We start from the raw sequence: 115,343 nt of genomic DNA on the forward strand, positions 1-115,343 counted from the left end.
ACCGGCACGGCCGGCGCGGCGACCGGCGCCACGACACCGGTGGGCGCGGGCGGCGGCGGTGCGGGCGGCTCCACCGTCCGCGTGGCCGACGCGTACCCCGTCCCGGACGCGAGGGCGGCCGAGGCGAAGAGTCCGGCGGTGAGTACGGCGGCGACGTACGCCGGCCGTCTGGTTCGGGTCCGTTGCAGTGGGGCCATGTCCACTCCTCGCGCTTCATTTCCACCGTCCACTGACACTCAGTCATATGAATGCGAATTGCGCCAACCGAGGCCGGGCGCCGGGTGAATGCCCGCTCACCCGCACGGGTGAGAAATCAGAAGCGAAGAACCAGAAGCGATCCCAAGGAAACATACCCATGCCGTCCTTCGACATCCGCGTGCCCGCCGTACTGCTGCGCACCGACCGGAATCCCTTTCACCACGGCACGCTGGGAGCCGTACGCTCGCTCGGCCGGGCAGGAATCGACGTACACCTGGTAGCGGATTCCAGCGGAAGTCCGGTGCGCGCCTCCCGTTTCGTGTGCCGGATGCATCCGCCGCCCGCGCCCGGGGCCCCGCCGTCCGAGATCGCGTCGACGTTGCGCCGAGTGGCGGCGCGGGTGGGCCGGCCCGCCGTACTGATCCCCATGGATGACGCGAGCGCCGTGGCCGTGGACCGGCTGCGGGCCGAGCTCTCGCCCCGTTTCCTGCTGCCCTTCGCCCCCGCGGGTCTCGCCGAGCGGGTCGCGGACAAGGCCGAACTGGCCGCCGTCTGCGAGTCCGCGGGCATCGCGCACCCGCTGACGCTGGTCCCGGACGGGCCCGCGCAGGTGGACTCGGCGGTCCGTCGGCTGGGGCTGCCGGTGGTCGCGAAGTGGAGCCGTCCCTGGCTGCTGCCCGCAGGTTCGGACTTGCGCAGCACGACGGTGCTGACCTCCGCCCGGGAGGCGCGGACCCTGTGCGGGCGGGCCGAGGAGGCGGGCAGCCGGCTGCTGCTCCAGGCGTTCCTGCCGCCGGGCCCCGACCGGGACTGGTTCTTCCACGGGTACGTGGACCGGTCCGGGGCGGTGCGCGGCGGCGGCGCGGGCCGCAAGCAGCTGGCCTGGCCGCGTGGCGCCGGCCTGACCGCGGTGGGCCGCTGGACGCCGAACCCGGCCGTGCGGGCGTCGGCGGAACGGCTGGTCGCGGCGCTCGGCTACCGCGGCATCCTCGACCTGGACTTCCGCCGCGACGGCTCGACCGGCGCCTACCACCTGCTCGACTTCAATCCGCGGCCCGGCGCGCAGTTCCGGCTGTTCGCCGACGGGGCGGGGCTCGACGTGGTGCGGGCCCTGCACCTGGACCTGACCCACCGTCGGCTGCCGGCGCCCGTCCCCCTCCCGGGCCGGACCTTCGTGGTGGAGAACTACGCGCCGCTCTCGGCGGCCTTCCGCCGCGGGAGCGAACTGGCCTGGCACGCCCGGGACGACCTCGCGCCCGGGGCCGCCCTGTGGGCGCTGTGGTCCCGCCACGTGGTCCGGCGCGCGGCCCGTCGACTGCTGGACCTCGTCCGCCGCACGGCCCCCGCGCCGGCCACCGACGCGCACCCGGTACGGCAGACCGCACCTTCCGACGTGGGTCACCTGCGCCCGGACCACCCGTTCCCGTCCGTGAAGCCCCTCTCCGCGGACGCCCTGTCCGTGAAGTCCCTGTCCGTCAAGCCCCTGTCCGACGAAGAGAAAGCGAGCAGTCACTGATGTACGACCTGCTGGTGGTGGGAGCCGGCCCCTACGGCCTGTCCATCGCCTCCCATGCCGCGGCGGCCGGTCTGAGCCTGCGGGTGTTCGGCCGGCCCATGGCCTCCTGGCGCGACCACATGCCCCGCGGCATGTTCCTCAAGTCCGAACCCTGGGCCTCCAACCTCTCGGATCCCGAGGGCCGGCTGAGCCTGGCCGCCTACTGCGCGGAACAGGGGGTGGAGGCCCGGCACGGGGCACCCATCCCGGTCGAGGTGTTCGCCGCGTACGGGCTGTGGTTCGCGCGGCACTCGGTCCCGGAGGTGGACGAGCGCACGATCGCGCACATCCACCCCTGCCCGGGCGGTTTCGAGGCGGTCACCGAGGACGGCGCGGCCGTGCGCGCGAGGACGGTCGCGCTGGCGGTCGGCGTGCTCCCCTTCACCGAAGTCCCGGCCAGTCTGCGCGAGTTGGCGCCCGAGCACCTCTCGCACAGCAGTCATCACAGCGATCTGGACCGGTTCGCGGGCAAGGACGTCACCGTGGTCGGCGGTGGCCAGGCCGCGCTGGAGACGGCGGCCCTGCTCGCCGAACAGGGCACCCGCGTCCGGATCGTGGCCCGGGCCCCCGGCCTCTCCTGGAACGACGTGCCGCCGCCCTGGGAACGCCCGTGGTGGCAGTCGGCCCGCGCCCCGCACAGCGGCCTCGGCCCCGGCTGGCGCAACTGGTTCTACGCCGAACGCCCCGGCGCGTTCCGCCGCCTCCCCGAGCCCACCCGCGCCCGGATCGCCACCACGGCACTCGGCCCCGCGGGTGCCTGGTGGATCCGCGACCGGGTCGAGCCGTCCGTCGAGCTGCTGCTGGGCCACGAGATCGCGGCGGCCTACGGGTCCGGAGGCGGCGTACGCCTCGAAGTGCTCGGCCCGGACGGTGGGCTGACGTCCCTGGACACCGAACACGTCATCGCCGCCACGGGGTTCAAACCGACCCGGGAACGCCTGGGGATCCTGACGGCGGACGTGCACGACGGCCTGACCGCCTCACCCGACGGTTCCCCTTACGTGGGGCGGGAGTTCGAGTCGTCCTGGCCGGGGCTCTTCATGGCGGGCCTGGTCACGGCGGCCGGCTTCGGCCCGGCCATGCGGTTCGTGCACGGCGCCACGTTCACGGCCCGGACCCTCGTACGGGGAGTGCGGCGCCGGCTCCGTACGGGACCGGTCCTCCTGCCCCTGCCGGGCGCGCGGGAGCGGCGCGGGGTGCTGGGAGCGGCGGGACGCTGACCGCCCGGACGCCACATGCCGGGTGCCGGGCGCCGGGTGCCGGGCGGGTGGCGTCCCGCAACCCGGCACCCGGCACCCGGCGTGTCGTCAGCGGCGGGACGCGGCCCGGTTGCGTCGGTACAGGACCGCTCCCCCGAGCAGCAGACCCGCGCCGGCGGCCGAGGCCGCGAGCATCCCGTCGACACCGGTGTGCGCCAGCTCCGGCCAGGGGCTCGCGCCGGAGGAGGGCGGGGAGTGCGGGGACGACGGATGCGGCGCTCCCGGCGTACCCGTGGTGGGCGGCACCGTCGACGGGGGCCCCGTGGTGGGCGGCACCGTCCCGGGCGGACCCGTCTCGGGGGGCGTGGTCGTCGGCGGGGTGGTGTGCGGAGGTGTCGTGTGGGGCGGCGTGGACGGGCGCCCGGACGGCGGGGTGTCGTCGTCGCCGTAGCCCTTCGGTCCGTCGTGCCCGCACCTGCCGCCGAACGCGGGGTTCAGCAGCCCGGCCGCGTCCGCGCTGTCACCGCACGCGTTGGCCGGAGCGTCCACCGGGGCCTCGTCGGTGTTGCCCGACCCGACGCCGGGCGCCTCGTGCGTACCGCCGTGCGTGGAGGAGCCGCCTCCGTGGTGGCCGGAGCCGCCGCCCTGATCCGAGCCGTAACCGTGGTCCGTGCCGTGTCCGCGGCCGGAACCGCCGCCGTGGTCCGAGCCGTAACCGGCCGGGGCTCCGTGGCGGGGCCCGTCCGGCTTGCGGTGCTTGCCGGTGGGGGTGGCGCAGGAGTTGCCGAACGACGGGTTGAGGCCGGCGGCCGCGTTCGCGGAGTTGCCGCACGCGTTCACGGGCACGCCCACCGGTGCCTGCACGTTGTTGCCGGACAGCACTCCGGGCGAGTCCGCCGCGACGGCGTGCCCGTCCGAGTCCGCGAACGCCTGGGAGGCGTACAGGGACAAGATGCTCGTCGCGGCGGCGGCCGCGACCATTCCCTTGCTCAGGGTCTGTCGCAACTTCGTTGTCTTCTCTGCTGGTAGAAGTGGGAAAAGCCGGCCTTGGCACCGGAAAGCGGTCCAAGGCCGGCGTGACTCAGCCGTTCGGCTGGTGCGTTACGACGTCAGTCGTTGACGCACACGTTGCCGAACGCCGGGTTCAGCAGGCCGATCACGTTGATCGAGTTGCCGCACACGTTGACAGGAATGTGCACGGGCACCTGGAGAACGTTGCCGGAGAGGACGCCGGGCGAGCCGACGGCGGCACCCTCGGCCTCGGAGTCGGCGAAGGCCGGGGCGGCCATGCCCATGGCCATGATCGCGCCGGCGATGACGACGGCACTCTTCTTGTGCTTCACGTACTTCCCTTTCTCTGCGGTCATGCCCAATGACGGCCGAAACCGGACGAGCCCAGCCTGAACGACTCGCACCATGACCTGCGGGCTGTTGAACGAGGGGACGGGGGACGAAGAAACTACAGAAAGTGCGACTCTCCGGTATTTCACCCGAACGCCGGGAGCGGAATGGATGGCGAAACGTCACTTCACAAAGACAGAAAAGGAAAACAGAAAATAATCCCGACGAACCCGGGCGGCCCCGCCGCACAGCGCGGCGGGGCGGCCCGGGCGGTCCTCGCGACGGCGGATCAGCTGCCCGAAGCGCCGTTGCCCGAGAGCACCGGGATGTTGCTCAGGAGGTGCGAGATCGGCTCGTCGCCCTTCGCCTGGGTGGAGTTCTCGGCGCACTGCTGGTTCTGCGGGGCCGACAGGATCGGCACGTCCTGCAGAACGGTGACCGGCACCAGGACGCCCACGAGCGAGGCCAGGTTGGCCTTGACCGGCACCCCGAGGCAGAGCTTGTTGAGCGAACCCTGCACGAGCTGGCCCTGGGGGCTCATCTCGCCCTCCGCCTTGGCGTTGCCGTACACCTGCTCGGCGTGGTTGCCGTTGGCGGTGGTGACGCCGCTGTCGTTGCCGATGGCAAGCGCCTGCGGGGCACCCGCCGCCGAGACACCGACGACAGAAGCGGCGACCGCCGCCGTGGCCATTGCCTTCTTGAGCATTTCTCCGGTCCTTTCCTGTGCAGAGACCCGTGTTCCTGCTCCCGCATCAACCGGAGGCGGGCCGATTGGTTTCGAGGTGTCACCCGGTTGGCCCGTTCGACGGCCCGTAATTCACGGAAAGTCTCGCGCGCGTGTGTAGGACAAACGGCCTTCCCAAATGGGCCATCGGAGTGAATCGGAGCAACTATGCGGGCCGGACGGAGTTGTCCAGGTCGCTCCGGTGGACGGGGTTACTCCAGAAGGGACCAGCAAGTGATCAAGAAGGTTATGGCTGCCGCGGCGGTCGCCGCTTCCGTCGCCGGTGTTTCGGCTGCCGCCGCGCCCCAGGCGATGGCGATCGGCAACGACAACGGCGTCACCACCGCCAACGGCAACCACGCCGCGCAGATCTACGGCAACCAGGCCACCTACGGCGACATGAGCCCGCAGATGGCGCTCATCCAGGGCTCGCTCAACAAGCCCTGCATCGGCCTGCCGGCCAAGGCCAACCTGGCCTCGCTCGTCGGCCTGGTGCCGATCACGGTCGCCCAGGACGTGCCGATCCTGTCGGCCCCGCAGAACCAGCAGTGCACCGAGAACTCCACGCAGGCGAAGGGCGACGAGCCCCTCTCGCACATCCTCAGCAACATCCCGGTGCTCTCGGGCAACGGCGCCTCCGGCAGCTGATCTGCCGCATCACCCAGCGGGCCGCCGGCCTTCCCGGCGGCCCGCTCCCCCTGCCACGTCAACGGCGGCGCGTAGCTCCGGTCCCGAGGAAAGCCTGTGGGCCAATCGGGGCAAACCCCGCAACCGCACCGTCCACCGCACTGTTGATGAATATGCGGCTCCGTCACGGGGGCCACTCTCCGAAAGGGAACGAAAATGAAGAAGCTGATGGCGACCGCGGCCATTGCCGCCTCTGTCGCCGGTCTGTCGGCCGCTGGCGCGCCCCAGGCGCTGGCCATCGGCAACGACGACGGCGTCACCACCGCCAACGGCAACGGTTCCGTCCAGAAGTACGGCAACCAGGCCACGCACGGCAAGATGAGCCCCCAGCTCTCGCTCGTGCAGGGCACGCTGAACAAGCCGTGTGTCGGTCTGCCGGTCAAGGCCAACCTGGCGTCGCTCGTCGGTCTCGTGCCGATCACCGTTCTGCAGGACGTGCCGATCCTGTCGGCCCCGCAGAACCAGCAGTGCACCGAGAACTCCACCCAGGCGAAGGGCGACGAGCCCCTGTCGCACATCCTGGACAACATCCCGGTGCTCTCGGGCAACGGCGCTGCCGGAAGCTGACCTTCCCAGCTCCACCATGCTCCGCGAACAGCGGGTCACCCCTCGGGGGTGGCCCGCTGTTCCCGTGCGTGGTGTTCCGACACGTGCTGTTCCCGGGCCTGCGACGGGTTGTCGTAGAGCGTCTCGATGTCCCGCGCGTACGCCGCCGTCACCGCGTGGCGCTTGATCTTCAGGGACGGGGTGAGCAGGCCGTTCTCCTCGGTGAACTCGCCCTCGACCAGGGCGAAGTCGCGGATCGACTCGGCCCTGGAGACGGCCTGGTTCGCGTGGTCCACGACCTTCTGGACGTCGGCGCGCAACCGGGGATCGTGGATCAGGTCGGACAGCGGGGTGTCGGCCGGCATCCCGCGGACGTACAGCCAGTGGGTGAGGTCCTCGCGGTCCAGGGTGATCAGGGCGGCGATGTAGGAGCGGTTGTCGCCGACGACCACGCACTGGCCGACGGGGGGCCGGCTGCGCAGCCTGTCCTCCAGGACGGCCGGGGAGACGTTCTTGCCGCCCGAGGTGACGAGGATGTCCTTCTTGCGGCCGGTGATGGTGAGGTAGCCGTCCTCGTCGAGCGAACCCAGGTCGCCGGTCGCGAACCACTCGTCGGCCAGTACCGCGTCGGTGGCGGCCGGGTCGTTCCAGTAGGAGCCGAAGACGATGCCGCCCTTGATGAGCACCTCGCCGTCGTCGGCGATACGCACGGCCGTGCCCGGGACGGGGAGGCCCACCGTGCCGGGGCGGGGCCGAAGGGGCGGGACGATCGTCGCGGCGGCGGTGGTCTCGGTCAGACCGTAGCCCTCGTAGACGAGGATCCCCGCGGCGTAGAAGAAGAGGCTGAGTTCGCGGTCGAGCGGGGAGCCGCCGCTGATGGCGTAGCGCGTACGGCCGCCGATCTCCTTGCGGACCCGGCGGTAGACCAGCAGGTCGTACAGGGCCCAGGCGGCGTAGAGGCCGGGCCCTGGGCCCTTGCCGCGGCCGAGGAACTTGTCCAGGTGCAGTTCGCCGAAGCGGACGGCGACGCGGTGCGCGCGGTCGAAGGAGGCGCCGCGGCCGATGCGTTCGGCGGTGGCGCGGCCGGTGCCGTGGATCTTCTCGAAGAGGTAGGGCACGCCGACCAGGAACGTGGGCCTGAACCCCCGCAGCGCCGGGCGGAGTTCGTCGGGCTTGATGCTCGGGAAGTGGCCCAGCTCGATCCTGGCCATCAGGCAGGAGATCTGGAGGGTGCGGCCCAGGATGTGGGCGAGCGGGAGGAAGAGGAGGGTCGAGGCCTGCTGGCCGGTGACCTCCTTGAAGACGGGGTGGAGGAGTTCGACGGTGTTCGCGGCCTCGGCGTACAGGTTGGCGTGGGTGAGGACGCAGCCCTTGGGGCGGCCGGTGGTGCCGGAGGTGTAGCAGATCGTCGCGACGGTGTCGGGGGCGAGGGCGGCGCGGCGCTTGGTGACCTCCTCGTCGGGGATGTCACGGCCCAGGGCCGTGAGTTCGGCGACGGCGCCCCCGGTCCCGCCGGTGCCGGTTCCGTCGGTTCCTGCACCGGCGTCGAGTTGCCAGATGCGGGGTGGTGCCGGGTGGTCGGCCGTGCCGGTCGTGACCGCCGCCGCGTTCCCCGGTGTCTCGACGACGGCGAAGCGGGTGGCGGAGTCCCGGACGATCCACTCGATCTGCTGGGGCGAGGAGGTGGGATACACCGGGACGGACAGGCCGCCCGCGGCCCAGATCGCGAAGTCGAGGAGCGTCCACTCGTAGCGGGTACGGGACATCACCGCGACGCGGCCGCCCGGTTCCAGGCCCGCGGCGATCAACCCCTTGGCCACGGCGGTGACTTCACGGGCGAAGGCGGCGGCGGTCACCGGCTGCCAGGTGTCGCCTTCCCGGCGGCGGAGGACCACGGCGTCGGGAGCCTCGGCCGCGTTGGTGAAGGGCAGGTCGGCGATGCTGCCGGTGGTGGGTCGCGGGGCGAGGGCGGGCATGCGCGCCTCGCGGACCGCGCCGCTCTCGTCCCTCGTGAGGTCGACCTGGACGCGGCCCCTCGGATCGGTGCGCCTCTTCGCCTGTTTCAGTTCCCTGCGTACGCCCATGACGGCTCCCGGTGGCGGCTCGCGGTGCGGTGGCGCTCACTCGTTGCGGTGACGCTTACTTACTGTGGAGTAAACTTACTCATGCGTAGGGGATTTTCAACAGGTCCGTCAAGCTCGGCCGGACGAGGGCCGATGAACGGATCATGACGTCGACGCACTCCCCCGCCCGCCCCTCGTACTTCCTCTACGGCAGGAGCCGTCCGCCCTCGTCGTCCGTCCTGTCGCCGCCCGGGTCCGGGCCCGGTACCGCGTGGGCGGGCCGGCTGCGGGTGGCGGTGTGGGCCGTGCCCGCGCTCCTCGTCGCGTACGCGGGGTTCCGGCGGCGGTGGATGTCCGACGACGCCTACATCTACGTACGGACCGTGCGGCAGGTGCTCGCGGGGAACGGGCCCGTGTTCAACGCGGGTGAGCGGGTGGAGTCGTCGACCGGCACCCTGTGGCAGTGGCTGCTCGTCGCGGCCGGGGCGGCGGGGGTCGATCCGGCGTCGGCGGCGGTGTACGGGGGGCTGCTGCTGACCGCCGCCGGGTTCGCGCTCGCGGGGATCGGCGCGCTGCGGACGTACGGCGGGGTGCGGGTGGCCGTGCCGCTGGGGTCGCTGGTGCTGCTCGGGCTGCCGCCCGTGTGGGACTTCGCGACGTCGGGGCTGGAGACGGGGCTCGCCACGTGCTGGATCGCGGGGGCGTGGCTGGCGCTGACGGCGCGGCCCGGCTCGCTCGGCACGTCCGCGGTCATCGGGCTCGGGCCTCTGGTGCGGCCCGATCTGGGGCTGGTGACCGTGGTGTTCCTGGCCGCGCAGTGGCTGCTCGTACGGCCGTCGTGGCGCAGGGCGTTCGCGGGGGCGGGGGCGGCGGGGGCGCTGCCGGTCGCGTACGAGGTGTTCCGGGCCGGGTACTACGGGCATCTGGTGCCGCTGCCCGCCGTGACGAAGGAGGCCTCGCAGAGCCTGTGGGGGCGGGGGCTGGTCTATCTCGGGGACTTCGCGCAGCCCTATCTGCTGTGGGTGCCCGCGGTGTTCGTGGCGGCGGCGGTGCTGTCCCTGTGCGGGCGCGGCCGGCTTCGCGGGGCCGGGGTGGCGCGGGTCGTTCCCGTCCTCGCGCCGGTCGTCGCCGGGGCGCTGTGCTGGCTGTACGTGGTGAAGGTCGGCGGGGACTTCATGCACGGGCGGATGCTGCTGCCGGGGCTGCTGTTGATGCTGCTGCCCGTCTTCGTCGTACCGGCGACCCGGGTGGGCACGCTGGCCGCGGTCGGTGTCGGAGTGTGGGCGGTGGTCTGCGCGGGCTGGCTGCGGATGCCGTACGGCGGGCAGATCGGGCCGGCGGGGATCGCGGACGAGCGGGGCGTGTACGTGCGTCACAACGCCGATCCGCATCCCGTGCGGCACACCTTCGCGGGGGCGCCGCACCATCTGCGGTACGCGCGTCAGGTGGCGGAGGCGGGTCGTTCGGGGGCGGCGGTGCTGGTGCTGGGCAAGGACGGGTGGGTGAGGGGTTCCTCGGGCGGGGTGACGGCCAGTTATGTGGTGCTGGGGCTCAACGGCTCGGTCGTTCCCCTGGACGGGGCCGCGCTGGATCCGATCGGGCTCGCGTATCCCCTGGCGGCGCACTCCGAGCGGGTCGGGGCGGGGCGGGTGGGCCATGACAAGCATCTGCCGGTGGCCTGGCTGGTGGCCGACCGGGGGGTGAGGGCGCCCTCCTGGGTCCGCCCGGCCGAGGTCGCCGCGGCGCGGCGGGCCCTGCGGTGCGGGGCTCTGGCCGAGCTGGACGGGGCTGTGCGGGGGCGGTTGACGGTAGGGCGCTTCCTGCGGAACGTCGCGGGGGCGTGGGAGCGGACGTCGTTCCGCTTTCCGAATGACGCGGGGCGGGCGGCCGGGGAGCTGTGCGGGTGACCTCCGGTCGGGGGGCGGGTGCGGTTGGGTGGGGCTGGTTGCGCCGTTCCCCGCGCCCCTTCGGTAGGAGGACCACCCGTCGAGGGAATGGTGCGGGTACGTGAGGGTTGCCCGCGCCGTTCCCCGCGCCCCTGAAGGTGGGACACGGGCACCCTCGCCGAGACGTGCGGGTCGGTCAGGGCTGAGCTGCGCCGTTCCCCGCGCCCCTGGAGGTGGGACGCGGGCACCCCCGCCGAAATGTGTGGGTCGGTCAGGGCTGAGCTGCGCCGTTCCCCGCGCCCCTGGAGGTGGGCCACGGGCACCCCTCGCCGAAACGTGCGGGCCAGTCAGGGTTGAGCGCGCAGTTCCCCGCGCCCCTTCGGGCGCGCCTGGGCGGCGGGGCGGCTTTTAGGGGCGCGGGGAACTGCGCGGCCAACCCCAACCGAGCCGCACCCGATCCTCCGCCTCAAGCCCCACCCCCCCCCAGGGGCGCGGGGAACTGCGCGGTCAGTCAGCCCCCGCCGAGCCGCACCCATCCCTCCGCCTCAGGTCCCACCCCCCGGCTCAGGGGCCCGGCTGGGTTAGGTGTTCAGGGTGGAGGCCTGGGTGATTGTGGAGGACAGTTGTTGGATTGCGGGGCTCTCCGTTGTTGAGGCCAGAGCCTTCGCGTGGCGGGCCAGTTCGGGTAGTGGTAGCGCGCCCGGGAGCGCACTCCATCGGCCGTCGCCCGCGCGCAGCGCGTCCGCGAAGTACGCCGCGACCGCCGTGACCTGGAGCCCGCTGCGCGCCGTCGTCGGGCCCCAGAGCGGCCCGTCGAGGGAGTCCGCCTCCACCCGGCCCGTCTCCTCGTGCGGGACCCGGGTCGAGGGGTCGAGCCACCGCACGGTCGCGGTGGCCACGTGCCCCCTCGCCCCCGGCTTGACCCGTACCGCGTACAGCGCCGTCACCGTGTGGCCGGGACCGGTCTCGCCGCCGTCCACCCGGTCGTCGCGGAAGTCCTCGTCGGCGACCTGCCGGTTGTCGTAGCCGATCAGCCGGAACTGGTCCACCGTCGCCGGGTCGAAGGCGACCTGCGCCTTGGCGTCCCGCGCGGTGAGGTCGATGTTGCGCGGCAGTTCGTCGCAGAAGACCTTGCGGGCCTCCTCCGCACTCGACACGTACGTGGTGTGGCCGTCTCCCTTGTCCGCGAGGCGTTCCATCAGCGCGTCGCCGTAGTCGCTGCCCACGCCGACCCCGAAGAGCGTGATGCCGTGCGCGCGGCGGGCGTCCGCGATCCGGTCGAGGATGGCGTCGGCGTCGGTCTCACCGGTGTTGGCGAGGGCGTCGGAGAGCAGCACGACCCGGTTGGTGGCGCCTTCGCGCAGCCCGTCCACGGCCGTGCGGTAGCCGGTCGCGACGCCCGCGCCGAGGTTGGTCGAGTCGGTGGGTTCGAGGGTGTCGATCGCCTCGTGGACGCGGCCCCGGTGGTCGCCCAGGCGCGTCATCGGAAGCACGGTCCGTGCCTCGTCGCTGAACGCGACGAGCGCGACCGCGTCGTCGTCGCGCAGCCGGTCCGTCATCACGTCCAGGGATTCCTTGGCCAGGTCGAGCCGGCCCGGTTCCGCCATGGAACCGGAGACGTCGATGACGAAGGTGAGGGCGGCCGGCGGCCGTTCGCCGCTGTCCTCGGCCCCTCGGGTGGCGAGGCCGACCCGGAGGAAGCGCCAGTCCCGGTTCTCCTGGCCGAAGGAGTCGGAAGAGCCTGAGTAGTCCTCCTCTCGCGAGGGGGTGTCTGCGGCTGCCGTGCGGGCGCCGTCCATCGTGACCGTGAAGCCGTTGCCGTCGGGGCGCTCGTAGTTCTGGCGGAAGCTGTTGACGAACTCCTCGGGGCGGACCGTCGACGGATCGGGCCGCCGGCCCTCCCGCAGAGTCCGCCGCGCGTAGCCGTACGACGCGGTGTCGACGTCCAGGGCGAACGTGGACAGGTAGTCGGCCGGCGGCGCGGTCTCCCGGAGTTCGCCCTTCCGCTCATCGCCCTGGCCGCCCTGGTCGCCCTGGCCGGTCCCGCCGTCCATGTCCGGCGGACCGGTCGGCTGAGCCGGGGCGGGGGCCGGGAAGCCGTTGTCCTGCCGGGCCTTGCCGCTGCCCCCGTCGTTCGAGTCCTCGCCCACTCCACCGCCGCAGGCGGTGAGCAGGAGCCCGAGGGAGACGGTCGCGGCGACGAGCGCGCCGCGCACCCGCCGCCGCTGCCGTTGCTGCCGCCGCGAGCCCGGCGGTCCTCCCCGTGTGTCGAACCGCTCTGTCCGATGCCGTTCGGTGCGCCTCATGTGTGTCCCCTCGGTGACCGCTGTGAGCCGACGTCTGTGACTGTGACGGCCGAGGCGGGCGGAAGGAGCGGCCCAAGGCGTTGCGGATGGATCTCGATGCGGCCACGGTGGGCGGCCGTCGAGACCGGTGGGTGATCCTCCGGAGACCTGAAGGTGTCCGAAGGGCCCGTACGGCGGTTTCAGAAGGTCAGAAGGGGACTACGACACCACGTCCTTGCGGGCGAACCCGCGGAAGGCGAGGGCGAACAGCACCAGCGCGTACGTGACGGAGACCGCCGTGCCCTGGATCATGCCGCCCCATTCGGGGTTGGGCTGCACCGCGTCGGCCCACGCGAACTGCCAGTGCGCGGGCAGGAAGTGGCGCCAGTCGCCGAGGGCGGTCACCGCGTCCAGTACGTTCCCGACGATCGTCAGGCCGACCGCGCCTCCCACCGCGCCCAGCGGGGCGTCGGTCTTGGTGGACAGCCAGAACGCGAGCCCGGCGGTGACCAGTTGGGACGCGAAGATGAACGCGATCACGATCACGAGGCGCTGGGCCGCCGTGCCCGCGGACAGGGAGCCGCCGGTGGGGATCTCCAGCGGACCCCAGCCGTACGCGACCGAGCCCACCACCAGCGCGACCACCGGCAGCAGCACCATCGCGGCGAGGCTGAGGCCGAGCGCCACCACGAGCTTGGACCACAGGAGGCGGGCCCTCGGCACGGGTGCGGCGAGCAGGTAGCGCAGGGAGGACCAGCTGGCCTCCGAGGCGATGGTGTCGCCGCAGAACAGCGCGACCGGGATGACCAGCAGGAAGCCCGCCGAGACGAAGAGGTTCGTCGCGGCGAAGTTGGCGCCCGACGCCGTGGCCGTGTCCATGAGGCTGACCCGGCCCTCGCGGCCCTCCGGCTGGCCGCCGATCGCGAAGGCCACCACCAGCACGAACGGCAGGGCGGCGAGGATCGCCCCCATGACCAGCGTGCGGCGCCGCTTCAACTGGCGCATCAGCTCGACCCGCAGCGGGAGTGTCCGCCCGGCCCGGTAGCCGTCCGCCACTTCGGCACGCTCTACAAGTGTGCTCACGCGGAGCCTCCGATCAGGGTCAGGAACGCGTCCTCCAGGCGGCGGTGGGGGCCGAGGGAGGCCACCGGTACCTCCAGCCGGACCAGCTCCACGAGGAGCCGGGCGGCCGCCGCGGAGTCGTCGACGGCCGCGGGGTCGATGACGGCCCCGGATGCGACGACGATCGCGGAGTCGATACCAGTCGTGGAGTCGACGGCGGTCGCGGAGTCGGTACCGGCCGTGGATCCGACGACTGCCGCGGAGTCGGTACCGGCCGCGGAGTCGACAACCGCCGTTCCGGAACTTGCCGTTCCGGACAGTGTCGTCCCGGAACTCGCCGCCCCGAGAGCCGCTGTCCCGGAACTCACCGTCGCGCCCCGCGCGGTCAGCCGTATCAGCAGTCCGTCGTCCGTGCGGGTCGCCGAGTCGACGCCCGGGAGCGCCGCCACCTTTTCCACCAGCGGGTCCGGGACATCGGCCGCGAGGCCGACGAGGAGGGTGTCGCCCGAGCCGATGATCTCGTGGACCGGTCCTGCCTGGACCAGTCGGCCCCGGTCCATGACGACCAGATGCGTACAGGACTGCTCGACCTCGGCGAGGAGATGGCTGGACACGATGACCGTGCGCCCGGCCGCCGCGTAACGGATCATCACCTCGCGCATCTCGCGGATCTGGGGCGGGTCGAGGCCGTTCGTCGGCTCGTCGAGGATCAGCAGGTCGGGGAGGCCGAGCATGGCCTGGGCGATGGCCAGGCGCTGTCGCATGCCCTGGGAGTACGTGCGGACCGCGCGGGCCAGCGCGTCGCCCAGGCCCGCGATCTCCAGCGCCTCCTCCAGGTGGGCGTCCTCGGGCGGACGGCCGGTGGCCTGCCAGTACAGGTCCAGGTTCTCGCGGCCGGACAGGTGCGGGAGGAAGCCCGCGCCCTCCACGAAGGCGCCGACCCGGGAGAGGACCGGCGCGCCCGGCCGGATCGCGTGCCCGAAGACGCGGATCTCGCCGCCGTCGGGCTTGATGAGGCCCATGAGCATGCGCAGGGTGGTGGTCTTGCCCGCGCCGTTCGGGCCGAGCAGACCGAGTACCTGGCCCTTCTCCACGCGGAACGACAGGTCCTGGACGGCATAGCGGTCCGCCGACTTCGCGTACCGCTTGCTCAGGTCGGTGATCTGGAGCGGGACCTCGGCGAGCGCCGGGTCGGGCGGGGTCGCGGTGGTCCGGCGGCGGCCCGTCAGGAGCAGGGCGAGCGCGGTCAGCGCACCGGCGATCGGCAGCCACCACACCCAGGCCGGCAGCGAGGCGGCCGCGGTCGTCACAGCGGGCGCGGTCGGCACGGCGAGGTCGCTCTTCAGGGAGACGGTGTACGTGGCCGGGGCCGCCGGGGACGCGTAGCCGAGGTCGGTCGAGGCGAGGACCAGGCGCAGACGGTGGCCCTCCTGCACCTCGTGGTCGATGGCGGGCAGGGTCAGCCGGACGTCCTTGCCGTTCTCGTCGTCGGTCGTGACGCGGACCGGGGTGACCAGCTGGGACGGCAGGACCTGCTGCCGGCCGCCGGGGCCGACGTCGTACACCTTGGCGAAGAGGACGGCCTCGTCGGTCGTCGACTTCACGTTCACCGTCACGGTGGGCGAGCCGGTGATCCGCAGGTCCTTCGTCACTGCCTTGGAGTCGAAGCGCGCGAACTGCCCGGGGAAGTCGAGTGACACCCCGACGCCGAGCGAGGACAGCTGGGAGAGGCCGCCCGCGCCGCCGAGACCGGGCAGCGCCGAGATGCCGGGCGGGCTGGCGCCGGCCGGGTTGGAGAACTTCTGCTCGCGTCCGCTCAGCGCCACCTGCCGGTCGCCGCCGGTCAGGCCGGGGTAGGTGTCCGCGTCGGCGCCGCGCAACTGGGCGCCGCCGTCGGTCGAGTCGATGCCGCCGGTGCGGGTGACGCGGAACGCGGGGCCCGTGTCGGCGTTCTTGTCGTCCTTGAGGTAGCGGTCGAACCACGAGGTCACGCGTGCGTGCAGGCGGTCCGTCTCCATGTCGCCGCCGTCATGGCCGCCGGCGATCCAGTCGACGTCCACGGGGGCGCCGTTCGCCCTGACGGCCTTGGCGATCTTGTCGGCCTGGTCGAGCGGGAAGAGGGAGTCGGTCTGGCCCTGCATGATGAGCGTGGGGACCTTGATGCGGTCGCCGACGGCGGAGGGGCTGCGCTCCTGGAGGAGTTTCATGGCCGCCGCGTCGGGCTTGCCGGACTCCGCGACACGCTCGTACATCTCGCAGAGGCTCGCCTCGAACGTGTCGCAGCCGCCGCCGGAGTTGATGAACATCCCGGCCCAGAGCTTCTTGAAGACGCCGTTCGGGAACAGGGCGTCCGCGAGGTTCCAGTACGTGATCGCCGGGGCTATGGCGTCCACGCGCTGGTCGTAACCGGCGGCGAGCAGCGAGACCGCGCCGCCGTACGAGGCTCCGGCGACGCCCACCCGGGGGTCGCCGGTCTTGTCGAGCTCGACCTCGGGGCGCTTCGCGAGCCAGTCGATGAGCTTGGAGACGTCGGCGACCTCGCCCTTCGGGTCGTTCAGGCCGATCTTGCCCGTGGACCTTCCGAAGCTGCGGGACGACCAGGTCAGTACCGCGTAGCCGTCGCGGGCGAGGTCCTCCGCCTGCTTGCGTACGTCCTCCTTGTTGCCGCCGAAGCCGTGCGTCAGGAGGACGGCGGGGCGGCGGCCGGCGTCCTTGGAGCCGGCGGTGAAGTACGACGTGTCGATGTCCACCCCGGCCGCCGTGGGGAGGAGGCGGTCCGCGCGGTGCACCGCGGGTGGGCCGTCGTCGGCGACCGCGGTCCATGTGCCGGCGCCGGCGAGCACGACGACGAGGGCCGCGGCGGTCCACCGTCGCGGCCCTCGCAACCACCGTCGTGGTGCTGCGGGCATTCGAAGATCCATGGTTCAACGGTACGGGGCCCTGCCGGGCGGGTGGGCCGTCGGTGGGGGGAGGTGGGCGGTATCCCGTAGGAGTACGGGGGACTGGCGTGTACCGCGGGTGCGGTATGGGTGCGGGTTCGTTGTGGCTTGTTGCGCCGTTCCCCGCGCCCCTGACAGCGACAGGATTGCGCCGTTCCCCGCGCCCTTGAAGGCAAAAGCCACAGACTGCGCCGTTCCCCGCGCCCCCTAGAAGGAAAAGCCGAAGATTGCGCCGTTCCCCGCGCCCCTGAAGGCACGAGCACGCGTGTTTCTAGTCCTTGGGGATTGTTACCAGCCAGTGGGTGGAGTGGCGGGGGCGTAGGTAGAGGGCCCAGTAGAGGGTTGCGGCTGCTGTGATGCCGCCTGTCCAGGCCAGGTAGGTCGGGTCCTGCATGGTGAGGACGTAGGCCAGGACCGCGATCAGGAGGACCGGGAGCACCGGCCACAGCGGCATGCGCCAGGCGGACGTGTGGGCGTGGGGGCCTCGGCGGGCCAGCAGCGCGGCCACCGCGACCAGGATGTACATGCTGGTGACGGAGACGCCCGTGATGCCGTACAGGGTGTCGAGGTTCACGAAGCACAGGACCGCGCCGGGAATTCCCACCACGAGCGTCGCCACCCACGGGGAGCCGAAGCGGCCGAGCTTGGACAGGACGTTGTTGACCGGGGCGGGCCACGCCTTGTCCCGGGCGGAGGCGAACAGTACGCGGGAGTTCTGGATGACCATCACGATGCCCGCGTTGATGATGGCGAGCGCCACACAGAGGCTGACGAACGTGCCGACCGCCGAGTTGGACCAGGCGGCGACCATGCCGCTGATGTCGCCGCCGGTGAGCGCGGCCAGGTCCGGGGCGCCCACGGTGATCGCCGCCACCGGCACGAGGATGATCACCGTGGAGATGGCGAGGGTGGCCAGGACCGTACGGGCCACGTTGCGGCGCGGGTTCTCCAGTTCCTCGGAGAGGTAGACGGCCGTCGAGAAGCCCTGGGTGACGAAGAGGGCGATCGCGAGTCCGGAGACCATCAGCATCACCGTCACGGTGTCCGGGTGGCCGCCGGATCCGGCCACCTCCATGGACACCAGGCTGTCCGCGCCCCGCTCGGCGTGCGCGAAGCCCAGGACGGCCACCACGGCCGCCGCGATGACCTCAAGGACCAGGAAGATCCCGGTGATCCAGGCGTTGGCCCGCAGGTCGAGCAGGCCCGCGAGGGTGGCGAGCACCATCACGCCCGCGCCCGCCCAGGACGGGTCGAGGTGGACGACGGGCGCGAGGTAGTCCGCCGTACCCATCGCGATCACCGGCGGGACGATCATCACCACGAGGAGCGACAGGACGAAGACGAGCCAGCCCGCGAGCCGGCCGGCCATCGTCGACACCATGGCGTACTCGCCGCCCGCGCTGGGGATGAGGGTGCCCAGCTCCGAGTAGCAGAACGCCACGGCGATACAGAGCAGCGAGCCGATCGCGACGGTCAGGGCCGTCGCCGTGCCGAGGGACCCGAACAGGTCGGGGACGACCACGAAGAGCGTGGAGGCCGGCGTCACGCAGGAGATCGTGAGGAGGGTGCCGCCGACGACGCCGATGGACCGCTTGAGCGTACGGGGGCCGTTCTCGTGGGGACTGCCGTCCGGCGCCCCGGGGACGGCGGTGGAGTCGACAGGGCGGAGCGTGTCGGTCATGGAGCGGTTCCGATCGACTCGTGCGGCGGGGTGCGGCGGTGGTGTCGGACGGGAGCGGTATCGCCTCCGGCGGCTGCGGCGGCTGCGGGATGGCCTGAAGGCGTCGTGATCGGGTGAGGGGTGGTGCGTGCTCCCGTGCCGCATCGAACCCTGCGGAATCCGAATCGTCAACGGTTCTTCACCTACGGAATCCGTAGGTGAAGGAGGGGTTGACTGCCGTTCATGGCAGCAAGGGGCAAGTGATCCCGGCCATCCCGTCCGTGCGGGAACCGCAGCGCGGGCCCAGAAATTCAACTGCCGGATTCACAGGCGGAGCGCACCGGACGGCGACGGCCCGCCGCCGCCGGGGAGGCGGACAGCGGGCCGTGGGTGGAGCCGCGAGCGGTGACTCAGTGGTTGCGCGGGAAGCCGAGGTCCACGCCCGCCGGGCCCTCCGACGGGTCCGGCCAGCGGGTCGTGACGACCTTGCCGCGGGTGTAGAAGTGCGTGCCGTCGTTGCCGTAGATGTGGTGGTCCCCGAAGAGGGAGTCCTTCCAGCCGCCGAAGGAGTGGTAGCCCACCGGCACCGGGATCGGCACGTTCACGCCGACCATGCCCGCCTCGATCTCCAGCTGGAAGCGGCGGGCCGCGCCGCCGTCCCGGGTGAAGATCGCGGTGCCGTTGCCGAAGGGCGAGTTGTTGATGAGGGCGACCCCCTCGTCGTACGTGTCCACGCGCAGCACGCACAGCACCGGGCCGAAGATCTCGTCCCGGTAGGCGTCCGAGTCGGTCGGGACCTTGTCGAGCAGCGAGAGCCCGATCCAGTGACCGTTCTCGTGGCCCTCGACCGTGTACCCGGTGCCGTCGAGGACGACCTCGGAGCCCTGGGCGGCGGCGCCCGTCACGTACGAGGCGACCTTGTCGCGGTGGGCGGCGGTGATCAGCGGGCCCATCTCGGAGGACGGGTCGTTGCCGGGGCCGATCTTGATCTTCTCGGCGCGTTCGCGGATCTTGTCCACCAGTTCGTCGCCGATCGCGCCGACCGCGACGACGGCCGAGATGGCCATGCAGCGCTCGCCCGCCGAACCGTAGGCGGCGGAGACGGCCGCGTCCGCCGCCGCGTCCAGATCGGCGTCGGGCAGGACCAGCATGTGGTTCTTGGCGCCGCCGAGGGCCTGGACGCGCTTGCCGTTGGCGGAGGCGGTGGTGTGGATGTACCGGGCGATCGGGGTGGAGCCGACGAAGGAGACCGCCTTGACGTCCGGGTGCTCCAGGAGGCGGTCGACGGCCACCTTGTCGCCGTGCACGACGTTCAGGACGCCGTCCGGCAGCCCTGCCTCCGCGAACAGCTCCGCGAGCCTGACGGCCGCCGACGGGTCCTTCTCGCTCGGCTTCAGTACGAAGGTGTTGCCGCAGGCGACGGCCAGCGGGAACATCCACATCGGCACCATCGCCGGGAAGTTGAACGGCGTGATGCCCGCGACGACACCGAGCGGCTGGCGGATCGAGGCCACGTCGACCCGGGAGGCCACCTCCGTCGACAGCTCGCCCTTCAGCTGGACGGTGATCCCGCACGCCAGGTCGACGATCTCCAGACCGCGGGCGACCTCGCCGAGCGCGTCCGAGTGCACCTTGCCGTGCTCGGCGGTGATCAGCTCGGCGATCTCGTCGCGGTGGGCGTCGAGCAGGGCGCGGAACTTGAAGAGGACCGTGGACCGCTTGGCGAGCGAGGAGGTGCCCCAGGTCGCGTAGGCGTCCTTCGCGGCGGCGACCGCGGCGTCCACCTCCTCGACGCTCGCGAAGGCGACCTTCGTGGTGACGGCGCCGGTCGCGGGGTCGGTGACCGGCCCGTACGTGCCCGACGCGCCCGCGGCGTTTTCGACGTGCCTGCCGCCGATCCAGTGGTTGACGATCTTCGTCATGCCCGAGAACTCCTTGTCATGCCCAAGAACTACGTCACAGATGGCGGCGCCGGGTGGAGGCCAGCCGTTCGTACAGCGCGCGTGCCTTGACCGCCGACGGTCGGGTCGCGGTCTCGGCCACGGGAACATCCCACCAGGCCTGGGCCGGGGGCGCGCCCGACACTGTGTCTGCCGTTTCGGTCTCCACGTAGACACATGTGGGAGTGTCGGCGGCCCGTGCCTCGGTGAGGGCGGTCCGCAGGTCGTCCACGGTCTTGGCGCGCAGCACCCGCATGCCGAGGCTCGCCGCGTTGGCGGCCAGGTCGACGGGGAGTGGGCGCCCCGTGTACTTGCTGTCCTCGGAGCGGTGCCGGTAGTCGGTGGCGAACCGTTCGCCGCCGACCTTCTCGGAGAGGCCGCCGATCGACGCGTATCCGTGGTTCTGCAGGATCACCACCTTGATCGCGATGCCCTCCTGGACGGCGGTGACGATCTCGGTGGGCATCATCAGGTACGTGCCGTCGCCGACCAGCGCCCACACCGGCCGGTCGGGGGCCGCCATCCGGACGCCGATCGCGGCCGGGATCTCGTAGCCCATGCAGGAGTAGCCGTACTCGACGTGGTACTGGTCGCGGGACCGGGCGCGCCAGAGTTTGTGCAGGTCGCCGGGGAGTGATCCGGCGGCGTTGACGATGATGTCGTCGCCGGTGACCAGGTCGTCGAGGGCGCCGAGGACCTGCGGCTGGGTGGGGCGCGCGTAGGGGTCCTCCGCCTCGAAGGCCGCGTCGACGCGGTGCTCCCAGCGCTCCTTGTCGTCGGTGTACTCGGTGACGTACGCGGGTCCGGCGCGGTGGCCGTGCGGGGCGAGGGCCGCGGTCAGGGCCTCCAGTGCCGAGCGCGCGTCGGCGACCAGCGGCTGCCCGGCCATCTTGTGGCCGTCGAAGGAGGCGATGTTGATGTTCAGGAAGCGCACGCCCGGGGCGGCGAAGAGGGTGCCGGAGGCGGTGGTGAAGTCGGTGTAGCGGGTACCGACGCCGATCACCAGGTCGGCGGTGCGGGCGAGTTCGCAGGCGGTCGCCGTGCCGGTGTGCCCGATGCCGCCGACGTCCGCCGGGTGGTCCCAGGTGAGCGAGCCCTTGCCGGCCTGCGTGGCGGCGACCGGGATACGGGTCAGGTCGGCGAACTCCCTCAGCGCGTCCTCGGCCCCGCTGTGGTGGACCCCGCCGCCCGCTATGAGCAGGGGGCGCCGGGCGATGCGTATCGCCCTGACCGCGGCGGCCAGTTGGGCGGGGTCGGCGACCGGACGGCGTACGGTCCAGACGCGTTCGGCGAAGAACTCGTCCGGCCAGTCGAAGGCCTCCGCCTGGACGTCCTGCGGGAGCGCGAGGGTGACGGCGCCGGTGTCGAGGGGGTCGGCGAGCACGCGCATCGCCTGGAGGGCGGCCGGGACCAGGGCCTCGGGGCGGGTGATCCGGTCGAAGTATCTCGACACCGGGCGCAGGCAGTCGTTGACCGACACATCGCCCGCGTACGGGACTTCGAGCTGCTGGAGGACCGGGTCGGCGGGGCGGGTCGCGAAGACGTCACCGGGCAGCAGGAGCACGGGGAGGCGGCTGATCGTGGCGAGGGCGGCGCCCGTGACGAGGTTGGTGGCACCGGGGCCGACGGACGTGGTGACGGCCTGGGCGGAGAGGCGGTCGCACTGACGCGCGTAGCCGACGGCCGCGTGCACCATGGACTGTTCGTTGCGGCCCTGGTGGTACGGCATGTCGTCGCCGTACTCGACGAGCGCCTGCCCCAGCCCGGCGACGTTGCCGTGTCCGAGGATGCCCCAGGTGGAGTCGATCAGGCGGCGCCGCACGCCGTCGCGCTCGGTGTACTGGACGGTGAGGAACCGCACCAGCGCCTGCGCGACCGTCAGCCTTGTCGTCCTTGACCTCGGCTCTGTCATCGGTAGCCCTCTGCGCTCTCTACGTGTCACGGGTGGAATCACGGATGGAAGCTGATCCGCCACGTCATACGTCCGAACGGGCCCCTACGTCTCTACGGCCCGCCCGCCAATCCGATCCGCGTACACACGCCGATCCGATCCGCGTACAGGGGAGTCGGGAACCTCCGGCGCGGAGCCGTAGCGGGCGGGGAGTCGTCGCTCGCACTTCGCTCCTGCCAGGGCGAAGCGGACTTCCGCGCCGGAGGCGATCTGTGCCCGGGTCCGGCGGGGGCGCGGCCGGGGTCGGCGACCTCGGTGAACACGCTTTCCCTGCCCGGGTGTTCAAACACTTTGCCCTCTTTATTCCCCTCTGTGCGCACCGTACAACCACCGCACGGTGGAAGTACGGCACTCCCGCCGACTGCGGCACCGCCCCCGCGGCGACCGCCACGTCGGCCACCGAGCCGCCGAGCGCCGAGCCGCGGGGAACTAGGTCTAGCGGCGCCGGTAGAGCCCTGTCAATTGGTTGTCCGGACATTCGGACCAAGGCTTGACACCTCCCCCGGCCGCGCCGAAGCTGGCGCCCATGACGTCGTTGCCACCGCAGTCATCGCCACAGCCCTCGCCCCAGGCGTCCCCCCAGGCCCCTTCCGCCGCGCCGCTGTCGCGTATCCGCGTCGGTTCGGCGCCCGACTCGTGGGGTGTGTGGTTCCCCGACGATCCCCAGCAGGTCCCCTGGCGGCGCTTCCTCGACGAGGTCGCCGAGTCCGGATACGAGTGGATCGAGCTGGGCCCGTACGGCTATCTGCCGAGCGAGCAGGCGGTCCTCGCGGACGAGACCGCGCGCCGGAACCTGAAGGTGTCGGCCGGCACGGTCTTCACCGGGCTGCACCGCGGCCCGGACGTGTGGGACGCGACCTGGGCCCATGTCTCGGACATCGCCGCGCTCACGCGGGCGATGGGCGCCGAGCACCTCGTCGTCATCCCGTCCTTCTGGCGCGACGACAAGACCGGCGAGGTGCTGGAGCCCGACACGCTCACCGCCGAGCAGTGGGGCCAGCTGACGCGGCAGACCGAGCGGCTCGGGCGTGAGGTGCGAGAGCGGTACGGGCTGAAAATCGTCGTCCACCCGCACGCGGACACGCACATCGACAGCGAGGAGAACGTGGCGCGGTTCCTCGACGGCACGGACTCGTCGCTGGTGTCGCTGTGTCTGGACACCGGGCACTACGCGTACTGCGGCGGGGACAGCGTCAAGCTGATCGAGACGTACGGGGAGCGGATCGGGTATCTGCACCTCAAGCAGGTGGATCCGGCGATCCTCGCGGAGGTGCGGGCGAACGGGGTGCCGTTCGGACCGGCGGTGGCGAGGGGCGTGATGTGTGAACCGCCCGCCGGGGTGCCCGCGCTGGAGCCCGTGCTCGCGGCGGCGCAGAAACTGGACGTGGAGCTGTTCGCGATCGTCGAGCAGGACATGTATCCGTGCCCGCCGGACAAGCCGCTGCCCATCGCGCGGCGGACCCGACAGTTCCTCCGCTCCTGCGGGGCGTGATTTTTCGCCACTGCGCACATCCGCCGGCCGGCCTGGAATTCCGTTCGAACAGGGGCGGCCGTAAATGTCGGGGATTCGTCGGTGCCCGTCCAAACGACGCGAAGCCGTTCGACTGACGTATCGGGTGGTCGCGGCCCTTTCCCGCCTTCCCCGGCGCTGCACCGGCGCGGACACCGACCTTCGGGCGCCGGGCGGTAAGAACCGGCTCACGGGCATCACCGCCGACCGGAACCGGCAGGTCAGCACCCGTGGAGCAGGAACCGCAGCGGCCGGGCGCTCCCTCACGGGTATTTCTTGACGAGTTCGGCCAACCCGGCAAACATGTGGGGCCGTCGAATTCACGTACCCCAGACAGATGATCGCTTCGTCGGGTGATCTCGAAGAACATCACGCTCTTCATTCGATTACAAATATCAAAAAATGGGGCTCCTATGGAATCAGTCCGGAACTCGCCGTACTGCTTCACCTGAGCCAGAGGAAACCCCGTCGTGAACAGGAAACAGACCACCACTCTCCTCGCCCTCCCCACACTCCTCGCAAGCGCCGCACTCTTCCTCGGCGCTCCCGCCGGGGCCTCCGTCCTCGCCTGTACGGCGGGCACCGCCGGTGTGGCGGGCGCCAACGGCAACGCCGGTCATCCCAACGGTTACCCCGGCACCGCGGGTGGCCCCGCGACCGGCACCGGGGACTGCGCCGGTGGTGCCGGTGGCCCCGGCGGCAACGGGGTCCTGGGCGGAGTCGGCGGTAAGGGCGGTACCGGCCTCGGCAGCGGTTCGGGCGGTGCGGGCGCCGTGGGCGGCAACGGCGGCCCCAACGGCAGATTGCGCCGTTCCCCGCGCCCCCGGAAGACGAAAGACTGCGCCGTTCCCCGCGCCCCTGGTTCGTCGGCGCCCCCGCTCTATGCGGCGATGACGGCGACCCCGGTTCTGCCTCCGTCGACGTCCACCACCGTTCCGTGCACGAAGGCCGCCTCGTCGCTCGCCAGCCAGAGCACGGCGGCCGCGATGGCGGCGGGCGTGCCGACGCCGCCTGCCGGGGTGCCCTTCATCATGACCTCGCCCGGACTCGGCTCGCCGCCCGCCGGGGCCGGGGGCAGGATCACGCCCGGCGACACGGCGTTGACCCGTACACCCAGCGGCGCGAACTCCGCGGCCCACGCCCGCGTGAGCGTCTCCATGGCCCCCTTGGTGGAGCTGTAGAGCGCCCCGCGGGGGACGCCCAGACGTGCGATCCACGAGCCGAGGTTGATGATCACCCCGCCGCCGGAGTCCGCCATGGCCGGGACGACGGCGGCGGTGAGGAAGAACGGCGCCTTCACGTTCACGCCGTAGACCTGGTCGAACGTCGTCTCGTCGGTGTCGGCGGTACCGGGGGCCGGGTAGATCCCGGCGTTGTTGACCAGGATGTCGATCCGCCCGCCCAGGGTCTCCCGGGCCCGCTCGGCCAGGCTCCGCGAAGCCTCCGCGCCGCCGTCGAGGTCCGCCGCCAGGAAGTCGGCCCGACCGCCCGCCGCACGGATCCCTTCGACCACCCGCGCTCCCCTGTCCCGGTTGCGCCTGGACACGATGACGTGGGCCCCCTCGGCGGCGAACGCCTCGGCGATCGCCTGTCCGATGTTGCTGGTCGAGCCCGTGACCAGCGCTGTCCTGTTCCGCAGCCGCTCGCTCATGACGTGATCTCCCTCGTCTTCGTCGTGTGCGGACCACTGTGCGCCGCGAAAAATGGACCAGCAAGTCCAGAAATCCGGTACGGTCGGTACGGTCGGCAGGCTCGATCGGCCGGTGGCCGGTGGCCGGTAGCCGGTTACGGGAACCTGAAGAGGAGGCCGGGATGTCGGAAGCGGTGACCGTGAAGGGCCGGGCCACCCGGGCCCGTATCGTCGAAGGGGCCGCCGAGGTGCTGCGCGAACAGGGTGTCGCGTTCACGACGCTCGACGACATCCGCGGCCGCACCGGCACGAGCAAGAGCCAGCTCTTCCACTACTTCCCCGCCGGCAAGGACGAACTGCTGCTGGCGGTGGCCCGGTTCGAGGCGGACCGTGTCCTCGCGGACCAGCAGCCGCACCTGGGGCGTCTGGACTCGTGGGAGTCCTGGCAGCAGTGGCGGGACGTGGTGGTGGACCGTTACGAACGGCAGGGCGACCACTGCCCGTTGGCGTCCCTGTTCCTCCAGGTGGGACGGGACCGCCCCGGTGCCCGGGCGATCGTGACGGAGCTGATGCACCAGTGGCAGGGGCAGCTCGCCCGTGGCATGCGCGCCCTGCAGAAGAACGGTCTGGTGTCACCGGCCCTCGATGTGGACAGGGTGGCCGCCGCGCTGCTGGCGGGCATCCAGGGAGGCGTGACCATCATGATGTCCACGGGCGACTCGACCCACCTGAAGGCGGCACTCGACACCGGGATCGACCATCTGCGGGCGGCGCCGCCCGACGCCGCCTGATGTCGGCCGACTCTGCCCGGTGTTGTCCGTCGACGTGCTGTCCGATGCCGTCCGAGGAGGTGCGGGCATGATCCTTCCGAAGGTCCGGGACCCCCGGTTCGTGACGATTCGCCGGGGTGGGGTTCTCACCGACGCCGATCATCATCGGCTGGCACTGTGGGCCGCCTTGTGCGCGGAGCACGTACTGCATCTCTTCGAGGCCGTCCGGCCCGAGGATCCGCGGCCGCGGCGGGCGATCGCGCATGCCCGGGCCTGGGTTCGCGGGGAGGTCGCGATGATGGAGGCGCGTGCGGCGGGCGGTCATGCGATGGGGGCGGCCAGGGACCTGCGCGGGGCGGCACGGCATGCCGCGTACGCCGCCGGGCAGGCCGGGGCCGTCGCCCATGTCGCCGCCCATGAACTCGGCGCCGCCGCCTACGCGATCAAGGCCGCCCGTGCCGCCGTCCCGGAAGGCGGGAGCGAGATCGCGGGGCGACGTGAGTGCCAGTGGCAGCGCGAGCGGCTCCCGCCGGAGATCCGCGCGCTCGTACTCGACGACCAGCGGCTGCGCAACGACATCTGCTGGTCGGTGTTCACACCCTGACCTCCGCCACCGCGCGGCCCGGTCGGGTCGTTCAGCCGTGCGGGAGGATCACCGCGCGGCCGTTGATCTCTCCCGCGTGCAGGCGCTCGTATGCGAGGGGGGCCTCGTCCAGGGTGAAGGTCTCGGTGTGTACCGAGACCGCGCCGGAGCGGGCCAGTGCCAGCACCTCGACGAGTTCGCCGCGGGTGCCCCAGTAGGGAGCGCTGACCGACACCTCGAAGGGCAGCTGTCCGAAGCCGACGGGGAGTGTTCCGCCGCCGATGCCGACGATCGTGATGTCGCCCTCGACGGCCGCGACGGCTCCCGCGGTGGCCAGGGTGGGCTGTGCCCCGACGAAGTCGAAGACCGCCTCCGCCCCTACGCCACCGGTGAGTTCACGCACCTTGGCGGCCGCCTGCGCGTCGGACAGCACCGTCTCGTGGGCGCCGACCTCGCGGGCAAGACGCAGCTTCTCCTCGGTCACGTCCAGGGCGACCACCCGGGCCGGGGTCATGGCCCGCAGCAGCTGGATGGCGACATGCCCGAGCCCGCCCGTACCGATGACGACAGCCGTCGAACCCGGTACCAGCTTCGGCAGCGACCGCTTGATCGCGTGGTACGGCGTCAGCCCCGCGTCCGTCAGCGAGACCGCCGCGGCCGGGTCGAGCCCGTCCAGCGGCACCAGGTGCCGGGGATCGTCCACCAGCAGGTACTCCGCCATCGAACCCGGCGCTCCGAGCCCCGGGGGCCGGATGCCGAGCTCGTCGGCGCGCAGGCAGTAGTTCTCCTTGCCCTCCGCGCACTTGGCGCAGCTGCCGCAGCCCCAGGGGCCGTACACGGCGACCGCGTCGCCCTCGCGCACACCGGTCACACCCGCGCCGAGCGCGGCGACCGTGCCCACGCCCTCGTGGCCGAGGGTGAGCGGCAGCTCGTACGGGAATCCCTCGGCGGGCCAGCTCATCACGGCGATGTCGGAGTGGCACACGCCCGCGGCGGTGACCTTCAACAGGACCTGTCCGGGGCCGGGTTCGGGGTCGGGGACGACCACGACCTCGGGGGCGGAACCGATGGAGCGGTACTGCAGTGCCTTCATGGCCCAACTTCTTTCCGTGCGACTTCCTGTACTGCTTTTGTTTCTTTCACCGCTTTTGTACTTCTTGTTCGTCTTCCGCGCTTCCGCTGCGCTCAGACGGCGGTGTAGGCGCCGTCCACCAGGTGGTAGCCGCCGGTCACGAACGAGGCGCGCCCGGACAGCAGGAAGGCGATCAGTTCGGCGACCTCGTCGGGACGGCCGAGGCGGCCGGCGGGGTGCAGCGCGACGAGGCCGTCGTACGCCGCCTTGTCCATGGTCCGGAGCAGCGGGGTCTCGATGAAGCCGGGGCCGACCACGTTGAGGCGGATGCCCTTGGCGGCGTACTCGGCGGCGGCGGTCTTGGTCAGGCCCACCACGCCGTGCTTGGCGGCCACGTACGCGGCGGAGCCCGCGAAGCCGACCGAGCCGAGGATGGAGGCGACGTTCACGACGGCGCCGCCGCCGGCCGCCTCGATGGCGGGCAGCTCGTGGCGCAGGCAGTAGAAGACGCCGTTGAGGTTGGTGAGCACCACACGGTCGTAGGCGTCGATGTCGTACTCGCCGGTCGGGGCGCTCGGGCCGCCGATCCCGGCGTTGTTCACGGCCATCTGGAGCCCGCCGAAGGTGTCGACGGCGAAGGCGACGGCCGCCGCCACGGAGTCGGGGCTCGTCACGTCCACCGCGACCGCGGCGGCCTCGAAGCCCTCCGCGCGCAGGTCGGCGGCGGCCTTCTCGGCGCCCTCGGCGTTGTGGTCGGCGATCACGACGTTCGCGCCGCCGGCGCCGAGGCGGCGGGCGGTGGCCAGGCCGATACCGGAGGCGGCACCGGTGACCAGCACGGTCTTCCCGGCGAACTCGGTGGCGTAGTCGGCGACAAGAGAGGTGCCGGTGACGGGGGTGGTGCCTGTGACGGAGGTGGTGCCGGTGGTGCTCATGGTGCTCTCACTTTTCGGGGGTGTCGTACGAGACCGCGGACGCGGCCTCGTGGGTCAGGGCGTCGTAGGCCCGTTCCACCAGGGCGGCGAGGTCCTCGGCCGCCGAGTCGTGGTCGTGGCCGGACGCGCCGCGCGCCCAGATGCGCAGCGCGGCGGTGAGGACTCCGGCGGCGGCGTCGACCACGACGGCGGGACGCACGTCCAGCACGTCGTCGGTGCCGAGCCGGTCGGCGAGGATGCGGATCGACTCCTCCTGGGCGTCGACCCTGATGCGTTCGTACGCCGCGAACAGGGCCGGCTCGCTGTCGAGCAGGGCCAGCAGCCGCCGCATCCGGGGGCGCAGGTGCCAGGCCGGGTCGTCCCGGTCGGCGAGCCAGTCGCGCACGGCCCGGCGGTAGGCGAGCAGCGGCGGTTCGGCGGCGGGCCTGTCGCGCAGCAGCGCATTGATGCGGTCGCCGTCGCCTCGTACGAAGTCGAGGGCCGCGTCCTCCTTGCCGGCGAAGAGCCGGCTGAAGGTGCGGCGCGTGACGTCCGCCCGCTCCGCGATCGCCTCGACCGTGGTGGCGGCGAGTCCGTGCTCCAGGATCAGGTCGACGGCGGCGGTCGCGAGGGCGTTGCGTGTCTGCCGGGCCTTGCGCTGTCGCCGGTCCTGCGGGGCGGTACTGCTGGGCTTCGTTGCCTCCATGCCCCCAGAATACCTCTTCATGTCCCAGTGGGACATCTTTCCCTGTGAGACATGTTTCCCCGTGGGACATTTTCCCCGTACGACGTTCAATTGCGTCACTCGTGTCACAAAAGACCTCGTCCCGTCACACATGTCCCGTGTACGCGGGTCTTGCGTCACACCCACGCGACAGCCCCTGCCGCGTTGTCACTCTGTGTCGTTCACCCGGCACAGGCTTGTGATCGCCAGCGCAGTGCCCGGCTCCCCCGACGGCCGCCCCTCGGCCGCCGCTGTGGCGCGCGCAGGGAGGTGCTACTGATGACCGACCGAAGGCTCTGGTCGTACAAGGAGATCGCGGCGCACATCAAGGTGCAGCCGGACACTGTGCGGTCCTACCGCAAACACGGGCTGCTGCCCGCGCCCGACCATGTGGAGGGCGGCAAGCCCTACTGGTACGCCGACACCATCCGCACGTGGGTGGCCTCCCGGCCGGGCAACAGAGGGCGCCGGGGCGGTTGACCGCCCGTACCCACGCCCACGCCCACGCCCGTAACGCGTAACGGAGAACAAAAAAAGGGCCCCGCACGCGCACCGTGCGGGGCCCCTCGCGCTCGTCCGGCTCTCATCCGTCCCGGTTCGCGGCCCGGCCCTCACACCCAGGGTTCGACGACCGTGACACCCGCTCCCGCCGATGCCACCCCCGGTACCGCCCCCGGCGCCGTCCCCATCGCCACCAGTGCCGCCGGGGCCGCCTCCAGGGGGATCGTGGACGTCACCAGGAGGTCGGGGCGCAGCAGTCCGGCCCGTACGGACTCCAGCATCCGCGGGTAGGCGTGCGCGGCCATCCCGTGGCTGCCGAGGAGTTCCAGTTCCAGGGCGATCACACGGGACATCGGCACCTTCGGATCGTCGGGCAGCAGGCCCACCTGGACGTGCCGGCCGCGGCGGCGCAGACCGGCGACCGACGCCGCGCAGGTGACCGGGGAGCCGAGCGCGTCGAGGGAGAGATGGGCGCCGCCGCCGGTCAGGTCGCGGACCGCCGCCGGGGTGTCGTCGGTCCGGGAGGCGTCCACGCAGTGCGCCGCGCCGAACCGCCGAGCCAGGTCCAGCGCCCGGGGCGAGAGGTCGACCGCGACGACCCGCGCCCCGGCCGCCGCGGCGATCATCACCGCGGACAGCCCGACCCCTCCGCAGCCGTGCACGGCCACCCACTCCCCCGGCGCCACCCGCCCCTGCGCGACCACCGCGCGGAACGCCGTGGCGAACCGGCAGCCGAGCGAGGCCGCCGTGCCGAAGGACAGCTCGTCCGCCACGGCGACGAGGTTCACGTCGGCGTGGTCCAGGGCCACGTACTCGGCGAAGGACCCCCAGTGCGTGAACCCGGGCTGGGTCTGCCGCTCGCACACCTGCTGGTCGCCCGCCGCGCAGGAGGCGCAGCTTCCGCAGGCGCAGACGAAGGGCACGGTGACGCGGTCGCCGGGGCGGTGGCGGGTCACCAGGGCGCCCACGGCCTCGACGGTTCCGGCGAGTTCGTGTCCGGGCACGTGCGGCAGCGTGATGCCCGGGTCGTGGCCCTGCCAGCCGTGCCAGTCGCTGCGGCAGAGCCCGGTCGCCTCGACGCGCACCACCACCCCGTGCGGCGCGGGCGCCGGGTCCGGCACCTCCCGCACCTCGGCCGCTTCCCCGAACCGCTCGAACACCACTGCCCGCATACCCGTCACCCCTCCACCGTCGCCGGCACTGTGAAAGTACCCCCTAGGGGTATACTGTGAGTACCGTGGAAGCCCGTGGGCCACCCACGTCCCATGTATCCCACGCCCCACGAACCGCACGCATCACATACGCCCCACACGTCTCGACGAGGAGAACGACATGACCGCCCACACCGACACCCCTGGCTCCGTCACCACCGTCTACCAGGTGAGCGGGATGAGCTGCGGACACTGTGAAGGCTCGGTCTCCGGCGAGATCTCCCAGATCGCGGGCGTCACCTCGGTGAAGGCCGTCGCCTCCACCGGCGAGGTGACCGTGATCTCCGCCGCCCCGCTCGACGAGGAGGCCGTACGCGCCGCCGTCGATGAGGCGGGCTTCGAGCTCGCCGGCCAGGCCTGAGGTACGCCTCCCCCACTCCACACCGGGCCGTACCGACCAGCTGATACTGGCTCCGTACGGCCGGGTTCGTTCCTGGGAGCAGGACATGACCAGCAGCACCACCAGCACGAGTACCACTACTGGCACCGACACCGGCACGAACACCGGTACCGGTACGAGCACTACCGCGGGGCCGCCGGGCGACCCGGCGCCGGAGGCCGGGTCTCGGGCGGCCGGGCCCCGGGCCGAGTCGCAGATCGAGCTGACCATCGGCGGGATGACCTGCGCCTCCTGCGCGGCCCGCGTCGAGAAGAAGCTGAACCGCATGGACGGCGTCACCGCCACGGTGAACTACGCGACGGAGAAGGCGAAGGTTGCGTACGCGGACGGGGTACGGGTCGACGACCTGATCGCCACCGTGGTCAAAACGGGCTACACGGCCGAGGAACCCCCGCCGCCGGAGCCCCCGCCGTCCCCGGACGACCGGGAAGCCCCCGCGGACGAGGACCCGGCGCGGCGGCGCGACCCCGAGCTGGCCGCGCTGCGCGAACGCCTCGTCGTCTCCGCGCTGCTCGCCGCCCCCGTCGTCCTGCTGTCGATGGTCCCGGCGCTCCAGTTCGACAACTGGCAGTGGCTCGTACTGACGCTCGCCGCGCCCGTCGTCGTCTGGGGCGGGCTGCCGTTCCACCGGGCCGCGTACACGAACGCCCGGCACGGCGCCGCGACCATGGACACCCTCGTCTCGACGGGCACGCTGGCCGCGTTCGGCTGGTCCCTGTGGGCGCTGTTCCTCGGCGACGCGGGCATGGAGGGCATGCGGGACGAGGGCTTCTCCCTCACCGTCTCCCGCGAGCAGGGCGCCTCGGCGATCTACCTCGAAGTCGCCGCCGGAGTGGTGGCCCTCATCCTCCTCGGCCGCTATCTGGAGGCCCGCTCCAAGCGGCGGGCGGGCGCCGCCCTGCGCTCCCTGATGGAACTGGGCGCGAAGGACGTCTCCGTCGTACGGGACGGCCGTGAGGTCCGCGTCCCGGTGGGCGCGCTGGCCGTGGGCGACCGGTTCGTCGTACGGCCCGGCGAGAAGGTCGCCACCGACGGCACGGTCGTCGAGGGAACCTCGGCCGTCGACGCGTCGATGCTGACGGGCGAGTCCGTGCCGGTGGACGTGGCGGTGGGTTCGGCCGTCACCGGGGCGACCGTGAACGCCGGCGGGCGGCTGCTCGTCGAGGCGACCCGGGTCGGCACCGACACCCAACTGGCCCGGATGGCGCGGCTCGTGGAGGACGCCCAGAACGGCAAGGCCCAGGTGCAGCGCCTCGCCGACCGGATCTCCGGGATCTTCGTACCCGTGGTGCTGCTGATCGCCGTAGCCACCTTCGGGGTCTGGCTCGGCGTCACCGGCGACACGGCCGCCGCGTTCACCGCGGCCGTCGCCGTACTGATCATCGCCTGCCCGTGCGCCCTGGGCCTCGCCACCCCGACCGCCCTCATGGTCGGCACGGGCCGCGGCGCCCAGCTCGGCATCCTCATCAAGGGTCCCGAGGTACTGGAGTCCACCCGCCGCGTCGACACGGTCGTCCTGGACAAGACCGGCACGGTGACGACCGGCCGCATGACCCTCCAGGAGGTGTACTCGGCCGACGGCACCGACACGACGCGCGTACTGCGGCTCGCGGGCGCCCTGGAGCACGCCTCGGAGCATCCGATCGCCCGGGCCGTCGCGGCGGGCGCCGAGGAGCGGACCGGGCCCCTGCCGGCCGTGGAGGGCTTCGAGAACGTGCCCGGTCTCGGTGTCCGCGGCACGGTCGAGGGCCACGCGGTGCTCGTGGGCCGCGTCCGGCTCCTCGAAGAGGCCGGGATCACGCTGCCCGACGCACTCGCCGCGCTCCGGACCCGGTCCGAGCAGGAGGGGCGTACGGCGGTGGCCGTCGCCTGGGACGGCGTGGCGCACGGTGTCGTGACCGTCGCCGACGCGGTCAAGGAGACCAGCGCGGAGGCCGTCCGCGCGCTGCGCGCCCTGGGGCTCACGCCGGTGCTGCTGACCGGGGACAACCGGACCGTCGCCGAGTCCGTGGCACGCGCCGTGGGCATCGACCCCGCCGAGGTGATCGCCGAGGTCCTGCCCGAGGGCAAGGTCGACGTGATCAGGCGGCTTCAGGCCGAGGGGCGTGCGGTGGCGATGGTGGGTGACGGCGTCAACGACGCGGCCGCGCTCGCCACCGCCGATCTGGGCCTGGCGATGGGCACGGGCACGGACGCGGCGATCGAGGCGAGCGATCTGACGCTCGTCCGCGGGGACCTGCGGGCGGCGCCGGACGCGATCCGGCTGTCCCGCAGGACGCTGTCCACGATCAAGGGGAACCTCGTGTGGGCCTTCGGATACAACGTGGCGGCACTGCCGCTCGCCGCCGCGGGGCTGCTGAACCCGATGATCGCGGGCGCGGCGATGGCCTTCTCCTCGGTGTTCGTGGTGACGAACAGCCTTCGGCTCAGGGCATTTTCATGACGAAGAGGTAGGACTCCCCTAGAGTCCGGCACACGTCTTCACATAAGCTCTTCACAAGGCTCGCGCATCATCCTTACGCTAGGGCTCCGATAGTCATATCGGGGCTCTTGCGTATCTTCAGGACATACGCAAGAGACGCAGGTCACAGTGATGTGAACGTAACCATCGAAGGGGTTCGTGAGTCTAGATTGACGGTGTCAGACACGTCTTGGGGGGCGTTTCTGACATCTGGGGATGTCTTGGGGGACGTTCCTGGAAATGCGTTGCCGGGACACGTACGGCGGGGAGCTTTGAGCGGCCCTCCCGTACGTACGGGTCCCGGCAGACCGCACACGCAGGAGGCAGTACCCGGTAGGCAGCTCGCAGTAGGTGGTACGCGGTAGGTAGTACGCAGTAGGCAGAGATTTCGTTCATTCTGCTCGTTTTGCTCGCAGCGATTCAGGCGCTGCCTTCAGACGCCCGGCCGGATCCCGTGGGGGGAATCCGCACCGGGACATGGGAAGGCGCCCCGACTCCGGCCCGTGGGGGGACCGGCAGCGGGGCGCCTTCTTTATTGCCTTGTTGCTCCGGGGACTGCTCGGGACTTCGGGGCGAGGTGCCCGCGCCCCTGAGGGGCGCGGGGAACCCCGCGATCTTCGGGGCCCGCCCCAGTCCGCCCGCAGATGAAAACCTGCGACCGGGCGGAGTGCCTAGCGCTGCTCGACCGGGATGAAGTCCCGCTCGACGACGCCCGTGTAGATCTGGCGCGGACGCCCGATACGCGATCCGGGCTCCTTGATCATCTCGTGCCACTGGGCGATCCAGCCCGGCAGCCGGCCGAGGGCGAACAGGACCGTGAACATCTCGGTCGGGAAGCCCATGGCCCGGTAGATCAGACCGGTGTAGAAGTCGACGTTCGGGTAGAGGTTGCGCGAGACGAAGTAGTCGTCGGAGAGCGCGTGCTCCTCCAGCTTGAGCGCGATGTCCAGCAGCTCGTCGGACTTTCCGAGGGCCGACAGGACGTCGTGCGCGGCAGCCTTGATGATCTTCGCGCGCGGGTCGAAGGACTTGTACACCCGGTGGCCGAAGCCCATCAGGCGGACGCCGTCCTCCTTGTTCTTCACCTTGCGGATGAACGAGTCGACATCGCCGCCGTTGGCCTTGATGCCTTCGAGCATCTCCAGCACGGACTGGTTGGCGCCGCCGTGCAGGGGGCCCCAGAGGGCGCTGATGCCGGCGGAGATCGAGGCGAACATGTTCGCCTGCGACGAGCCCACCAGACGCACGGTGGAGGTCGAACAGTTCTGCTCGTGGTCGGCGTGCAGGATGAGCAGCTTGTCGAGCGCGGAGACGACGACCGGGTCGAGCTCGTACTCCTGCGCGGGGACCGAGAAGGTCATACGCAGGAAGTTCTCGACGTAGCCCAGGTCGTTGCGCGGGTAGACGAACGGGTGACCGATCGACTTCTTGTACGCGTACGCCGCGATGGTCGGAAGCTTCGCGAGCAGCCGGATCGTCGAGAGGTGGCGCTGCTGCTCGTCGAACGGGTTGTGGCTGTCCTGGTAGAACGTCGACAGCGCGGAGACCACCGACGACAGCATCGCCATCGGGTGGGCGTCACGGGGGAAGCCCTGGAAGAACCGCTTGACGTCCTCGTGCAGCAGGGTGTGCTGCGTGATCTCGTTCTGGAAGGTGGAGAGCTCGTCGACCGTGGGCAGCTCGCCGTTGATCAGCAGCGAGGCCACTTCGAGGAAGGTGGAGCTCTCGGCGAGCTGCTCGATCGGGTACCCGCGGTAGCGGAGGATGCCCTGCTCGCCGTCGAGATAGGTGATGGCGGATTTATATGCGGCGGTGTTCCCGTATCCGCTGTCCAGCGTCACCAGACCGGTCTGGGCGCGGAGCTTCCCGATGTCGAAGCCCTTGTCGCCGACGGTGCTGTCGATCACCGGGTAGGTGTACTCGCCGTCGCCGTACCGCAGTACTACAGAGTTGTCGCTCACGTCATCCCTCACCGACGTTGTGCCTCTTCTTCGAGGTGCCCTGACTGTCTCTACCATCCCCCATTTGGCGCAGGAGAGTGCACTCGGGGTCGACCATTGGGCCTATTGGCGGCACTCAGTGCCGTCAACCTGTTCATCCTGCCCGGTTCCACGGCCTTCCGAAAGTGCCGTGTGAGGTTTCCGACTCGTTTGATCGATCATTTTTCTCCGCGGGGCGTGGGGTGCGGGGCGCGGCGGGCGGCGGGAGTCGGGGTGAAGGCGGTTGAGCACGCGCGGGCCGACGGGGGCTGACCGCGCAGTTCCCCGCGCCCCCAAAGACAAAAGACTGCGCAGTTCCCCGCGCCCCTAAAAGCAAAAGACCGCGCCGCTCCCCCACCGGCCCCGCAAGGGGCGCGGGGAACTGCGCGAACGGCCCCCGCCCCAAGGGGCGACCGCAACCGTTCAGGCTGCCAGTCGCGTGGTTGTCAGGCGGAAGGACAAGGCCGTGCAGCGGCGGCCCGCCGAGACCGTGCGGACCGCCTGGCCCAGGGCCTTGCGTGAACCCACCAGCACCACCAACCTCTTCGCCCGCGTGACCGCCGTGTAGAGGAGGTTGCGCTGGAGCATCATCCACGCCCCGGTCGTCACAGGGATGACGACAGCGGGGTACTCGCTTCCCTGCGAGCGGTGAATCGTGACCGCGTACGCGTGCGCCAACTCGTCCAGCTCGTCGAACTCGTACGGCACCTCCTCGTCCTCGTCCGTCAAAACCGTCAGCCGCTGATCGTCGAGGTTGAGCGACGTCACCACCCCCACCGTGCCGTTGAAGACCCCGTTCTCCCCCTTCTCGTAGTTGTTGCGGATCTGCGTGACCTTGTCGCCGACCCGGAAGACCCGCCCGCCGAACCGCTTCTCGGGCAGGTCGGGCCGCGCCGGCGTGACGGCCTGCTGGAGCAGGGCGTTGAGCGCGGCGGCCCCCGCAGGCCCCCGGTGCATCGGCGCGAGCACCTGTACATCCCGCCGCGGATCGAGCCCGAACTTCGCCGGGATGCGCCGCGCCGCCACATCCACCGTGAGCCGCCCCGCCTCCTCCGTGTCGTCCTCGACGAAGAGGAAGAAGTCCTTCAGCTTGTCCGTGACCGGCTGCTGTCCCGCGTTGATCCGGTGGGCGTTCATGACGACCCCCGACTGCTGGGCCTGCCGGAAGACCTTCGTCAGCCGGACCGCCGGTACGGGTCCGCCCTCGGCCAGCAGATCCCGCAGCACCTCGCCCGCGCCGACGCTCGGCAACTGGTCGACGTCCCCCACGAACAGCAGGTGCGCCCCCGGCGGCACCGCCTTGACCAGCTTGTTGGCCAGCAGCAGGTCCAGCATCGACGCCTCGTCCACGACGACCAGGTCGGCGTCCAGCGGACGGTCCCTGTCGTACGCCGCGTCGCCGCCCGGCCGTAGCTCCAGGAGCCGGTGCACGGTGGAGGCCTGCGCCCCGGTCAGCTCGGCGAGCCGCTTGGCCGCCCGGCCCGTCGGCGCCGCCAGGACCACCTTCGCCTTCTTCGCGCGGGCCAGCTCCACGATCGAACGGACCGTGAAGGACTTGCCGCAGCCCGGCCCGCCCGTGAGCACCGCGACCTTCTCGGTGAGGGCGAGCCGGACGGCCTGCTCCTGCTCGGGGGCCAGCTCCGTCCCCGTACGCCCCTTGAGCCAGGCCAGGGCCTTGTCCCAGACCACGTCCCGGAACCCGGGCATCCGGTCCTCGTCGGTGCGCAGGAGCCGCAACAGCTGCCCCGACAGGGACAGTTCGGCCCGGTGGAAGGGGACGAGGTAGATGGCCGTCACCGGTTCCCCGCCGTCCGGGCCCGGCACCCGTTCCCGTACGACCCCCGGGTCCTCGCCCTCCTCGGCCGGGGCCGCCAGTTCCGCCAGGCACTCGATGACCAGGCCCGTGTCCACCTGGAGCAGTTTCACCGCGTCGGCGATCAGCCGCTCCTCCGGGAGGAAGCAGTGGCCCTGGTCGCTGGACTGCGAAAGGGCGTACTGCAGCCCGGCCTTCACCCGTTCCGGGCTGTCGTGCGGGATGCCCACGGACTGGGCGATCTTGTCGGCGGTGAGGAAGCCGATGCCCCAGACGTCGGACGCGAGGCGGTAGGGCTGGTTCTTGACGACCGAGATCGACGCGTCGCCGTACTTCTTGTAGATGCGGACCGCGATGGACGTGGACACCTCGACGGTCTGGAGAAAGAGCATGACCTCTTTGATCGCCTTCTGTTCCTCCCAGGCCTCGGCGATCTTCTTGGTGCGCTTGGGACCGAGGCCGGGCACCTCGATGAGCCGCTTCGGCTCCTCCTCGATGATCTGGAGCGTGTCCAGCCCGAAGTGCGTCGTGATGCGGTCGGCGAAGACCGGTCCGATGCCCTTGACCAGGCCGGACCCGAGATAACGGCGGATGCCCTGGACGGTGGCGGGCAGCACGGTCGTGTAGTTCTCGACGGTGAACTGCTTCCCGTACTGCTGATGGGAGCCCCAACGGCCCTCCATCCGCAGGGACTCGCCCACCTGGGCGCCGAGCAGCGCGCCGACGACCGTGAGGAGATCACCGCCGCCGCGCCCGGTGTCGACGCGCGCGACCGTGTAGCCGTTCTCCTCGTTGGCGTACGTGATCCGCTCCAGCACGCCTTCCAGAACCGCCAGGTTCCGGACCTCGCTCCCCGCCCGCGTCCCCGCCCCTTGATTGGACATGATCCGACGCTACCGCCCAGGTCTGACACCGAGGTACCGGCGACGTCCTGGTGGACGAAGCGGACCCCACGCGGGCAGTGCCTGGGCGCCGGCGTCGACTACACCGCCCGGCGGGCCACGCCTCCGTAGAAACCGATCGTGTCGGATCCGGTCGGCGGTTCGGCGTCCGGGCGCCAGTACGGGACCTGGACCAGACCGGGCTCGATCAGTTCGAAGCCGTCGAAGAGGCGCTCGATCTCGGCGCGGGAGCGCAGGTTCATGGTGGCGGTCGCGTTGCGGTAGACGGCCTGGGCCTCACTGCGGTCGGCGAAGTCGCCGGTGGCGTGCGAGAGCACCAGGAAGCTGCCGGGCGGCAGTGCGTCGCGCAGGGTGGCGACGACCTGTTCGGGGCGCTCCGCGTCGGTGAGGAAGTGGAAGACGGCGACCAGGAGCACGGCGACCGGCTCGTCGAAGTCGATGACCCGGCGGACCTCGGGGTGGTCCACGATGGACCGCGGGTCGCGCAGGTCGGCGAGCACGATGCTGGTCTCGCCGGTGCGGCTGAGCAGCGCGTCGGCGTGCGCCTTCACGATCGGGTCGTTGTCGACGTACGCGACGCGCACGTCCGGTGCCACCGCCTGGGCGATCTCGTGGACGTTCGGCGAGGTGGGCAGGCCGGTGCCGATGTCGAGGATCTGGCGGACTCCGCTGCCGACGATGTGCTGGACGGCGCGTCGCAGGAAGTCGCGGTTGGCCCGTACGCCGATGAAGACCTCGGGTGCGGCGGCGGCGAGCCGGTCGCCGGCCTGCTGGTCGACCTCGTAGTGGTCCTTGCCACCCAGCAGGTAGTCGTAGATCCGCGCGGGGTGCGGCCTGCTGGTGTCGATCTCCTCGGCACGGAAGCCGTCCTGACTCACGCTGCGCTCCTCTCGCACACCGGCCGCCCAGGCCTCCTGCCCGCGCACGGCTGACCACAGCTTTCCACATCAACTCGGCTGCGAGCGACGGCAGTTGCCGGGCGAATCGGCCGTGACCGCGGACCCTGCCCCCGGGGGGCGGCGAACCAGATGAACGCTCCGTTCGTCAGGTCTCTCGCGCCAGAGCCCCCATCAGCGCGTCCAGCAGGCCCGGCACCGCCTCCTGGAGGGAGGCGCGGCGGAGACGGTGGCCGCGGGAGGGGCCGACCATGACCGGGTGGAGGATGCCCGCCTCCACCAGGATCTTGAAGTGGTGGGTCGCGGTGGACTTGTTCAGACCGTCGTAGAGATCCGAGCAGGGAGCTTCGGCGGCGGGGTGCGCCGCCAGCCTGCGGACCATTTCCAGGCGTACGGGATCCGCGAGGACGCGCAGCAGTTTCTGCACAGCCGCGACGGGCGGCAACTGGTCCGGAAGGACCTCCCAGGCCGGCATCAGGCACCTCCAAGTTTGACGAGCATCATACTTCTCCCTATGGTCCTCGAAGTACGATCCAGATCAAACTTACCAGGAGCCTTCGTGCAGGCACTCACCCCTGGCCGCCGTCCCCAGTCCTGGAGCTACGCGACCCTTCTCGTCCTCCTCATGCTGGGACAGGCGACCTCCGCCATCCCCTCACCCCTCTACTCCCTGTACGCCGAGAAGTGGGACTACCCGCCCCTGCTGACCACCGTCATCTTCGCCGCGTACGGGGCGGTGGCGGCCGTCGCGATCCTCGTCTCCGGCGCCCTGTCCGACCGGTACGGCCGCCGGCCCGTACTCCTCGTCGCCGTCCTGCTCCTGCTCGCCGGGCTCGCCGTCTTCGTCCTCGCCGCGGGACCCGGGTATCTCGTCGTGGCCCGCATGCTCAACGGCGTGGGGATCGGCGCGATCGTCGTCGTCGGCGGGGCCGCCCTGCTGGATGTGACCCCGGAGCGGGCGGCCCGCAGCGGAACACTCACCGCCATCGCGTTCAACGTCGGCATCGCCGTCGCCGCGCTCGGCACCGCCGCCCTCGCCCAGACCGGCTTCCACCCCCTGTTCCTGCCCTATCTCGCCGACGCGCTCATCGCCCTCGTCCTGCTCGTCCTCCTGCTGGTGATGCGCGAACCGCACCCCTCGGCCGGTGCCGCGCCCCTCGGGATCCCGCGCCCGCAGGTACCCGAGGAGATCCGCGGGCGTTTCCTCTTCTCGGTGATCGGCGCCGGCGCCGCCTGGGCCGTATTGGGGGTCTGCTTCTCGCTGGAACCCTCCATAGCCGCTCACGCCGCGCACGTCGACGGCCCGTTCTTCGGCGGCGTCGTCATCGCGGCGGTGACCCTCACCGCCGCGGCCACACAGGTCGCCAGTGCCCGCTACCCGGCCCGCACGGTCGCGCTCGTCGGTGACACGGCGCTCGCCGTGCTCATGCTGGCCGGAGTGGGCGCCTTCGCGACCGGCGACGCCACGGTCATCATCGCCACCATCGCGCTCCAGGGCGGCGCCTACGGTCTCGCTTTCGGCGGCTCCCTGCGCCACCTGACCGCGCACATCCCCGCCGAGCGGCGCGGGGCCGTCATGTCCATGTTCTACCTGCTCGCGTACGGCGCGCTCATCACACCCACCCTCCTCGTGGGGATCGGCGCGACCGTCTGGGGCGACACCACGATCTTCCCCGTCTTCTCCGTGCTCGCGGCCGTCCTCTGCCTCTCCGCCGTAGTGGTCGAGCGGGTACTGGGACGCGGGGACAAGCGCCTTCGGACAGCATCGGCGTCGACGCCGACAACCGAGGCACTCGACGTGAGCAAGGTCGACTGACCGGAGACCGCCTCGTGCGCGCCGCCGCCCGGGGGACCGCGCGAGGCTCGGGCCGCGCGGTCCCCCGGGCGCCGGGCGACCGTCAGTCCTGGACGATCACGTTCGTGCCGGCTCCGCCGGAGATCGTGTCCGTGCCCGCCCCGCCGTACAGCTTGTCGTTGCCGGTGTTGCCCCAGATGCGGTCGTTGCCGGCCTCCCCGTACACGATGTCGTCGCCCCTGCCGCCGTACAGGTCGTCGGCGCCGGCGCCGCCGTAGACCTTGTCGTTGCCGTCGTCGCCCTGGATGATCTGCTCGCCCGCCAGGCCGCGCAGCACGTCGTTGCCCGCGCCGCCCTGCACGATCTCACCGCCGCCGGTGGCGGTGAGGGTGTCGGCGCCGTCACCGCCCCAGGCGGATCCGTACTCGTCCACCGTGATGACGTCGTCACCCGCGCCGCCCGTGACGGCGCTGCCGTCGACGAGTTCGCCGGAGTCACTGGTCCACTTGTCGTTGCCGATGCCCAGCTCGACGGAGTTGAACGAGAAAGTCTGGTCGGTGCGATTCTCGACGGAACCGCTGTCGTTCCCGTCGCCGAGATCCGCCTCCAGAGCCGCGTACGGGGACTGGCTGTCGATATTCTCGACCGTGCAGGAGATCTTGGTCCTGTCCGCGCTGTCGGGATAGGCGCAGCCGTTTCCGGCGGCTATCGGAACGACGTCGTCGATTACATAAATGAATTGCGCGCGGTCGTCGCTGTACGACTGCGTGACGGCCACCTGGTTGGTCTGACCTGCGGCAGCCGTGTACGTGAGCTGCCAGCCGTACTCGTTGACCACGGCCGTGGCCGTCGACTCCGCGGCACCCGCCGGGCCGGCCAGCGCGAGCGGAACGGCCAGCCCGATACCGACAATCGGCGCCAGAAAAGATAAGGCGCGCACCGCACGACGGCCACCGTGACGAGAAGACATTGCATAACCTCCATGGAGCAGTTGTGATGCCTTTCGCTTCGTGTGACGGGCGAGGTACGCGGTTGGTTGTGCACCGAATCGCGAATAAATACGCGGCATGAAAGCGTAAACGCGCGATCAATTCCCCATTCCACCGAAATTCACCCGCTCGTCACACTGCGGGATCCGCGAGGCTCCGGGACGAAGAGGCGGGAGGGGCAGTCGGGGCCGGCCGGCCGCCGAAGACCGCCCGGCGCACGCGGTCGACCGCGGCGATCTCCTCCACGTCCGTGATGGCGATCGGCTCGCCGAGCATGCCGAGCGACACGACATCCCGTAATCGGGGGAGGTGACGGGCGGACCGCTCGGCCTCATGGGCCACGGCCTCGGTCCAACGGCCGCGCCCGTCCAGCACTTTCTCCAGCGGTGGCACGCGGTCGACCACCGCGAAATTGCACAGGACAGTGTTGTCCGGAAACCAGCAAAGTCTCATGGCTGGAAGATCAGGTCCCCTTCTTCCACTTCACCGACGGCGGATTCCGGACTGTCGGGCTCGGCCGGGTCGAGAAGGTCGTGCAGGTGGTCCACGTCCATGCCCAGGAGGGATGCGAGGGGCCGGAGCGTCGTCTCCCCCTCGGCGTAGCACTTGTAGAGGGCGGCCACGAGGCGTACGGGGAAGCGCTGGGCCGCGGCCCAGGCGAGCTGCCGCTGGAAGGCATCTGTCGCACCGGCGAGCAGATGGCAGATCTCGGTGGTCAGACCCCTGTAGTGGGCCGCGATCTCCGACTGCGCGTCGATCAGGCGGAGTTGGCTCAGCCGTGCGCTCAGCGCGCTGGGCGAGACCTTGAAGGCCACGACCAGCTCGGAGAACGCTTCGACGGTGAGCCTGCCGTGCCTGTCCGCCACCTGGCGGAACCGGTCACGGATCTCGGGCGCGGGCATCAGCAGGTTGGAGGCGAAGACGTTGGCCCGCACCTCGGTCAGATCCTTCTGCCGTCCCGGGGCGACATGCGACTCGACGACGAGCTCCTGGGCGTCGCGGGCCAGGATGTGGCCGAGTTCGTGCGCGGGTGAACCTCTGCCGGGTCCAGGTCTCCGTGGGCCCGATGAGAATGAGCCGGAACGTGTCCGTCTGCCAGGTGAGCCCGTCCACGGCGTCGGGGAGACACGTGACCGCGACGTCCACGCCGAACGCCTGCGTACAGGCCGTGATCAGCACGTCCGTCTCCAGACCGGCCACGGTCCGGTGGCCGTCCGCCGCGGTGAGCACACCTACGGCGTCCTGAGCCAGCTGCCTCCCCTGGTCCACGAAGCGCTTGATGTCCGGACGCACCGCGGGCATCGACGGCAGCTCGGGGGGCCGCCCCAGCAGCTCCAACACCTCGTACGCCGCCGTGAAACGGTCCGCGGCATCGCTGACGCGGCCCCTCCGGGGAGTCGCTCCGGCAGTGGTCCGGGCCGCGAATGCCGGACGCAGCGGCTCGCGCCCGGTGAGCAGCCAGTCCACGGTCCTGCCGCCCGCCTCAGCGATCAGCGCCAGGTCGAGCGACGTGAAGCGGCGCACCCCCGCCAGGGACTTGGACAGTTTGTCGGGCGTGAGCCCCACCTTCTCGGCGAACGCGGCCTGAGTCATCGAGGCCGCTTCCATCACTCTGCGCACACGGTCGATTACAGAATCGGACATGCACCCACCGTGACCGTGCCTTGCGAATATCGCAACGCACTGGCCAGAACATCGGACACACCTCCACCCCATGGCTTTCACCGCCCTCTTCATCACGATCCGGTCTCAGGGGGTTGTCTACGTCGATGTAATCGATTCCAATCGCTTTCAGCGTTACGCATGTAATCGATTCCAAGATGATCCACAAGGAGGTGGAGCGTCGATGGCGAGCATCAAGGACGTCGCCGCCGAGGCGGGGGTCTCCGTCGCCACGGTGTCGCGGGTCCTGAACGACCACCCGTCGGTGAGCGCGGACGCCCGCGCCCGCGTACTGGCCGCCGTCGAGGCGCTGGGCTACCGCCCGAACGCCGTCGCCCGCTCCCTGCGCACCGACCAGACCCGCACCCTCGGCCTGGTCATCAGCGACGTGCTCAACCCGTACTTCACCGAGCTGGCCCGCTCCGTCGAGGAGGAGGCCCGCGCCCTCGGGTACAGCGTGATCATCGGCAACGCCGACGAGCGGCCCGAGCTGCAGGACCACCACGTCCGTACGCTGCTCGACCGGCGGATCGACGGCCTTCTCGTGTCCCCCACGGACGGCGGTTCCCCGCTGATGCTGGACGCCGCGCGTTCGGGGACGCCGATGGTCTTCGTCGACCGCTGGATACCGGGCGTGGACGTGCCCGTCGTCCGGGCGGACGGCCGGGCCGCCGTGCGCGATCTCGTCGCCCACCTGCACGGTCTCGGCCACCGCAGGCTCGCCATCATCGCGGGCCCGGCGGCCACCACCACCGGCAGCGAGCGCGTCGACGCCTTCCGGGACGCCCTGCGCGAGTACGGGCTGCCGCTCCCCGACGCGTACATCGGACAGGGCGACTTCCAGGCGGCCAGCGGTCGGCGGGCCACCGAGGAGTTCCTCGACCTGGCCGAGCCGCCCGAGGTCGTCTTCGCGGCCGACAACCTGATGGCGCTGGGCGCCCTGGACGCCGTACGGGCGCGGGGGCTGCGTGTGCCCGACGACATCGCGCTCGCCGCCTTCGACGACATCCCGTGGTTCGTGCACACCGATCCGCCGATCACGGCGATCGCGCAGCCGACCCCCGAGCTGGGCCGGGCCGCCGTACGCGCCGTGGTCGACCGGATCGAGGGGCGGCCCCCGCAGTCGGTGACCCTCCCCGCCACCCTCGTCGTCCGCCGCTCCTGCGGCGAACCGCCCGCCATGGACAGCACGCCCATGAACGTCACTCAAAGGAGCAACCCGTGAGCAGCAGCCCGGACGAGTTGCTGCGTATCGAAGGGATACGCAAGACCTTCCCCGGTGTGGTCGCGCTCGACAGCGTCGACTTCGATCTGCGCCGTGGCGAGGTGCACGTACTGCTCGGTGAGAACGGTGCCGGCAAGAGCACCCTCATCAAGATGCTGTCCGGCGCCTACCGGCCGGACTCCGGGAAGATCGTGGTCGACGGCGAGACGGTCCGTATCCACGGCGCGCAGGACGCCGCGCGCCTCGGGATCGCGACCATCTACCAGGAGTTCAACCTGGTCCCCGACCTCACCGTCGCCGAGAACATCTTCCTGGGCCGCCAGCCGCGCCGCCTCGGGATGATCGACCGGAAGAAGATGGAGGCCGACGCCGCCGTGCTCCTGGAGCGGGTGGGCGTCAATGTCTCGCCCCGCGCCCGGGTGCGTGAACTGGGCATCGCCCGCCTCCAGATGGTCGAGATCGCCAAGGCGCTGAGCCTGGACGCCCGCGTCCTGATCATGGACGAGCCGACCGCGGTGCTCACCTCCGGAGAGGTCGAGAAGCTCTTCGCCATCGTGCGCAAGCTGCGCGAGGACGGTGTGGGCATCGTCTTCATCACGCACCACCTGGAGGAGATCGCCGCCCTCGGCGACCGGGTCACGGTCATCCGGGACGGCCGGAGTGTGGGCCAGGTGCCCGCGTCCACGCCCGAGGACGATCTCGTACGCATGATGGTGGGCCGTTCCATCGAGTTGCAGTATCCGCGTGAACGGGCCGACACCGGGGCCGCGTTGCTCACCGTCGACGGGCTCACCCGGGACGGTGTCTTCCACGACATCAGCTTCGAGGTGCGGGCCGGTGAGGTCGTCGGGATCGCGGGCCTGGTCGGAGCCGGCCGTACCGAGGTCGTACGAGCCGTCTTCGGCGCCGACCCGTACGACAAGGGGTCCGTCGCGGTCGCCGGTACCCCGCTCCCCCGCCACGACGTCAACGCGGCGATGACCGCCGGGATCGGGCTCGTCCCCGAGGACCGCAAGGGTCAGGGTCTGCTCCTGGACGCCTCCGTGCAGGAGAACCTGGGGCTCGTCACCCTGCGGGCGGCCACTCGCGGCGGACTCGTCGACCTCAAGGGGCAGCACACGGCCGCGGCGAGGATCGCCGAGCAGCTCGGCGTACGGATGGCCGGGCTCGGCCAGCATGTGCGCACGCTGTCCGGCGGCAACCAGCAGAAGGTCGTCATCGGCAAGTGGCTGCTCGCCGACACCAAGGTGCTGATCCTCGACGAGCCGACCCGCGGCATCGACGTGGGCGCCAAGGTCGAGATCTACCAGCTGGTCAACGACCTCACGGCCGCCGGCCACGCCGTCCTGATGATCTCCAGCGATCTGCCCGAGGTGCTCGGCATGAGCGACCGGGTGCTGGTGATGGCCCAGGGCCGGATCGCCGGCGAACTCTCCGCCGACGAGGCGACCCAGGACTCCGTGATGGCCCTGGCCGTCAGCACACCGACCGCATCAACCGCATCACCGAGCACCGCATCGACCACCACGAACCCTGTTGACACTGATTCCGCTGTGGAGGAACCCCGTGGCCACTGACACGCTCAAGAGCACAACGGGCGCCAGTGGCGCTCCAGGCGGTGGCGCCTCGGGCGGCCTGCGCCGGCTCCTGCTCGACAACGGGGCGCTCACCGCGCTCATCATCCTCGTCATCGCGATGTCGGCCCTGTCCGGCGACTTCCTGACGACGGACAACCTGCTCAACATCGGCGTCCAGGCGGCCGTGACCGCCATCCTCGCCTTCGGTGTGACCTTCGTGATCGTCTCGGCGGGCATCGACCTGTCGGTCGGTTCGGTCGCGGCCCTGTCGGCCACCGTCCTTGCCTGGACGGCGACTTCGGAGGGCGTACCCGTCTGGATCGCGGTGATCCTCGCGATCGCCACCGGCATAGCGTGCGGCCTGGTCAACGGCGTCCTGATCTCGTACGGGAAGCTGCCGCCGTTCATCGCGACGCTGGCCATGCTGTCGGTGGGCCGCGGTCTGTCCCTGGTGATCTCGCAGGGCTCCCCCATCGCCTTCCCCGACTCGGTCTCCCACCTGGGTGACACGCTCGGCGGCTGGCTGCCGGTCCCGGTCCTCGTGATGATCGTCCTGGGCCTGGTCACGGCCGTCATCCTCGGGCGTACGTACATCGGGCGCTCCATGTACGCGATCGGCGGCAACGAGGAGGCGGCGCGCCTCTCCGGGCTGCGGGTGAAGCGGCAGAAGCTCGCCATCTACGCGCTGTCGGGGCTCTTCGCCGCAGCCGCGGGCATCGTGCTCGCCTCACGCCTCTCCTCCGCGCAGCCGCAGGCCGCGCAGGGTTACGAGCTGGACGCGATCGCCGCGGTCGTCATCGGCGGCGCCTCCCTCGCGGGCGGTACGGGCAAGGCGTCCGGGACGCTGATCGGCGCGCTGATCCTCGCGGTGCTGCGCAACGGCCTCAACCTCCTGTCCGTGTCGGCGTTCTGGCAGCAGGTCGTCATCGGTGTGGTCATCGCGCTGGCGGTGCTGCTCGACACCGTGCGCCGCAAGGCGGGCGCGACTCCGGTCACGTCCGGTGCCGGGGGCGCGGCGGGCAAGAAGGGCCCGCAGATGGTCAAGTACGGGCTCGCGGTCGTCCTCGTGGCGGCCGTCGTGGGCGGCCTGAGCATCTTCAACAACGGCTCGTCGTCCTCCGAGAAGCCGAAGGTCGGCCTGTCCCTCTCCACCCTGAACAACCCCTTCTTCGTACAGATCAAGGAAGGCGCTCAGGCGGAGGCGAAGAAGCTCGGGGCGGACCTGACCGTCACGGACGCGCAGAACGACGCCTCGCAGCAGGCGAACCAGTTGCAGAACTTCACCAGCGAGGGCGTCGACTCGATCATCGTCAACCCGGTGGACTCGGACGCGGCGGGCCCCTCGGTGCGCTCCGCCAACAAGTCCGACATCCCCGTCGTCGGGGTCGACCGCGGCGTCAACAAGGCGAAGACGGCCGCGCTCGTGGCCTCCGACAACGTCGAGGGCGGGCAGCTCGGCGCCAAGGCGCTGGCCGAGAAGCTGGGCGGCAAGGGCAAGATCGTCATCCTCCAGGGTCTGGCCGGTACGTCCGCGAGCCGTGAGCGCGGCGCGGGCTTCGAGGAGGGGCTGAAGGCGTACCCGGGTATCAAGGTGGTCGCCAGGCAGCCCGCCGACTTCGACCGCACGAAAGGGCTGGACGTCATGACGAACCTGCTCCAGGCCCACCCGGACGTGCAGGGCGTCTTCGCCGAGAACGACGAGATGGCGCTCGGCGCGATCAAGGCGCTCGGCTCCAAGGCCGGGAAGTCGGTCCAGGTCATCGGCTTCGACGGCACGCCGGACGGACTGAAGGCGGTGGCGGACGGCACGATGTACGCGTCCGTGGCCCAGCAGCCGAAGGAACTCGGGCGGATCGCCGTGGAGAACGCGCTGCGGGCGGCCGACGGCAAGAAGACCGAGCAGACGGTGAAGGTCCCGGTGAAGGTGGTCACGTCGAAGAACGTGGCCGACTTCACCGGCTGACCCCCGCCCCGTCGTATTCACGTCCGTTCCGTAGGGAGACAGTCCATGTTCGAGTACGACCTGCTGGTCGTCGGGTCGGCCAACGCCGATCTGGTCGTCGGTGTCGAGCGGCGGCCGGGCGCCGGGGAGACCGTGCTCGGTTCCGACCTGGCCCTGCACCCGGGCGGCAAGGGCGCCAACCAGGCGGTCGCCGCCGCCCGGCTCGGGGCGCGTACGGCGCTCCTCGCCCGGGTCGGCGACGACGCGCACGGCCGGCTGCTGCTCGACTCGCAGCGGGCGGCCGGGGTCGACACGACCGGGGTCCTGGTGGGCGGCGCGCCCACGGGGGTCGCGCTGATCACGGTGGACCCGTCGGGCGACAACAGCATCGTGGTGTCACCGGGCGCGAACGGCCGCCTGACCCCGGACGACATCCGCGAGCCCTCGGCTGTCGCCCTGCTCACGTCCTCGCGGGCGGTCTCCACCCAGCTGGAGATCCCGCTGGAGACGGTCGAGGAGGTGGTACGGGGCCTGCGCCCCGGCACCCGCTTCGTCCTGAACCCTTCCCCGCCGCAGCCGTTGCCCGCCGACGTGCTGGCCGCCTGCGACCCGCTGATCGTGAACGAGCACGAGGCGCGGGTGGTGCTGGGCACGGACGCGGGCGCGACGCCCGAGGAGTGGGCGGGGGCGCTGCTCGCGCTGGGCCCGCGCTCGGTGGTCGTCACCCTGGGCGAGGAGGGCGCGCTGGTGGCCGACGCGTCGGGGTCGACCCGCGTCCCGGCCGTGAAGGTGACCGCGGTGGACACGACCGGCGCGGGCGACTCGTTCACGGCGGCGCTGGCGTGGCGCCTCGGCGCCGGGGAGTCCCTCGCGGACTCGGCGGCGTACGCGGCCCGCGTGGGCGCCGTCGCCGTCACCCGTCAGGGCGCGCAGGCGTCCTTCCCCACCGCAGAAGAGGTCGCCGCCGTATGAAGAAGACCGGAATCCTGAACCGCCACCTCGCGGGCGCGACGGCCGAACTGGGCCACGGCGACGGCGTACTGATCTGCGACGCGGGCATGCCGATACCGGCCGGTCCCCGCGTGGTGGACCTGGCGTTCCGCGCCGGAGTGCCGTCCTTCGAGCAGGTCCTGGAGGGCCTGCTGGAGGAACTGGTGGTGGAGGGGGCGACGGCGGCGGCGGAGATACGGGAGGCGAACCCGGCGGCTTCAGCGCTGCTGACGACCCACTTCCCGGCCACGCTGACCCACGTCTCCCACGAGGAGCTGAAGACCCTGTCGGCCGGCGCCCACCTGATCGTGCGCACGGGCGAGGCGCGGCCGTACGCGAATGTGCTGCTGCGGTGCGGGGTGTTCTTCTAGGACTGGGCTACGGGACCGGCGGGTACCCGCGGAGGTGTTGTGGTCGGCGGTCCGGTCGGAGTCGGCCTGGTCGCCTGCGGACACCCGAGGGAGAAAACGTGGAACTCCTCCGTCTCGCCGCTCAGGAGAAAGCCGATTTCTGGCCCACCGGCGCCGTGATGATCGTCGTCCTGACCGTGCTCGCGGTGGGGATCGGCATCTGGCGGATGCGCAACGAGAAGAAGGGCATCGGCGGGCCGGGGAAGTAGGGGAAGCAGCGGAGATATTTCGAGGGGCCCGGTCCGTCGACCGGGCCCCTCGGTTCCCCTCCCCCAGATCAGAACCCCCGCGATCCCCCCGGATCCCCCTCCAAAGGTTCTGATGCCAGGTACGACCCGCCAAGTGGGGGGAGGGTTGCACGGTTACTTGAGATTTTTTTGAGCTCTTTTCGAGGCCTCCCTCGCGGGCAGGCCGGACGAGCCGCCGTCCGGATCTGGGTCCCGAGCCGGGTCCGTCCGTGCGAGGCGCGCTCCCCTGCTCTCCGCGACCCGTTTGACGTCCGTCAGGGACTCGGTGAGCCTGTTCGCCAGGTAGCGCAGCTCACCCGCGCTCGCGCCTCTCTCCTCAAGAAGTGCGGCGGCGTGTTCGAGCAGATCGCCCGCCATCCCCAACTGGATGCTCTCGACGCCGTCGGCCAGCCGCGAGACACGGCCCGTCCCCTCACCCACCACATAACAGGGCTTGCCCTCGTCACCCACCCAGGGCAGCAGACGAGCGGACGGCGGCCCGTGTCCCCCGCCGCTCACGCGACCGCCCCCACGTGCGAAGCCGGTGCCGGTGCCGGCACCAGTAGGTAAGGGCGTACCAGCGGGCTGTCCTCGCCCCGCAGCGGCGGCTCCCCCGTCCGGTAGGCGGTCGGGCCGCCGACGTACTGGCACGAGTACTGGCACACGCTCTGATACGTGTACGAAGTCGGCGTGCGCCGCCGCCGTCTGCCGGTCGGGAAGAAGAATCGCAGGAACGGCGAGATGAGCCGGGCGATGAGGTCGGACACGTCAGTCTGCTTTCGTTCTACGGAGGACTCCGCCGCGACCTGCGGCGACTACTTTCTGTGGCGAATCGCTTACAGAGTGACGTCACTCGCGGCTACGCTTCCAGTACCTGAAGGTTGACAACACGCACGTCAAGCTGGGGAGTTGCCCGCATGATCGAACGCCGTAAGCCCCGGACACAGCGGGAGAAGTACGGGGAGGAACTGAGGCTGCGGCGGACATCCGCCGAACTCACCCAGGAGGAACTGGGCAATCAGGTCGTCTGCTCGCCCACCCTGATCAGCCACTTCGAGGCGGGCAGACGGCTTCCCAGACCCGATGACGCGCAGCGGATCGACCAGGCGTTGGGTACGGGTGGCTTCTTCTCCCGCTGGCTGGACGACCTGGAGTCGACGTACAACGACTACTTCGCCGCCGTGGCTGAGCTGGAGCAACAGGCCACGTTGATCCAGCAGTTCGCGCTGTCGTTGGTGCCCGGCGTGCTGCAGACCGACGACTACGCGCGCGCCCTGTTCCGTGCGTACCGGCCGAACCACACCGCCGAGGAACTTGACGAGGCTGTTGTCATCCGAACACGGCGTTCCCGAATTCTGGACGGGCCGCTGAAGCCGGTCGTCTGGACCCTGCTCGACGAGGCCGTGCTGCGGCGTCGAGTCGGAGGCCCGCTGGTCATGGCCGAACAGCTGCGCAAGATCGCGGACTTGGCCGAGGCGGGGCGACTGCGGCTGCACGTTCTGCCGTACGGCGTCGGGGCGCATCCGCTTCTGGAGAGCCTGCTCACGCTCATGGGCTTCGAGGACTCGCCCCCGGTGGCCTACGTCGAGGGCTTCCTCAGCGGCAATCTGATGGATGATCCTGCGCTGGTGGTCGCCAGCCAGACGGCTTACGCTCTTGCGCTGAGCGACGCGTTGTCGCACCAGGAGTCACTGGCCCTTGTCAGAGCGGCAGCGGAGGAGCACGTACATGGCCAACAGTGAGCACACCGTCCCCGACTCGTCCGCCTTCACCGGATGGTTCAAGTCCAGTTACAGCGGCGGCAGTCAGGGCGAATGCCTTGAGGTCGCCCAGGGACACGTCGGCGTGCCCGTCCGTGACAGCAAGGCCGTGTCCGGGCCCGCGCTCGTGTTCTCGGCGGGTGGCTGGTCGGCCTTCGTCGACGCCGTCAAGACGGGGCAACTCGACGGCTGAGGCGTCGGCGGCCTGCTCGGCCGTGTTCGGTGCGAGCAGGCCGTCGACCCCTTGTCAGGGGCGCGTCGCCGTGTGTTCCACGAACCGCGTCGCCGTTTCCGTCAGGACCTCTCGGCCGTCGCGGGCCCACAGGGCGTCGTTGAAGAGTTCGACCTCGATGGGGCCCGTGTAGCCCGCCGCCTCGACGTACGCCTTCCACTCGCGCATGTCGATCGCGCCGTCGCCGATCTGGCCGCGGCCGTTGAGGACGCCCTCGGGCAGCGGGGTCGTCCAGTCGGCGAGCTGGAAGGTGTGGATACGGCCCTGCGCCCCCGCCCGGGCGATCTGCGCGGGGGCCTGGTCGTCCCACCAGATGTGGTACGTGTCGACCGTCACGCCGACCTGGTTCGCTGGGAAGCGTTCCGCCAGGTCCAGGGCCTGGGTGAGCGTGGAGACCACGCAGCGGTCGGCGGCGTACATCGGGTGGAGCGGCTCGATGGCCAGGCGCACCCCTCGCTCCTCGGCGTACGGGCCCAGTTCGCCCAGTGCGTCGGCGATCCGTTCGCGGGCGCCGTGGAGGTCCTTGGAGCCCGCCGGGAGGCCGCCCGAGACCAGGACGAGCGTGTCCGTGCCCAGGGTGGCCGCCTCGTCGATCGCCAGGCGGTTGTCGTCGAGCGCCGTCGCGCGCTCGGCCGGGTCGATCGCCGTGAAAAAGCCGCCCCGGCAGAGGGTGGTGACGGTCAGGCCCGCGTCGCGGAGCAGTTTGGCCGTCTGGTCGAGGCCGTACGACTGGACGGGGGCCCGCCACAGGCCGACCCCCGGGATGCCCAACTCCACGCAGGCGTCGACCAGTTCCGGGATCGACAGCTGCTTGACCGTCATCTGGTTGATGCTGAAGCGGGAGAGGGCGTCGACTGCGGTCACTGGTTCACTCCGTACAGGGAGAGCAGGTTCTTCATACGGGTCTCGGCCAGCGCCGGGTCGGGGAACAGGCCCAGGCCGTCGGCGAGTTCGTACGCGCGGGACAGGTGCGGCAGGGAGCGGGCCGACTGGAGGCCGCCGACCATCGTGAAGTGGGACTGGTGGCCCGCGAGCCACGCCAGGAAGACCACGCCCGTCTTGTAGAAGCGCGTGGGGGCCTGGAAGAGGTGGCGGGAGAGGTCGACCGTGGGGTCGAGGAGGGAGCGGAAGCCTGCCTTGTCGCCCGTGTCCAGGACCCGGACCGCCTCCGCGGCCAAGGGGCCCAGCGGGTCGAAGATGCCGAGCAGGGCGTGACTGAAGCCCTGGTCGTCGCCCGCGATCAGCTCGGGGTAGTTGAAGTCGTCGCCGGTGTAGCAGCGCACGCCGTTCGGGAGCTTGCGGCGCAGGTCGATCTCGCGCTGGGCGTCCAGGAGCGAGACCTTGATGCCGTCGACCTTGTCGGGGTGCGCGGCGATGACCTGGAGGAAGGTGTGGGTGGCGGCGTCCAGGTCGGTGCTGCCCCAGTAACCCTCCAGGGCCGGGTCGAACATCGGGCCCAGCCAGTGCAGGATCACCGGCTCGGCGGCCTGGCGCAGCAGGTGGCCGTAGACCTCCAGGTAGTCCTCGGGGCCCTTGGCGACGGCGGCGAGGGCGCGCGAGGCCATCAGGATCGCCTGCGAGCCGGACTCCTCCACGAGGGCCAGCTGCTCCTCGTACGCCGCCCGCACCTCGTCCAGGGTGTACGGGTAACCGGCCTCGGTGGCCGCCAGCTGGTCGGTGCCCACGCCGCAGGCGATCAGGCCGCCGACCGACTTGGCCTCCGCCGACGAACGGCGGATCAGCTCGGCCGCGCCCGCCCAGTCGAGGCCCATCCCCCGCTGGGCGGTGTCCATCGCCTCGGCGACGCCCAGGCCGTGGGACCACAGGTGGCGGCGGAAGGCGAGGGTGGCGTCCCAGTCGACGGCCGCGGGTGAGTCGGGGGTCGTGTCGGCGTACGGGTCGGCGACGACGTGCGCCGCCGAGAAGACCGTACGGGCCGCGAAGGGGGCGCCGGTGGTGACCGGGAGGGGGTCGGGGCGGGGGGTGTAGGCGTGCAACCTGCCGTCCGCGCCCGGGAGTTGGATCCTTCCGTCCGTCACAGGGAGACCTCCGGGACGTCGAAGCGGCGGCCCTCGGCCGAGGACTTCAGGCCCAGTTCGGCGAGCTGGACGCCGCGGGCGCCGGCCAGGAGGTCCCAGTGGTAGGGGGCGTCGGCGTAGACGTGCCGCAGGAACAGCTCCCACTGGGCCTTGAAGCCGTTGTCGAACTCGGTGTTGTCGGGCACCTCCTGCCACTGGTCGCGGAAGACCTCGGTGGCGGGGATGTCAGGGTTCCAGACCGGCTTGGGGGTCGCGGAACGGTGCTGGACACGGCAGTCGCGCAGCCCGGCGACGGCTGAGCCCTCGGTGCCGTCGACCTGGAACTCGACGAGTTCGTCGCGGTTGACGCGGACCGCCCAGGAGGAGTTGATCTGGGCGATGGCGCCGCCTTCGAGTTCGAAGATGCCGTACGCGGCGTCGTCGGCGGTCGCGTCGTAGGGCTTGTTCTGCTCGTCCCAGCGCTGCGGGATGTGCGTGGCGGTGAGCGCCTGGACCGACTTCACCCGGCCGAACAGCTCGTGCAGCACGTACTCCCAGTGCGGGAACATGTCGACGACGATGCCGCCGCCGTCCTCGCTCCGGTAGTTCCACGAGGGGCGCTGGGCGGACTGCCAGTCGCCCTCGAAGACCCAGTAGCCGAACTCGCCGCGGACGGAGAGGATCCGGCCGAAGAAGCCGCCGTCGATGAGCCGCTTCAGCTTGAGCAGTCCGGGGAGGAAGAGCTTGTCCTGGACGACGCCGTGCTTGATACCGGCCTCGTTCGCCAGGCGGGCGAGCCCGAGGGCTCCGTCGAGGCCGGTCGCGGTCGGCTTCTCCGTGTAGATGTGCTTGCCGGCCGCGATCGCCTTCTTCAGCGCCTCCTCGCGGGCCGAGGTGACCTGCGCGTCGAAGTAGATGTCGATGGTCGGATCGGCGAGGACGGCGTCCAGGTCGGTGGACCAGTGCTCGATGCCGTGCTGGTCGGCGAGCGCCTTCAGGGCGTGCTCGCGGCGGCCGACGAGGACCGGTTCGGGCCACAGCACGTCACCGTCGCCGAGGTCGAGACCGCCCTGCTCGCGCAGGGCGAGGATCGAGCGGACGAGGTGCTGGCGGTAGCCCATGCGTCCCGTCACGCCGTTCATGGCGATGCGCACCGTCTTGCGTGTCACGTCATTCCCTTCGTACGCGTCCCGCGCCGCGTACGAACTGGCGAGCGTCGCAGCAAGCGCTTTCTATGTAAGAAGAAGCTAGCCTCTGTGCAGCGGATCGGACAAGACCGCGGGGGTGGTGAGTTGTTCGAGGGGGCGAACGGGAGGGGTGTGCGGACGTAAGGTCTGCACCACCTGGCCGTACGGTTCGGCTGTGCGGCTCGGTTCGGCTGTGCGGCTCGGCTGTGCCACTTGGGTGGCGTGACTTTCGGCCCAGGGGGCGGGGGTCGTGCCGGACGGGGCGGCTGGTGCGGCGGGGACTGCTACCGCGATGGCTGGGGCTCTACGACGGCGACAGCGGGCCGGCACTGGAGTAGTACGGCTCTGAGGACGATGACGAGATGCGCGACCGGAGGACTTCGAGATGACGGTGACCCTGGCGGACGTGGCGGCCCGCGCTCAGGTCTCGCCCGCGACGGTGTCGCGCGTGCTGAACGGGAACTACCCCGTGGCGGCCTCCACCCGTGAACGGGTGCTGCGGGCCGTGGACGAACTGGACTACGTACTGAACGGACCCGCCAGCGCGCTCGCGGCGGCCACCTCCGACCTGGTCGGGATCCTGGTCAACGACATCGCCGACCCGTTCTTCGGGATCATGGCGGGGGCGATCCAGTCCGAGATCGGGGGCCCTGGAGGCCGGGCGGGCGGGGAACGGCTCGCCGTCGTGTGCAACACCGGTGGCTCTCCGGAGCGCGAACTCACCTACCTCACGCTCCTTCAGCGGCAGCGCGCCGCGGCGGTGGTGCTGACCGGCGGGGCCGTGGAGAACACCGCGCACGCGACGGCCGTGGCGACGAAGCTGCGCAAGCTCGGGGAGGCGGGGACGCGGGTGGTGCTGTGCGGCCGGCCGCCCGCGCCGGCACCCGCGGACGCCGACGCGGTGGCTCTCACCTTCGACAACCGGGGTGGTGGGCGGCAGCTCACCGAACATCTGATCGGGCTCGGGCACCGGCGTATGGGGTACATCGCGGGGCCGGAGGAGCGTACGACTACGCGTCATCGGCTGGAGGGGCACCGCGACGCGCTCGCCGCGCACGGGATCGCGGACGATCCGGCGCGGACGGTGCACGGGCGGTACGACCGGCGGGCGGGGTACGAGGCGACGCTCGAACTCCTGCGGCGGGAAACGGACTTGACGGCTGTGGTCGCCGCCAACGACACGGTCGCGTTGGGGGCGTGCGCGGCTCTGCGCGACTCGGGTCTGCGCATTCCGGACGACGTGTCCGTCGTCGGCTTCGACGACCTGCCGTTCAGCATCGACGCGGTGCCCGCGCTGACGACGGTGCGGTTGCCGTTGGCTGACGCGGGGGCTCGGGCGGGGCGGATCGCCATGGGGCGGGAGGAGGTTCCGCCCGGAGGGATCGCGACGATTCGCGGGGAGTTGATGGTGCGGGGGTCTACGGGGGTGCCGAAGGGGGCTTGAGGGGTTGCGCCGTTCCCCGCGCCCCTGGGGGCTGCGCCCCCAAAAAGATTGCGCCGTTCCCCGCGCCCCTGAGTGGGCGGGTGGTTCCGTTCAGCGCTACGGCTGCGGAGCCGCTGTGGTCGGGTGCGCCGTTCCCCGCGCCCCTGGCGGAGCGCGGGCTGCGGGTGGGGGGATCGTGTGGTCGGGCTCGTGCGACCCGCACGCGGGGGGCCGGCGCACACCTCACCCACCTCAGGGGCGCGGGGAACGGCGCGGCCGGCCACGTGCGACCCGCAGACGAAATCCCGGCGCGCGCCACCCACCCCCAGGGGCGCGGGGAACTGCGCGGTCGGGTACAGCGGGGGCGCCGGCCGGGGGGTCAGTTCTTGTTCAGGGAGCGGGTGATGCCCGCTACCACGGCGGTGGTCAGCAGCCAGCCCGCGGCGATCAGTGCGTAGGAGAGCCCCATGGCCCCGGGGTCCTTCCAGTGCCAGGCCCCCCGCTGGCCGAAGCCGCCGATCGGGATCAGCAGGTCCAGCGTGTAGGCGAGGGCGCTGAACGGCGGCCCCTCACCCTGCTTGTTGGCGGTCGGAGTGTGGGTCCTGAAGACCAGCGTCCCGATCAGCGACAGCAGGATCAGCCAGCCGCCCGCCCGCCAGGGCCGGTAGCCGTAGCCGACCGTGGCGTCGAAGACACGGCCCCAGATCCGGGCGACGGGGTGGAGGGTGCCGCGCCGGTGCCGCTGCTTCTCCAGCAGTACGAGGCGGGCGTCGTCGTCATGGCCGATGAGGCGGTACCAGCCGGCGAGTTGCTCGTACGGCTGCGGGCTGTAACCGGGTGAGCGGCGGATCCACGCGACCCTGCGGGCCGCCCCGACGCGCTCACCGAGGCCCGCGGGCGGCGCGTCGTCCGCGTGCAGGGAGGTGTAGGCGAGGCCCTCCAGCCGCAGACGTGCGGTCCGGCCGGTCTCGTTGTCGCGCAGGACCTCGACGCGTGCGCTGCGCAGGTCGATGCCGCCGGGCGGGGCGACCGCGGGCGTGAGTTCGAGTTCGGCGACCTGCAGCCGGGCGAGATCGAGGGCGGCGCCCGGTTCGCCGAGGGTGGCGCCCCGCAGCGACAGCCGGTTGGTGATGTGGGCGCCGCGCAGCCGTACGGCACCGGTGGCGCTGAACCCGTCGGTCAGCTCCAGCGTCGTGATCGTGGCGGAGTCGGCGATCAGCACCTCGCCGTCCGGGTTCTCCAGCCGCGCCCCGTCCAGGAACAGGCCGCCGGACAGCTGGGCTCCCAGCAGCCGGAGCCCTCCCTTCGTGGTGAACCCCGTACGGCAGAAGACCGCGCCCTCCGCGACGAGCCCGCCGGCGAACAGGGCCCACTTGCCGTCGGCCTCCAGCGTCGCCCCGTTCAGGGACAGTTCCCCGGAGACATGGGCGTTGGTGAGTGCGAGCCGGCCGCCGCGCAGCGTCGTGCCGCGCAGGTCGAAGCGGCCCTCGATCCGGGCCATCTGCGCGTTGACGTCCCGCACGCGGCAGTACGTCATCCGGATCGTCCGGGTGGCGCTGCCGCGCAGGTTCACGGTCTCCTCCAGCCTGCACGACGCGAGGTGGACCGTGTGGGCGATATCGCCGCCCGCCAGGTCGAGGCGGCCGACGATCCGGGCGCCCGTGAGGTTCAGGGCGGCGACGGCTCCCGGCCGGGCGGAGTTCGCCCCCAGCAGCAGGGCGGCCAGTACCTCGGCCCTGACCGTGCGCTCCGGGCCCCACTGCGGCCCGCCGACGGCGTCGTCCTCCTCGGGAACGCCGCTGCTCAGGTCGACGACGCGGCCCTCGGGAAAGGCATCCCAGACGGCGCGTTCCGGAGGCGTCAGATCGTCGTACTGCAGCACCTCGGAAGGCTATCCGGGCCGCCGTGCCCGAAACCGGCGGAAGCCGTGTCGAAAACCGTCCACGGCGGGCATAATCTCTGACTGAGTCAGCTATCTCTGGCTGGGTCGAGTCTGCTGTCTCCGTCCCTCGCCCTCCATCCATCGCCCTCCGTCCCTCGCCCTCCGTCCGACGTCGCCGCGAGACAGGTGCCAGATGTCATGACCGTCCAAGAGATCCGCGCTTTCAACCGCTTCTACACGAACCTCATCGGAGCACTGGACTACAGCCGCCAGTTGCACGCGCCGTACACGCTCACGGAGTCCCGCGTGCTGTACGAGCTGGCCCACTCCCCCCGTACGGACACCGCCGACCTGCGTACCGAACTCTCCCTCGACTCCGGCTACTTGAGCAGGCTGCTGGCGAAGTTCGAGAAGGACGGGCTGATCGAGCGGACGCCTTCGGAGAAGGACACCCGGCGCCGCAGGGTCACACTCACGGCCCGTGGACGAGGGACCGCCGACCTGCTGGACGAGCGCTCCCGGGAATCGGTCGGCACACTGCTCTCCACCGTGCCGCCCCGCGACCGGCCCCGGCTCGCCGAGGCGATGCGGGACATCCGCGAGATCCTCTCCGGGGCCCGGCGCCGGCCCCCGCGCCGCGAGGACGTCCTGCTGCGCGAGCCCCGCCCCGGCGACCTCGGCTGGATCGTGCAGCGCAACGCGGCGCTCTACACCGCCGAGTACGGCTGGAACACGGACTACGAAGGACTGGTCGCCCGGATCGTCGCCGACTTCGCCGAGGACCACGACCCGCACCTGGAACGGGTGTGGATCGCGGAACTGGACGGCCGCCCCGTGGGCAGCGTGATGTGCGTACGGGACGAGGCACCCGGCGCCGCCCGGCTGCGCCTGCTGCTCGTCGAACCGGACGCGCGCGGCCTCGGCATCGGCGACCGGCTGGTGGACGCCTGTGTGGAGTTCGCCCGGGGGGTCGGCTACCGGGAGATCGTCCTGTGGACGAACGACGTCCTGTCCGCCGCCCGCCGGATCTACCAGCGGCACGGTTTCGTCCTCGTCGACGAGAAACCGCACCGTTCCTTCGGCGCCGACCTCGTCGGCCAGGACTGGCGGCTGGACCTGCTCGACGCACAGGAGTGAGAGCGGAAGTGAGAGAACGCGAGGGGCGGGTAGGGTCCGTTTCGTGCTGTGCCGTCCCGGGGGCTCCCGGGGACACCGGCCGGAACGACCCGCGGACATCACCGCGCCCCTAGTCCTGACTCGCCCGACTCGATCGACAGCGAAGGTGCGATTTCGTGAAACTGGCCTTCTCCACCCTCGGTGTACCCGGACTCCCGATCAGCGACGTGGTGCGGCTCGCCGCCACCCACGGCTTCCACGGCGTCGAGTTGCGTACGCATCCCGAGGAACCCGTGCACACCGGACTCGACGCCACCGCACGGGCCGACGTGACCGCCGAGTTCAAGACGGCGGGCGTCGAGATCCTGGGCCTGGCCGGGTACGTGCGGGTGGCGGCGCCGGGCGACGACGAGCCCGTGATCGCCGAGCTGCGCGAACTCCTGCTCCTGGCCCGGGATCTGGGCGCGCCCTTCATCCGGGTCTTCCCCGGCGGCGACTCCGAGCAGAGCCCCGAGGAGGCCGACGCGGTGGCCGCGCGCCGGCTGGGCACGGCGGCGGAGTACGCGGCCGACCTCGGTGTACGGATCCTGCTGGAGACGCACGACTCGCATCGCACCGGGGCCGACGCGATCCGCGTACTCGGGGCCGTCGGACACCTCCAGGTGGGGGCCCTGTGGGACGTCATGCACACGTGGCTCGGCGGTGAGCAGCCCTCCGCCAGCTATGCGGCGCTGTCGCCGTTCCTCGGCTATGTCCAGGTCAAGGACATCGCGTCGGCGGACGACACGAGTCCGCTGCCGCTGGGGGCGGGGGTGTTGCCGCTCACGGAATGTGTGGACCTGCTGTCCCGGGAGGGGTGGGACGGGTGGCTCTGCTGGGAGTACGAGAAGCGGTGGTACGAGGGGGCTGCGCCGCTGGAGGGGTTGTTGGGGGCGGGGCATGACTATTTGTCACGGCTGCTGAACGACGCGGCGTAGCCGCGGGGCGCTTGAGCGCGAGCGGCTCCGGGGGCCGGTCGCCGGGGCGCCGGTCCGCTGCGCCCGCCCGCGCAGTTCCCCGCGCCCCTAAAAGGGCGCGGGGAACTGCGCAGTCTTTTAGGGGCGCGGGGAACGGCGCAGGCTTTGCGAGGGGCGCGGGGAACTGCGCGGAGTGGGGCACTTTTGTCTCGGGGGGCACTCTCGTATCGAGTTGCGGGGATTCGGGGAATCCAGGGAACCCATCCCCCCCACCCCTCGTCCAATTCGCATGCTGCCGGATGAGTCACCGCAGTGCGGTGTCGGCCTCGCTGCTGGCTGCGATCGCTGACCACCCTCTCCGCCGCCTGCGGCCGGCAGCACGCCGTCACCGGCGCGCCCCCCTCCAACAGCGCCGGTGGCGGCCCCTCGGCGCCACCAGCACCGTGTCCGTGTCTGTGTCGGCTGTCGGCTGTCCGCGCTATTGACTGGCAGAAATTTCCCGGATATCCGTGACTCCTTGGCAGTTTTCTTCAAGGATCCCTTGGAGGATCACTTCAAGGGATCGTTTCTGCTCGCCCCTCCACGGGCCCCCGGGCCCTCTCCGGAAGGAGCGCACGTGCACACCTCCAGACGTACGCTGCTCGCGGCCACCGCGGGCGCGGCGGCAGCCGTCGCCGGCGCCGCCCCCGCCCTGGCAGGCACCGCGAAACACGAGGACGACAAGCGCGAGGACAAACGGCTGAGGGCCCTCATCTCCCGTATGACGCTGGAGGAGAAGGTCGGGCAGCTCTTCGTGATGCGGGTGTACGGGCACTCCGCGACCGCGCCCGACCAGGCCGACATCGACGCCAACCTCGCCGAGATCGGCGTACGGACGGCCGCCGAGCTGATCGCGAAGTACCGGGTCGGCGGGATCATCTACTTCGGGTGGGCGCACAACACCCGCGAACCGCACCAGATCGCCGACCTGAGCAACGGCATCCAGAAGGCCTCGCTCGACCTGCCCCGCGGGCTGCCCGTGCTCATCTCCACCGACCAGGAGCACGGGATAGTGGCACGGGTGGGCACGCCCGCGACCCTCTTCCCGGGCGCGATGGCCCTCGGCGCGGGCGGTTCGCGCACCGACGCCCGTACCGCCGGACGCATCGGCGGCGCCGAACTGCGCGCGATGGGCATCCTCCAGGACTACGCGCCCGTCGCCGACGTGAACGTGAACCCGGCCAACCCGGTCATCGGCGTACGCTCCTTCGGCGCCGACCCCCAGGCCGTGGCGGACCTGGTCGCCGCCCAGGTGAAGGGCTATCAGGGCGCCGGGGTCGCGGCCACCTCCAAGCACTTCCCGGGGCACGGCGACACCGAGACCGACAGCCACTACGGCTTCCCGGTCATCGAGCACACCGAGGCGCAGTGGGCCGAGCTGGACGCGCCCCCGTTCAGGGCCGCGATCGCCGCCGGTATCGACTCGATCATGACCGCGCACATCATGGTCCCGGCGCTCGACCCGGCCGGCGACCCGGCCACCCTCTCCCGCCCGATCCTCACCGGCATCCTGCGTGAACGGCTCGGCTACGACGGGGTCGTGGTGACGGACTCGCTCGGCATGGAGGGCGTCCGCACGAAGTACGGCGACGACCGGGTACCCGTACTCGCCCTGAAGGCCGGTGTCGACCAGCTCCTCAACCCGCCGAAGCTGGACATCGCCTGGAACGCGGTCCTCCAGGCCGTCCGCGGCGGCGAGCTGACGGAGGCCCGCCTCGACGAATCGATCCTGCGCGTGCTGCGGCTGAAGGCGAAGCTGGGGCTGCTGAAGGACCCGTACGTCACGGCGCGGGGCGTGGACCGTACCGTCGGCGTCCCGGCGCACCTCAAGGCCGCCGACCGTGTCGCCGAGCGGACGACCACCCTGCTGGTGAACTCCGGCGGGCTGCTGCCGCTGTCCCGGCGTACGCACACGAAGGTGCTCGTCGTCGGCGCCGATCCGGCCTCGCCGTCGGGCACCACGGGCCCGCCCACGACGGTCCTGGCGAACGCCCTCACCGAGCTGGGGTTCACCCCGACGGTGCTGTCCACGGGCACCGCGCCCTCGGCCGCGACCGTCGCGAAGGCCGTCGCGGCGGCCCAGGAAGCGGACGCGGTGCTGGTGGGGACGTACAACGTCACCGCCGCCTCCGCTCAGCGCACCCTCGTGAACCAACTGCTCGCCACGGGCCGCCCGGTGGTCGCGCTCGCCATCCGAAACCCGTACGACGTGGCTCAACTGCCCGACGTCAAGGCCTACTTGGCGTCGTACTCGTGGACGGACGTCGAGCTGCGGGCCGCGGTACGGGTGCTCGCCGGGCGGGTCGGTCCGCGCGGCAGACTGCCGGTGCCGGTGCAGCGCGCGGACGATCCGGCGCGGGTGCTGTATCCCGTGGGGCACGGTCTGACGTACTGAGCCCGTGCACAGGGGCGCGCGCCCCGGCCAGGCGTACCGGGCCTACGACGTGCGCCCCTCCCCGCATCCCCAAGTGACGCAAAGCGCCCGGTACGCCTGGCGGGGTCCGCCCCGGCGGGTCACGCTGGGCTGGGGATGATCGGGGGAGGTGCCATGCGCGACGCACGGAGCGCGGGCGCACGCGGTACGGGAGCACACGGTACGGGCGCGCACCGCACGGGGTCCGTCGGCGCGACGGCGGCGCCGCCGCACGCCCTGGTACGCACCCTGCTGTGCGCGCCGCTGCTGGCGCTGGTGGTCACGGCGGCTCTCACGGTGGCTCTCGCGGGGTGCCAGCAGTCGTCCGGTGACGGTGACGGGGACCGTGACGGTGACGGCGAAGGGCGGCCGACGGCTTCCGCCCCGGCACCGACCCGGGCCTCGGGATACGGCGTGGTGTTCCTCGGGATCGACGAGTGCAGTTCGTTCGGGCGCGAGTCGTTCACCGAGGTGCCGTGCACCAGCGAGCGGGCGGCGGCGCGCGTGATCGCGCGGTACGACGGCAGGGCGGGCGAGGGGCAGCCCTGTCCCGCCACCACGGACTTCGTGCTGCACATCAGCGAGCAGAAGCCCTCCGCCGACGAGGACGGCGACGGCGCGGTCCCGCAGGGCTACGCCTGTATGCGCAATCTGGAGCCCCCGCACCCGGGCGACCCGGGCGGCGGCGGAGGCCCCCGCACGATCGTCGGCGACTGCGTCTACAGCGCGGGAGCGGGCGAGGTCCGCGAGACCGCGTGCGACAGCACGGCTGAGAAAAACCCCGAGTACAAGGTGACCGAGGCCGTGGAGCGGCGCTCCGACTGCCCCGCGTCCGCCGAGCTGTACGTCCAGCTCGGCGGACCGCGGCCGGTGGGCTGCGCCCGCCCGTTGTAGCCCGGGGCCAGGCGGCCCGGGGGCTCGACGGACGGGCGCGGCACCGGCGGCACGACAGGTGCCGCCGGGTGGGAGGCTACGGACGGAGCTGGCGCTCGACCGTGCGCTTGTCCAGCTTCGAGTCGTACTTGGCCAGCGGCTTCGCCTTCTCCGGGTCCGCCTGGACTGCGGCCGTGGCGACGCCCGCCCACTCCAGGATGCGGGCCGTGGCGAGCGCCTTCTGGTCGGGTACGAGACCCGCGACGTTGGCGCCGTGGTTCAGGCCCGGGGCCGTGAAGACGTACGAGTCACGGGCACCCTTGCCGAGGCGGAACGGCTCGGCGCCCCACGGGTCGTTCTGCCCGTACACGAACAGCATCTGCTTCGCGTTGTGCTTGACCCAGCTGTCGACGTCACGCATGACACCGGGCTGGAACTTCATGTCGATGTCGCGCGGCACGAAGTTCCGCGGCGGCTGGTAGCCGTAGCGGATGTACTTCTTCTCGATGTGCGGGAAGTTGATCGTCGGCGCGCCGAGCTGCGTGCCCGCCTGGTAGTAGTACGGCGTGTAGGGCGACAGGCCCTGGTCCGTGTAGAACGAGAAGCCGGAGATCGTGTCGATCGACGTCCAGATCTCGTCGTCCGTGGCGTTCTTCGCGTCCGCCGGGATGGTGTCGCAGTCGGCGAGCAGGCTGTACTGCCAGAAGCCCCACACGTAGTCGAGGACGACCGCCTCGTACGCCTTGTCCAGGCTGCCGATGGTGTTGAAGGTGTAGCCCTCGGCGGCGGCCACCTCCTTGTACTTCTTCTCCAGCGCGGTACGGCGGACCAGCGCCTCGCGCTGCACCGCGTTCAGCCGGGTGCGGCACTCCTTGGTGCCGACCTTGGCGAAGAACCGGTCGTACGCCGAGTCCTCCTTGTTCACCACGTCGTTGGGGGCGACGTACGCGACGACGCCGTCCATGTCACGCGGGTAGAAGCGCTCGAAGTAGGTGGCGGTCATGCCGCCCTTCGAACCGCCGGTGGAGACCCACTTCTTGTCGTAGACGGGCTTGAGCGCCTTGAAGATGCGGTGCTGGTCGCTGGCCGCCTGCCAGATGTCGAGCTTCGACCAGTCGGCCGGCGCGGGCCGCGACGGGGTGAAGTAGCGGTACTCCATGGAGACCTGGTTGCCGTCCACGATCTGGGTCGGCTCGCGGCGGCTCGGGGTCGTGGAGACGTTGTAGCCGCCGGTGTAGAAGACCGTCGGGCGGGCGGTGTCCTTGTGCAGCACGGTGATGCGCTGCTGGAAGGTGCCCTTGGACGGGTGCCGGTGGTCGACCGGCTGGGTGTAGTTGAGGACGAAGAAGCGGTAGCCCGTGTAGGGCTTCTCCTCGATCAGGCTCATGCCCGGTATCGCGAGGAGGCGGTCCTTGATGTCCGCCGACTCGTCCGTGACGAGGTTGGTTGCGGTGGCGGCGTCCGGCTGGGCGGCGGTGGCCGCCCCGGCCGTGCTCACGGTGCCTATGAGCACCGTGAGAGACAGCAGCCATCTGAGCGTCTTGCGCATGCGTTCTCCCCTGAATACGCAGATGTCCGCCGGAACTTAGCTCAGCAACAGCTGCCACACCAGGGGATGTTCAGGGCATTCCGAACAAGTCATGAATAGGTCACCGGACAAGTCGGGTGTCAGGTGTCAGGTGTCAGGTGTCAGCAGAGGATCCAGCCCGTGCTGACCGAGCCCGAGCCGACCGCCCCCTTGATCCGGACGCAGCGGTGGCCCGCGTGCACCCGCACCGGACCCGCGTACCGCACGAACCGGCCCGCGTTCGGTACCCGCTCGCTCCCCCGGGCCTGCACGCTCACCATCATGTAGCGGCGGGCGCCCACCTTCTTGGGGTACGTCACCGCGCACACGTAACCGCGCTTCTTGTGGACGTCCACATGGCCGGTGGAGAAGGGCAGCGTGCGCACCTTCCGCCCGGCGCACGGTGACGCCGCCGAGGCCTCGCCCGCCGGGCCCGCGAGTGCCAGCAGCCCGGACGCCGTCAGCACGGCGGTGCCGAGCGTGAGGCGTCGGCGTATCGCGCCCAAATCCACTGGTGTCCCTCCACGGCCCCCGGCGACTGACGTACTGCTGTGGCGTACTGGTTCGGCGTACTGCTGTGTCGTACTGACGTACTGCTGTACGGACGCATGGCGTACGCCGAACGGTTGCCCTACCCGTCGGTTGCGGCTTTTCTGCGTGTTCGCGCCGGTCTTTTCTACGCGTCCACGGCGGCCTTTTCCGCGTGTTCGCGTCGGTCAGTTCGCGGTGCCGACCGGGTCCGGCTCCCCCACGAACGTCCGCCACAGCCGCGCGTACCGGCCGCCCCGCGCGAGCAGTTCGTCGTGCGTGCCGTCCTCCGCGACCCGGCCGTCGGCCATCACCACCACCCGGTCCGCGCGGGCGGCCGTGGTCAGCCGGTGGGCGACGACCAGGGTGGTGCGGCGGCCCGCGATGCGGTCGGTGGCCTGGTTGACCTGGGCCTCGGTGGCCAGGTCGAGCGCGGCCGTGGCCTCGTCGAGGAGCAGGATGTCCGGGTCGACCAGCTCGGCGCGGGCCAGCGCGATCAGCTGGCGCTGTCCGGCGGAGAGGTTGCGGCCCCGTTCGGCGACCTCGTGGAGGTAACCGCCGTCCAGGGTGGCGATCATGTCGTGGGCGCCGACCGCGCGGGCCGCCGCCTCCACCTCCGCGTCCGTGGCGTCCGGGCGGCCGTACGCGATGGCGTCCCGGACGGTGCCCTGGAAGAGGTACGCCTCCTGCGGGACGACACCGAGGCGGTGCCGGTACGAGGTCAGGTCGAGCGAGCGCAGATCCGTACCGTCGACCGTGACCCGGCCGCCGGTCGGGTCGTAGAAGCGGGCGACCAGCTTCACCAGGGTCGACTTGCCCGCGCCGGTCTCGCCGACGAACGCGACGGTCTGCCCGGCGGGGATGCTCAGCCGCACCCCGCTGAGCGCCTCCTCCGCCTCGTCGTCCGCCTCCCCGGCGGGCTTGTACGCGAAGTCGACGTCCTCGAAGGCGATCTCCCCGCGCAGGGACAGCACCTCAAGAGGCTCGGCGGCGGCCTTCGTCGACGTCGGCTCCTGGAGCAGCTCCTGGATCCGGCCGAGGGAGACGGTCGCCTGCTGATAGCCGTCGAAGACCTGCGAGAGCTGCTGCACGGGGGCGAAGAACAGGTCGATGTAGAGGAGGTACGCCACCAGCGCGCCGGTGGTGAGGGTGCCCGCGTCGACGCGTCCCGCGCCCACCACGAGCACGGCGGCGGCGGCCACCGAGGACAGCAGCTGCACGAACGGGAAGTAGATGGAGATCAGCCACTGCCCGCGGATACGCGCCTGACGGTAGCTGTCGCTGCCCTCCGCGAAGCGCCGGCCGCCCGAACCCTCGCGGCGGAACGCCTGGAGGATCCGCAGCCCCGACACCGACTCCTGGAGGTCCGCGTTCACCACGGACACCCGCTCACGGGCCAGCTCGTACGCCTTCACGCTGGAGCGGCGGAAGAAGAACGTGCCGATGATCAGCGGCGGCAGCGTCAGGAAGACGACGAGCGCGAGCTGTACGTCGATCACGAGCAGCGCGGCCATGATGCCGAAGAAGGTGACGACCGAGACGAAGGCGGTGACCAGACCGGTCTGGAGGAAGGTGGACAGCGCGTCCACGTCCGTCGTCATCCGGGTCATGATCCGGCCGGTCAGCTCCCGCTCGTAGTAGTCGAGCCCGAGCCGCTGGAGCTGCGCGAAGATCTTCAGCCGGAGCGAGTACAGGACCCGTTCGCCGGTGCGGCCGGTCATCCGGGTCTCGCCGATCTGGGCCGTCCACTGGACGAGCACGCTGATCAGCGCGATCACCGAGGCCGCCCACACCCCGCCGAGGGCCATCTCGGAGACGCCCTCGTCGATGCCGTGCCGGATCAGGACCGGCAGCAGCAGACCCATGCCCGCGTCGACGGCGACCAGGCCGAGACTGACGAGCAGCGGGAGCCCGAAGCCCCGCAGCAGGCGCCGCAGCCCGTAGGACTCCTCCGGGGTGACCGCGCGCGCCTCGTCGATGGCGGGGGTGTCGGTGGCGGGCGGCAGGGCGTCGACCTGGGCGAGCAGGTCGGGGGTGGCGGGCATACCGGCCAGCGCGGTGTCCTTGGGTTCGCGGTCGCCGGTCCACAGATGCGGGGTGACCCCGCGCTCGGCGTCGAACTCCGCGTCCAGTTCGTCCCGTACGGACGTGTCCTCGGGCGGACAGGAGGGTGTGGTGTGACCCGCGGAGACCCCGCCCAGCTCGTCCGGGTCGGTGAGCAGGCGGCGGTAGAGCGCCGAGCGCCCGGTCAGCTCCTCGTGGGTGCCGATGTCGGCGAGGCGGCCGTCTTCGAGGACGGCGATGCGGTCGGCGAGGTTCAGGGTGGAGCGGCGGTGCGCTATGAGGAGCGTCGTGCGGCCCGCCATGACCCCGCGCAGGGCCTCGTGGATCTCGTGCTCGACGCGCGCGTCGACCGCCGAGGTGGCGTCGTCGAGGACCAGCAGGCGCGGGTCGGTGAGGATCGCGCGGGCCAGGGCCACGCGCTGGCGCTGGCCGCCGGAGAGGGTGAGGCCGTGCTCGCCGACCTTGGTGTCGTAGCCGTCGGGCAGCGCGGAGATGAAGCCGTGCGCCTGGGCGGCCCGGGCGGCGGTCTCGATCTCCTCGCGGGTGGCCTCGGGGCGGCCGTACGCGATGTTGGACTCGACGGTGTCCGAGAAGAGGAAGGAGTCCTCGGGGACGAGCCCGATCGCGGCCCGCAGCGAGTCGAGCGTCAGCTCGCGCACGTCGAGGCCGCCGATGAGGACCGCGCCGCCGGTCACGTCGTAGAAGCGGGGCAGGAGCAGGGAGACCGTGGACTTGCCGGAGCCGGAGGAGCCGACCACGGCGAGGGTCTCGCCGGAGCGGATCTCGAAGCTGAGGCCGTCCAGGACCGGGCGGTCGTCGTCGTAGGCGAAGGACACGCCGTCGAACTCGACGGTCGCGGGCGCGTCGGCCGGCAGGTCCTTCGTGCCGTCCTCCATCGACGGCCGGGTGTCGATCAGCTCCAGGACGCGTTCGGCGCCGGCGCGGGCCTGCTGGCCGACGGTGAGGACCATCGCGAGCATGCGCACGGGCCCCACGAGCTGGGCGAGATAGGAGGAGAAGGCGACGAACGTACCGAGGGTGACCTCGCCCTTCACCGCCAGCCAGCCGCCGAGCGCCAGCATGGCGACCTGGCCGAGCGCCGGAACGGCTTGCAGGGCCGGGGTGTACTTGGAATTGAGCCGGATGGTGCGCATCCGCCCCGCGAAGAGGCGGCGCCCGATCTCCCTGAGCTTGCCGGTCTCCTGGTCCTCCTGCCCGAAGCCCTTCACCACCCGTACGCCGCTGACGGCGCCGTCGACGACCCCGGCCACCGCGGCGGCCTGCGCCTGCGCGTACCAGGTCGCCGGGTGCAGCTTGGAGCGGCTGCGCCGGGCGATGAACCAGAGGGCGGGGGCGACGGCCAGGGCGACGAGGGTGAGCGGGAGCGACAGCCAGGCCATGATCCCCAGCGAGATCAGGAAGAGGAGGACGTTCCCGACGGTCATCGGGAGCATGAAGAGCAGGCCCTGGATGAGCTGGAGGTCGCTGGTCGCGCGGCCCACCACCTGCCCGGTCGACAGCTCGTCCTGACGCCTGCCGTCGAGGCGGACGATCGTCTCGTACATGTCCGTACGCAGGTCGTGCTGGACGTCGAGCGCGAGCCGGCCGCCGTAGTAGCGGCGGATGTAGGTGAGGACGTAGACGAGGACACCGGCACCGAGGAGCGCGCCGGCCCAGGGGGCCATGTCGCGGCTGTGGTCCCCCACGACGTCGTCGATGATCACCTTGGTGATCAGCGGCACGACGGCCATCACGGCCATACCGGCGAGCGAGGCGCCCAGCGAGAGCACGACGTCCTTCGGGTACCGCCAGGCGTACCCGGCCAGCCGCCGTGCCCATCCCCGCTGCGTTGTCACTCCTGGTGCCTTCCCGTCCGTCGGCCGGTCGGCCGGTCCTGATCGTCCGGAAGGCACCAACACGGATCGAAGCGGATTTCATCCCTCCGCAACAATCAGGGGCGTACCTGGAGGGAGTAGAAGCGGGTGGTCTGGGTGGCGCCCTGGTTGTCGTCGCTGACGAGGAGGACGCGCAGGGCGCCCCGGGTGGTGCCGGTGATGGTCATGCCCTCGATGTTGTCGAGGAGCGGGTTGGGCTGCGGCTGCTTGGCGGTGGCGCCGAGGGAGGGGCAGTCCGCGATGTCGGCGAGGAGGGTCTTACGGACGAGGCGTACGCCCTTCTGGCCGGTCAGCGTGTCGACGCGGGAGGTGTCCGTGGCGTGGCGGAGGTCGGCCAGGTAGAGGCGGACGGTGTTGCCGACGCCCGCCGTGAAGCCGCGCTCCAGGACGAGGAGGCGGCCGTCGGGGGTGGCGGCGGTCTCGACGAGGCCGAGCCCGGTGTCGGTGCGGTACCCGTACTGGGCCCCGAGCCGGAAGTCACGGTGCCCATGGCTGTGCGGGTTGCTCTGGCTGCTCTGGCGCTGCCAGGTCTGGAGGCGGACGATGCCCGCCGTGTCACCGGAGAGGGAGCCCTCCATGCCGGCCAGCAGGGTGCGGCCGCCGGGGAGGAGGGTCAGCGCCTCGAAGGTCTGGTTCGTGGTGGCGCGGCCGGCCGGGGCGACGCGCAGGGCGTCCGGCACGGGGAGGCGGTCGAGGATGGCGCCGTCGCGGCTGTAGCGGCGTACCGACGGCTCGGTCTCCGACGACACCAGCCGCGTGCCGTCGCGGTCGACGACGAGCCCCTCGGAGTCGAGCGCGGCGCCGCTCTCGTCGGCGAGCGGCACGACGGAGCGGGGGCTCAGGGTCTTCGGGTCGAGGGTGAAGAGGGCGGACCGGTCGGACAGCGCGGCGATCGCGCCGTCGCGGTCCACGGCCAGCGCGGAGAAGTTGCCGACGAACGTGCCCTCGTACGTCGTCTTGTCGAGGGCGTCGGAGAAGCGCTCGATGGAGACGGTGGGGGAACAGGCGTTGCGGGCAGGGGCGTTCTGGGCGGCGGCGGGCCCGGCGACACAGGTGACTGCCGCCAGGCCGGCGGTGAGGGTGGCCGCGAGGGGAGCGAGTACGGATCTCGGACGCATGGCGTCACGGTAGGGGGAGCCGGTTGAGGGGGAGGGTACGGGCCGTGAATTCCGGACAGCGGCTCGTCCGTCCCCCTCGGTGGGCGTCGGCCGGCGGATCAGGCGGGGCGGGTCGGGCCTGTGGCTCAGGCCGGTGGGGCCGCCGGGAACGCCTCCTTCGGGGTGGTCGTCGGCGTGTAGCGCTGGGTCGCGGTCGGCACGAGGTCCTTGTGGATGGCGCGGGCCACGGCCTGGATGGTGGTGACGCCGTAGTTCATCGTGCTGTTGTCGTGGGTGAGGACCGAGATCGTGTAGTCGTGGCCGCCGCCCTTGAAGGTACCGACGCTGTGTACGCGCCAGCCGTGCGTGGACCGGGAGAGCCAGCCGTTCTTGACGTGGACCGAGACGGCGGCGGGGGCTCCCGCCGGGGTGCCCCAGCGCTGCGAGGAGACGACCTTGTTCATCAACTTCAGCGTGTACGCGCGGGAGTTGTCGCTCAGCACCGTGTTCTTGGCGGTGAGGAGCGCGAGGAGCTTCTGCTCGTCCTGGACGGTGATCTGGGTCAGCCCCCAGTAGCCGTTCGCGCCGGGCTTGGTCTGTGTCATACCGGCCGCGGCGAGGAAGCCCTTCACCTTGGTGACGCCCAGCTGGTTCCAGAGCTTGGTCGTGGCCGCGTTGTCCGACTTGGTGATCATGGCCGTGGAGAGGTCGGACTCGCGCTGGGTGAGATACCGGTTGTGCTTCTTGGCGTCCCACAGCAGTGTGGCGAGGACGGTCACCTTGACGATGCTCGCCGAGTCGTAGGCCTTGGTCGGGCGCAGGGTGCAGGTGGTGTCGGTCGTACGGTCACGGAGACCGACGGCGACCGTGCCCCTGCGGCTCGCGAGGGCCGCGGTGATGTCCTTCTGGAGTTTGACCGCCAGGGCCGGCTTGCTCGACGTGCAGGTGACCTGCGGTGTCGTGGCCGCGGCGGCGGGTGTCGCGGCCACCGCCAGCGGCAGGAGCACGCCGGCGCCCAGTCCCGCGCAGAGCACACGGCTGCGCCGCGATATCCGGTAAGTCATGAATTCTTCCCATCCCCGTTGAATACGCACGAGTGCGCCCCCGGCGCACTCGCCACCCTTGACTCACGGAGGTGGCTGGAAGTTGTACGCATCCTCGTGGACGGGCACGGGGATGCGGCGGCCAGATGACGGAGCTGGGCGGTGGCCTGGATGCGCTCGACGGGGTTTTGTCGGTCACAGGTGAGGCCCAGGTTCAGCACAGGTCCCGCCAACAACGGCCGCGCACGATGACCTCGTGACATCTGCCACCGATCCGTACCCCCACGCCCCCGAGGCCGTCCCCTCGACGCCGTCCGACGAGCCGGCCGCGCGGCCGGACAAGGCGCCACGCTGGTCGCTGCCCGTGCTGGGCGCGATCCTCGTCCTGGCCGGCGTGCTGTACTCCTGGAACCTCTCCTCCTCCAGCCTGAACAGCTTCTACAGCGCCGCCGTGTTCAGCGGCACGCAGAGCTGGAAGGCGTGGTTCTTCGGCTCGCTGGACGCCGGGAACTTCATGACCGTGGACAAGCCGCCCTTCGTACTGATGGTGATGGGCCTGTCCTGCCGCGTCTTCGGGTACGGCACCTGGCAGATGATGCTGCCGCTGGTCGCCGCCGCCCTCGGCACGATCTGGATCCTGCACTCCTCGGTCAAGCGCGTCTGGGGCCACGGCCCGGCCGCCGTCGCCGCGCTCGTCCTCGCGCTCACCCCGATCACCGTCGCCATCAACCGCGACAACAACCCCGACACCCTGCTCGTCCTGCTCATGGTCGCAGGCGCCGCCCTCGCCCTGCGCGCCGTCCACAACGGCAAGCTGCTCCCGCTGGTCGGCGCGGCCGTGTGCTTCGGGTTCGCCTTCAACACCAAGATGCTCCAGGGGTACATCGCCCTGCCCGCCGTCTTCGCCGTGTACTTGTATGCGGCTCAGGGCGGCTGGGTACGCCGCGTGCGCAATCTCGCCGTCGCCGCCGTCGCCCTCGCGGTCTCCAGCTTCTGGTGGGCCGCCGCCGTGTCCTTCGTCCCCGCCTCGTCGCGGCCCTACATCGGCGGCTCCACGGACGGCACCGCCTGGGACCTGATCATGGGCTACAACGGCCTCGGCCGCGTCCTCGGCGGCGAGGGCAACGGCGGCGGGGGCGGGGGCGGCGGAGGCGGCTTCTCCGGCACCGCCGGGATCGGCCGGATGTTCAACGAGGTGCTGGGCGGCCAGATCTCCTGGCTCCTCCCCTTCTCCGCGATCGCCCTCGTCGGCGGCCTCGTCCTGCGCGGACGCGCCCCCCGTACGGACCTCACGCGCGCCGCGCTGATCCTGTGGGGCGGCTGGACCGTGCTGCACTACCTCACCTTCAGCCTCGCCGAAGGCACCATGCACCCGTACTACACGACCGCCCTCGCCCCCGGCATCGCGGCACTGTGCGGAGGCGGTGGCTCGATGCTCCTGCGCGCCTTCCGCGCCGGTGACGTCAAGCGCTGGTCCGGGGTCTGGTCCTGGGTGCTGCCCGTGGCGTTCGCCGCCACCGGCGTCTGGGCCGTCGTCCTGCTGCGGCGCGCCTCCGGCTGGAACACCTGGCTGTGGCCGACCGTCGCGGTGGTGATGGTCCTGGCGATCGTGGGCCTGTTCCTCTTCCGGTCCGGGCGCAAGGCCCGCTTCCTCACCGGCGCCGTGGCCGCGGCCGTCGTCGCCTCCCTCGCCGGACCCACGGCGTACGCGGCCTCCGTCACGGCGAGTTCCGGCGGCGGCATGAACGGTACGAACCCGACCGCCGGCCCCACCACCGGTGGCGGCATGGGCGGCGGCCCCGGCGGCGGTGGCGGTGGCGGCCGGGGTGGATTCCCCGGCGGCGGCCAGGCCCCCGGCGGCCAGCAGCAAGGCGGCCTGCAGGGCGGCGCGGAAGCCGGTGGCGAGGCCCCGGGCGGCGGCCAGCTGGGCACGCCGCCCAACGGAGCCCCCAGCGGCGCCCCGACCGGCGCCCCCACCGGCCAGCAGCAGGGCGACGGCCAGGAGCAGGGCGGCCAGGGCGGCCAGACCGGCACCCCGCCGACCGGCGCGGGCGGCGGCATGGGCGGTGGCGCCGACAGCGCCATGACCTCGTACCTGGAGAAGCACCGCGACGGCGCCAAGTGGCTGGTCGCCGTGTCCAGTTCGCAGAGCGCCGCCCAGCTGATCGTCAGCACGAAGCAGCCCGTCATCTCCATGTGGGGCTGGTCCGGCAGCGACAAGGCCATGACCCTCGCCAAGCTGAAGGAGCTGGTGAGGAAGGGCGAGCTGCACTACATCCAGCTCGGCGGCCAGGGCATGGGCGGAGGCGGCGGCATGGGCGGCGGCGACTCCGACAGCGTCAGCGCCGAGGTGACCGCCTGGGTGCAGAAGCACGGCACGGCGGTGAAGGCGAGCGAGTACAGCAACGACGCATCAGCCGACTCGGCCGACGCAGCCGACTCGTCGTCGAACGCGTCATCCGGCTCGTCGTCGACCGACTCATCCGACTCGCAGAACACTCAAGCGCTCTACCGTCTCGACGCCAAGGACGTCAACTAGGGCCTCCCCTAAGCCAGTTGAGGAAAACCCTGGCACTTCGCAGCCCCTGGACCGGAAACGGCCAGGGGTTGCGTCGTATGCGAGAACGTCACACAACCGACTCCTCTCCGTTACCGGACCGACCTCATGTCCATGCCACTCTCCCGATTGACCGAAGTGTCAACACGCGTAGAACGCGGCCCCGTTGCTCCGGGCCCCGCGTCCCCGCGCGTGCCGTTCTCGGGAAAGGGCACCCCCCATGTCCGTAACGCACGCAGGCAAGTGGAAGGCGCTGGCTGCCGGCGTCTCCGCCGTCCTCGTCGGTCTCACCCTCCCGACGGTCGCCGCGACCCCCGCCGCGGCCACCACCACCGCGTACGACGACACGTACTACGCCAACGCGATCGGCAAGACCGGCACGGCCCTCAAGGGCTCACTGCACACGATCATCAGCAGCCAGACGAAGATCTCGTACTCCGCCGTCTGGGAGGCGCTCAAGGTCACCGACCAGGACCCGAACAACAGCAGCAACGTGGTCCTGCTCTACTCCGGCATCTCCCGCAGCAAGACGCTCAACGGCGGCAACACCGGCAACTGGAACCGCGAGCACACCTGGGCCCAGTCCCACGGCGACTTCGGCACCTCCGCGGGCCCCGGCACGGACCTGCACCACCTGCGGCCCGAGGACGTCCAGGTCAACAGCATCCGCGGCAACAAGGACTTCGACAACGGCGGCAGCAGCTTCACCAACAGCGGCGGCAGCCTCACCGACTCGAACTCCTTCGAGCCGCGCGACGCCGTCAAGGGCGACGTGGCCCGGATGATCCTCTACATGGCCGTCCGCTACGAGGGCGACGACTCCTGGGCCGACCTGGAGCCCAACGACGCCGTCACCAACGGCAGCGTCCCGTACCACGGCCGCCTCTCGGTGCTGAAGCAGTGGAACGACGAGGACCCGCCCAGCACCTCCGAGACCCGCCGCAACGAACTGATCTACAGCAACTACCAGCACAACCGGAACCCGTTCATCGACCACCCGGAGTGGGTCGAGGCGATCTGGTAGAGCCACAGGGACCCACAGTGAGTGGCGCCGAACCCCCGGTCACCGTCCGGGAGTTCGGCGCCACAGCTGTCTCCTCGGTTACGAGACCATGACATCGAGGCGCACAACCGGGAACGCCCCGATCGAGTCGAACTCAGTGAACGCGGCCTTCCGCACGCGAAGCGGAATCCGCCGACCGATGACTGACGATCGATTCGAAAGGCTCACGCATGTCCCGAGCACACCGCCGAACCCGTACCGCCCTCACCGCGCCCCTGGCAGCCGCGGTGCTGCTCGCCGGAGGCTTCGGCGCGATGGCCCTCACCGCCGGCGCGGCGCAGGCGGCCACCGGGTCCGCGGCAGCGCAGGACGACTTCAACGGCGACGGCTACGCCGACCTGGTCGTGGGCGCCCCGGACGCCACGATCTCCAGCAAGGCCAAGGCGGGATACGTGGCCGTCACGTACGGCTCCGCCACCGGCGTGTCCGCCGCCAACAAGAAGCTCATCAGCCGCTCCACCAGCGGTGTTCCCGGTTCCGCCGTCGCGAGCGAGCGCTTCGGGTCGACCTTCAGCAAGGGCGACCTCGACGGCGACGGCTTCAGCGACCTGGTGATCGCGGGCGGCAAGGCCAGCTCCGTCATCCTGTGGGGCTCCGCCTCCGGACTCACCGGCGGTACGGCCGTAGCCGGGTACGGGACCCCCACCACCGGTGACTTCGACGGCGACGGCAAGACGGACCTCACCCTCTTCGCCTACCAGGCCGTCGAGGGCGACGACCCTGTGAACGCCACCGGCACCGTGTGGAAGGGCCCCGTCTCGCGGGCCGGAACGCCCGCCTCCACCCTGCCCCTCCTGAAGTCCGGCGAGTCGATCAGCGGGCCCGTCCGCTCCACCGAGACCGGCGACGTCAACGGTGACGGCAAGGACGACATCGTTGCCTACCACTACGAGGGCGACGGTGTCTGGGGCAACCGTCTGCTCCTCGGCGGCGGCAGCGCGGGTTTCAAGGGCGCCTGGGTCCCCGGTGAGGCCGCGGGCAACAAGATGGGCACCGGCGTCGGGGACGTCGACAACGACGGCTTCGACGACGTCGTGGTCGGCAACGACTGGGGCAGCGGCACCGTCAAGGTCGCTCTCGGTTCGGCCACCGGCCTGTCCGAGGACCGCGTCCAGACCTTCAACCAGGACTCGCCCGGGTTCCCCGGTGCCGAGGAGGAAGAGGACGAGATCGGCGGGTCGGTCTCGGTCGCGGACGTCACCGGTGACGGCTACGCCGACATCGCGCTCGGCATCCCGGGCGAGGACGTCGGCGACATCTACGACACCGGCTCGGTCGCCCTGGTCCCCGGCAGCGCCGCCGGTGCCACGGGCGCCGGGACGCAGGTCTTCCACCAGAACACCGCCGGTGTCCCCGGAGTCGCCGAGAACAGCGACGAGTTCGGTGTGAGCACCGCGCTCCTCGACCTCAACGGCGACGGCCACCGCGACCTCGCGGCCGGTTCCACGGCCGAGAACGAGCAGAACGGCGCGGTCTGGATCCTGAACGGCACGGCGAGCGGCCTCACCGCCACCTCGTCGTTCGCGTTCGGCGCCGGTGACCTCGGCGCGCCCGCCACGGCGGCGCACTTCGGCGCGCACCTGCGCTGAGCGACCGTCTGACCAACGGGGGCAACGGGGAAGAGGGTGGGGCGGCCAGGTGCCGCCCCACCGTCATGTCCGGTTCAGTCCAGGTGCGTCGGCGCGAACATCCGCAGCAGCGCCGGGAGTACGACCACCGAGGGGCCCGGCGTGGCGAGGGCCTTGGCGAGGTCGTCGGCGAGGGTGTCCGCGGTGGTCCGTACGCCGGGTACGCCGAAGGACTCCGCGAGCGCCACGTAGTCCGGGCGGGTCAGTTCCGTGGCCGTGGACTGCCCGAAGGCGTCCGTCATGTACTCGCGCAGGATGCCGTACCCGCCGTCGTCGACGATCAGCCAGGTCACGTCGAGGTTGTGCTGCCTGGCGGTGGCGAGTTCGGCGATGGAGTAGAGCGCGCCGCCGTCGCCGGAGACCGCGAGGACCGGGTGGGTGGGGTCGGCGACCGCGCCGCCGATCGCCGCCGGGAAGGCGTAGCCGAGGCCGCCCGCGCCCTGCGCGGAGTGCATGGTGTTGGGGCGTTTGGCGTCGAAGGCGGACCAGGCCCAGTAGGCGAGGATCGTCATGTCCCAGAAGCTCGCCGAACGGTCCGGCAGGGCTTCCCTGACGGCCGCCAGCACCCGCTGTTCCAGGGTGAGTTCCTGCGCGTCGATCCGCTCACGGACGAGATCGAGCACGGTCCGTACGCGGTCCGCGGCCGTCGCGTCCTGCCGGTTCTCCGTGATGGTTTCGAGGAGCGCCGACAGGGCGAGGCGGGCGTCCGCGTGGATGCCGAGGGCGGGGTGGTTGGACTCCAGTTTGCCGAGGTCGGCCTCGATCTGGACGACCCGGCCGCGCGGCTTGAACGTGTAGTAGTTCGAGGAGAGTTCACCGAGCCCCGAGCCGACGACGAGCAGGACGTCGGCGTCCTCCAGGAAGTCCGTGGTGTGCCGGTCCTCCAGCCAGGACTGGAGCGAGAGCGGGTGATTCCAGGGGAAGGCGCCCTTGCCGCCGAAGGTGGTGACGACGGGCGCGTTCAGCCGCTCGGCGAGCTGCTTCAGCTTGCCCGACGCGTCGGAACGTACGACTCCGCCGCCCGCGATGATGACCGGGCGGGCCGCGTTCGCGAGCAGGTCGGCGGCCACGGCGGTCAGTTCGGGGCGGGGCGGCAGGTCGTGGGGCGCGGCGTCCACGGCGGTGACGACGGGCAGGGCCGTCTGCGCGAGCAGCACGTCCTGCGGGATCTCCACCCATACGGGCCCGTGCGGGGCGGTCAGCGCCGACTCCCACGCCTCGGCGATGGCGGAGGGGATCTGCGACTGCGTACGGACCGTGTGGACGGACTTCACCACGCCCCTGAACGAGGCCTGCTGGTCCGGGAGTTCGTGAAGGTAGCCGTGCCGGCCGCCGCCGAGTCCCGTGCTCGGGATCTGGCTGCTGATGGCGAGCACGGGGGCGCTCGCGGCTGCCGCCTCCTGGAGCGCGGCCAGTGAGGTCAGGGCGCCGGGGCCGGTCGACAGGAGCAGCGGGGCGGCCTCACCGGTGATGCGGCCGTACGCGTCCGCCGCGAACCCGGCGTTGTTCTCGACCCGCAGGCCGATGTACGCGAGGTCGGAGCGGCGCAGCGCGTCGAACATGCCGAGCGCGTGCTGTCCCGGCAGCCCGAAGACGGTGGTCGCGCCGAGACCGGTGAGGGTCTCCACGACCAGGTCTCCGCCGTTGCGGCCGGGCGGCGGGTTGAGCGCGGCCTCCGTCTGCTCCGGGGTCGGGCGGAGCACCAGGTCGTGGTCGTGGGTCACTGCGCTCGGGCCTCTGCAATCTGGCGGGACATGATGGTCGTGAGCTCGTACGCCGTGTGGGACGCGGCGACGGAGGTGATCTCGGCGTGATCGTACGCGGGGGCGACCTCGACGACGTCCGCGGAGACCAGGTGGCAGGAGGCGAGGCCGCGCAGGATCTCCAGGAGTTCGCGGGAGGTCATGCCGCCCGCCTCCGGTGTGCCCGTGCCGGGCGCGTGGGCCGGGTCGAGGCAGTCGATGTCGATGGAGATGTACAGCGGGCGGTCGCCGATGCGCTGGCGCAGCTGGTCGGCGACCTCGTCGGCGCCGCGCCGGTAGATGTCGGCGGAGGTGACGATGCCGAAGCCCATCTTCTCGTCGTCGGTGAGGTCCTGGCGGCCGTAGAGCGGGCCGCGGGTGCCGACGTGGGAGAGCGCCTCGGTGTCGAGGATGCCCTCCTCGACGGCCCGCCGGAACGGCGTGCCGTGCGTGTACTCGGCGCCGAAGTAGGTGTCCCAGGTGTCGAGGTGCGCGTCGAAGTGCAGCAGCGCGACGGGGCCGTGCTTGCGGGCGACCGCGCGCAGCAGCGGCAGCGCGATGGTGTGGTCGCCGCCGAGGGTCATCAGCCGGGCGCCGGTGCCGAGCAGCTGGTCGGCGGCGCCCTCGATGGTCTCGACGGCCTCGTTGATGTCGAACGGGTTCGCGGCGATGTCACCGGCGTCCGCGACCTGCGCGAGGGCGAACGGGGAGGCGTCCTGCGCCGGGTTGTAGGGCCGCAGCAGCCGGCTCGCCTCGCGGATCGCGTTCCCGCCGAAGCGGGCCCCGGGCCGGTACGAGACGCCCGCGTCGAACGGCACGCCGACCACGGCGACATCGGTGGTGCCGACCTCGTCGAGGCGGGGCAGCCGGGCGAAGGTCGCAGGTCCCGCGTACCGCGGTACGCGGGACGAGTCGACGGGCCCGCGGGGCGTCTCGTTGCTGTTCATCGGGTGACACTCTCTTCCTTGAGTTCGGCGGCGGGCTCGGAGCCGCGGCCCGCGAGGCGTTCGCGCCAGGCGGCGAGCACCGCCGCGTCGGTGGCGGGCGTGGCGAGGGAGACGATCACGTACACGGCGAGGGAGGCGAGGAGCCCGTAGTAGATGGGCTCGTTCGCGAGGATCCCGTACGTGGCCATCAGGCCGACGACCGCGAGACCGCCGACCGCGACGGCGGCCAGGGCGCCCTGGGCGGTGCCGCGCTTCCAGAGGAGACCGCCGAGGATGGGCACGAGGAGGCCGCCGACGAGGAGGTTGTAGGCGACGGTCAGGGCCTCGACGACGTTGTTGAGGGCGATGGCCGTACAGATCACGGCGATGCCCATGACGAGGATGAAGATGCGGTTGCCCCGGACCTCGTCATGCCCCTCGGCACCGCTTTCCGGCGTTCCGGGACGGACGGCTCCGCGCAGCCGCGACCAGATGTCGTTGTTGGCGACGGTGGCGCAGGCGATGAGGGCGCCGGAGGACGTCGACATCACGGCGGCGAGGGCGGCGGCGAGCACGAGCCCCCTTACACCGACGGGCAGTTCGTCCTTGACGATCGTGGCGAAGGCGTCGTCCGGGCTGGCCAGCTTCGGGTAGAGGACCTTGGCCGCCGTGCCGATGACGGCGCCGGCGAGCGCGTACACCAGGCAGTAGGTGCCCGCGACCGTGCCGCCCCACTTGGCGGTCCTGTCACTGCCCGCCGTGAAGACGCGCTGCCAGATGTCCTGCCCGATGAGCATGCCGAACGTGTAGATGAGTACGTACGTGAAGATCGTCTCGCCGCCGATACCGAGCGGGTCGAAGTACTCGGTGGGCAGCTGCGCCTTCATCTCGCTGAAGCCGCCGGCCTTGACGACGGCGATGGGCAGCAGCAGTAGCAGCACGCCGATGGTCTTGACGACGAACTGCACCATGTCGGTGAGGGTGATCGACCACATGCCGCCGAGCGTCGAGTACGCGACGACGATCGAACCGCCGAGGATGATCGCGACCGTCCGGTTCATGTCGAAGAGGACGTCGAAGATCGTGGCGTACGCGATGGTCGACGTCACCGCGAGCATGAGCGTGTACGCCCACATGACCAGGCCCGAGATGACGCCGGCCCGGCCGCCGTAGCGCAGGTCGAGCATCTCGGAGACGGTGTAGACCTTCAGCCGGGCGATGCGCGCGGAGAAGAAGAGGGACAGGGCGAGGAGGCCGAGGCCGATGGTGAAGACCATCCAGGCACCGGAGAGCCCGTACTGGTAGCCGAGGCCGACGCCGCCGATGGTGGACGCGCCGCCGAGGACGATCGCGGCCATCGTGCCGGAGTACATCGTCGGGCCGAGCCGCCGCCCCGCGACCAGGAAGTCGCTCTTGGACTTGGCGCGGCGCATGCCCCACCAGCCCATGGCGAGCATCCCGGCGAGGTAGACGACGATCACTGCGTAGTCGACGGCCATACGGCCCTCCTGCTCCTGGCTGATCGCTCGTGTGCACCCGGGGGGGGAGCTGCTGCCCGTACCCGCGGTCTCCGGTCGCCACGACGATAGGTGGCCGGAAAGCAACGCTGAAGTGTACGTTTCATCCACTGTCGCTGGATCGGATGGAGGAAAGGTCCACCATGCCGGACGCTGCTGTCCCTGCCGTACCGCCCACCCCGCCCGTGCCGCTCGCCGCGCTGCTGGCCCGGGAGGATCTGGGGCTGCGGCAGATCGCCGGGCCGCGCGATCCGGCCACGGTGATCCACTGGGCGCACACCTCGGAGATGGCGGACCCGTACCCGTACCTGCTCGGCGGGGAGCTGCTGCTCACGGCGGGAGTGCACATCCCGGAGGCGGCGGGGTCGGGCACGTACTTCGACGCGTACGTGTCGCGGATCGTCGAGGCGGGGGGCGCCGCCCTCGGCTTCGGGGTGGCGCCGGTGCACGACACGGTTCCGCGGGCGCTGGTCGAGGCCTGCGACCAGTACGGGCTGCCGCTCGTGGAGGTGCCGCCCCGCACGACCTTCTCCGGGGTGGCGCGGGCGGTCTGGCAGCTCATGGCCCAGGCCCGGCACACCGAGCTGCGCCGCGTCACGGAGGCCCAGCAGAGCCTGGCCGCCGCGGCGGCGCGCCCGGACCCGGTGCCGTCGGTGCTCCGGCAGCTCGCCCAGCGGGTGGGCGGACGCGCCGCGCTGTACGCCCCGGACGGCGGCGAGGTGGCCTCGGCGGGGCGGCTGCCGGGCCCCGGGGCCGGGGCGGGGGCAGAGGTGGGAGTGGCGCTGGCGGGGTTGGCGGGGGTGGTGCGGCCTGCGGGTGAGGGCGGCCCCGGTTCAGGCTCTTCCGGCCCTTCCCCCTCCTCCGCGAGTGACACGGTGGCCGGTGTCCATCTCGCCGCGTACGCGCTCGGTACGGGCCAGGGGTTCGTGCTGGGCGTGGCCGCCCCGCGCCGGGACCCGGGCGACCACACGATCGCCTCGGTCGGCGCCGTCCTTCTCTCCCTCCTCACCGGTGAGCACCAGAGCAGCACGGGCGCGGCCCGCTCCTCGGCGCTCGTACGCCTGCTGCTGGGGGCCGCGCCGGAGGAGGTCGCGCCGCTGCTGGACGCCGGTGAGCGGTGGGTCGTCGTGCACGCGCTCCCCGACGGGCCCGCGCCGGACGCCGTCGCCGCGTCGGCGCTGGGCGCGGCGCTGGGCTCTCCGCTGGTCGACGTGGCGGGCGACGTCGTACGGGTCCTCGTGCCGGCGGGCCGTCGTGAGGCGGGGGCCGTGGCCGGGGCCCTGGCCGGGTGGACGTGCGGGGTGAGTGCGGTGGTCGGGGCGCGCGAGTGGGGGGTTGCCGATACGCAGGCCGCTCGTGCGCTGTCCCGGGCGCGGGCGACGCGGGCGCGGCTGGTGCGGCACGGGGATCGGCCGGGGCTGGCCGGGCTCGTTCCGCCGGCCGAGGCGGCGGCGCACGCGCGCACGGTGCTCGCGCCCATCGCCGGGAACGCCGCGCTCGTGGAGACCCTTCGCACGTGGCTCTCCCTGCACGGCAGCTGGGACCGCACGGCGGTGGCGCTGTCGGTGCACCGCAACACGGTGCGGCAGCGGATCGCCCGCTGCGCGACCCTCCTGAACACGGACCTGGACGACCCGGACGTCCGAATGAACCTATGGTTCGCCCTGAGCCACGCGTAACCCCTTTCCTCGCCCCCGCCGCCCCTACCCATTCCCATCCCGCACTCAGGGGCTCCGCCCCCGAACCCCCGGTCCTCAAACGCCGGACGGGCTGAAAGATTCGCGGACCGTCGGCGACATCTTCAGCTCGCCGGCGTTTATGGACGAACGCGCAAACGCGACAGGGCGCGGGGAACTGCGCAACAGCCCACACGGCCAGCACCCAACCACCAAGCCCCAGCCCCACCCCCTAGGGGCGCGGGGAACTGCGCAACGTCCCCACACACGGCCCGCACCCAACACCCGGGCCCACCCCCACCCCCCAGGGGCGCGGGGAACTGCGCAACGTCCCCGCACACGGCCCGCACCCGACACCCGGGCCCACCCCCACCCCCCAGGGGCGCGGGGAACTGCGCAACCAGCCACCCACCCGCCGCCGGCCGACCCACCCGCCGGGGCCCGGGGCGCAGCCCCGTCCTACTAGGGGCGCGGGGAACTGCGCGGCAAGACCCCATCGGCCTTCGGCCGACAAAAACCGCACCCCGCCCCCAAACCCCCGAGTGACTCAAATCCCACGGTTCGATACCCGGCACCACCCAGCGGAGCGCACCGGCAGAATGGGGGTATGCCGATACCCGTGACCCCCAGCCGCGCCGACCTCCTCGACCACCTCGTACAGACGCGTATCGCGGGCAACGTGGCCACCCCCCGCGAGAACAACCTCTCCCACTACCGCAAGCTGGCCAACGGCGACCGCAACTACTGGCTCGGTCTGGAGCTCGGCGACCGCTGGACCGACGAGCAGGACGTCCTCGCGGTGATGGCGGAGCGGTGCGGCGTGAACGACGACCCGGAGTACCGGTACGGCCAGGACACCATCGACCCGGAGCTGACGGTCGACGCGCTGGAGCGCATGGCGGGCCGCCTGCGCAAGGCCGCCGCCGGCAGACAGCGCGTGCTGTTCGCGACGGGCCACCCGGGCGGCCTGCTCGACGTGCACCGCGCCACCGCCGCCGCCCTGCGCACGGCCGGCTGCGAGATCGTCGTCATCCCCGACGGGCTGACCACGGACGAGGGCTACGTCTTCCAGTTCGCCGACGTCGCCGTCCTGGAGCACGGCGCGACCCTGTGGCACACCCACTCGGGCGAGCCGATGCGCGCGATCCTCAAGGGCCTGGAGGGCGAGGGCCGCCCGCTGCCCGACCTGGTCGTAGCCGACCACGGCTGGGCGGGCTGCGCGGGCCAGCTGGGCGTGGACTCCGTCGGGTACGCGGACTGCAACGACCCGGCCCTGTTCCTCGCGGAGGCGGAGGGCACGGTCCAGGTGACGGTCCCCCTGGACGACCACGTCACGAGCCCCCGCCACTACGACCCGATGACGGCGTACCTCCTGGACGCGGCCGGTCTGACCGGCAACGAGTGAGTGCCTAGTCCCGCGGGACGCGGACCACGCCCTCCTGGATCACCGTGATCGCCAGGCGCCCGTCCCGCGTGTAGATACGGGCCTGCCCAAGGCCCCGCCCCCCGGACGCGGACGGCGACTCCTGGTCGTACAGGAGCCATTCGTCGGCGCGGAACGGCCGGTGGAACCACATCGCGTGGTCCAGGGAGGCCCCGACGACGTCCCCGGTGACCCAGCCGCCCCGCCCGTGGGCGAGCAGCACGGAGTCCAGGAGCGTCATGTCGGAGACGTACGTGGCGAGGCAGACATGCAGCAGCGGCTCGTCGATCACGCCGTCGAGTTTGCCGTTGGTGCGGAACCAGACCTGCGAGCGCGGCTCGCGCGGCTCGCCGACGCTCGCGAACGGCGGCGCGTCCACGTAGCGGAGGTCGACAGCCGCCCTGGCCTCCAGCATCCGCTGGGCCACGCCCTGGTCCCCGTACGCCTCCAGGTACCGCGGCAGCATCTCCGCCGTGGTCTCCAGCGTCTCCGGGTCGGGCGCGGGCGGCATGGCCGCCTGGTGGTCCATGCCCTCCTCGTACGTCTGGAACGACGCGGAGAGATGGAAGATCGGCTGCCCGTGCTGGACGGCGACCACCCGGCGGGTCGTGAAGGACCGGCCGTCGCGGATGCGGTCGACGGTGTAGACGATGGGCGCGCCCGCGTCCCCGGCCCGCAGGAAGTAGGCGTGCAGGGAGTGGGCGAGCCGGTCCGCGGGGACCGTACGCCCCGCGGCGACCAGTGCCTGCGCCGCGACCTGCCCGCCGAAGACGCGCGGGACGACGGCGAAGCGCGACTGGCCGCGGAAGATGTCCTGCTCGATCCGCTCCAGGTCGAGCAGATCGAGCAGTCCCTCAAGTGCCTGACTCATGCGTCAGTTGTACCGTGCAGTCGTTTCCCGGATGTTGTCGCGCGCCCTACAGGCCCATGTTCTTGGCGATGATCGACTTCATGATCTCGCTGGTGCCGCCGTAGATACGGTTGACGCGGTTGTCCGCGTACAGGCGGGCGATCGGGTACTCGTTCATGAAGCCGTAGCCGCCGTGCAGCTGGAGGCAGCGGTCGATGACGCGGTGCGCGACCTCGGTGCAGAACAGCTTCGCGGACGCGGCCTCGGCGGCCGACAGCTCGCCCTGGTCGAGGGCTTCCAGTGCGCGGTCGGCGACGGCCTGCGCGGCGTCCACCTCGGCCTGGCAGGCGGCCAGCTCGAACTTGGTGTTCTGGAAGTGCGAGACCGGCTTGCCGAAGACCGTGCGCTCCTGCACGTACTCCTTGGCGAAGCGGACGGCCGCCGCGGCCTGGGCGTACGCGCCGAACGCGATGCCCCAGCGCTCGGAGGGCAGGTTGCCGCCGAGGTAGTAGAAGCCCTTGTTCTCCTCGCCGAGGAGGTCCTCGACCGGGACCTTCACGTCGACGAACGCCAGCTCGGCGGTGTCGGAGGTCTTCAGGCCGAGCTTGTCGAGCTTGCGGCCGACCGAGTAACCCTCGGCCTTGGTGTCGACGGCGAAGAGCGAGATGCCGAAGCGGCGGTCCTCGGCCGTGGGCGCGGAGGTGCGGGCGCAGACGATCACGCGGTCGGCGTGCACGCCACCGGTGATGAAGGTCTTGGCGCCGTTGAGGACGTAGTGGGTGCCGTCCTCGGAGAGCTTCGCGGTGGTCTTCATGCCCGCGAGGTCGGAGCCGGTGCCCGGCTCGGTCATCGCGAGGGCCCACATCTCCTCACCGGAGACGAACTTCGGCAGGAAGCGCTTCTTCTGCTCGTCGGTGGCGAGCGCCTTGATGTAGGGCAGGCCGAGCAGCACGTGCACACCGGAGCCGCCGAAGGAGACACCCGCGCGGGCCGTCTCCTCGTACATCACGGCCTCGAACTTGTACGAGTCGATGCCGGCGCCGCCGAACTCCTCGTCCACGCGGATGCCGAAGACGCCCAGCTCGGCGAGCTTGTAGTAGAAGTCGCGGGGCGCCTGGCCCGCCGCGAACCACTCGTCGTAGACCGGTACGACCTCGGCCTCGATGAAGGCGCGCAGGGTCTCCCGGAACGCCTCGTGATCCTCACTGAACACCGTACGGCGCACCGCCGCCACCTCCGCCTGGCTCAAGTTTCCATGTCCGAGCGCATACCTAAGCGCTTGCTCAGGCCTACGTTACCGGCCGGTCACGACCATCGTCCAGACCAGGACCCGCAGGCTCCCCGAGACGCTCGTCACGCCCGGACCGGCCCGGCGGCACCGTCCGTAGCAGCCGCACCGGCCGCAACGGCCGCATCACTCGTACCAGCCGCACCGCCCACACCGTCCGCACCGGCCGCCGCGAAGGCGCCCCTCGCCATACGGTGCAACAGTTCCGCCGTGCCCGCCCGTCCGGGGAGCGCGCCGGGCCGCCCCAGATGCGGTGTGGAGTTCAGCAGGCCGAAGACCGAGTGCACGGCCGAACGGGCGCTCGGCTCGGCCAGCGCGGGGTGGATCTCGCGCACGACCGCCACCCACAGCTCGACGTACTGGCGCTGCAGCTGCCGTACGAGCTTGCGGTCGCTGTCCCGCAGGCGGTCCAGCTCGCGGTCGTGCAGGGTGATCAGCGGGCGGTCGTCCAGCGCGAAGTCGATGTGGCCCTCGATGAGCGAGTCGAGGAGCGCCCCCGGATCGCCGCCGGACTCCGCCACCCGCCGTTTGCCCCCGGTCAGCAACTGCTCACTGATCCCCACCAGCAGCTCGGCGAGCATCGCGTCCTTGCCCGCGAAATGGCGGTACAGGCCGGGCCCGCTGATGCCCACCGCCGCGCCTATCTCGTCGACACCGACCCCGTGGAAGCCGCGTTCGGCGAAGAGCCGGGCCGCTTCCCTGAGGATCTGCTCGCGGCGGGTGGGGGCGTCGGTTCTGGTGGCCATGGAGGCAATTCTAGACAGGAGGGTTAGCGCTCGTTAACCTGAACGAAACGCGTTAACGCTCATTAACTTTTCTGGCGACTTGGTTCAGTGACCGGTGACCACCGGGTGAGGGGACCGCAGGATGCACGAGGCACCGGAACTGCGCAGCGCGGCCGATCCCGCGTCGGAGGCCTGGCGGAACAACGAGGCGGCACACCACGCACTCGTCGACGAGCTGCGGAACAAGCTCGCCGCGGCGCGCCTCGGCGGCGGTGAGCGGGCCCGCGCCCGGCACACCGCCCGCGGCAAGCTGCTGCCGCGCGAGCGCGTGGACACGCTGCTCGACCCCGGTTCACCGTTCCTGGAGCTGGCCCCGCTGGCGGCCGACGGACTGTACGAGGGACAGGCGCCCGCGGCCGGCGTCATCGCCGGCATCGGCCGGGTCGCGGGCCGCGAGTGCGTGGTGGTCGCCAACGACGCCACGGTCAAGGGCGGCACGTACTACCCGATGACGGTGAAGAAGCACCTGCGCGCCCAGGAGGTGGCGCTGGAGAACCGCCTCCCCTGCGTCTACCTCGTGGACTCGGGCGGCGCCTTCCTCCCCATGCAGGACGAGGTCTTCCCCGACCGCGACCACTTCGGCCGGATCTTCTACAACCAGGCCCGGATGTCGGGCGCGGGGATCCCCCAGATCGCGGCCGTCCTCGGCTCGTGCACGGCCGGCGGGGCGTACGTACCGGCGATGAGCGACGAGGCCGTCATCGTGCGCGGCCAGGGCACGATCTTCCTGGGCGGCCCGCCCCTGGTGAAGGCCGCGACCGGTGAGGTCGTCACGGCGGAGGAGCTGGGCGGCGGCGAGGTCCACTCCCGGATCTCCGGCGTCACGGACCACCTGGCGGAGGACGACGCGCACGCTCTTCGCATCGTCCGCACGATCGTCTCCACGCTCCCGGACCGGGGCCCCCTGCCCTGGTCGGTCAGGCAGGGCATCGAACCGAAGGTGGACCCGGCCGGTCTGTACGGCGCGGTACCGGTCGACTCGCGCACCCCCTACGACGTACGCGAGGTCATCGCGCGCGTGGTCGACGGTTCACGCTTCGCGGAGTTCAAGTCGGAGTTCGGCCAGACGCTCGTCACCGGCTTCGCCCATATCCACGGCCACCCGGTCGGGATCGTCGCCAACAACGGCATCCTGTTCTCCGAGTCCGCCCAGAAGGGCGCCCACTTCATCGAACTGTGCGACCAGCGCGGCATCCCTCTCGTCTTCCTCCAGAACATCTCGGGCTTCATGGTGGGCCGCCAGTACGAGGCGGGGGGCATCGCCAAGCACGGCGCGAAGATGGTCACCGCGGTGGCCTGCACGCGCGTACCGAAGCTGACGGTCGTGGTCGGCGGGTCGTACGGCGCGGGCAACTACTCGATGTGCGGCCGGGCGTACTCGCCCCGCTTCCTGTGGATGTGGCCGAACGCCAAGATCTCCGTGATGGGCGGCGAACAGGCCGCGTCGGTCCTGGCGACGGTCAAGCGCGACCAGCTGGAGGGCAGGGGCGAGTCCTGGCCGCCGGAGGCGGAGGAGTCCTTCAAGGCTCCGATCCGCACCCAGTACGAGACCCAGGGCAACGCCTACTACGCGACGGCCCGGCTCTGGGACGACGGCGTGATCGACCCGCTGGAGACCCGGCAGGTACTGGGACTCGCTCTGACGGCCTGCGCGAACGCCCCACTGGGTGACCCCCAGTTCGGCGTCTTCCGGATGTGAGGGACCGGATGCGAGGAAACGGATGGGCACGGATGTGAGGGGACGGACGACGATGTTCGACACGGTACTGGTGGCCAATCGGGGCGAGATCGCCGTCCGGGTCATCCGGACGCTGCGGTCGCTGGGCGTGCGCTCGGTGGCCGTGTACTCCGACGCGGACGCCGACGCCCGGCACGTACGCGAGGCGGACACGGCGGTACGGATCGGCCCGGCGCCGGCCGCCGAGAGCTACCTGTCGGCGCAGCGCCTGCTGGAGGCGGCGGCCCGGACGGGCGCGCAGGCGGTCCACCCGGGCTACGGCTTCCTGGCCGAGAACGCGGACTTCGCACGGGCGTGCACGGAAGCGGGCCTGGTCTTCATCGGCCCGCCGGCCGAAGCCATCTCCCTGATGGGCGACAAGATCCGCGCCAAGGAGACGGTGCAGGCGGCGGGGGTCCCGGTCGTGCCCGGCTCGTCGGGCAGCGGCCTGACGGACGCCGAACTGGCCTCCGCCGCGCGGGAGATCGGCATGCCGGTACTCCTGAAGCCGTCGGCGGGCGGTGGCGGCAAGGGCATGCGCCTGGTGCGGGACGCGGCGCTCCTCGCGGACGAGATCGCCGCCGCGCGCAGGGAGGCCCGCTCCTCGTTCGGCGACGACACGCTCCTCGTCGAACGGTGGGTCGACCGCCCCCGGCACATCGAGATCCAGGTCCTGGCGGACGGCCACGGGAACGTGGTGCACCTCGGCGAGCGCGAGTGCTCCCTCCAGCGCCGGCACCAGAAGATCATCGAGGAGGCGCCGAGCGTGTTCCTCGACGAGAAGACGCGGGCCGCGATGGGTGAGGCGGCGGTCCAGGCGGCCCGCTCCTGCGGCTACTCGGGCGCGGGCACGGTGGAGTTCATCGTCCCGGGCGACGACCCGGCCTCGTACTACTTCATGGAGATGAACACCCGTCTCCAGGTCGAACACCCGGTGACCGAACTGATCACGGGCCTGGACCTGGTGGAGTGGCAGCTGCGGGTGGCGGCGGGCGAACGGCTGGGCTTCGCCCAGTCCGACATCACGCTCACCGGTCACGCGGTGGAGGCCCGCATCTGCGCGGAGGACCCCGCGCGGGGCTTCCTGCCGTCCGGCGGCACGGTCCTGAGCCTGTACGAGCCCCAGGGCGACGGCGTCCGCACGGACTCGGGCCTCACGGAGGGCACGGAGGTCGGCTCGCTGTACGACCCGATGCTGTCGAAGGTGATCGCGTACGGCCCGGACCGCGCGACGGCCCTGCGCCGCCTCCGCGCGGCCCTGGCGCGGACGGTGACGCTGGGCGTACAGACGAACGCGGGCTTCCTCCGGAACCTGCTGGCACATCCGGCGGTGGTCGCGGGCGACCTGGACACCGGGTTGGTGGAACGGGAGGTGGAGGGGCTGGTGTCGGGGGAGGTCCCGGCGGAGGTGTACGTGGCGGCCGGCGTCCTACGCCAGACGGCCCTGACCCCCGATCGGCCTGAACGGCCTCGTCCTCAAACGCCGGACGGGCCGGGTGGCTGGACCGACCCCTTCTCGATCCCGAGCGGCTGGCGCCTGGGCGGCGAGCATGCGTGGACGGCGCACCATGTGCGGGTGCCGGGCCACGATCCGGTGACCGTCCGCGTGCGGGGCGATGAGGTCAGGCTGGACGACGCGGCCATCAGTCTGTGGGGGGCCGGGGGCCTGCCCCTCCACGCGGCGCAGCCGCACATGTCACAGCCGGGAAGGGGCGGGGCTGGGGAAAAAGAATCGCTTTCCACCCTCACCCTCCACCTGGACGGCCAGTCCCACACCTTCCACCACTCCGGCACCTGGCTCGGCCGCGAGGGCGACGCCTGGAACGTGCAGGACCACGACCCCGTCGCCGCGTCCCTCACCGGCGCCGCGCACGCCGGCGCGGACTCCCTCACCGCCCCCATGCCCGGCACGGTGACCGTCGTGAAGGTCGCCCTCGGGGACGAGGTGAGCGCCGGGCAGAGTCTGCTGGTCGTGGAGGCGATGAAGATGGAGCACGTCATCTCCGCCCCGCACGCCGGCACCGTCACCGAACTGGACGTCACCCCCGGCACGACGGTCGCCATGGACCAGATCCTGGCCGTGATCGCACCGCAGGAACCGACGACAGCGCACGAACCGGCAGCGCAGGAGGAGCCGGCATGACCACGACCCCCGAACTCGGCCTCCCCATGCCCGTACCGGCCGCCGAAGGCCTCCCCACCCGGGTCCGTATCCACGAGGTCGGCGCCCGGGACGGCCTGCAGAACGAGAAGGCCACCGTCCCGACGGAGACGAAGGCGGAGTTCATCCACCGCCTCGCCGCCGCGGGCCTCACCACCATCGAGGTGACGAGCTTCGTCCACCCCAAGTGGGTCCCTCAACTGGCGGACGCGGAGAACCTGTTCCCGCTCGTGAGGGACGCGGCCCCGCACCTCCCCGTCCTCGTCCCGAACGAACGCGGCCTGGACCGCGCCCTGTCCCTCGGCGCGACCCGTATCGCGGTGTTCGCCAGCGCCACGGAGTCCTTCGCGAAGGCCAACCTCAACCGGACCGTGGACGAGGCCCTGGCGATGTTCGAACCGGTGGTGACCCGGGCGAAGGCGCAGGACGCCCACGTACGCGGCTACCTCTCCATGTGCTTCGGCGACCCGTGGGAGGGCCCGGTGCCACTCCCCCAGGTCGTACGCGTCTGCCGGGCCCTGCTCGACATGGGCTGCGACGAACTGAGCCTCGGCGACACGATCGGCGTGGCGACTCCGGGCCACGTACAGGCGCTCCTCACCGCACTCAACGACGAGGGAGTCCCCACCCCCTCCCTCGGCGTGCACTTCCACGACACGTACGGCCAGGCCCTCTCCAACACCCTGGCCGCGCTCCAGCACGGCGTGACGACCGTGGACGCCTCCGCGGGCGGCCTCGGCGGCTGCCCGTACGCGAAGAGCGCCACCGGAAACCTCGCCACCGAAGACCTCGTGTGGATGCTGACGGGCCTCGGCATCGACACCGGGGTCGACCTCGGCCTCCTCACCGCCACAAGCGTGTGGATGGCCGGACAACTGGGCCGACCCAGCCCGTCCCGCACCGTCCGAGCCCTCTCCCACAAGGAGTGACCCTCATGTCCCTGGACCACCGCCTCTCCCCCGAACTCGACGAACTGCGCCGCACGGTCGCCGAGTTCGCCCGCGATGTCGTGGCGCCGAAGATCGGCGACTTCTACGAGCGGCACGAGTTCCCGTACGAGATCGTCCGCGAGATGGGCCGGATGGGCCTGTTCGGGCTGCCGTTCCCGGAGGAGTACGGCGGCATGGGCGGCGACTACCTGGCTCTGGGCATCGTCCTCGAAGAACTGGCCCGTGTGGACTCGTCGGTGGCGATCACCCTGGAGGCGGGCGTCTCACTCGGCGCGATGCCGATCCACCTCTTCGGCACCCCGGAGCAGAAGGCGGAGTGGCTGCCCCGCCTCTGCTCGGGTGAGCTGCTGGGCGCGTTCGGCCTGACCGAGCCGGACGGCGGCTCGGACGCGGGCGCGACGCGTACGACGGCCCGCCTGGACGAGGCGACGAACGAATGGGTGATCAACGGCAGCAAGTGCTTCATCACCAACTCGGGCACGGACATCACGGGCCTGGTGACGGTCACGGCGGTCACGGGCCGCAAGCCGGACGGAGGGCCCCTGATCTCCTCGATCATCGTCCCGTCCGGCACACCCGGCTTCACGGTCGCCGCCCCCTACTCCAAGGTCGGCTGGAACGCCTCGGACACCCGCGAACTGTCCTTCGCGGACGTCCGCGTCCCCGCCGCGAACCTGCTCGGCTCCGAGGGCCGCGGGTACGCGCAGTTCCTCCGCATCCTGGACGAGGGCCGCATCGCCATCGCGGCACTCGCGACGGGCCTGGCCCAGGGCTGCGTGGACGAGTCGGTGAAATACGCAAAAGAACGCCACGCCTTCGGCCGCCCGATCGGCGCGAACCAGGCGATCCAGTTCAAGATCGCGGACATGGAGATGCGGGCCCACACGGCCCGCCTGGCCTGGCGCGACGCGGCCTCCCGCCTGGTGGCGGGCGAACCGTTCAAGAAGGAGGCGGCCCTGGCGAAACTCCACTCCTCCACGATCGCCGTCGACAACGCCCGCGACGCCACCCAGATCCACGGCGGCTACGGATTCATGAACGAGTACCCGGTGGCCCGCATGTGGCGAGACTCCAAGATCCTGGAAATCGGCGAGGGCACGAGCGAGGTCCAGCGGATGCTGATCGCCCGGGAGTTGGGCCTGACGGGCTGACAGGGTCGTCTGCCGGGCCGCCCCCTCACCTGACCGCCTCACACGGCGACTGCGGCACGCCCGGCCGCCGACTCCCCCAACTCGCACCACAGCAGCTTCCCGCGCGCCCCGAAGAGGTCGTCCCCGAGCCGGTAGCCGCCCCACGCGTCCGCGTAATGGCAGACGAGGAACAGCCCGCGCCCGCCATCGGCCTCCACCGGCGCGGGTGCGGGGCGCAGAGGTCCCGAGCGCCTGTCGAACGGGGGCGGGATGTGCGGGTCGGCGTCCCAGACCCCGACCCGCAGCCTGCCGCCCGCGAGCCCTCTCAACCGCAGTGCGGACGGGCCGACGGAATGGCGGTACGCGTTGGTGACAAGCTCGGACACCAACAGCTCGGCGGACTCGACGAGTCGCGTCAGCCCGTGTCCGGCGAGTACGGCCCGGAGGGTGACACGGGCGATGCGGGCGGCGCGGGGGTCATGCGGGAGTTGGAGGGCGTACGCCCATGTCGGCTCGGCTTCGCACTCCGGCGGGGACGACGGCGATGGGGATACGGTGACCATGAACGCCTCCTGCGGTGGGGGAACTTGGTTCGCTGCCCCGACCGGGCGGTGGCGGTGACGCGTACAGGCACGTACGCGGTGCACTTCCGGCTTACCGGCGGGGGTGGTTGAGCGGTTCGGGTCTCACCGTAGGCTGCAAAACCTGAACCTTTTGCCGACATCTGCAAAAGGTTCAGGTATTTGCCCTGTGTGGGTGACGATCACGTCAGATGTGCGAAACGGAGCGAGGCATGGCACCACGGAGCACCCCCACGGCCCGCCGCCTGCGCATCGGCACCGAGCTTCGCCGACTGCGTGAGCGGGCAGGCATGACCGCGGTGCAGGCAGCTCGCTCACTGGGGACGACTCAGGCGCAGATCAGCAATATCGAGGCCAACCGCTTCGGGGTGAGCGGGGAGCGCGTGCGCACGCTGGCCCGCATCTACGGCTGCGGGGACGAGCCGTTCGTCGACGCCCTCGCGGACATGGCGGCCAACCGCACGCGCGGCTGGTGGGAGGAGTACCGGGACGTATTGCCGTCCCCTCTCCTGGACCTGGCCGAGATGGAACACCACGCCACCGCACTACGCGTGGCCCAGGTCATCAACATCCCCGGCCTGCTGCAGACCCCCGATCACGCCCGCGCCCTGTTCCACGAAGCGGTCCCGCCCCTGCGCCCCCACGAGATCGAGCACCTCGTCTCCTACCGCCTTAAACGCCAGGCTGTCCTGTTCCGCGACAACCCGGTGCCGTACACCGCGATCATCCACGAAGCGGCCCTGCGCATGCAGTTCGGCGGCCGGGAGGTGGCCCGCACGCAACTCCGCCACCTCCTGGAGGCCGGCGAACAACCGAACATCACCCTGCGCGTCATCCCCTTCGACGGCACGTCGTTCCCGACCGCCGGCCATGGACTCGACTACGCGAGCGGGCCGGTGACCGCCCTCGACACCGCCGCGCTGGACACCAGCCACGGAAACGAACTGATCAATGCCGTCGGCAAGTTGGAGACTTATCGGCTCGTCCTGGATCGCATGGAGGGTGCGACCCTGAAGCCCGCCGCCTCCCACAAGCTCATCGCCACCATCACCAAGAACATCTGACCAGGAGCGCCATGACCAACCTCCCTTGGCAGAAGTCCACCCACAGCGAGTCGGGGTCCGCCTGCGTCTACATCGCCACCCCCGCCGCCGGAACGATCCTCCTCCGGGAGAGTGACGACCCAGAAACCATCCTCACCACCGGCCCGCGCCAGCTCGCAGCCCTGATATGCACCTTCGGCATAGGCCAGGGGAAAAGTCACTCGTACGACTGACCGCATGCCGTTCGGACGACCCCGACCAATGCGGCTCACTACGTTCCGCCGCATGGTCAGCTCACCCCATGAGGCGATGCACCAGATCTTCAGGGAGGATCCGCGGCTGTTCGCCCGGGCCCTCCCGAAGGCCGGCATCACTCTTCCCGAACCCACGGAAGTCCAGCTCCTGGACACCGATCTCACCGAGATCAGGCCCCTCGAACGCCGCGTGGACACCCTGTTACGGGTCGACACGGCGGACAACGGGAGTTACCTGCTCGCCATCGAGATGCAGGGAGACGGGACCCGGACAAGCTCAACAGCTGGACGTACTACCTGGCACACCTCTACGCCAAGTACGAGCTGCCGCCGGTCCTCCTTGTCGTCTGCCAGGACAAGTCCACCGCGTCCTGGGCGGCCGAGCCCATCCGTATCGGCCCCTCCACCCACACCAGCATCGCCGTCTTCCCCCTGGTCCTGGGGCCCGACAACCTTCCCGCGATCATCGACCCGGACGAGGCGGCGCAGGACCTCGGTCTCTCCGTCTTCTCGGCACTCACCCACGCCAAGGACCCGGCCCTGCCTGCGATACTGGACGCACTGGCGACGGCACTCGTCGACACCGGCGGCGAGATCGCGAAGGACTGGGCGGAATTCATCGAGATCGGTCTGGGTGACCCCCGGACGCGCGCACTCTGGAGGAACTTGATGGCCACGTACACCAGTCGCTTCCCCGGCAGCGGGACCATCATCGAGGAGTCCATCAACAGGGGGCTGGCTCAGAGCCGGGCCGAGGACATCGTCCGTCTCCTCACCCTCCGCGGCATCGACACCCCCGAAGCCGCCCGGGAGCGCATCACCGGCTGCGCCGATCTGGAGACCCTCGGCACCTGGTTCGACCGGGCGGTCACGGCCACCGACGTGGAAGAGCTGTTCGCGGACATGTAGCCGCCGAAGCCGGCAGGGATGGCGTATCTCCGCCATCCCTGTTCGCACAGCCCGCTCATAGGCACCCTCGCGAGCCGCCGCAGGCGTTTCTGCAGGTGGAACCCCACCTCCTGGACACCGACGAAGGTTAGGCTAACCTACCTTCGCACCTGTCCCGGTGGGTCATCCGCCCTGTTCGAAAGCAGCCACGCCATGTCCAACGCCCGTGCCACCCACCTCACCCGACGCGGCATCCTCGCCGCCGGCGGGGCCGTCGGCCTCGGTACCGTTCTGGCCGCCTGCGGTGACGACGACCCGAAAAGCGGTGGCTCGGCGGACAAGACGAAGGCCGCCGCGTCCGGCCCCTGGACGTTCAAGGACGACCGCGACGAGACCGTGAAGCTCGACAAGATCCCGGCGAACATCGTCGCGTTCACCGGTGTCGCCGCCGCCCTCTTCGACTACGGCATCGAGGTCAAGGGCGTCTTCGGCCCGACCAGGACCGAGGACGGCAAGGCCGACGTCCAGGCCGGCGACATGGACGTCAGCAAGGTGACGGTCCTCGGCAACGTGTACGGCCAGTTCGCCGTCGAGAAGTACGCGGCGCTCGCCCCTGACGTGCTGCTCACCACGATGTTCGACGACGCCGGCACCCTCTGGTACGTCCCCGCCGAGTCCAAGGACAAAATCGCCAAGCTCGCCCCGAGCGTCGGCATCTCCGTCTACGACCGCCAGTTGCCCAAGCCGCTGGAGCGCATGTACGCGCTCGCCGAGTCGCTGGGCGCCGACGTGAAGGCCGCCAAGACCGTCGAGGCGAAGAAGAACTTCGAGAAGGCCGCCGAGCGCCTGCGCGCCGCCGCCAAGGCCCGCCCCGAGATCAAGGTCCTCGCCGGTTCCGCCAGCCAGGACATCTTCTACGTGTCCGGCTCGAACCTCTCCATCGACCTGGAGTACTTCAAGGCCCTCGGCGTGAACCTCGTCGAGCCGCCCGCCAAGGTCCTCAAGGCCAGCGGCGGTTGGTTCGAGAACCTGAGCTGGGAGAACGTCGACAAGTACCCGGCCGACATCATCATCATGGACGACCGCACCGCGACCATCCAGCCCGCCGACATCACCGAGGCGACCTGGAAGAAGCTGCCCGCCGTGAAGGCCGGCCAGGTCATCGGCCGCACCCCCGAGCCGATCCTCTCCTACGACAAGTGCACCCCCATGCTCAACAACCTCGCCGAGGCCATCGAAAAGGCCAAGAAGGTCGCCTGACACCCCACAAGGGCCGCGGGGAACGGCGCAGCCTCATGCCTTTCAGCTTTCAGGGGCGCGGGGAACGGCGCAGTCTTTTCGCCTTGAGGGGCGCGGGGAACGGCGCAATCTTTTGTCTTTCGCCTTCAGGGGCGCGGGGAACGGCGCGGCCAACCCCCACCGGCCCACCGGCCCGCAGCCAACCCACCGCACCACCCCCGCCCCGCGCCCCCACACCCCCCGCGGAGCGAAGGAGTACGCATGCCCACAGCCACAGCCACCCCGTACCGCATGTTCACCCTCCAGGTGGCAAGGACGAGGCGCCTGACTCCCTCCCTCCTCCGCGTCACCTTCAGCGGCCCGGAGCTGGGCGCCTTCGCCTCCGACGGCCGCGACCAGAGCCTCACCCTCTTCCTCCCCCGCCCGGGACAGACCGAGCCCGTCATGCCTCCCGTGGAGTACGGCGACGGCTGGCGCCAGGCCTGGCTCGACACCCCCGAGGACACACGCGCGGTCATGCGCTCGTACACGCTCCGCGCCCTGCGCCGGGACGTGTACGGAGCCACCACCGAGGTCGACATCGACTTCGTCCTGCACGGGACGGAGCCCGGCGCCGCCACCCCCGCGGGCCCGGCGTCGCGCTGGGCGGCCGACGCCGCCCCCGGCGACCGCGCCGTCCTCCTCGGCCCCTCCGTCGCCGACAACGGAGCCATCCGTTTCCGGCCTCCCGCCGACGCCGACCTCGTCCTCCTCTGGGCCGACGAGACGGCCCTGCCCGCCGCGTCGGCCATCCTGGAGACCCTGCCCGCCGGGACGAGGGCCCGCGTCTGGCTGGAGGTCCCGCACGCGGGTGACCGCCACGCGCCCCCCACCGCCGCCGGGGTCGACGCCGAGATCACCTGGCTCGTACGCGACGAGGGCGCCCCCAGCGCGGTGGAGGCGATCCGCGCCGCCCGACTCCCCGCCGCGCGGGCCCCGTACGCCTGGATCGCGGGCGAGGCCGGCTGTGTGAAGGAGTTGCGGCGCCATCTCGTACGGGAGCGCGAACTCGACCGCACACGGGTCACGTTCGTCGGTTACTGGCGGCGCGGGCTGAGCGAGGAACAACTCCGCGCACAAGCCGCCGCGTAGGGCAGACCACGTCATCCCGGCCGCCGTGTGACGCAGAGAGAGGCATGCGTCACAGCGTGACGTAGGGCCAGGGCTCACACAGGAACTTAGGTTAGGCTAACCTAAGTTAGTCGCAGCAGCCCCCCACGTCCCACTCCTGCGCCCGTCCCTCTCCTGCCCCCGGAGGACTCCCCCATGCGCTCGCACCTGCTCAATGACACGACCGCGGACCGGTACCGCCGTTCCGTGACCGAAGGAATAGAGCGGGTGGCGGCCAAACTCGCCACCACCGACCGTCCGTTCACGGGTGTCACGGTCGACGCCCTCGCTCCCCGTATCGACCGGATCGACCTCGACAAGCCGCTGCACGACACCACCGCGGTGCTCGACGAACTGGAGGACGTCTACCTCCGGGACGCGATCTACTTCCACCACCCGCGCTACCTCGCCCACCTCAACTGCCCGGTGGTCATACCCGCGGTGGTCGGCGAAGCGGTCCTCTCCGCCGTCAACTCCTCCCTCGACACCTGGGACCAGTCGGCCGGCGGCACCCTGATCGAGCGCAAGCTCATCGACTGGACCAACGAGCGCATCGGCTTCGGCTGCTCCGCCGACGGCGTGTTCACCTCCGGCGGTTCGCAGTCCAACCTCCAGGCGCTGCTGCTCGCCCGCGAGGAGGCCAAGACCGACTCGTACGCCAAACTGCGGATCTTCGCCTCCGAGGCGAGCCACTTCAGCGTCAAGAAGTCCGCGAAACTCCTCGGGCTCGGCCAGGATGCCGTGGTCACCGTCCCCACCGGCAACGACAAGCGCATGCAGACCGTCGCGCTCGCCCACGAGCTGGAGCGCTGCGAGCGGGACGGCCTGGTGCCCATGGCCGTCGTCGCGACCGCCGGCACCACCGACTTCGGCTCCATCGACCCGCTGCCCGAGATCGCCGCGCTGTGCGAGCAGTTCGGTGCCTGGATGCACGTGGACGCCGCGTACGGCTGCGGACTGCTCACCTCGCTGAAGAACCGGCACCGCATCGACGGCATCGAGCGCGCCGACTCCGTGACCGTGGACTACCACAAGTCCTTCTTCCAGCCGGTGAGTTCGTCCGCCGTGCTCGTCCGCGACGCGGCCACCCTGCGCCACGCCACCTACCACGCGGAGTACCTCAACCCGCAGCGCATGGTGCAGGAGCGCATCCCGAACCAGGTCGACAAGTCCCTGCAGACCACCCGCCGGTTCGACGCCCTGAAACTGTGGATGACGCTGCGCGTGATGGGCGCCGACGGCATCGGCCAGCTCTTCGACGAGGTCTGCGACCTGGCGGAGGAGGGCTGGAGGCTGCTGGCCGCCGACCCGCGCTACGACGTCGTGGTCGCCCCCTCCCTCTCCACTCTCGTCTTCCGCTACATCCCGGCCGCCGTCACCGACCCGGCCGAGATCGACCGCGCCAACCTGTACGCCCGCAAGGCCCTGTTCGCCTCCGGCGACGCGGTGGTCGCGGGTACGAAGGTCGGCGGCCGTCACTTCCTGAAGTTCACCCTGCTCAACCCCGAGACCACGACGGACGACATCTCCGCCGTGCTCGACCTGATCGCCGGCCACGCCGAGCAGTACCTTGGAGAGTCCCTTGACCGCGCTTCCTGAACCCGCTGAATCCGTCGGGGCCGCTGAATCCCCCTCGCGGACGCACGATTTCATCGGCATCGGGCTGGGCCCCTTCAACCTCGGTCTCGCCTGCCTCACCGAGCCGATCGCCGAACTCGACGGTGTCTTCCTGGAGTCCAAGCCGGACTTCGAGTGGCACTCCGGGATGTTCCTGGAGGGCGCGCACCTCCAGACGCCGTTCATGTCGGACCTGGTCACCCTGGCCGACCCGACGTCCCCGTACTCCTTCCTCAACTACCTGAAGGAATCGGGCCGCCTGTACTCGTTCTACATCCGCGAGAACTTCTACCCGCTGCGCGTCGAGTACGACGACTACTGCCGCTGGGCCGCCTCGAAACTCTCCAGTGTCCGCTTCAGCACGACGGTCACGGAGGTCACGTACGAGGCCGAGAACGAGAACGGGGTGTACGTCGTCCGGACCACCGCCGGTGACACGTACCGCGCCCGGCACCTCGTCCTCGGCACCGGCACTCCCCCGTACATCCCGGAGGCCTGCGCCGACCTCGGCGGGGACTTCATCCACAACTCCCGCTACCAGCAGCACAAGCGGGAGCTGCAGGCCAAGAAGTCGATCACGCTGGTCGGCAGCGGCCAGTCCGCCGCCGAGATCTACTACGACCTGCTCAGCGAGATCGACGTCCACGGCTACCGGCTGAACTGGGTCACGCGCTCCCCGCGGTTCTTCCCGCTGGAGTACACCAAGCTCACGCTGGAGATGACCTCCCCGGAGTACATCGACTACTTCCACGCGCTGCCCGAGCGGACCCGCTACCGCCTCCAGACGGAGCAGAAGGGCCTGTTCAAGGGCATCGACGGGGAGCTGATCGACTCGATCTTCGACCTGCTCTACCAGAAGAACCTCAGCGGCCCGGTCCCCACCCGCCTGCTCACCAACTCGGCTCTGAAGGAGGCGGGTTACGAGAACGGCACGTACACCCTGGGGCTGCGTCAGGAGGAGCAGGAGACGGACTACGAGCTGCAGTCCGAGGGCCTGATCCTGGCGACCGGCTACAAGTACGTGGAGCCCGCGTTCCTGAAGCCCGTGCGCGACCGGATCCGCTACGACGAGCACGGCAACCACGACGTGGCACGCAACTACGCCATCGACACCACCGGCCGCGGGATCTTCCTGCAGAACGCCGGCGTCCACACCCACTCGATCACGTCACCCGACCTCGGCATGGGCGCGTACCGCAACGCGTACATCATCCGGGAACTGCTCGGCACCGAGTACTACCCGGTGGAGAAGTCCATCGCCTTCCAGGAGTTCGCGATATGACCGCCGCCGGAAACAGCGACGGCGTGGGCACGCTGACCGTCCGCCCCCTCGACCCCCTCAAGGACGCCGAGCTGCTGCACTCCTGGGTGACCGACCCCAAGGCCGCGTTCTGGATGATGCAGGACGCGAAACTCCAGGACGTGGAGCGCGAGTACATGGCCATCGCGGCCAGCGAACACCACCACGCGTACATCGGCCTGCACGACGGCCGGCCCGCGTTCCTGATGGAGAAGTACGACCCCCGGTACATCGAACTCGTCGGGCTGTACGAGCCCGAACCCGGTGACGTCGGTATGCACTTCCTGGTCGCCCCCACCGACCGGCCCGTGCACGGCTTCACCCGGGCCGTCATCACCGCCGTGATGACCGAGCTGTTCGCCGACCCGCGCACCCGCCGGGTCGTCGTCGAGCCCGATGTCAGCAACGAGGCGGTGCACGCGCTCAACGAGACCGTCGGCTTCGTCCCCGAGCGTGAGATCGACAAGCCGGAGAAGCGCGCGCTGCTGTCCTTCTGCACGCGCGAGCAGTTCCTGAACCGGCACACCCCGGCCACCCGAGGAGTTTCCCCGTGACCCTGTCCGACGCCGTGGCGCATCTGTCCCCCCACCGCTGGGCCCGGGCCAACCGCCTCCTCATCCGCAAAGCGCTCGCCGAGTTCGCCCACGAACGCCTCATCACCCCGGAAGCGGTCCGCAACGCCGACGGCGACAACACCGGTGACGGCGGCAAAAAAGGCGAGTACGCCGTCCGCAGCGACGACGGTCTGACCCGCTACCGCTTCACCGCCACCCGCCACGCCCTCGACCACTGGCAGGTCGACGCCGAGTCCATCACCCGCAGCCGCGACGGCGAGGAAATCCCGCTCGCCGCGCTGGACTTCTTCATCGAGCTGAAAAAATCACTCGGCCTGAGCGACGAGGTGCTGCCGGTCTACCTGGAGGAGATCTCCTCCACCCTCTCCGGCACCTGCTACAAGCTCACCAAGCCCCAGCTCACCTCCACCGAACTCGCGAGAAGCGGCTTCCAGGAGATCGAGACGGGGATGACCGAGGGCCACCCCTGCTTCGTCGCCAACAACGGCCGGCTCGGCTTCGGCATCCACGAGTACCTGTCGTACGCACCCGAGACCGCGAGCCCCGTACGACTGGTCTGGCTGGCCGCGCACCGCTCGCGGGCCGCGTTCACGGCGGGCGTCGGCATCGCGTACGAGTCGTTCCTGCGGGACGAGCTGGGCAAGGAGACCGTGGACCGCTTCCACGGCGTCCTCCGCGACCTGGACCTCGACCCGGCCGACTACCTCTTCATCCCGGTCCACCCCTGGCAGTGGTGGAACAAACTGACGGTCACCTTCGCCGCCGAGGTCGCCCAGCAGCACCTGGTGTGCCTGGGCGAGGGCGACGACGAGTATCTGGCCCAGCAGTCGATCCGGACGTTCTTCAACAAGAGCGAGCCCGAGAAGCACTATGTGAAAACCGCCCTGTCGGTCATCAACATGGGCTTCATGCGCGGTCTGTCCGCCGCGTACATGGAGGCGACCCCGGCCATCAACGACTGGCTGGCGCAGCTCATCGAGAACGACCCGGTGCTGCGCTCGACCGGCCTGTCGATCATCCGCGAGCGCGCGGCCGTCGGCTACCGGCACCTGGAGTACGAGGCCGCCACCGACCGCTACTCCCCGTACCGGAAAATGCTCGCCGCCCTGTGGCGCGAGAGCCCGGTCCCCTCGCTCCAGGACGGCGAGTCCCTGGCCACCATGGCCTCGCTCGTCCACGTGGACCACGACGGCTCCTCGATCGCCGCCGCGCTGATCGACCGCTCGGGCCTGACCCCGGTGGAGTGGCTGCGCCGCTACCTCAAGGCGTACCTCACCCCGCTGCTGCACAGTTTCTACGCGTACGACCTAGTGTTCATGCCGCACGGCGAGAACGTCATCCTCGTCCTCAAGGACGGGGTGGTCGAACGGGCGATCTACAAGGACATCGCCGAGGAGATCGCCGTCATGGACCCGGACGCGGTGCTGCCGCCGACGGTCGAGCGGCTGCGCGTGGACGTCCCCGAGGACAAGAAACTCCTGTCCATCTTCACGGACGTCTTCGACTGCTTCTTCCGCTTCCTGGCGGCGAACCTGGCGGGCGAGGGCGTCATCGAGGAGGACGACTTCTGGCGGACCGTCGCCGACTGCGTACGCGACTACCAGGCGTCCGCGCCCGAACTCGCGGACAAGTTCCGGCAGTACGACATGTTCGCGCCCGAGTTCGCGCTGTCCTGCCTCAACCGGCTGCAACTGCGCGACAACGAGCAGATGGTGGACCTCTCCGACCCCGCCGGGGCCCTCCAGCTCGTCGGCACCCTGAAAAACCCGATAGCCGGGCTGTAACCACCGGTCCCCACCAGCAGGCGGGCGCCCCCATGTACGGTCCCAGGGGGCGCCCGCCGTCGTATCAACGGGCTATGAGGCCGCGGGCCACGGCACTTGCGGCGACCGGTAGTGGTCGATGCCCAGCGCGTCCCAGCGAGGGGCCTGCGCCGCGAGCCGCACCTTGTAGGTGTCCCAGTCGTGCGTCGAGGCGGGCGACCAGCCCAGCTCGGCCACGCCCGGCAGCCGCGGGAACGCCATGTACTCGATGTGCTGCGAGGTCGAAAGCGTCTCGGTCCACAGCGGCGCCTCGACCCCGCGTACGGCCGAACTCGGCGTACCCGGCAGGTAGGTGCCCGGATCCCAGTCGTACGACCGACGCACCTCCACCAGCCCGGCCCAGGCCTGCCCGAGGGGGGTGTCGGCGGTGTACTTCATATCCAGATACACCCGGTCCGCGGGCGAGAGGACGATCCCGGTGCCGTTGCGCGCGGCAGCCGCGACCTGCTCCTTCTCGGCGGCGCTCGTACCGTCGAGCCCCCAGTACTGGGCGAGCGCGCCCTTGGCGGGAGTGGCCCCGGTCAGCTGATGCCAACCCATGACACGCTTCCCGTACTTGGCGACGATCGGCTGCACCTTCTCCATGAAGGCGACGTAGTCCTCATGACTGGTGGAGTGGGCCTCGTCACCGCCTATGTGGAGGTACTTGCCCGGTGTGAGCGCGGCCAGTTCGCGGATGACGTCGTCCACGAAGTCGTACGTCACCGGCTTGTCGACGCACAGCGAGCTGAAGCCGACCTCGGTACCGGTGTAGAGCGGCGGGGCGACACCGTCGCAGTTCAGCTCGGCGTACGAGGCGAGCGCCGCGTTGGTGTGGCCGGGCATGTCGATCTCGGGCACGACGGTCAGGTGGCGCGAGGCGGCGTACCGGACGAGGTCCTTGTACTGGGCCTTCGTGTAGTAACCGCCGGGCCCGCCGCCGCCGACCTGCGTGGACCCGCCGTACGTGGCGAGGCGCGGCCAGGAGTCGATGGCGATACGCCAGCCCTGGTCGTCGCTGAGGTGCAGATGCAGCGTGTTGATCTTGTAGAGCGCCAACTGGTCGATATAGCGCTTGACCTGGTCCACGGTGAAGAAGTGCCGGGAGACGTCCAGCATCGCGCCGCGGTAGCCGTAGCGGGGGGTGTCCGTGATGGTGCCGCCGGCGACGGCCCAGGGGCCCGGTTGCTTCGAGTCCTTCTCGACGGCGGCGGGCAGCAGCTGCCGCAGGGTCTGCACACCGTGGAAGAGTCCGGCGGGCGCGCGGGCGGTGATGGTGACAGCACCTTTCCCGCTGGTGAGCCGATACCCCTCGGCGCCGAGGCCCGCGGTGTCCTTCCGACTGATCCGGAGCCGGATGCCGTCGGAGCCCTGGTCGCCGGTGACGGGAAGCCGGTAGCCGGTCGACGGCCGCAGCACATCGGCGAGATACGAGCCGACGTCATGGACCCCCTTCGCCCGGTCCACGCGGATACGCGTACCGCTGGTGATGCGGTACGGGGAGCCGCCCGGGTCGACGGAGGCGGGGGCGGGGACGACCTGGCCCAACGGGGTGGGGGTGCGGTCGGGTCGGTCGGGCGCGGACGGTGCCGCGCCGACCGCGGAGATACCGGCGGCTGCCACGAGCAGCAGCGTACCGAGCAGACGGGGCGTTCTGTGCTGTCTCACATGCGCTCCCTTCGAATGGGTATAGACCACTCTCCCGCAGAGGCGGTGAAACAATCCCCCTCATGGCGGAAATCATCCAACGGGACGGCACGTGGACCTTCGACGGCGACGCCCTGCGGCTGGTGCCGGGCCGCGACAAGAACGTGGGCGTACTGCGCAAGTCCCTGGGTGAACTGACGATCCCGCTCGGGGCGTTGGCGGGGATCTCGTTCGAGCACGGCAAGAAGTCCGGCCGGCTCAGACTGCGGCTGCGCGACGGCGCGGACCCGCTGCTGCACGCGACGGGGGGCCGGCTCGCCGACGCGTCCGACCCCTACCAGTTGACCGTCGACTCGGACCGCTACGGCGTCGCCGAGTACTTCGTGGACGAGATCCGCAACGCGCTGCTCCTGGACGAGGTACCGGCCACGGCCGTCGACCGCTATCTGCTGCCGGGGCCGGCCGTACCGCTGTCGGTCTCCGCCGGAGACGGCACGGCGAGCTTCGACGGGGAGCGCGTGCGGCTGGAGTGGAACTGGAAGACGGAGGAGGCGAAGTCGGCGGCGGGTGCGCGGACGCTCGCGCTGGCCGACATCCAGGCCGTGGAGTGGCAGCCGTCGGTCGGCCTGGAGAACGGCCACCTCCGCTTCACCGTGCGGGGCGCGCCCACAAAAGCCCCGCCGAAGTACGACCCGAACTCCATCGAGCTGTGGGGCTTCAAGAAGGACCCGCTGATGGCGCTGGTGGCGGCGGCGGTCCAGGCGCGGCTCCCCCACCCCTCGGCTCCGCCTTCGGCAGACACCCCCGCGCAGCGACTCGCCCCCACGGGGGTCGACCACGACGCGCTGCTCCGCCGCCTCCGAGAACTGGGCGACCTCCGCAAGGCGGGCGTCCTGACGGAGGAGGAGTTCACCCTGGCCAAACAGGCAATACTCCGCGACATGTAACCCAAGCACGACTGCCTGCCACCGACCTGCGCAGTTCCCCGCGCCCCTAAGAACCGGCCCGGTGGGGGCCGATCGCGCAGTTCCCCGCGCCCCTAAAGTCCAAGACAAAGGATTGCGCCGTTCCCCGCGCCCCTAAAGGCAAAGACAAAAGACTGCGCCGTTCCCCGCGCCCCTAAAGGCAAAGACAAAAGACTGCGCCGTTCCCCGCGCCCCTAAAAGCGGGGCGCGGATGACATCGCACCTCGGCCCCCACCGCCTAGGGGCGCGGGGAACGGCGCAATCAGTTCGCACGCACCCGCAGCCACCGGGCAGGGCGCAGCCCGCCCCGAGGGGCGCGGGGAACTGCGCAATCCCCCCACGCGGCCGCAGCCCGCAAGCGCAGTCCGGCGAGGCCTCGCGCGGCCAGGGCGCAGCCCGGCCCGAGGGGCGCGGGGAACTGCGCAATCAGCCCCGCGCCCGCCGCCCGCCGCCCGCGAACAGCTCACCCGGTGGAGCGGACCCGCCGGGCGACCGTGAAGCGGTCCACTTCCTCCCCCGTCTCCGCAACCCCCCGCACCGTGAGCGTCGCAAACCGCCCCTTCGCAGCCGGAGCGACATCCACCCGCAGGAACGAGTAGTCCAGATACCGCACCCGCGACCACGCGACGGTCTCCTTCTCCCGCCCCCCGTCCGCGAGACACACGAACGACGACACCGCGTCGTTCTCCTTCTCATGCCCCTCGTACGACTCGTCCGCGCTGAACGCGTACAGACTCCGCCCCGCCGCCCCAGCGGTCACGTACACGACCCCGTCCGTCTCGGGATACGCCGTCCCCCCGATCGGCAGCTCCTTCGCGACCTTGTTCCCCTTGAGGACATCGGTCCGCTCGTACACATGGTTGTGCCCGTTGATCACCAGATCGACGGTGTACTTCTCGAACAGCGGCACCCACTCCTGCCGCACCCCGCCCTCGGAGGCGTGCGCCGTGGACGTGCAGTACGCGCAGTGGTGGAAGAAGACGACGACGAAGTCGATCCCCTGCGCGGCCCGGTACTTCTTGAGCTGCGTCTCCAGCCACGTCGTCTGCGTGCCGCCGGAGATCCCGAGGTTGGCCGGGATCTCGAAGGAGATGTCGTTGGCGTCGAGCGAGATGACCGCCGTGTTGCCGTGCACGAAGGTGTAGACGCCGGGCAGGTTCTTCTTGTCGGGCCCGTTCCCGGGCAGCCGCCAGCGCGCCTCCTCGCCGCCGTAGCCGTTCGGCGAGTACCAGGCCTCCATGTCGTGGTTGCCGTACGACACCATCCACGGCACCTGCTTGGCGACCGACTCGGTCTGCGCGAGGAACTGGTCCCAGACACGCGAGTCGAACCCGGTGTCCTCCTTCTTCCCCATGCCGGACGGGTCCGCGTACGCGATGTCCCCGGCATGCAGGTGGAAGGCGGGCCCCTGCGCCAGGATCAGGCTGTCGTTGGCGAGCCCGTGATAGCTGACGCCCTGGTCACCGAAGGCGGTGAAGGTGAACGGCTCGGCATGCGCGGGCGCGGTGGTGAAGGTCCCGATCGTGCCGGCGAGCCGCGGGTTCGCCGGGTCGAAGCCCTCGTGCCCGACCCCGTAGTAGTACGTGCGCCCGGGCCGCAGCCGGCTCAGCTCGGCGTGCAGGTAGTACTGCGTGTGGTCACCGCTCGCCCCCACCCCCGCAGGCGTGAAGAGCGTGCGCACCTCCGCCTCGATCTTCCGCGACAGGTCCCACGGATGGGCACCGATCCGGATGTACGGCTTCCGCACCGCGACCGGGACCTGCCAGGAGACGGTCATCTCGGTCCGCGCGTCGGCCCCGTACGCGAGATGCCGCCCGAAGGGCGCGACCAACGCCCCGTCGACCTTCTCGGCGGCGGAAGCGGGCGCGGTGGCAACGCTGCGGCCTGCCGCCTGCGCGCTCGCCCCCGGCAGAAACGCGCCACTCACGACGGCGCCCATCGTGACGGCCCCGCCTCTGATCATCGTGCGTCGCGAGAACCTGGAGTGCAGATACTCGTGCTGCTCGGCCATGCTCATCCTGTCGGCGAGCTGCTCGGGGATCCCCATACGTGGAATGTCCATGGCTGGAAAGGTGCTCCCGGCAACCATCTGCCCGCGGGCCACAGGGTGAACAGGCCCCGAACAGGCCCCCATAAGAGTTTCAACAGGTACTTGCCCGAAATCGGGCAGGATTCTTGCGATTGCCCGCGCTTTACCTCAGGATCAACGGGTGCACGACGACCTTGTTGATCACCTGACGCGCTCCTCGGCCCTCAGCCGGGGCGAAGCGCTGCGCGTGATCCAGGACGTGCTCGCCTACTTCGACGAGACGACGGAGGACTACGTCCGTCGCCGCCACCGGGAGCTCCAGGCGCAGGGCCTGGTCAACTCGGCGATCTTCGAACGGATCACGGCGGACCTCAAATACCGCGCGGTCGCGCCGCCGGAGCTCACGCTCCGGCAGGTGCGCCGCATCGTCTACGGCTAGGAACCATCTGTATGTGCGGAATCGTGGGATACATCGGCAGGCGTGACGTGGCGCCGCTCCTCCTGGAGGGCCTGCAGCGCCTGGAGTACCGCGGCTACGACTCGGCCGGACTCGTCGTGACGTCGCCGAAGACGGCCGGTCTGAAGATGGTCAAGGCCAAGGGCCGCGTGCGTGACCTGGAGGCCCGCGTCCCCAAGCGCTTCGCCGGCACCACGGGCATCGCCCACACCCGCTGGGCCACCCACGGCGCCCCCTCCGACGAGAACGCGCACCCGCACATGTCGGCCGACAACAAGGTCGCGGTCGTCCACAACGGCATCATCGACAACGCCTCCGACCTGCGCAGGAAGCTGGAGGCGGAGGGCGTCGAGTTCCTCTCGGAGACCGACACCGAGGTCCTCACCCACCTCATCGCCCGCTCCCAGGCGGAGAAGCTGGAGGACAAGGTCCGCGAGACCCTCCGGCTGATCGAGGGCACGTACGGCATCGCCGTGATGCACGCCGACCACGCGGACCGCATCGTCGTCGCCCGCAACGGCTCCCCGGTCGTCCTCGGCATCGGCGAGAAGGAGATGTTCGTCGCCTCGGACATCGCCGCGCTGGTCACCCACACCCGCCAGATCGTCACACTCGACGACGGCGAGATGGCGACGCTGAAGGCCGACGACTTCCGCACGTACACCACCGAGGGCACCCGCACCACGGCCGAGCCCACCACCGTCGAGTGGGAGGCCGCCTCCTACGACATGGGCGGCCACGACACGTACATGCACAAGGAGATCCACGAGCAGGCCGAGGCCGTGGACCGGGTGCTGCGCGGCCGGATCGACGACCGCTTCTCCACCGTGCACCTGGGCGGGCTGAACCTGGACGCCCGCGAGGCGCGCAAGATCCGCCGCGTGAAGATCCTCGGCTGCGGCACCTCGTACCACGCGGGCATGATCGGCGCCCAGATGATAGAGGAACTGGCCCGTATCCCCGCGGACGCCGAGCCCGCCTCGGAGTTCCGCTACCGCAACGCGGTCGTCGACCCCGACACGCTGTACGTGGCGGTGTCCCAGTCCGGTGAGACGTACGACGTACTGGCCGCCGTGCAGGAACTGAAGCGCAAGGGCGCCCGCGTCCTCGGCATCGTGAACGTGGTCGGCTCGGCCATCGCCCGCGAGGCGGACGGCGGCATGTACGTGCACGCCGGGCCCGAGGTCTGCGTGGTCTCCACCAAGTGCTTCACCAACACCACGGTCGCCTTCGCGCTGCTCGCCCTGCACCTGGGCCGCACCCGCGACCTGTCGGTCTCCGACGGCAAGCGGATCATCGAGGGCCTGCGCAAGCTGCCCGGCCAGATCACCGAGATCCTCGACCAGGAGGACGAGATCAAGAAGCTGGCCGAGCAGTACGCCGAGGCCCGCTCCATGCTCTTCATCGGCCGGGTACGCGGCTATCCGGTCGCCCGTGAGGCCTCGCTGAAGCTGAAGGAGGTCTCGTACATCCACGCCGAGGCCTACCCCGCCTCGGAGTTGAAGCACGGCCCGCTCGCGCTGATCGAGCCCGCGCTGCCGACGGTCGCGATCGTCCCGAACGACGACCTGCTGGAGAAGAACCGCGCGGCCCTGGAGGAGATCAAGGCCCGCAGCGGCAAGATCCTCGCCGTCGCCCACGACGTCCAGGAGAAGGCCGACCAGACGATCCTCGTCCCCAAGAACGAGGACGAACTGGACCCGATCCTGATGGGCATCCCCCTCCAACTCCTCGCCTACCACACGGCCTTGGCCCTGGGCAGGGACATCGACAAGCCCCGAAACCTGGCGAAGTCGGTAACAGTGGAATAGCCCCGGCTGGCGCCCCCCACCACCAGAGACGCCCCGCCAGGGGCGCCCCGTCAGGGGCGCGGGGAACGGCGCAGTCTTTTGTCTTTCAGGGGCGCGGGGAACGGCGCAGTCTTTAATCCTTTGGGGGCGCGGGGAACGGCGCAACCCTTCGCCTTAAGGGGCGCGGGGAACGGCGCAACCCTTCGCCTTAAGGGGCGCGGGGAACGGCGCAACCGCCCCACCGCCCCGCAGAGGCATCGCATAGGCACCGCAACACAACGGACCCCCACGTGTAGCCACCAAACACGCGGGGGTCCGTTCACGCGCCGGGGCCGCCCAAAACCCCGGCCGGCTGCCAACTACCGGTAACCGTCACGCTCCGGCCGGCAGCATGCCGCCGAACGACGGCAAACCTGCTGGCTATATGCCCTTCACAAGCACACAAACACATCTACGCACGAGTAGTTTTGCCGTGCTGTGGACGGCAGTTGGCCACACGACACCTCAGACGGAACCGCGCCGCGGACCAAGTCCCGGACCCAGCTACGGAATGACCACCACAGGCCGCTGCGCCCGCTTGGCCAGCCGCCCCGCGACCGACCCGAAGATGCGTCCGACGATCCCGTGGGTCGACCCCACCACGATCGCGTCGGCCTCGTACTCCCGCCCCACCTCTTCGAGTTCGTGGCAGATGTCGCCACCGCGCTCGACGAGGATCCACGGCACCTCGGCCAGATACTCCGCACAGGCCAGTTCCAGCCCGAGCACCTCGGTGCGGTGGTCCGGCACGTCGACGAAGACCGGGGGCTCACAGCCGGCCCACACCGTGGTGGGCAGCCGGTTCGCGACGTGCACGATGATCAGGCCCGATCCGGAGCGGCAGGCCATGCCGATCGCGTACGCGAGGGCGCGCTCGCTGGACGTCGAGCCGTCGAAGCCCACGACGACACCGTGCTTGAAGGCTGGGTCGCAGGACTGGCGTGTCTCTTCCGCCGCCAAGGGCTCGGCCGCCGTGTGATCGGCGACGGGGCGCTTGCGGTCCGCGGGTTCGAATTCGTGACCGGCCATGGGTGTCTCGGCGTTCGGATCCTCTTGGGTGGGCCGACAGGAGCTGCGGAGCTGTGTCCGGGAATCATCTTCCCAACCCCATACCCCCAAGGGTACGGCGGCACGCCTCCTCTGCCCAGCTCCCGCTCTCGCCGCGGGAGGGTTCCCCGGAGCATGCCCGAGAGGATGCCCGTAACGCAATGGTTGCTGCCCCGTACAGCCGTTTTACACAGCCTCCCGGGGGGCGCGGCCCCCAAGGGGCACGGGAGACGGCGCACCCGGCCACCACCGCCCCGCACCCGGCACACACCCCGCGGCGAAGCCCCGAGCTTCCGGGGCTCACCCGGGGAACCCCCGGCGGAGCCCCCCGTGACCGCCCGCTCGAACACGCGTTGAACCCCGGTAAGCCACCGCCCAGGGAGGAGCCCCACCGTGCCCGGACGCCCCACGACCGCACCCCACCCTCCCGTCGGCAGAGGCGCCGCACCCCACCCTCCCGCCACGAAGGGCACCGCCCAGGACACCGCCACGGACGTGGTCCGCTGGGCGGCCTTCAGCTGCGTCCTGGTTCCGGTCGTCCTCGTGGGGTACGGGACCTCACTGGCGGGCGCAGCGGGCACGGCCCTGGGCCTCGCCGCGGTGACGGGCGCCTGCCGGCTCCTGCTGCGCCGCTCCGAGCGCGGCGCGGCGCAGCTGCGCGCGGCGGAGCGGACACCGCATCATGTGCTGCACGTGCAGCACGGCGGGGCGGACGGGGGCGACCGTCGCGGAGGCCGGCACGCCGGTGGAAATACGCCGGTTGACTGACCGGTTTGTGCGCACGCGCCCGCTGCTTTTCAGCCAACTTCCATGCCCTGCGTGTCCCTTGGCCGAACCACCCCCCAACCCCCGTTCGACCTGCACCGAAAGGGTCCAGTAGGGTGCCCGCACCCTACGGGGACCGGCCACGGGGACGAGGCGCACTTCCCTGTGCGGCCCACGAGTGCAACGCTTCGTGATCGAATGCTTCACGCCAAGTTGCCATGTCGACAATCTGCCGAGTGCTGAACTGGCCACGTCGGCACCACACGACACAGTAGATTCGATCTTGACGTCTTACGGCGGGGGACTCGTGCAGGACCGAGGGGAAACGTGCAGGAGCGACACAACCGAGGAGCCGCGACCACCGAGGGGGGCTTAGCAGGATGAGCCACGACTCCACTGCCGCGCCGGAAGCCGCGGCCCGGAAACTTTCCGGGCGACGCCGCAAGGAGATCGTCGCGGTGCTGCTGTTCAGCGGCGGCCCCATCTTCGAGAGTTCCATACCGCTGTCGGTGTTCGGCATCGACCGCCAGGACGCCGGCGTACCGCGGTATCGACTACTGGTGTGCGCCGGTGAGGAAGGCCCACTGCGGACCACAGGAGGCCTGGAACTCACCGCGCCCAACGGGCTGGAGGCGATCTCCCGGGCGGGCACCGTTGTCGTGCCCGCCTGGCGGTCGATCACCTCACCGCCACCGGAGGAGGCGCTCGACGCGCTGCGCCGGGCACATGAGGAAGGCGCCCGCATAGTCGGGCTGTGCACCGGCGCCTTCGTGCTCGCCGCGGCCGGACTGCTGGACGGCCGTCCCGCGACCACACACTGGATGTACGCACCGACGCTGGCCAAGCGCTATCCGTCGGTGCATGTCGATCCCCGCGAGCTGTTCGTGGACGACGGCGACGTGCTGACGTCGGCGGGCACCGCGGCGGGGATCGACCTCTGTCTGCACATAGTGCGGACGGACCACGGCAACGAGGCGGCCGGGGCACTGGCCCGCCGCCTGGTGGTGCCACCCCGGCGCAGTGGCGGCCAGGAGCGCTATCTCGATCGGTCTTTACCAGAGGAGATCGGCGCCGACCCCCTCGCGGAGGTCGTCGCCTGGGCGCTGGAACACCTCCACGAGCAGTTCGACGTGGAGACGCTGGCGGCACGCGCGTACATGAGCAGGCGTACGTTCGACCGCCGGTTCCGCTCGCTCACCGGGAGCGCTCCCCTGCAGTGGCTGATCACGCAGCGGGTGCTCCAGGCGCAGCGGCTCCTGGAGACGTCCGACTACTCGGTGGACGAGGTCGCGGGCCGCTGCGGTTTCCGTTCGCCGGTGGCGCTGCGCGGGCACTTCCGCCGCCAGCTCGGCTCCTCCCCGGCTGCGTACCGTGCCGCGTACCGGGCGCGCCGCCCGCAGGGTGAGAAGCAGAGCGACCCGGACGGCTCGCCGCCACCGGCGCCGCCGGTGCTCCAGCAGGAGTCTCCCGTGCCGTTCCAGACCCGTCGCACGGCGGCCGCGCACGCGGTCGGCGCGGCGGCCTCGTCCCTCTCCACGGACGCGGGACGCCCGGGCGCGGAGCTGTACGTGGCCGGCCGGCACAGCCTGCCGGGCCAGCGGAGCGCGCCGTAGCTCCCCGCGGTGACGTCGTACGCCGGCCCCGGACCCTCTGCGGTCCGGGGCCGGCGCCGTTCACGGGCCCGTGGCCGCACGGCCCCGCGGGCCCACCGGTCACGACTGCCGAGGTCCCGGGCCTGCCCGGGCGGGTGAGCGGGCCGTAGGGTGAGCCCATGAACGATCGCATGGTGTGGATCGACTGCGAGATGACCGGTCTCTCGCTGTCGGAGGACGCGCTCATCGAGGTGGCCGCGCTGGTGACCGACTCGGAGCTGAACGTGCTCGGCGAGGGGGTGGACATCGTGATCCGTCCGCCGGACGCCGCGCTGGAGACGATGCCGGAGGTGGTGCGCACCATGCACACGTCCTCCGGTCTCCTCGACGAGCTGGCCGCGGGCACGACCCTGGCCGCCGCGGAGGAGGAGGTCCTCTCCTACATCCGTGAGCACGTCAAGGAGCCGGGCAAGGCGCCGCTGTGCGGGAACTCGGTGGGCACGGACCGCGGTTTCCTGCTGAGGGACATGGCGACCCTGGAGGCGTACCTCCATTACCGCATCGTGGACGTCTCCTCCGTGAAGGAGCTGGCCCGCCGCTGGTATCCCCGGGCGTACTTCAACAGTCCCGACAAGAACGGCAACCACCGGGCGCTGGCCGACATCCGCGAGTCGATCGCCGAGCTCCGCTACTACCGCGAGGCGATCTTCGTCCCGCAGCCCGGACCCGACTCGGACACGGCCCGCTCCATCGCCTCGAAGCACGTCCTGCCCGCTCAGTAGCCCCGCCGTAAAGGCGGGAGCGAGCACCCCTTCGGACCCTGTACACTTTTTCTCGGC

General features: G+C 70.9%; 92 protein-coding genes and 2 pseudogenes. 49 read left to right on the plus strand and 45 right to left on the minus strand.

All coding sequences use genetic code 11. The features are described from left to right. Positions 1 to 197: pseudogene (locus IE278_RS26155) on the minus strand (hypothetical protein); the annotation flags it as partial. A gap of 158 nt (positions 198 to 355) precedes the next feature. Here IE278_RS26155 and IE278_RS26160 point away from each other — a divergent pair. Together IE278_RS26160 and IE278_RS26165 are read left to right on the plus strand one after the other, a co-directional pair. After that, positions 356 to 1,714: a carboxylate--amine ligase gene (locus tag IE278_RS26160; RefSeq protein ID WP_189775720.1), complete on the plus strand. Its 1,359-nt coding sequence runs from the start codon at positions 356 to 358 to the stop codon at positions 1,712 to 1,714. Continuing rightward, the gene (locus tag IE278_RS26165; RefSeq protein WP_189775721.1) at positions 1,714 to 2,973 is read left to right on the plus strand and encodes an FAD-dependent oxidoreductase; all 1,260 of its coding nucleotides are present in this window, start codon (positions 1,714 to 1,716) and stop codon (positions 2,971 to 2,973) included. Before IE278_RS26160 ends, IE278_RS26165 begins: the two co-directional genes overlap by 1 nt. An 87-nt stretch (positions 2,974 to 3,060) precedes the next feature. Here the strand turns inward: IE278_RS26165 and IE278_RS26170 are convergent, their stop codons facing one another. The 3 genes from IE278_RS26170 to IE278_RS26180 form a co-directional block, all read right to left on the minus strand. Then, a complete protein-coding gene (locus tag IE278_RS26170) occupies positions 3,061 to 3,957 on the minus strand; it encodes a chaplin (RefSeq protein ID WP_246570678.1) in 897 nt (298 codons plus the stop codon). Positions 3,958 to 4,061: 104 nt separating this feature from the next. Beyond that, entirely contained in the window at positions 4,062 to 4,319 is a 258-nt protein-coding gene (locus IE278_RS26175) for a chaplin (RefSeq protein WP_189775722.1), read from the minus strand. A 263-nt stretch (positions 4,320 to 4,582) separates the two neighbouring features. After that, the gene (locus tag IE278_RS26180; RefSeq protein WP_189775723.1) at positions 4,583 to 4,999 is read right to left on the minus strand and encodes a rodlin; all 417 of its coding nucleotides are present in this window, start codon (positions 4,997 to 4,999) and stop codon (positions 4,583 to 4,585) included. 252 nt (positions 5,000 to 5,251) lie between these two features. Between IE278_RS26180 and IE278_RS26185 the strand changes: the two genes are divergently transcribed. Both IE278_RS26185 and IE278_RS26190 read left to right on the plus strand, forming a co-directional pair. Then, a complete protein-coding gene (locus IE278_RS26185; RefSeq protein WP_189775724.1) occupies positions 5,252 to 5,665 on the plus strand; it encodes a rodlin in 414 nt (137 codons plus the stop codon). A gap of 195 nt (positions 5,666 to 5,860) precedes the next feature. Continuing rightward, positions 5,861 to 6,271: a rodlin gene (locus IE278_RS26190; RefSeq protein ID WP_189775725.1), complete on the plus strand. Its 411-nt coding sequence runs from the start codon at positions 5,861 to 5,863 to the stop codon at positions 6,269 to 6,271. Positions 6,272 to 6,306: 35 nt separating this feature from the next. Here IE278_RS26190 and IE278_RS26195 read toward each other — a convergent pair whose 3' ends face one another. After that, positions 6,307 to 8,334, minus strand: coding sequence for an AMP-dependent synthetase/ligase (locus tag IE278_RS26195; protein ID WP_189775726.1), 2,028 nt, complete (start codon positions 8,332 to 8,334; stop codon positions 6,307 to 6,309). Between the two features lie 143 nt (positions 8,335 to 8,477). Between IE278_RS26195 and IE278_RS26200 the strand changes: the two genes are divergently transcribed. After that, positions 8,478 to 10,220 (plus strand): arabinofuranosyltransferase AftB family protein, encoded by a 1,743-nt coding sequence (locus tag IE278_RS26200; RefSeq protein ID WP_189775727.1) that lies wholly within the window; start codon positions 8,478 to 8,480, stop codon positions 10,218 to 10,220. A gap of 560 nt (positions 10,221 to 10,780) precedes the next feature. Here IE278_RS26200 and IE278_RS26205 read toward each other — a convergent pair. The 7 genes and pseudogenes from IE278_RS26205 to IE278_RS42470 all read right to left on the minus strand — a co-directional run. Continuing rightward, positions 10,781 to 12,505, minus strand: coding sequence for a vWA domain-containing protein (locus tag IE278_RS26205; RefSeq protein ID WP_189775728.1), 1,725 nt, complete (start codon positions 12,503 to 12,505; stop codon positions 10,781 to 10,783). Between the two features lie 198 nt (positions 12,506 to 12,703). Beyond that, a complete protein-coding gene (locus IE278_RS26210; protein WP_189775729.1) occupies positions 12,704 to 13,567 on the minus strand; it encodes an ABC transporter permease in 864 nt (287 codons plus the stop codon). Beyond that, the gene (locus tag IE278_RS26215; protein WP_189775730.1) at positions 13,564 to 16,467 is read right to left on the minus strand and encodes an alpha/beta fold hydrolase; all 2,904 of its coding nucleotides are present in this window, start codon (positions 16,465 to 16,467) and stop codon (positions 13,564 to 13,566) included. The genes IE278_RS26210 and IE278_RS26215 overlap by 4 nt, the downstream gene beginning before the upstream one ends. 289 nt (positions 16,468 to 16,756) lie before the next feature. Further along, the gene (locus IE278_RS26220) at positions 16,757 to 18,166 is read right to left on the minus strand and encodes an APC family permease (protein ID WP_189775731.1); all 1,410 of its coding nucleotides are present in this window, start codon (positions 18,164 to 18,166) and stop codon (positions 16,757 to 16,759) included. 389 nt (positions 18,167 to 18,555) lie between these two features. Next, on the minus strand, positions 18,556 to 20,067 hold the full coding sequence (gene mmsA, locus IE278_RS26225) for a CoA-acylating methylmalonate-semialdehyde dehydrogenase (protein ID WP_189775732.1): 1,512 nt from the start codon (positions 20,065 to 20,067) through the stop codon (positions 18,556 to 18,558). 34 nt (positions 20,068 to 20,101) lie between these two features. Then, complete coding sequence (gene iolD, locus IE278_RS26230) at positions 20,102 to 21,997, minus strand: 3D-(3,5/4)-trihydroxycyclohexane-1,2-dione acylhydrolase (decyclizing) (RefSeq protein ID WP_189775733.1); 1,896 nt, start codon at positions 21,995 to 21,997, stop codon at positions 20,102 to 20,104. Positions 21,998 to 22,153: 156 nt separating this feature from the next. Then, a pseudogene (locus IE278_RS42470) lies at positions 22,154 to 22,383 on the minus strand (5-deoxy-glucuronate isomerase); the annotation flags it as partial. 179 nt (positions 22,384 to 22,562) lie between these two features. Here IE278_RS42470 and IE278_RS26235 point away from each other — a divergent pair. Then, positions 22,563 to 23,528, plus strand: a complete 966-nt coding sequence (locus IE278_RS26235) for a sugar phosphate isomerase/epimerase family protein (protein WP_189775734.1) — start codon at positions 22,563 to 22,565, stop codon at positions 23,526 to 23,528. Positions 23,529 to 24,426: 898 nt separating this feature from the next. Here IE278_RS26235 and IE278_RS26240 read toward each other — a convergent pair. Next, positions 24,427 to 25,197, minus strand: a complete 771-nt coding sequence (locus IE278_RS26240) for an SDR family NAD(P)-dependent oxidoreductase (protein WP_189775735.1) — start codon at positions 25,195 to 25,197, stop codon at positions 24,427 to 24,429. Positions 25,198 to 25,358: 161 nt separating this feature from the next. Between IE278_RS26240 and IE278_RS26245 the strand changes: the two genes are divergently transcribed. Both IE278_RS26245 and IE278_RS26250 read left to right on the plus strand, forming a co-directional pair. Continuing rightward, entirely contained in the window at positions 25,359 to 25,967 is a 609-nt protein-coding gene (locus IE278_RS26245) for a TetR/AcrR family transcriptional regulator (RefSeq protein ID WP_189775736.1), read from the plus strand. 67 nt (positions 25,968 to 26,034) lie between these two features. Then, positions 26,035 to 26,550 carry a putative immunity protein gene (locus tag IE278_RS26250; protein WP_189775737.1) on the plus strand — a complete coding sequence of 172 codons (516 nt, stop codon included), beginning with the start codon at positions 26,035 to 26,037 and terminating at the stop codon, positions 26,548 to 26,550. A gap of 31 nt (positions 26,551 to 26,581) precedes the next feature. Here IE278_RS26250 and IE278_RS26255 read toward each other — a convergent pair whose 3' ends face one another. The 3 genes from IE278_RS26255 to IE278_RS26265 form a co-directional block, all read right to left on the minus strand. Beyond that, the gene (locus IE278_RS26255) at positions 26,582 to 27,622 is read right to left on the minus strand and encodes an NAD(P)-dependent alcohol dehydrogenase (RefSeq protein ID WP_189775738.1); all 1,041 of its coding nucleotides are present in this window, start codon (positions 27,620 to 27,622) and stop codon (positions 26,582 to 26,584) included. A gap of 92 nt (positions 27,623 to 27,714) precedes the next feature. Continuing rightward, on the minus strand, positions 27,715 to 28,536 hold the full coding sequence (locus tag IE278_RS26260) for an SDR family NAD(P)-dependent oxidoreductase (protein ID WP_189775739.1): 822 nt from the start codon (positions 28,534 to 28,536) through the stop codon (positions 27,715 to 27,717). 7 nt (positions 28,537 to 28,543) lie between these two features. Further along, positions 28,544 to 29,221, minus strand: a complete 678-nt coding sequence (locus tag IE278_RS26265; protein WP_189775740.1) for a TetR/AcrR family transcriptional regulator — start codon at positions 29,219 to 29,221, stop codon at positions 28,544 to 28,546. 297 nt (positions 29,222 to 29,518) lie between these two features. On the opposite strand from IE278_RS26265, the gene IE278_RS26270 reads away from it, so the two are divergent. Further along, the gene (locus IE278_RS26270) at positions 29,519 to 29,719 is read left to right on the plus strand and encodes a helix-turn-helix transcriptional regulator (RefSeq protein ID WP_189775741.1); all 201 of its coding nucleotides are present in this window, start codon (positions 29,519 to 29,521) and stop codon (positions 29,717 to 29,719) included. Positions 29,720 to 29,850: 131 nt separating this feature from the next. Here IE278_RS26270 and IE278_RS26275 read toward each other — a convergent pair whose 3' ends face one another. Continuing rightward, positions 29,851 to 30,912, minus strand: a complete 1,062-nt coding sequence (locus tag IE278_RS26275) for a zinc-dependent alcohol dehydrogenase family protein (RefSeq protein ID WP_189775742.1) — start codon at positions 30,910 to 30,912, stop codon at positions 29,851 to 29,853. Between the two features lie 160 nt (positions 30,913 to 31,072). On the opposite strand from IE278_RS26275, the gene IE278_RS26280 reads away from it, so the two are divergent. Together IE278_RS26280 and IE278_RS26285 are read left to right on the plus strand one after the other, a co-directional pair. Beyond that, positions 31,073 to 31,312 (plus strand): heavy-metal-associated domain-containing protein, encoded by a 240-nt coding sequence (locus IE278_RS26280; RefSeq protein ID WP_189775743.1) that lies wholly within the window; start codon positions 31,073 to 31,075, stop codon positions 31,310 to 31,312. A gap of 85 nt (positions 31,313 to 31,397) precedes the next feature. Next, the gene (locus IE278_RS26285; protein ID WP_189775744.1) at positions 31,398 to 33,794 is read left to right on the plus strand and encodes a heavy metal translocating P-type ATPase; all 2,397 of its coding nucleotides are present in this window, start codon (positions 31,398 to 31,400) and stop codon (positions 33,792 to 33,794) included. Between the two features lie 689 nt (positions 33,795 to 34,483). Here the strand turns inward: IE278_RS26285 and IE278_RS26290 are convergent. The 4 genes from IE278_RS26290 to IE278_RS26305 form a co-directional block, all read right to left on the minus strand. Beyond that, the gene (locus IE278_RS26290; RefSeq protein WP_189775745.1) at positions 34,484 to 35,773 is read right to left on the minus strand and encodes a citrate synthase; all 1,290 of its coding nucleotides are present in this window, start codon (positions 35,771 to 35,773) and stop codon (positions 34,484 to 34,486) included. Positions 35,774 to 36,214: 441 nt separating this feature from the next. Further along, a complete protein-coding gene (recD2, locus tag IE278_RS26295; RefSeq protein WP_189775746.1) occupies positions 36,215 to 38,488 on the minus strand; it encodes an SF1B family DNA helicase RecD2 in 2,274 nt (757 codons plus the stop codon). 98 nt (positions 38,489 to 38,586) lie between these two features. Beyond that, positions 38,587 to 39,384 (minus strand): SAM-dependent methyltransferase, encoded by a 798-nt coding sequence (locus IE278_RS26300; RefSeq protein ID WP_189775747.1) that lies wholly within the window; start codon positions 39,382 to 39,384, stop codon positions 38,587 to 38,589. Between the two features lie 166 nt (positions 39,385 to 39,550). Next, the gene (locus tag IE278_RS26305) at positions 39,551 to 39,877 is read right to left on the minus strand and encodes an ArsR/SmtB family transcription factor (RefSeq protein ID WP_189775748.1); all 327 of its coding nucleotides are present in this window, start codon (positions 39,875 to 39,877) and stop codon (positions 39,551 to 39,553) included. Between the two features lie 84 nt (positions 39,878 to 39,961). On the opposite strand from IE278_RS26305, the gene IE278_RS26310 reads away from it, so the two are divergent. Further along, the gene (locus tag IE278_RS26310) at positions 39,962 to 41,218 is read left to right on the plus strand and encodes an MFS transporter (protein ID WP_189775749.1); all 1,257 of its coding nucleotides are present in this window, start codon (positions 39,962 to 39,964) and stop codon (positions 41,216 to 41,218) included. 82 nt (positions 41,219 to 41,300) lie between these two features. On the opposite strand, the gene IE278_RS26315 is transcribed toward IE278_RS26310, so the two are convergent. From IE278_RS26315 to IE278_RS42475, 3 genes are all read right to left on the minus strand, one after another. After that, positions 41,301 to 42,167, minus strand: coding sequence for a calcium-binding protein (locus IE278_RS26315; protein ID WP_189775750.1), 867 nt, complete (start codon positions 42,165 to 42,167; stop codon positions 41,301 to 41,303). A 151-nt stretch (positions 42,168 to 42,318) separates the two neighbouring features. Beyond that, positions 42,319 to 42,591, minus strand: coding sequence for a hypothetical protein (locus IE278_RS26320; RefSeq protein WP_189775751.1), 273 nt, complete (start codon positions 42,589 to 42,591; stop codon positions 42,319 to 42,321). 44 nt (positions 42,592 to 42,635) lie between these two features. Beyond that, positions 42,636 to 43,196 carry an ImmA/IrrE family metallo-endopeptidase gene (locus IE278_RS42475; RefSeq protein ID WP_308434944.1) on the minus strand — a complete coding sequence of 187 codons (561 nt, stop codon included), beginning with the start codon at positions 43,194 to 43,196 and terminating at the stop codon, positions 42,636 to 42,638. A gap of 836 nt (positions 43,197 to 44,032) precedes the next feature. Here IE278_RS42475 and IE278_RS26330 point away from each other — a divergent pair. The 6 genes from IE278_RS26330 (at position 44,033) to IE278_RS26355 (ending at position 50,201) form a co-directional block, all read left to right on the plus strand. Beyond that, positions 44,033 to 45,073: a LacI family DNA-binding transcriptional regulator gene (locus IE278_RS26330; RefSeq protein ID WP_189775752.1), complete on the plus strand. Its 1,041-nt coding sequence runs from the start codon at positions 44,033 to 44,035 to the stop codon at positions 45,071 to 45,073. Continuing rightward, complete coding sequence (locus IE278_RS26335; RefSeq protein ID WP_189775753.1) at positions 45,070 to 46,650, plus strand: sugar ABC transporter ATP-binding protein; 1,581 nt, start codon at positions 45,070 to 45,072, stop codon at positions 46,648 to 46,650. Before IE278_RS26330 ends, IE278_RS26335 begins: the two co-directional genes overlap by 4 nt. Then, positions 46,640 to 48,613, plus strand: coding sequence for an ABC transporter permease/substrate-binding protein (locus IE278_RS26340; protein WP_189775754.1), 1,974 nt, complete (start codon positions 46,640 to 46,642; stop codon positions 48,611 to 48,613). Before IE278_RS26335 ends, IE278_RS26340 begins: the two co-directional genes overlap by 11 nt. A 45-nt stretch (positions 48,614 to 48,658) precedes the next feature. Then, on the plus strand, positions 48,659 to 49,564 hold the full coding sequence (locus IE278_RS26345) for a ribokinase (RefSeq protein WP_189775755.1): 906 nt from the start codon (positions 48,659 to 48,661) through the stop codon (positions 49,562 to 49,564). Further along, positions 49,561 to 49,953: a D-ribose pyranase gene (gene rbsD / locus IE278_RS26350; protein ID WP_189775756.1), complete on the plus strand. Its 393-nt coding sequence runs from the start codon at positions 49,561 to 49,563 to the stop codon at positions 49,951 to 49,953. Before IE278_RS26345 ends, rbsD begins: the two co-directional genes overlap by 4 nt. 98 nt (positions 49,954 to 50,051) lie before the next feature. Continuing rightward, entirely contained in the window at positions 50,052 to 50,201 is a 150-nt protein-coding gene (locus tag IE278_RS26355; protein WP_189775757.1) for a hypothetical protein, read from the plus strand. 153 nt (positions 50,202 to 50,354) lie between these two features. On the opposite strand, the gene IE278_RS26360 is transcribed toward IE278_RS26355, so the two are convergent. Beyond that, entirely contained in the window at positions 50,355 to 50,738 is a 384-nt protein-coding gene (locus IE278_RS26360) for a hypothetical protein (protein WP_246570680.1), read from the minus strand. Then, complete coding sequence (locus IE278_RS26365; RefSeq protein ID WP_189775758.1) at positions 50,735 to 50,986, minus strand: hypothetical protein; 252 nt, start codon at positions 50,984 to 50,986, stop codon at positions 50,735 to 50,737. The genes IE278_RS26360 and IE278_RS26365 overlap by 4 nt, the downstream gene beginning before the upstream one ends. 150 nt (positions 50,987 to 51,136) lie before the next feature. On the opposite strand from IE278_RS26365, the gene IE278_RS26370 reads away from it, so the two are divergent. After that, on the plus strand, positions 51,137 to 51,961 hold the full coding sequence (locus tag IE278_RS26370; RefSeq protein WP_189775759.1) for a helix-turn-helix domain-containing protein: 825 nt from the start codon (positions 51,137 to 51,139) through the stop codon (positions 51,959 to 51,961). Then, entirely contained in the window at positions 51,948 to 52,172 is a 225-nt protein-coding gene (locus IE278_RS26375; RefSeq protein ID WP_189775760.1) for a DUF397 domain-containing protein, read from the plus strand. Before IE278_RS26370 ends, IE278_RS26375 begins: the two co-directional genes overlap by 14 nt. A 54-nt stretch (positions 52,173 to 52,226) precedes the next feature. Here IE278_RS26375 and IE278_RS26380 read toward each other — a convergent pair whose 3' ends face one another. From IE278_RS26380 to IE278_RS26390, 3 genes are read right to left on the minus strand one after another with little or no spacing between them, the layout of a single operon-like run. Then, positions 52,227 to 53,033 (minus strand): sugar phosphate isomerase/epimerase family protein, encoded by an 807-nt coding sequence (locus IE278_RS26380; protein ID WP_189775832.1) that lies wholly within the window; start codon positions 53,031 to 53,033, stop codon positions 52,227 to 52,229. Between the two features lie 38 nt (positions 53,034 to 53,071). Continuing rightward, complete coding sequence (locus tag IE278_RS26385) at positions 53,072 to 54,250, minus strand: dihydrodipicolinate synthase family protein (protein WP_246570682.1); 1,179 nt, start codon at positions 54,248 to 54,250, stop codon at positions 53,072 to 53,074. Next, positions 54,247 to 55,398, minus strand: a complete 1,152-nt coding sequence (locus IE278_RS26390; protein WP_189775761.1) for a Gfo/Idh/MocA family protein — start codon at positions 55,396 to 55,398, stop codon at positions 54,247 to 54,249. The genes IE278_RS26385 and IE278_RS26390 overlap by 4 nt, the downstream gene beginning before the upstream one ends. 403 nt (positions 55,399 to 55,801) lie before the next feature. Here IE278_RS26390 and IE278_RS26395 point away from each other — a divergent pair, with 403 nt between their 5' ends. Continuing rightward, a complete protein-coding gene (locus tag IE278_RS26395; RefSeq protein ID WP_189775762.1) occupies positions 55,802 to 56,860 on the plus strand; it encodes a LacI family DNA-binding transcriptional regulator in 1,059 nt (352 codons plus the stop codon). Positions 56,861 to 57,218: 358 nt separating this feature from the next. Here the strand turns inward: IE278_RS26395 and IE278_RS26400 are convergent, their stop codons facing one another. Beyond that, positions 57,219 to 58,721, minus strand: a complete 1,503-nt coding sequence (locus IE278_RS26400) for an oxidoreductase (RefSeq protein ID WP_189775763.1) — start codon at positions 58,719 to 58,721, stop codon at positions 57,219 to 57,221. A 198-nt stretch (positions 58,722 to 58,919) separates the two neighbouring features. Here IE278_RS26400 and IE278_RS26405 point away from each other — a divergent pair, with 198 nt between their 5' ends. The 4 genes from IE278_RS26405 (at position 58,920) to IE278_RS26420 (ending at position 64,139) form a co-directional block, all read left to right on the plus strand. Continuing rightward, positions 58,920 to 59,858, plus strand: coding sequence for a bifunctional helix-turn-helix transcriptional regulator/GNAT family N-acetyltransferase (locus IE278_RS26405; RefSeq protein ID WP_189775764.1), 939 nt, complete (start codon positions 58,920 to 58,922; stop codon positions 59,856 to 59,858). A gap of 155 nt (positions 59,859 to 60,013) precedes the next feature. Then, positions 60,014 to 60,814 carry a sugar phosphate isomerase/epimerase family protein gene (locus IE278_RS26410; RefSeq protein ID WP_189775765.1) on the plus strand — a complete coding sequence of 267 codons (801 nt, stop codon included), beginning with the start codon at positions 60,014 to 60,016 and terminating at the stop codon, positions 60,812 to 60,814. Between the two features lie 595 nt (positions 60,815 to 61,409). After that, positions 61,410 to 63,227, plus strand: coding sequence for a glycoside hydrolase family 3 protein (locus tag IE278_RS26415; RefSeq protein WP_189775766.1), 1,818 nt, complete (start codon positions 61,410 to 61,412; stop codon positions 63,225 to 63,227). Positions 63,228 to 63,380: 153 nt separating this feature from the next. Beyond that, complete coding sequence (locus tag IE278_RS26420) at positions 63,381 to 64,139, plus strand: hypothetical protein (protein WP_308434941.1); 759 nt, start codon at positions 63,381 to 63,383, stop codon at positions 64,137 to 64,139. A gap of 76 nt (positions 64,140 to 64,215) precedes the next feature. Here the strand turns inward: IE278_RS26420 and IE278_RS26425 are convergent, their stop codons facing one another. The 5 genes from IE278_RS26425 to IE278_RS26445 form a co-directional block, all read right to left on the minus strand. Continuing rightward, positions 64,216 to 65,667, minus strand: coding sequence for a S28 family serine protease (locus IE278_RS26425; protein WP_189775767.1), 1,452 nt, complete (start codon positions 65,665 to 65,667; stop codon positions 64,216 to 64,218). A gap of 140 nt (positions 65,668 to 65,807) precedes the next feature. After that, positions 65,808 to 66,197: a hypothetical protein gene (locus tag IE278_RS26430; protein ID WP_189775768.1), complete on the minus strand. Its 390-nt coding sequence runs from the start codon at positions 66,195 to 66,197 to the stop codon at positions 65,808 to 65,810. A gap of 204 nt (positions 66,198 to 66,401) precedes the next feature. After that, complete coding sequence (locus IE278_RS26435) at positions 66,402 to 70,133, minus strand: ABC transporter ATP-binding protein (RefSeq protein WP_189775769.1); 3,732 nt, start codon at positions 70,131 to 70,133, stop codon at positions 66,402 to 66,404. A 95-nt stretch (positions 70,134 to 70,228) separates the two neighbouring features. Further along, the gene (locus tag IE278_RS26440; RefSeq protein ID WP_189775770.1) at positions 70,229 to 71,290 is read right to left on the minus strand and encodes an esterase-like activity of phytase family protein; all 1,062 of its coding nucleotides are present in this window, start codon (positions 71,288 to 71,290) and stop codon (positions 70,229 to 70,231) included. A gap of 125 nt (positions 71,291 to 71,415) precedes the next feature. Beyond that, positions 71,416 to 72,333 (minus strand): serine hydrolase, encoded by a 918-nt coding sequence (locus tag IE278_RS26445; protein ID WP_189775771.1) that lies wholly within the window; start codon positions 72,331 to 72,333, stop codon positions 71,416 to 71,418. Between the two features lie 235 nt (positions 72,334 to 72,568). On the opposite strand from IE278_RS26445, the gene IE278_RS26450 reads away from it, so the two are divergent. The 3 genes from IE278_RS26450 (at position 72,569) to IE278_RS26460 (ending at position 77,521) form a co-directional block, all read left to right on the plus strand. Beyond that, a complete protein-coding gene (locus IE278_RS26450) occupies positions 72,569 to 74,851 on the plus strand; it encodes an ArnT family glycosyltransferase (RefSeq protein ID WP_189775772.1) in 2,283 nt (760 codons plus the stop codon). 238 nt (positions 74,852 to 75,089) lie between these two features. Next, positions 75,090 to 75,893, plus strand: coding sequence for an endonuclease I family protein (locus IE278_RS26455; protein ID WP_189775773.1), 804 nt, complete (start codon positions 75,090 to 75,092; stop codon positions 75,891 to 75,893). A 209-nt stretch (positions 75,894 to 76,102) separates the two neighbouring features. Next, positions 76,103 to 77,521 (plus strand): FG-GAP and VCBS repeat-containing protein, encoded by a 1,419-nt coding sequence (locus IE278_RS26460; protein ID WP_189775774.1) that lies wholly within the window; start codon positions 76,103 to 76,105, stop codon positions 77,519 to 77,521. 74 nt (positions 77,522 to 77,595) lie between these two features. Here IE278_RS26460 and IE278_RS26465 read toward each other — a convergent pair whose 3' ends face one another. From IE278_RS26465 to IE278_RS26475, 3 genes are read right to left on the minus strand one after another with little or no spacing between them, the layout of a single operon-like run. Further along, on the minus strand, positions 77,596 to 79,284 hold the full coding sequence (locus tag IE278_RS26465; RefSeq protein ID WP_189775775.1) for a thiamine pyrophosphate-binding protein: 1,689 nt from the start codon (positions 79,282 to 79,284) through the stop codon (positions 77,596 to 77,598). Next, the gene (speB, locus tag IE278_RS26470) at positions 79,281 to 80,249 is read right to left on the minus strand and encodes an agmatinase (protein WP_189775776.1); all 969 of its coding nucleotides are present in this window, start codon (positions 80,247 to 80,249) and stop codon (positions 79,281 to 79,283) included. The genes IE278_RS26465 and speB overlap by 4 nt, the downstream gene beginning before the upstream one ends. After that, a complete protein-coding gene (locus tag IE278_RS26475) occupies positions 80,246 to 81,727 on the minus strand; it encodes a sodium:solute symporter family protein (RefSeq protein WP_189775777.1) in 1,482 nt (493 codons plus the stop codon). The genes speB and IE278_RS26475 overlap by 4 nt, the downstream gene beginning before the upstream one ends. 161 nt (positions 81,728 to 81,888) lie before the next feature. On the opposite strand from IE278_RS26475, the gene IE278_RS26480 reads away from it, so the two are divergent. Continuing rightward, positions 81,889 to 83,424, plus strand: coding sequence for a PucR family transcriptional regulator (locus IE278_RS26480; RefSeq protein ID WP_189775778.1), 1,536 nt, complete (start codon positions 81,889 to 81,891; stop codon positions 83,422 to 83,424). Between the two features lie 604 nt (positions 83,425 to 84,028). Further along, complete coding sequence (locus tag IE278_RS26485) at positions 84,029 to 84,826, plus strand: phosphatase (RefSeq protein WP_189775779.1); 798 nt, start codon at positions 84,029 to 84,031, stop codon at positions 84,824 to 84,826. A 4-nt stretch (positions 84,827 to 84,830) separates the two neighbouring features. Here the strand turns inward: IE278_RS26485 and IE278_RS26490 are convergent, their stop codons facing one another. From IE278_RS26490 to IE278_RS26500, 3 genes are all read right to left on the minus strand, one after another. Then, on the minus strand, positions 84,831 to 85,715 hold the full coding sequence (locus IE278_RS26490; protein WP_189775780.1) for an acyl-CoA thioesterase: 885 nt from the start codon (positions 85,713 to 85,715) through the stop codon (positions 84,831 to 84,833). Between the two features lie 46 nt (positions 85,716 to 85,761). After that, complete coding sequence (locus tag IE278_RS26495; protein ID WP_189775835.1) at positions 85,762 to 86,919, minus strand: acyl-CoA dehydrogenase family protein; 1,158 nt, start codon at positions 86,917 to 86,919, stop codon at positions 85,762 to 85,764. A gap of 128 nt (positions 86,920 to 87,047) precedes the next feature. Further along, on the minus strand, positions 87,048 to 87,728 hold the full coding sequence (locus tag IE278_RS26500) for an SACE_7040 family transcriptional regulator (protein ID WP_189775781.1): 681 nt from the start codon (positions 87,726 to 87,728) through the stop codon (positions 87,048 to 87,050). A 121-nt stretch (positions 87,729 to 87,849) separates the two neighbouring features. Between IE278_RS26500 and IE278_RS26505 the strand changes: the two genes are divergently transcribed. Genes IE278_RS26505 through IE278_RS26520 form a run of 4 tightly spaced genes read left to right on the plus strand, consistent with a single transcriptional unit; the run spans position 87,850 to position 93,746 of the window. Further along, positions 87,850 to 89,466 carry a carboxyl transferase domain-containing protein gene (locus tag IE278_RS26505; RefSeq protein WP_189775782.1) on the plus strand — a complete coding sequence of 539 codons (1,617 nt, stop codon included), beginning with the start codon at positions 87,850 to 87,852 and terminating at the stop codon, positions 89,464 to 89,466. A gap of 52 nt (positions 89,467 to 89,518) precedes the next feature. Continuing rightward, complete coding sequence (locus IE278_RS26510) at positions 89,519 to 91,627, plus strand: acetyl/propionyl/methylcrotonyl-CoA carboxylase subunit alpha (RefSeq protein WP_189775783.1); 2,109 nt, start codon at positions 89,519 to 89,521, stop codon at positions 91,625 to 91,627. Continuing rightward, positions 91,624 to 92,574: a hydroxymethylglutaryl-CoA lyase gene (locus IE278_RS26515; RefSeq protein ID WP_189775784.1), complete on the plus strand. Its 951-nt coding sequence runs from the start codon at positions 91,624 to 91,626 to the stop codon at positions 92,572 to 92,574. The genes IE278_RS26510 and IE278_RS26515 overlap by 4 nt, the downstream gene beginning before the upstream one ends. A gap of 11 nt (positions 92,575 to 92,585) precedes the next feature. Then, complete coding sequence (locus IE278_RS26520) at positions 92,586 to 93,746, plus strand: acyl-CoA dehydrogenase family protein (RefSeq protein ID WP_189775836.1); 1,161 nt, start codon at positions 92,586 to 92,588, stop codon at positions 93,744 to 93,746. Positions 93,747 to 93,784: 38 nt separating this feature from the next. Here the strand turns inward: IE278_RS26520 and IE278_RS26525 are convergent, their stop codons facing one another. Then, the gene (locus tag IE278_RS26525) at positions 93,785 to 94,288 is read right to left on the minus strand and encodes an ATP-binding protein (RefSeq protein ID WP_189775785.1); all 504 of its coding nucleotides are present in this window, start codon (positions 94,286 to 94,288) and stop codon (positions 93,785 to 93,787) included. A gap of 230 nt (positions 94,289 to 94,518) precedes the next feature. On the opposite strand from IE278_RS26525, the gene IE278_RS26530 reads away from it, so the two are divergent. The 9 genes from IE278_RS26530 (at position 94,519) to IE278_RS26570 (ending at position 104,155) form a co-directional block, all read left to right on the plus strand. Further along, positions 94,519 to 95,370, plus strand: coding sequence for a helix-turn-helix domain-containing protein (locus tag IE278_RS26530; protein ID WP_189775786.1), 852 nt, complete (start codon positions 94,519 to 94,521; stop codon positions 95,368 to 95,370). An 11-nt stretch (positions 95,371 to 95,381) separates the two neighbouring features. After that, a complete protein-coding gene (locus tag IE278_RS26535; protein ID WP_189775787.1) occupies positions 95,382 to 95,582 on the plus strand; it encodes a DUF397 domain-containing protein in 201 nt (66 codons plus the stop codon). Between the two features lie 690 nt (positions 95,583 to 96,272). Next, on the plus strand, positions 96,273 to 96,512 hold the full coding sequence (locus IE278_RS43100) for a hypothetical protein (RefSeq protein WP_308434943.1): 240 nt from the start codon (positions 96,273 to 96,275) through the stop codon (positions 96,510 to 96,512). A 192-nt stretch (positions 96,513 to 96,704) separates the two neighbouring features. Beyond that, positions 96,705 to 97,751, plus strand: a complete 1,047-nt coding sequence (locus IE278_RS26545) for an ABC transporter substrate-binding protein (protein WP_189775788.1) — start codon at positions 96,705 to 96,707, stop codon at positions 97,749 to 97,751. A gap of 240 nt (positions 97,752 to 97,991) precedes the next feature. Next, positions 97,992 to 98,861 (plus strand): siderophore-interacting protein, encoded by an 870-nt coding sequence (locus IE278_RS26550; protein ID WP_189775789.1) that lies wholly within the window; start codon positions 97,992 to 97,994, stop codon positions 98,859 to 98,861. A gap of 174 nt (positions 98,862 to 99,035) precedes the next feature. Next, positions 99,036 to 100,478, plus strand: a complete 1,443-nt coding sequence (gene desA, locus IE278_RS26555; protein ID WP_189775790.1) for a lysine decarboxylase DesA — start codon at positions 99,036 to 99,038, stop codon at positions 100,476 to 100,478. Continuing rightward, positions 100,462 to 101,778, plus strand: a complete 1,317-nt coding sequence (locus tag IE278_RS26560; protein WP_189775791.1) for a lysine N(6)-hydroxylase/L-ornithine N(5)-oxygenase family protein — start codon at positions 100,462 to 100,464, stop codon at positions 101,776 to 101,778. The genes desA and IE278_RS26560 overlap by 17 nt, the downstream gene beginning before the upstream one ends. Further along, entirely contained in the window at positions 101,775 to 102,350 is a 576-nt protein-coding gene (locus IE278_RS26565; protein ID WP_189775792.1) for a GNAT family N-acetyltransferase, read from the plus strand. Before IE278_RS26560 ends, IE278_RS26565 begins: the two co-directional genes overlap by 4 nt. Continuing rightward, positions 102,347 to 104,155, plus strand: coding sequence for an IucA/IucC family protein (locus IE278_RS26570; protein WP_189775793.1), 1,809 nt, complete (start codon positions 102,347 to 102,349; stop codon positions 104,153 to 104,155). Before IE278_RS26565 ends, IE278_RS26570 begins: the two co-directional genes overlap by 4 nt. 72 nt (positions 104,156 to 104,227) lie before the next feature. Here the strand turns inward: IE278_RS26570 and IE278_RS26575 are convergent, their stop codons facing one another. Next, entirely contained in the window at positions 104,228 to 105,841 is a 1,614-nt protein-coding gene (locus IE278_RS26575; protein WP_189775794.1) for a beta-N-acetylhexosaminidase, read from the minus strand. A gap of 62 nt (positions 105,842 to 105,903) precedes the next feature. Here IE278_RS26575 and IE278_RS26580 point away from each other — a divergent pair, with 62 nt between their 5' ends. Next, positions 105,904 to 106,767, plus strand: a complete 864-nt coding sequence (locus IE278_RS26580; protein WP_189775795.1) for a DUF4429 domain-containing protein — start codon at positions 105,904 to 105,906, stop codon at positions 106,765 to 106,767. Between the two features lie 481 nt (positions 106,768 to 107,248). Here the strand turns inward: IE278_RS26580 and IE278_RS26585 are convergent, their stop codons facing one another. Beyond that, positions 107,249 to 108,832 (minus strand): purple acid phosphatase family protein, encoded by a 1,584-nt coding sequence (locus IE278_RS26585; protein ID WP_189775837.1) that lies wholly within the window; start codon positions 108,830 to 108,832, stop codon positions 107,249 to 107,251. A gap of 163 nt (positions 108,833 to 108,995) precedes the next feature. On the opposite strand from IE278_RS26585, the gene IE278_RS26590 reads away from it, so the two are divergent. After that, positions 108,996 to 109,253, plus strand: a complete 258-nt coding sequence (locus IE278_RS26590; protein WP_189775796.1) for a hypothetical protein — start codon at positions 108,996 to 108,998, stop codon at positions 109,251 to 109,253. Between the two features lie 11 nt (positions 109,254 to 109,264). After that, entirely contained in the window at positions 109,265 to 111,082 is a 1,818-nt protein-coding gene (glmS, locus tag IE278_RS26595) for a glutamine--fructose-6-phosphate transaminase (isomerizing) (RefSeq protein WP_189775797.1), read from the plus strand. 522 nt (positions 111,083 to 111,604) lie between these two features. On the opposite strand, the gene IE278_RS26600 is transcribed toward glmS, so the two are convergent. After that, positions 111,605 to 112,129 (minus strand): universal stress protein, encoded by a 525-nt coding sequence (locus IE278_RS26600; protein WP_107016076.1) that lies wholly within the window; start codon positions 112,127 to 112,129, stop codon positions 111,605 to 111,607. Between the two features lie 513 nt (positions 112,130 to 112,642). Here IE278_RS26600 and IE278_RS26605 point away from each other — a divergent pair. From IE278_RS26605 to orn, 3 genes are all read left to right on the plus strand, one after another. Beyond that, on the plus strand, positions 112,643 to 112,915 hold the full coding sequence (locus tag IE278_RS26605; protein ID WP_189775838.1) for a hypothetical protein: 273 nt from the start codon (positions 112,643 to 112,645) through the stop codon (positions 112,913 to 112,915). 377 nt (positions 112,916 to 113,292) lie between these two features. Continuing rightward, on the plus strand, positions 113,293 to 114,525 hold the full coding sequence (locus IE278_RS26610) for a helix-turn-helix domain-containing protein (protein WP_189775798.1): 1,233 nt from the start codon (positions 113,293 to 113,295) through the stop codon (positions 114,523 to 114,525). A gap of 158 nt (positions 114,526 to 114,683) precedes the next feature. Continuing rightward, entirely contained in the window at positions 114,684 to 115,286 is a 603-nt protein-coding gene (orn, locus tag IE278_RS26615) for an oligoribonuclease (RefSeq protein WP_189775799.1), read from the plus strand. Positions 115,287 to 115,343 lie beyond the last annotated feature (57 nt).

The sequence above is a fragment of the Streptomyces tauricus genome (assembly GCF_014650955.1).
GTDB lineage: Bacteria > Actinomycetota > Actinomycetes > Streptomycetales > Streptomycetaceae > Streptomyces > Streptomyces tauricus.

Excerpts from the sequence above, each read along its gene's own strand:
- IE278_RS26160 (WP_189775720.1), top strand. The coding sequence starts at position 356 with ATGCCGTCCTTCGACATCCGCGTGCCCGCCGTACTGCTGCGCACCGAC.
- IE278_RS26165 (WP_189775721.1), top strand. The coding sequence starts at position 1,714 with ATGTACGACCTGCTGGTGGTGGGAGCCGGCCCCTACGGCCTGTCCATC.
- IE278_RS26175 (WP_189775722.1), bottom strand. The coding sequence starts at position 4,319 with ATGACCGCAGAGAAAGGGAAGTACGTGAAGCACAAGAAGAGTGCCGTC.
- IE278_RS26180 (WP_189775723.1), bottom strand. The coding sequence starts at position 4,999 with ATGCTCAAGAAGGCAATGGCCACGGCGGCGGTCGCCGCTTCTGTCGTC.
- IE278_RS26190 (WP_189775725.1), top strand. The coding sequence starts at position 5,861 with ATGAAGAAGCTGATGGCGACCGCGGCCATTGCCGCCTCTGTCGCCGGT.
- IE278_RS26195 (WP_189775726.1), bottom strand. The coding sequence starts at position 8,334 with ATGGGCGTACGCAGGGAACTGAAACAGGCGAAGAGGCGCACCGATCCG.
- IE278_RS26200 (WP_189775727.1), top strand. The coding sequence starts at position 8,478 with ATGACGTCGACGCACTCCCCCGCCCGCCCCTCGTACTTCCTCTACGGC.
- IE278_RS26205 (WP_189775728.1), bottom strand. The coding sequence starts at position 12,505 with ATGAGGCGCACCGAACGGCATCGGACAGAGCGGTTCGACACACGGGGA.
- IE278_RS26215 (WP_189775730.1), bottom strand. The coding sequence starts at position 16,467 with ATGGATCTTCGAATGCCCGCAGCACCACGACGGTGGTTGCGAGGGCCG.
- IE278_RS26220 (WP_189775731.1), bottom strand. The coding sequence starts at position 18,166 with ATGACCGACACGCTCCGCCCTGTCGACTCCACCGCCGTCCCCGGGGCG.
- mmsA (WP_189775732.1), bottom strand. The coding sequence starts at position 20,067 with ATGACGAAGATCGTCAACCACTGGATCGGCGGCAGGCACGTCGAAAAC.
- iolD (WP_189775733.1), bottom strand. The coding sequence starts at position 21,997 with ATGACAGAGCCGAGGTCAAGGACGACAAGGCTGACGGTCGCGCAGGCG.
- IE278_RS26235 (WP_189775734.1), top strand. The coding sequence starts at position 22,563 with ATGACGTCGTTGCCACCGCAGTCATCGCCACAGCCCTCGCCCCAGGCG.
- IE278_RS26240 (WP_189775735.1), bottom strand. The coding sequence starts at position 25,197 with ATGAGCGAGCGGCTGCGGAACAGGACAGCGCTGGTCACGGGCTCGACC.
- IE278_RS26245 (WP_189775736.1), top strand. The coding sequence starts at position 25,359 with ATGTCGGAAGCGGTGACCGTGAAGGGCCGGGCCACCCGGGCCCGTATC.
- IE278_RS26250 (WP_189775737.1), top strand. The coding sequence starts at position 26,035 with ATGATCCTTCCGAAGGTCCGGGACCCCCGGTTCGTGACGATTCGCCGG.
- IE278_RS26255 (WP_189775738.1), bottom strand. The coding sequence starts at position 27,622 with ATGAAGGCACTGCAGTACCGCTCCATCGGTTCCGCCCCCGAGGTCGTG.
- IE278_RS26260 (WP_189775739.1), bottom strand. The coding sequence starts at position 28,536 with ATGAGCACCACCGGCACCACCTCCGTCACAGGCACCACCCCCGTCACC.
- IE278_RS26265 (WP_189775740.1), bottom strand. The coding sequence starts at position 29,221 with ATGGAGGCAACGAAGCCCAGCAGTACCGCCCCGCAGGACCGGCGACAG.
- IE278_RS26270 (WP_189775741.1), top strand. The coding sequence starts at position 29,519 with ATGACCGACCGAAGGCTCTGGTCGTACAAGGAGATCGCGGCGCACATC.
- IE278_RS26275 (WP_189775742.1), bottom strand. The coding sequence starts at position 30,912 with ATGCGGGCAGTGGTGTTCGAGCGGTTCGGGGAAGCGGCCGAGGTGCGG.
- IE278_RS26280 (WP_189775743.1), top strand. The coding sequence starts at position 31,073 with ATGACCGCCCACACCGACACCCCTGGCTCCGTCACCACCGTCTACCAG.
- IE278_RS26285 (WP_189775744.1), top strand. The coding sequence starts at position 31,398 with ATGACCAGCAGCACCACCAGCACGAGTACCACTACTGGCACCGACACC.
- recD2 (WP_189775746.1), bottom strand. The coding sequence starts at position 38,488 with ATGTCCAATCAAGGGGCGGGGACGCGGGCGGGGAGCGAGGTCCGGAAC.
- IE278_RS26305 (WP_189775748.1), bottom strand. The coding sequence starts at position 39,877 with ATGCCGGCCTGGGAGGTCCTTCCGGACCAGTTGCCGCCCGTCGCGGCT.
- IE278_RS26315 (WP_189775750.1), bottom strand. The coding sequence starts at position 42,167 with ATGTCTTCTCGTCACGGTGGCCGTCGTGCGGTGCGCGCCTTATCTTTT.
- IE278_RS26330 (WP_189775752.1), top strand. The coding sequence starts at position 44,033 with ATGGCGAGCATCAAGGACGTCGCCGCCGAGGCGGGGGTCTCCGTCGCC.
- IE278_RS26345 (WP_189775755.1), top strand. The coding sequence starts at position 48,659 with ATGTTCGAGTACGACCTGCTGGTCGTCGGGTCGGCCAACGCCGATCTG.
- rbsD (WP_189775756.1), top strand. The coding sequence starts at position 49,561 with ATGAAGAAGACCGGAATCCTGAACCGCCACCTCGCGGGCGCGACGGCC.
- IE278_RS26370 (WP_189775759.1), top strand. The coding sequence starts at position 51,137 with ATGATCGAACGCCGTAAGCCCCGGACACAGCGGGAGAAGTACGGGGAG.
- IE278_RS26375 (WP_189775760.1), top strand. The coding sequence starts at position 51,948 with ATGGCCAACAGTGAGCACACCGTCCCCGACTCGTCCGCCTTCACCGGA.
- IE278_RS26380 (WP_189775832.1), bottom strand. The coding sequence starts at position 53,033 with ATGACGGTCAAGCAGCTGTCGATCCCGGAACTGGTCGACGCCTGCGTG.
- IE278_RS26395 (WP_189775762.1), top strand. The coding sequence starts at position 55,802 with ATGACGGTGACCCTGGCGGACGTGGCGGCCCGCGCTCAGGTCTCGCCC.
- IE278_RS26405 (WP_189775764.1), top strand. The coding sequence starts at position 58,920 with ATGACCGTCCAAGAGATCCGCGCTTTCAACCGCTTCTACACGAACCTC.
- IE278_RS26420 (WP_308434941.1), top strand. The coding sequence starts at position 63,381 with ATGCGCGACGCACGGAGCGCGGGCGCACGCGGTACGGGAGCACACGGT.
- IE278_RS26425 (WP_189775767.1), bottom strand. The coding sequence starts at position 65,667 with ATGCGCAAGACGCTCAGATGGCTGCTGTCTCTCACGGTGCTCATAGGC.
- IE278_RS26440 (WP_189775770.1), bottom strand. The coding sequence starts at position 71,290 with ATGCGTCCGAGATCCGTACTCGCTCCCCTCGCGGCCACCCTCACCGCC.
- IE278_RS26445 (WP_189775771.1), bottom strand. The coding sequence starts at position 72,333 with ATGACTTACCGGATATCGCGGCGCAGCCGTGTGCTCTGCGCGGGACTG.
- IE278_RS26455 (WP_189775773.1), top strand. The coding sequence starts at position 75,090 with ATGTCCGTAACGCACGCAGGCAAGTGGAAGGCGCTGGCTGCCGGCGTC.
- IE278_RS26460 (WP_189775774.1), top strand. The coding sequence starts at position 76,103 with ATGTCCCGAGCACACCGCCGAACCCGTACCGCCCTCACCGCGCCCCTG.
- speB (WP_189775776.1), bottom strand. The coding sequence starts at position 80,249 with ATGAACAGCAACGAGACGCCCCGCGGGCCCGTCGACTCGTCCCGCGTA.
- IE278_RS26475 (WP_189775777.1), bottom strand. The coding sequence starts at position 81,727 with ATGGCCGTCGACTACGCAGTGATCGTCGTCTACCTCGCCGGGATGCTC.
- IE278_RS26480 (WP_189775778.1), top strand. The coding sequence starts at position 81,889 with ATGCCGGACGCTGCTGTCCCTGCCGTACCGCCCACCCCGCCCGTGCCG.
- IE278_RS26485 (WP_189775779.1), top strand. The coding sequence starts at position 84,029 with ATGCCGATACCCGTGACCCCCAGCCGCGCCGACCTCCTCGACCACCTC.
- IE278_RS26490 (WP_189775780.1), bottom strand. The coding sequence starts at position 85,715 with ATGAGTCAGGCACTTGAGGGACTGCTCGATCTGCTCGACCTGGAGCGG.
- IE278_RS26500 (WP_189775781.1), bottom strand. The coding sequence starts at position 87,728 with ATGGCCACCAGAACCGACGCCCCCACCCGCCGCGAGCAGATCCTCAGG.
- IE278_RS26505 (WP_189775782.1), top strand. The coding sequence starts at position 87,850 with ATGCACGAGGCACCGGAACTGCGCAGCGCGGCCGATCCCGCGTCGGAG.
- IE278_RS26510 (WP_189775783.1), top strand. The coding sequence starts at position 89,519 with ATGTTCGACACGGTACTGGTGGCCAATCGGGGCGAGATCGCCGTCCGG.
- IE278_RS26515 (WP_189775784.1), top strand. The coding sequence starts at position 91,624 with ATGACCACGACCCCCGAACTCGGCCTCCCCATGCCCGTACCGGCCGCC.
- IE278_RS26525 (WP_189775785.1), bottom strand. The coding sequence starts at position 94,288 with ATGGTCACCGTATCCCCATCGCCGTCGTCCCCGCCGGAGTGCGAAGCC.
- IE278_RS26530 (WP_189775786.1), top strand. The coding sequence starts at position 94,519 with ATGGCACCACGGAGCACCCCCACGGCCCGCCGCCTGCGCATCGGCACC.
- IE278_RS26535 (WP_189775787.1), top strand. The coding sequence starts at position 95,382 with ATGACCAACCTCCCTTGGCAGAAGTCCACCCACAGCGAGTCGGGGTCC.
- IE278_RS43100 (WP_308434943.1), top strand. The coding sequence starts at position 96,273 with ATGGCCACGTACACCAGTCGCTTCCCCGGCAGCGGGACCATCATCGAG.
- IE278_RS26545 (WP_189775788.1), top strand. The coding sequence starts at position 96,705 with ATGTCCAACGCCCGTGCCACCCACCTCACCCGACGCGGCATCCTCGCC.
- IE278_RS26550 (WP_189775789.1), top strand. The coding sequence starts at position 97,992 with ATGCCCACAGCCACAGCCACCCCGTACCGCATGTTCACCCTCCAGGTG.
- desA (WP_189775790.1), top strand. The coding sequence starts at position 99,036 with ATGCGCTCGCACCTGCTCAATGACACGACCGCGGACCGGTACCGCCGT.
- IE278_RS26565 (WP_189775792.1), top strand. The coding sequence starts at position 101,775 with ATGACCGCCGCCGGAAACAGCGACGGCGTGGGCACGCTGACCGTCCGC.
- IE278_RS26580 (WP_189775795.1), top strand. The coding sequence starts at position 105,904 with ATGGCGGAAATCATCCAACGGGACGGCACGTGGACCTTCGACGGCGAC.
- IE278_RS26585 (WP_189775837.1), bottom strand. The coding sequence starts at position 108,832 with ATGGGGATCCCCGAGCAGCTCGCCGACAGGATGAGCATGGCCGAGCAG.
- glmS (WP_189775797.1), top strand. The coding sequence starts at position 109,265 with ATGTGCGGAATCGTGGGATACATCGGCAGGCGTGACGTGGCGCCGCTC.
- IE278_RS26600 (WP_107016076.1), bottom strand. The coding sequence starts at position 112,129 with ATGGCCGGTCACGAATTCGAACCCGCGGACCGCAAGCGCCCCGTCGCC.
- IE278_RS26610 (WP_189775798.1), top strand. The coding sequence starts at position 113,293 with ATGAGCCACGACTCCACTGCCGCGCCGGAAGCCGCGGCCCGGAAACTT.
- orn (WP_189775799.1), top strand. The coding sequence starts at position 114,684 with ATGAACGATCGCATGGTGTGGATCGACTGCGAGATGACCGGTCTCTCG.